The sequence below is a fragment of the Bosea sp. BIWAKO-01 genome, from assembly GCF_001748145.1.
Taxonomy (GTDB): domain Bacteria; phylum Pseudomonadota; class Alphaproteobacteria; order Rhizobiales; family Beijerinckiaceae; genus Allobosea.
Genome location: NZ_BCQA01000001.1, coordinates 4,580,156 through 4,691,888, shown reverse-complemented (window position 1 = coordinate 4,691,888; position 111,733 = coordinate 4,580,156). Strand labels below are relative to the sequence as shown.

111 protein-coding genes, 2 tRNA genes and 1 riboswitch (2 of these 114 cut by a window edge) are annotated in these 111,733 nt (G+C 65.4%); of the genes, 53 read left to right on the top strand and 60 right to left on the bottom strand.

Going from position 1 to position 111,733, the window contains the following annotated elements:
* From BIWAKO_RS21970 to BIWAKO_RS21960, 3 genes are all read left to right on the top strand, one after another.
* Nucleotides 1-214, top strand: the 3' portion of a protein-coding gene (locus BIWAKO_RS21970; RefSeq protein ID WP_069880452.1) for an ImmA/IrrE family metallo-endopeptidase. It extends 302 nt beyond the left edge of the window; only the last 214 of its 516 coding nucleotides appear in the window; the start codon falls outside the window, past its left edge; it ends in the stop codon at nt 212-214.
* Between the two features lie 68 nt (nt 215-282).
* A complete protein-coding gene (locus BIWAKO_RS21965; protein ID WP_244523512.1) occupies nt 283-558 on the top strand; it encodes a YARHG domain-containing protein in 276 nt (91 codons plus the stop codon).
* 116 nt (nt 559-674) lie between these two features.
* On the top strand, nt 675-2,189 hold the full coding sequence (locus BIWAKO_RS21960; protein WP_069880451.1) for a helicase HerA domain-containing protein: 1,515 nt from the start codon (nt 675-677) through the stop codon (nt 2,187-2,189).
* Between the two features lie 8 nt (nt 2,190-2,197).
* Here BIWAKO_RS21960 and BIWAKO_RS21955 read toward each other — a convergent pair whose 3' ends face one another.
* Entirely contained in the window at nt 2,198-2,764 is a 567-nt protein-coding gene (locus BIWAKO_RS21955) for a TIGR00645 family protein (protein ID WP_069880450.1), read from the bottom strand.
* A 272-nt stretch (nt 2,765-3,036) separates the two neighbouring features.
* Here BIWAKO_RS21955 and BIWAKO_RS21950 point away from each other — a divergent pair, with 272 nt between their 5' ends.
* Nucleotides 3,037-3,501, top strand: a complete 465-nt coding sequence (locus BIWAKO_RS21950; protein WP_069880449.1) for a BA14K family protein — start codon at nt 3,037-3,039, stop codon at nt 3,499-3,501.
* Between the two features lie 189 nt (nt 3,502-3,690).
* On the top strand, nt 3,691-4,476 hold the full coding sequence (gene xth / locus BIWAKO_RS21945; protein WP_069880448.1) for an exodeoxyribonuclease III: 786 nt from the start codon (nt 3,691-3,693) through the stop codon (nt 4,474-4,476).
* A gap of 67 nt (nt 4,477-4,543) precedes the next feature.
* Here xth and BIWAKO_RS21940 read toward each other — a convergent pair whose 3' ends face one another.
* From BIWAKO_RS21940 to dps, 7 genes are all read right to left on the bottom strand, one after another.
* On the bottom strand, nt 4,544-4,987 hold the full coding sequence (locus tag BIWAKO_RS21940; RefSeq protein ID WP_069880447.1) for a hypothetical protein: 444 nt from the start codon (nt 4,985-4,987) through the stop codon (nt 4,544-4,546).
* Nucleotides 4,988-5,382: 395 nt separating this feature from the next.
* Nucleotides 5,383-6,336 (bottom strand): tetratricopeptide repeat protein, encoded by a 954-nt coding sequence (locus BIWAKO_RS21935; protein ID WP_244523511.1) that lies wholly within the window; start codon nt 6,334-6,336, stop codon nt 5,383-5,385.
* Nucleotides 6,323-8,053, bottom strand: coding sequence for a dihydroxy-acid dehydratase (gene ilvD, locus BIWAKO_RS21930; RefSeq protein WP_069880446.1), 1,731 nt, complete (start codon nt 8,051-8,053; stop codon nt 6,323-6,325). The genes BIWAKO_RS21935 and ilvD overlap by 14 nt, the downstream gene beginning before the upstream one ends.
* Before the next feature lie 278 nt (nt 8,054-8,331).
* Nucleotides 8,332-8,913 carry a YqaA family protein gene (locus BIWAKO_RS21925; RefSeq protein ID WP_069882691.1) on the bottom strand — a complete coding sequence of 194 codons (582 nt, stop codon included), beginning with the start codon at nt 8,911-8,913 and terminating at the stop codon, nt 8,332-8,334.
* Nucleotides 8,914-9,073: 160 nt separating this feature from the next.
* Entirely contained in the window at nt 9,074-10,702 is a 1,629-nt protein-coding gene (locus BIWAKO_RS21920; protein WP_084651670.1) for an alkaline phosphatase D family protein, read from the bottom strand.
* Nucleotides 10,703-10,773: 71 nt separating this feature from the next.
* On the bottom strand, nt 10,774-13,593 hold the full coding sequence (locus tag BIWAKO_RS21915) for a valine--tRNA ligase (RefSeq protein ID WP_069880445.1): 2,820 nt from the start codon (nt 13,591-13,593) through the stop codon (nt 10,774-10,776).
* 118 nt (nt 13,594-13,711) lie between these two features.
* Nucleotides 13,712-14,191 (bottom strand): DNA starvation/stationary phase protection protein Dps, encoded by a 480-nt coding sequence (dps, locus tag BIWAKO_RS21910; protein ID WP_069880444.1) that lies wholly within the window; start codon nt 14,189-14,191, stop codon nt 13,712-13,714.
* A gap of 211 nt (nt 14,192-14,402) precedes the next feature.
* Between dps and BIWAKO_RS21905 the strand changes: the two genes are divergently transcribed.
* Entirely contained in the window at nt 14,403-14,630 is a 228-nt protein-coding gene (locus BIWAKO_RS21905) for a hypothetical protein (RefSeq protein WP_069880443.1), read from the top strand.
* A gap of 121 nt (nt 14,631-14,751) precedes the next feature.
* On the opposite strand, the gene BIWAKO_RS21900 is transcribed toward BIWAKO_RS21905, so the two are convergent.
* From BIWAKO_RS21900 to BIWAKO_RS21885, 4 genes are all read right to left on the bottom strand, one after another.
* Nucleotides 14,752-15,339 carry a PopZ family protein gene (locus BIWAKO_RS21900; RefSeq protein WP_084652309.1) on the bottom strand — a complete coding sequence of 196 codons (588 nt, stop codon included), beginning with the start codon at nt 15,337-15,339 and terminating at the stop codon, nt 14,752-14,754.
* 260 nt (nt 15,340-15,599) lie between these two features.
* Nucleotides 15,600-17,000, bottom strand: a complete 1,401-nt coding sequence (locus BIWAKO_RS21895) for a TolC family outer membrane protein (protein ID WP_069880441.1) — start codon at nt 16,998-17,000, stop codon at nt 15,600-15,602.
* 160 nt (nt 17,001-17,160) lie between these two features.
* Nucleotides 17,161-17,802: a protein-L-isoaspartate O-methyltransferase family protein gene (locus tag BIWAKO_RS21890; protein ID WP_069880440.1), complete on the bottom strand. Its 642-nt coding sequence runs from the start codon at nt 17,800-17,802 to the stop codon at nt 17,161-17,163.
* Between the two features lie 582 nt (nt 17,803-18,384).
* Nucleotides 18,385-18,459 (bottom strand) — tRNA-Asn (locus BIWAKO_RS21885).
* Between the two features lie 193 nt (nt 18,460-18,652).
* Between BIWAKO_RS21885 and BIWAKO_RS21880 the strand changes: the two genes are divergently transcribed.
* From BIWAKO_RS21880 to BIWAKO_RS21870, 3 genes are all read left to right on the top strand, one after another.
* Nucleotides 18,653-18,726, top strand: a tRNA-Cys gene (locus BIWAKO_RS21880).
* Nucleotides 18,727-19,109: 383 nt separating this feature from the next.
* Nucleotides 19,110-19,406 carry a hypothetical protein gene (locus BIWAKO_RS21875; RefSeq protein WP_069882689.1) on the top strand — a complete coding sequence of 99 codons (297 nt, stop codon included), beginning with the start codon at nt 19,110-19,112 and terminating at the stop codon, nt 19,404-19,406.
* Nucleotides 19,407-19,509: 103 nt separating this feature from the next.
* A complete protein-coding gene (locus BIWAKO_RS21870) occupies nt 19,510-20,964 on the top strand; it encodes a cryptochrome/photolyase family protein (RefSeq protein WP_069880439.1) in 1,455 nt (484 codons plus the stop codon).
* A 223-nt stretch (nt 20,965-21,187) separates the two neighbouring features.
* On the opposite strand, the gene BIWAKO_RS21865 is transcribed toward BIWAKO_RS21870, so the two are convergent.
* Together BIWAKO_RS21865 and BIWAKO_RS21860 are read right to left on the bottom strand one after the other, a co-directional pair.
* On the bottom strand, nt 21,188-22,195 hold the full coding sequence (locus BIWAKO_RS21865; RefSeq protein ID WP_069880438.1) for a DUF2891 domain-containing protein: 1,008 nt from the start codon (nt 22,193-22,195) through the stop codon (nt 21,188-21,190).
* Complete coding sequence (locus BIWAKO_RS21860) at nt 22,182-23,159, bottom strand: hypothetical protein (RefSeq protein ID WP_201788637.1); 978 nt, start codon at nt 23,157-23,159, stop codon at nt 22,182-22,184. Before BIWAKO_RS21860 ends, BIWAKO_RS21865 begins: the two co-directional genes overlap by 14 nt.
* A 71-nt stretch (nt 23,160-23,230) precedes the next feature.
* On the opposite strand from BIWAKO_RS21860, the gene BIWAKO_RS21855 reads away from it, so the two are divergent.
* Both BIWAKO_RS21855 and aac(3) read left to right on the top strand, forming a co-directional pair.
* Nucleotides 23,231-24,163, top strand: a complete 933-nt coding sequence (locus tag BIWAKO_RS21855; RefSeq protein WP_244523510.1) for a LysR family transcriptional regulator — start codon at nt 23,231-23,233, stop codon at nt 24,161-24,163.
* A 59-nt stretch (nt 24,164-24,222) separates the two neighbouring features.
* Nucleotides 24,223-25,035: an aminoglycoside 3-N-acetyltransferase gene (aac(3), locus tag BIWAKO_RS21850; protein ID WP_069880437.1), complete on the top strand. Its 813-nt coding sequence runs from the start codon at nt 24,223-24,225 to the stop codon at nt 25,033-25,035.
* A gap of 4 nt (nt 25,036-25,039) precedes the next feature.
* Here aac(3) and BIWAKO_RS21845 read toward each other — a convergent pair whose 3' ends face one another.
* Nucleotides 25,040-25,837 (bottom strand): SDR family NAD(P)-dependent oxidoreductase, encoded by a 798-nt coding sequence (locus BIWAKO_RS21845; protein WP_069880436.1) that lies wholly within the window; start codon nt 25,835-25,837, stop codon nt 25,040-25,042.
* A 199-nt stretch (nt 25,838-26,036) separates the two neighbouring features.
* Here BIWAKO_RS21845 and BIWAKO_RS21840 point away from each other — a divergent pair, with 199 nt between their 5' ends.
* Together BIWAKO_RS21840 and sseA are read left to right on the top strand one after the other, a co-directional pair.
* Nucleotides 26,037-26,753: an alanyl-tRNA editing protein gene (locus tag BIWAKO_RS21840; RefSeq protein WP_069880435.1), complete on the top strand. Its 717-nt coding sequence runs from the start codon at nt 26,037-26,039 to the stop codon at nt 26,751-26,753.
* A 39-nt stretch (nt 26,754-26,792) separates the two neighbouring features.
* On the top strand, nt 26,793-27,650 hold the full coding sequence (gene sseA / locus BIWAKO_RS21835) for a 3-mercaptopyruvate sulfurtransferase (RefSeq protein WP_069880434.1): 858 nt from the start codon (nt 26,793-26,795) through the stop codon (nt 27,648-27,650).
* Nucleotides 27,651-27,771: 121 nt separating this feature from the next.
* On the opposite strand, the gene BIWAKO_RS21830 is transcribed toward sseA, so the two are convergent.
* Together BIWAKO_RS21830 and BIWAKO_RS21825 are read right to left on the bottom strand one after the other, a co-directional pair.
* Nucleotides 27,772-28,551 carry an SDR family NAD(P)-dependent oxidoreductase gene (locus tag BIWAKO_RS21830; protein WP_069880433.1) on the bottom strand — a complete coding sequence of 260 codons (780 nt, stop codon included), beginning with the start codon at nt 28,549-28,551 and terminating at the stop codon, nt 27,772-27,774.
* On the bottom strand, nt 28,551-29,249 hold the full coding sequence (locus tag BIWAKO_RS21825; RefSeq protein ID WP_069880432.1) for a hypothetical protein: 699 nt from the start codon (nt 29,247-29,249) through the stop codon (nt 28,551-28,553). Before BIWAKO_RS21825 ends, BIWAKO_RS21830 begins: the two co-directional genes overlap by 1 nt.
* A gap of 117 nt (nt 29,250-29,366) precedes the next feature.
* Here BIWAKO_RS21825 and BIWAKO_RS21820 point away from each other — a divergent pair, with 117 nt between their 5' ends.
* From BIWAKO_RS21820 to BIWAKO_RS21800, 5 genes are all read left to right on the top strand, one after another.
* A complete protein-coding gene (locus BIWAKO_RS21820; protein ID WP_069880431.1) occupies nt 29,367-30,218 on the top strand; it encodes an IclR family transcriptional regulator in 852 nt (283 codons plus the stop codon).
* Nucleotides 30,215-31,039 (top strand): ABC transporter permease, encoded by an 825-nt coding sequence (locus tag BIWAKO_RS21815; protein WP_084651665.1) that lies wholly within the window; start codon nt 30,215-30,217, stop codon nt 31,037-31,039. The genes BIWAKO_RS21820 and BIWAKO_RS21815 overlap by 4 nt, the downstream gene beginning before the upstream one ends.
* 69 nt (nt 31,040-31,108) lie before the next feature.
* Nucleotides 31,109-32,101 (top strand): ABC transporter substrate-binding protein, encoded by a 993-nt coding sequence (locus tag BIWAKO_RS21810; protein ID WP_069882686.1) that lies wholly within the window; start codon nt 31,109-31,111, stop codon nt 32,099-32,101.
* 7 nt (nt 32,102-32,108) lie between these two features.
* Entirely contained in the window at nt 32,109-32,900 is a 792-nt protein-coding gene (locus BIWAKO_RS21805; protein ID WP_069880430.1) for an ABC transporter ATP-binding protein, read from the top strand.
* A gap of 53 nt (nt 32,901-32,953) precedes the next feature.
* On the top strand, nt 32,954-33,472 hold the full coding sequence (locus BIWAKO_RS21800) for a cupin domain-containing protein (RefSeq protein WP_069880429.1): 519 nt from the start codon (nt 32,954-32,956) through the stop codon (nt 33,470-33,472).
* Here BIWAKO_RS21800 and tsaA read toward each other — a convergent pair.
* Together tsaA and BIWAKO_RS21790 are read right to left on the bottom strand one after the other, a co-directional pair.
* The gene (gene tsaA, locus BIWAKO_RS21795) at nt 33,469-33,963 is read right to left on the bottom strand and encodes a tRNA (N6-threonylcarbamoyladenosine(37)-N6)-methyltransferase TrmO (RefSeq protein WP_069880428.1); all 495 of its coding nucleotides are present in this window, start codon (nt 33,961-33,963) and stop codon (nt 33,469-33,471) included. The two genes, BIWAKO_RS21800 and tsaA, sit on opposite strands and share 4 nt — an antisense overlap.
* 5 nt (nt 33,964-33,968) lie before the next feature.
* Entirely contained in the window at nt 33,969-34,175 is a 207-nt protein-coding gene (locus tag BIWAKO_RS21790) for a TOBE domain-containing protein (protein WP_069882685.1), read from the bottom strand.
* A gap of 121 nt (nt 34,176-34,296) precedes the next feature.
* Here BIWAKO_RS21790 and modA point away from each other — a divergent pair, with 121 nt between their 5' ends.
* The 4 genes from modA (at nt 34,297) to BIWAKO_RS21770 (ending at nt 37,396) form a co-directional block, all read left to right on the top strand.
* Nucleotides 34,297-35,100, top strand: coding sequence for a molybdate ABC transporter substrate-binding protein (gene modA / locus BIWAKO_RS21785; RefSeq protein WP_069880427.1), 804 nt, complete (start codon nt 34,297-34,299; stop codon nt 35,098-35,100).
* Nucleotides 35,097-35,795 (top strand): molybdate ABC transporter permease subunit, encoded by a 699-nt coding sequence (gene modB / locus BIWAKO_RS21780; protein ID WP_069880426.1) that lies wholly within the window; start codon nt 35,097-35,099, stop codon nt 35,793-35,795. The genes modA and modB overlap by 4 nt, the downstream gene beginning before the upstream one ends.
* Nucleotides 35,792-36,886, top strand: a complete 1,095-nt coding sequence (gene modC / locus BIWAKO_RS21775; protein WP_069880425.1) for a molybdenum ABC transporter ATP-binding protein — start codon at nt 35,792-35,794, stop codon at nt 36,884-36,886. Before modB ends, modC begins: the two co-directional genes overlap by 4 nt.
* Before the next feature lie 132 nt (nt 36,887-37,018).
* Nucleotides 37,019-37,396, top strand: a complete 378-nt coding sequence (locus tag BIWAKO_RS21770) for a winged helix-turn-helix domain-containing protein (RefSeq protein ID WP_069880424.1) — start codon at nt 37,019-37,021, stop codon at nt 37,394-37,396.
* Between the two features lie 101 nt (nt 37,397-37,497).
* On the opposite strand, the gene BIWAKO_RS21765 is transcribed toward BIWAKO_RS21770, so the two are convergent.
* From BIWAKO_RS21765 to BIWAKO_RS21735, 7 genes are read right to left on the bottom strand one after another with little or no spacing between them, the layout of a single operon-like run.
* Nucleotides 37,498-38,550, bottom strand: a complete 1,053-nt coding sequence (locus BIWAKO_RS21765) for a polyamine ABC transporter substrate-binding protein (RefSeq protein WP_069880423.1) — start codon at nt 38,548-38,550, stop codon at nt 37,498-37,500.
* Nucleotides 38,547-39,743 (bottom strand): NAD(P)/FAD-dependent oxidoreductase, encoded by a 1,197-nt coding sequence (locus BIWAKO_RS21760; protein WP_069880422.1) that lies wholly within the window; start codon nt 39,741-39,743, stop codon nt 38,547-38,549. Before BIWAKO_RS21760 ends, BIWAKO_RS21765 begins: the two co-directional genes overlap by 4 nt.
* Nucleotides 39,740-41,128 carry an NAD(P)/FAD-dependent oxidoreductase gene (locus tag BIWAKO_RS21755; RefSeq protein ID WP_069880421.1) on the bottom strand — a complete coding sequence of 463 codons (1,389 nt, stop codon included), beginning with the start codon at nt 41,126-41,128 and terminating at the stop codon, nt 39,740-39,742. Before BIWAKO_RS21755 ends, BIWAKO_RS21760 begins: the two co-directional genes overlap by 4 nt.
* Nucleotides 41,125-41,415 carry a (2Fe-2S)-binding protein gene (locus tag BIWAKO_RS21750; protein ID WP_069880420.1) on the bottom strand — a complete coding sequence of 97 codons (291 nt, stop codon included), beginning with the start codon at nt 41,413-41,415 and terminating at the stop codon, nt 41,125-41,127. Before BIWAKO_RS21750 ends, BIWAKO_RS21755 begins: the two co-directional genes overlap by 4 nt.
* A 10-nt stretch (nt 41,416-41,425) precedes the next feature.
* The gene (locus tag BIWAKO_RS21745; RefSeq protein WP_069880419.1) at nt 41,426-42,220 is read right to left on the bottom strand and encodes an ABC transporter permease; all 795 of its coding nucleotides are present in this window, start codon (nt 42,218-42,220) and stop codon (nt 41,426-41,428) included.
* Between the two features lie 5 nt (nt 42,221-42,225).
* Nucleotides 42,226-43,083 carry an ABC transporter permease gene (locus BIWAKO_RS21740; RefSeq protein WP_069880418.1) on the bottom strand — a complete coding sequence of 286 codons (858 nt, stop codon included), beginning with the start codon at nt 43,081-43,083 and terminating at the stop codon, nt 42,226-42,228.
* The gene (locus BIWAKO_RS21735) at nt 43,080-44,153 is read right to left on the bottom strand and encodes an ABC transporter ATP-binding protein (protein ID WP_069880417.1); all 1,074 of its coding nucleotides are present in this window, start codon (nt 44,151-44,153) and stop codon (nt 43,080-43,082) included. Before BIWAKO_RS21735 ends, BIWAKO_RS21740 begins: the two co-directional genes overlap by 4 nt.
* 182 nt (nt 44,154-44,335) lie before the next feature.
* On the opposite strand from BIWAKO_RS21735, the gene BIWAKO_RS21730 reads away from it, so the two are divergent.
* Nucleotides 44,336-45,163 (top strand): IclR family transcriptional regulator, encoded by an 828-nt coding sequence (locus BIWAKO_RS21730; RefSeq protein WP_069880416.1) that lies wholly within the window; start codon nt 44,336-44,338, stop codon nt 45,161-45,163.
* Nucleotides 45,164-45,182: 19 nt separating this feature from the next.
* Here BIWAKO_RS21730 and BIWAKO_RS21725 read toward each other — a convergent pair whose 3' ends face one another.
* The 6 genes from BIWAKO_RS21725 to BIWAKO_RS21700 are packed head-to-tail and all read right to left on the bottom strand — an operon-like array spanning nt 45,183 to nt 51,018.
* Nucleotides 45,183-46,169 (bottom strand): TRAP transporter substrate-binding protein, encoded by a 987-nt coding sequence (locus BIWAKO_RS21725; protein ID WP_069880415.1) that lies wholly within the window; start codon nt 46,167-46,169, stop codon nt 45,183-45,185.
* Nucleotides 46,169-48,037, bottom strand: a complete 1,869-nt coding sequence (locus tag BIWAKO_RS21720) for a TRAP transporter large permease (RefSeq protein WP_069880414.1) — start codon at nt 48,035-48,037, stop codon at nt 46,169-46,171. Before BIWAKO_RS21720 ends, BIWAKO_RS21725 begins: the two co-directional genes overlap by 1 nt.
* A gap of 18 nt (nt 48,038-48,055) precedes the next feature.
* Nucleotides 48,056-48,370, bottom strand: coding sequence for an NIPSNAP family protein (locus tag BIWAKO_RS21715; RefSeq protein ID WP_043235378.1), 315 nt, complete (start codon nt 48,368-48,370; stop codon nt 48,056-48,058).
* 3 nt (nt 48,371-48,373) lie between these two features.
* Nucleotides 48,374-49,504: an LLM class flavin-dependent oxidoreductase gene (locus tag BIWAKO_RS21710; RefSeq protein WP_069880413.1), complete on the bottom strand. Its 1,131-nt coding sequence runs from the start codon at nt 49,502-49,504 to the stop codon at nt 48,374-48,376.
* Nucleotides 49,505-49,533: 29 nt separating this feature from the next.
* The gene (locus BIWAKO_RS21705; RefSeq protein WP_069880412.1) at nt 49,534-50,409 is read right to left on the bottom strand and encodes an ABC transporter substrate-binding protein; all 876 of its coding nucleotides are present in this window, start codon (nt 50,407-50,409) and stop codon (nt 49,534-49,536) included.
* Between the two features lie 9 nt (nt 50,410-50,418).
* Nucleotides 50,419-51,018, bottom strand: a complete 600-nt coding sequence (locus tag BIWAKO_RS21700) for a nitroreductase family protein (RefSeq protein WP_201788711.1) — start codon at nt 51,016-51,018, stop codon at nt 50,419-50,421.
* A 491-nt stretch (nt 51,019-51,509) separates the two neighbouring features.
* Here BIWAKO_RS21700 and BIWAKO_RS36050 point away from each other — a divergent pair, with 491 nt between their 5' ends.
* The 5 genes from BIWAKO_RS36050 to BIWAKO_RS21675 all read left to right on the top strand — a co-directional run bounded on the left by BIWAKO_RS36050 (nt 51,510) and on the right by BIWAKO_RS21675 (nt 57,147).
* Nucleotides 51,510-51,671, top strand: a complete 162-nt coding sequence (locus tag BIWAKO_RS36050) for a hypothetical protein (protein ID WP_176733373.1) — start codon at nt 51,510-51,512, stop codon at nt 51,669-51,671.
* A 203-nt stretch (nt 51,672-51,874) separates the two neighbouring features.
* A complete protein-coding gene (locus BIWAKO_RS34390) occupies nt 51,875-52,195 on the top strand; it encodes a hypothetical protein (protein WP_074471595.1) in 321 nt (106 codons plus the stop codon).
* Between the two features lie 95 nt (nt 52,196-52,290).
* Nucleotides 52,291-52,782: a MarR family winged helix-turn-helix transcriptional regulator gene (locus tag BIWAKO_RS21685; protein ID WP_069880409.1), complete on the top strand. Its 492-nt coding sequence runs from the start codon at nt 52,291-52,293 to the stop codon at nt 52,780-52,782.
* A gap of 19 nt (nt 52,783-52,801) precedes the next feature.
* Nucleotides 52,802-54,010: an efflux RND transporter periplasmic adaptor subunit gene (locus BIWAKO_RS21680; protein ID WP_069880408.1), complete on the top strand. Its 1,209-nt coding sequence runs from the start codon at nt 52,802-52,804 to the stop codon at nt 54,008-54,010.
* On the top strand, nt 54,007-57,147 hold the full coding sequence (locus BIWAKO_RS21675; protein WP_069880407.1) for an efflux RND transporter permease subunit: 3,141 nt from the start codon (nt 54,007-54,009) through the stop codon (nt 57,145-57,147). Before BIWAKO_RS21680 ends, BIWAKO_RS21675 begins: the two co-directional genes overlap by 4 nt.
* Here the strand turns inward: BIWAKO_RS21675 and BIWAKO_RS21670 are convergent.
* The 12 genes from BIWAKO_RS21670 to BIWAKO_RS21615 all read right to left on the bottom strand — a co-directional run bounded on the left by BIWAKO_RS21670 (nt 57,110) and on the right by BIWAKO_RS21615 (nt 68,960).
* Entirely contained in the window at nt 57,110-57,508 is a 399-nt protein-coding gene (locus BIWAKO_RS21670; protein WP_069880406.1) for a methylglyoxal synthase, read from the bottom strand. The two genes, BIWAKO_RS21675 and BIWAKO_RS21670, sit on opposite strands and share 38 nt — an antisense overlap.
* A 31-nt stretch (nt 57,509-57,539) precedes the next feature.
* Nucleotides 57,540-58,505 carry a 2-hydroxyacid dehydrogenase gene (locus tag BIWAKO_RS21665; RefSeq protein WP_069880405.1) on the bottom strand — a complete coding sequence of 322 codons (966 nt, stop codon included), beginning with the start codon at nt 58,503-58,505 and terminating at the stop codon, nt 57,540-57,542.
* Nucleotides 58,506-58,533: 28 nt separating this feature from the next.
* Nucleotides 58,534-60,213 carry a gamma-glutamyltransferase gene (gene ggt / locus BIWAKO_RS21660; protein ID WP_069880404.1) on the bottom strand — a complete coding sequence of 560 codons (1,680 nt, stop codon included), beginning with the start codon at nt 60,211-60,213 and terminating at the stop codon, nt 58,534-58,536.
* A gap of 11 nt (nt 60,214-60,224) precedes the next feature.
* On the bottom strand, nt 60,225-60,902 hold the full coding sequence (locus BIWAKO_RS21655) for an RraA family protein (RefSeq protein ID WP_069880403.1): 678 nt from the start codon (nt 60,900-60,902) through the stop codon (nt 60,225-60,227).
* 9 nt (nt 60,903-60,911) lie between these two features.
* Entirely contained in the window at nt 60,912-61,700 is a 789-nt protein-coding gene (locus tag BIWAKO_RS21650) for an ABC transporter permease (RefSeq protein WP_069880402.1), read from the bottom strand.
* Nucleotides 61,697-62,539: an ABC transporter permease gene (locus BIWAKO_RS21645; protein WP_069880401.1), complete on the bottom strand. Its 843-nt coding sequence runs from the start codon at nt 62,537-62,539 to the stop codon at nt 61,697-61,699. Before BIWAKO_RS21645 ends, BIWAKO_RS21650 begins: the two co-directional genes overlap by 4 nt.
* On the bottom strand, nt 62,536-63,591 hold the full coding sequence (locus BIWAKO_RS21640; RefSeq protein WP_069880400.1) for an ABC transporter ATP-binding protein: 1,056 nt from the start codon (nt 63,589-63,591) through the stop codon (nt 62,536-62,538). Before BIWAKO_RS21640 ends, BIWAKO_RS21645 begins: the two co-directional genes overlap by 4 nt.
* Nucleotides 63,592-63,610: 19 nt before the next feature.
* The gene (locus BIWAKO_RS21635) at nt 63,611-64,672 is read right to left on the bottom strand and encodes an extracellular solute-binding protein (protein WP_069880399.1); all 1,062 of its coding nucleotides are present in this window, start codon (nt 64,670-64,672) and stop codon (nt 63,611-63,613) included.
* A 129-nt stretch (nt 64,673-64,801) separates the two neighbouring features.
* A complete protein-coding gene (locus BIWAKO_RS21630) occupies nt 64,802-65,626 on the bottom strand; it encodes a creatininase family protein (protein WP_069882683.1) in 825 nt (274 codons plus the stop codon).
* A 63-nt stretch (nt 65,627-65,689) separates the two neighbouring features.
* A complete protein-coding gene (locus tag BIWAKO_RS21625; RefSeq protein ID WP_069880398.1) occupies nt 65,690-66,493 on the bottom strand; it encodes an ABC transporter permease in 804 nt (267 codons plus the stop codon).
* Nucleotides 66,490-67,446 (bottom strand): ABC transporter permease, encoded by a 957-nt coding sequence (locus BIWAKO_RS21620; RefSeq protein ID WP_069880397.1) that lies wholly within the window; start codon nt 67,444-67,446, stop codon nt 66,490-66,492. Before BIWAKO_RS21620 ends, BIWAKO_RS21625 begins: the two co-directional genes overlap by 4 nt.
* On the bottom strand, nt 67,443-68,960 hold the full coding sequence (locus BIWAKO_RS21615; RefSeq protein WP_069880396.1) for an ABC transporter substrate-binding protein: 1,518 nt from the start codon (nt 68,958-68,960) through the stop codon (nt 67,443-67,445). Before BIWAKO_RS21615 ends, BIWAKO_RS21620 begins: the two co-directional genes overlap by 4 nt.
* 230 nt (nt 68,961-69,190) lie before the next feature.
* Between BIWAKO_RS21615 and BIWAKO_RS21610 the strand changes: the two genes are divergently transcribed.
* The 11 genes from BIWAKO_RS21610 (at nt 69,191) to BIWAKO_RS21560 (ending at nt 79,497) form a co-directional block, all read left to right on the top strand.
* Nucleotides 69,191-69,907 carry a FadR/GntR family transcriptional regulator gene (locus BIWAKO_RS21610; RefSeq protein WP_084651661.1) on the top strand — a complete coding sequence of 239 codons (717 nt, stop codon included), beginning with the start codon at nt 69,191-69,193 and terminating at the stop codon, nt 69,905-69,907.
* 119 nt (nt 69,908-70,026) lie between these two features.
* Nucleotides 70,027-71,013, top strand: a complete 987-nt coding sequence (locus tag BIWAKO_RS21605) for a LysR family transcriptional regulator (protein ID WP_069880395.1) — start codon at nt 70,027-70,029, stop codon at nt 71,011-71,013.
* Entirely contained in the window at nt 71,010-72,479 is a 1,470-nt protein-coding gene (locus BIWAKO_RS21600) for an NAD(P)-binding domain-containing protein (protein ID WP_069880394.1), read from the top strand. Before BIWAKO_RS21605 ends, BIWAKO_RS21600 begins: the two co-directional genes overlap by 4 nt.
* A complete protein-coding gene (locus tag BIWAKO_RS21595) occupies nt 72,466-73,098 on the top strand; it encodes a 2-hydroxychromene-2-carboxylate isomerase (RefSeq protein WP_069880393.1) in 633 nt (210 codons plus the stop codon). Before BIWAKO_RS21600 ends, BIWAKO_RS21595 begins: the two co-directional genes overlap by 14 nt.
* A gap of 11 nt (nt 73,099-73,109) precedes the next feature.
* Complete coding sequence (locus BIWAKO_RS21590) at nt 73,110-74,078, top strand: tripartite tricarboxylate transporter substrate binding protein (protein WP_069880392.1); 969 nt, start codon at nt 73,110-73,112, stop codon at nt 74,076-74,078.
* Entirely contained in the window at nt 74,069-74,566 is a 498-nt protein-coding gene (locus tag BIWAKO_RS21585) for a tripartite tricarboxylate transporter TctB family protein (RefSeq protein WP_069880391.1), read from the top strand. Before BIWAKO_RS21590 ends, BIWAKO_RS21585 begins: the two co-directional genes overlap by 10 nt.
* Complete coding sequence (locus BIWAKO_RS21580) at nt 74,563-76,080, top strand: tripartite tricarboxylate transporter permease (RefSeq protein ID WP_069880390.1); 1,518 nt, start codon at nt 74,563-74,565, stop codon at nt 76,078-76,080. Before BIWAKO_RS21585 ends, BIWAKO_RS21580 begins: the two co-directional genes overlap by 4 nt.
* A 269-nt stretch (nt 76,081-76,349) precedes the next feature.
* Nucleotides 76,350-76,838, top strand: coding sequence for a signal peptidase II (gene lspA / locus BIWAKO_RS21575; protein WP_069880389.1), 489 nt, complete (start codon nt 76,350-76,352; stop codon nt 76,836-76,838).
* A 100-nt stretch (nt 76,839-76,938) separates the two neighbouring features.
* Nucleotides 76,939-77,997, top strand: coding sequence for a L,D-transpeptidase family protein (locus tag BIWAKO_RS21570; protein WP_069880388.1), 1,059 nt, complete (start codon nt 76,939-76,941; stop codon nt 77,995-77,997).
* Between the two features lie 32 nt (nt 77,998-78,029).
* Nucleotides 78,030-78,650 (top strand): SCO family protein, encoded by a 621-nt coding sequence (locus BIWAKO_RS21565; RefSeq protein ID WP_069880387.1) that lies wholly within the window; start codon nt 78,030-78,032, stop codon nt 78,648-78,650.
* Between the two features lie 124 nt (nt 78,651-78,774).
* The gene (locus BIWAKO_RS21560; protein ID WP_069880386.1) at nt 78,775-79,497 is read left to right on the top strand and encodes a GntR family transcriptional regulator; all 723 of its coding nucleotides are present in this window, start codon (nt 78,775-78,777) and stop codon (nt 79,495-79,497) included.
* Nucleotides 79,498-79,500: 3 nt separating this feature from the next.
* On the opposite strand, the gene BIWAKO_RS21555 is transcribed toward BIWAKO_RS21560, so the two are convergent.
* The 7 genes from BIWAKO_RS21555 to BIWAKO_RS21525 form a co-directional block, all read right to left on the bottom strand.
* Entirely contained in the window at nt 79,501-81,015 is a 1,515-nt protein-coding gene (locus tag BIWAKO_RS21555) for a tripartite tricarboxylate transporter permease (protein WP_069880385.1), read from the bottom strand.
* A gap of 4 nt (nt 81,016-81,019) precedes the next feature.
* Nucleotides 81,020-81,511, bottom strand: coding sequence for a tripartite tricarboxylate transporter TctB family protein (locus BIWAKO_RS21550; RefSeq protein WP_069880384.1), 492 nt, complete (start codon nt 81,509-81,511; stop codon nt 81,020-81,022).
* Between the two features lie 72 nt (nt 81,512-81,583).
* Nucleotides 81,584-82,534, bottom strand: a complete 951-nt coding sequence (locus BIWAKO_RS21545; RefSeq protein ID WP_069880383.1) for a Bug family tripartite tricarboxylate transporter substrate binding protein — start codon at nt 82,532-82,534, stop codon at nt 81,584-81,586.
* 105 nt (nt 82,535-82,639) lie between these two features.
* Nucleotides 82,640-83,572, bottom strand: coding sequence for a methylisocitrate lyase (prpB, locus tag BIWAKO_RS21540; RefSeq protein WP_069880382.1), 933 nt, complete (start codon nt 83,570-83,572; stop codon nt 82,640-82,642).
* A gap of 6 nt (nt 83,573-83,578) precedes the next feature.
* Complete coding sequence (locus tag BIWAKO_RS21535; RefSeq protein ID WP_069880381.1) at nt 83,579-85,030, bottom strand: bifunctional 2-methylcitrate dehydratase/aconitate hydratase; 1,452 nt, start codon at nt 85,028-85,030, stop codon at nt 83,579-83,581.
* Between the two features lie 321 nt (nt 85,031-85,351).
* The gene (locus tag BIWAKO_RS21530) at nt 85,352-86,056 is read right to left on the bottom strand and encodes a glutathione S-transferase N-terminal domain-containing protein (protein WP_069880380.1); all 705 of its coding nucleotides are present in this window, start codon (nt 86,054-86,056) and stop codon (nt 85,352-85,354) included.
* A gap of 105 nt (nt 86,057-86,161) precedes the next feature.
* On the bottom strand, nt 86,162-86,683 hold the full coding sequence (locus BIWAKO_RS21525; RefSeq protein WP_141740179.1) for a hypothetical protein: 522 nt from the start codon (nt 86,681-86,683) through the stop codon (nt 86,162-86,164).
* Between the two features lie 52 nt (nt 86,684-86,735).
* On the opposite strand from BIWAKO_RS21525, the gene BIWAKO_RS21520 reads away from it, so the two are divergent.
* The 14 genes from BIWAKO_RS21520 (at nt 86,736) to BIWAKO_RS21455 (ending at nt 101,544) form a co-directional block, all read left to right on the top strand.
* Nucleotides 86,736-87,488 (top strand): helix-turn-helix domain-containing protein, encoded by a 753-nt coding sequence (locus BIWAKO_RS21520; protein WP_074471594.1) that lies wholly within the window; start codon nt 86,736-86,738, stop codon nt 87,486-87,488.
* Between the two features lie 175 nt (nt 87,489-87,663).
* On the top strand, nt 87,664-89,331 hold the full coding sequence (ccoN, locus tag BIWAKO_RS21515) for a cytochrome-c oxidase, cbb3-type subunit I (protein WP_176733372.1): 1,668 nt from the start codon (nt 87,664-87,666) through the stop codon (nt 89,329-89,331).
* Nucleotides 89,332-89,342: 11 nt separating this feature from the next.
* Entirely contained in the window at nt 89,343-90,107 is a 765-nt protein-coding gene (ccoO, locus tag BIWAKO_RS21510) for a cytochrome-c oxidase, cbb3-type subunit II (RefSeq protein WP_069880376.1), read from the top strand.
* Nucleotides 90,108-90,118: 11 nt separating this feature from the next.
* Nucleotides 90,119-90,274: a cbb3-type cytochrome c oxidase subunit 3 gene (locus BIWAKO_RS21505; RefSeq protein WP_043235436.1), complete on the top strand. Its 156-nt coding sequence runs from the start codon at nt 90,119-90,121 to the stop codon at nt 90,272-90,274.
* Between the two features lie 3 nt (nt 90,275-90,277).
* On the top strand, nt 90,278-91,165 hold the full coding sequence (gene ccoP / locus BIWAKO_RS21500; protein WP_069880375.1) for a cytochrome-c oxidase, cbb3-type subunit III: 888 nt from the start codon (nt 90,278-90,280) through the stop codon (nt 91,163-91,165).
* A gap of 1 nt (nt 91,166) precedes the next feature.
* The gene (gene ccoG / locus BIWAKO_RS21495) at nt 91,167-92,603 is read left to right on the top strand and encodes a cytochrome c oxidase accessory protein CcoG (RefSeq protein ID WP_141740178.1); all 1,437 of its coding nucleotides are present in this window, start codon (nt 91,167-91,169) and stop codon (nt 92,601-92,603) included.
* Between the two features lie 34 nt (nt 92,604-92,637).
* The gene (locus BIWAKO_RS21490; protein ID WP_069882681.1) at nt 92,638-93,162 is read left to right on the top strand and encodes a FixH family protein; all 525 of its coding nucleotides are present in this window, start codon (nt 92,638-92,640) and stop codon (nt 93,160-93,162) included.
* A gap of 4 nt (nt 93,163-93,166) precedes the next feature.
* The gene (locus tag BIWAKO_RS21485) at nt 93,167-95,374 is read left to right on the top strand and encodes a heavy metal translocating P-type ATPase (RefSeq protein ID WP_069880373.1); all 2,208 of its coding nucleotides are present in this window, start codon (nt 93,167-93,169) and stop codon (nt 95,372-95,374) included.
* Nucleotides 95,371-95,547, top strand: coding sequence for a cbb3-type cytochrome oxidase assembly protein CcoS (gene ccoS / locus BIWAKO_RS21480; RefSeq protein ID WP_069880372.1), 177 nt, complete (start codon nt 95,371-95,373; stop codon nt 95,545-95,547). The genes BIWAKO_RS21485 and ccoS overlap by 4 nt, the downstream gene beginning before the upstream one ends.
* 17 nt (nt 95,548-95,564) lie before the next feature.
* Nucleotides 95,565-95,765: riboswitch (cobalamin riboswitch) on the top strand.
* Between the two features lie 120 nt (nt 95,766-95,885).
* Nucleotides 95,886-97,829 (top strand): TonB-dependent receptor plug domain-containing protein, encoded by a 1,944-nt coding sequence (locus tag BIWAKO_RS21475; protein ID WP_141740177.1) that lies wholly within the window; start codon nt 95,886-95,888, stop codon nt 97,827-97,829.
* 20 nt (nt 97,830-97,849) lie between these two features.
* Nucleotides 97,850-98,695, top strand: coding sequence for an ABC transporter substrate-binding protein (locus BIWAKO_RS21470; protein ID WP_069880371.1), 846 nt, complete (start codon nt 97,850-97,852; stop codon nt 98,693-98,695).
* Nucleotides 98,692-99,717, top strand: a complete 1,026-nt coding sequence (locus tag BIWAKO_RS21465; protein ID WP_069880370.1) for a FecCD family ABC transporter permease — start codon at nt 98,692-98,694, stop codon at nt 99,715-99,717. The genes BIWAKO_RS21470 and BIWAKO_RS21465 overlap by 4 nt, the downstream gene beginning before the upstream one ends.
* Complete coding sequence (locus BIWAKO_RS21460) at nt 99,717-100,502, top strand: ABC transporter ATP-binding protein (protein WP_069880369.1); 786 nt, start codon at nt 99,717-99,719, stop codon at nt 100,500-100,502. The genes BIWAKO_RS21465 and BIWAKO_RS21460 overlap by 1 nt, the downstream gene beginning before the upstream one ends.
* A 1-nt stretch (nt 100,503) precedes the next feature.
* Nucleotides 100,504-101,544: a DUF6925 family protein gene (locus BIWAKO_RS21455; RefSeq protein WP_069880368.1), complete on the top strand. Its 1,041-nt coding sequence runs from the start codon at nt 100,504-100,506 to the stop codon at nt 101,542-101,544.
* Nucleotides 101,545-102,083: 539 nt separating this feature from the next.
* Here BIWAKO_RS21455 and BIWAKO_RS21450 read toward each other — a convergent pair.
* From BIWAKO_RS21450 to pehA, 9 genes are all read right to left on the bottom strand, one after another.
* A complete protein-coding gene (locus tag BIWAKO_RS21450) occupies nt 102,084-103,559 on the bottom strand; it encodes an alkaline phosphatase family protein (protein ID WP_069880367.1) in 1,476 nt (491 codons plus the stop codon).
* A complete protein-coding gene (locus BIWAKO_RS21445; protein WP_069880366.1) occupies nt 103,556-104,479 on the bottom strand; it encodes a sugar phosphate isomerase/epimerase family protein in 924 nt (307 codons plus the stop codon). The genes BIWAKO_RS21450 and BIWAKO_RS21445 overlap by 4 nt, the downstream gene beginning before the upstream one ends.
* 15 nt (nt 104,480-104,494) lie before the next feature.
* Nucleotides 104,495-105,370, bottom strand: a complete 876-nt coding sequence (locus tag BIWAKO_RS21440) for an ABC transporter permease (protein WP_069880365.1) — start codon at nt 105,368-105,370, stop codon at nt 104,495-104,497.
* A 1-nt stretch (nt 105,371) separates the two neighbouring features.
* Nucleotides 105,372-106,307, bottom strand: a complete 936-nt coding sequence (locus tag BIWAKO_RS21435; protein ID WP_069880364.1) for an ABC transporter permease — start codon at nt 106,305-106,307, stop codon at nt 105,372-105,374.
* A complete protein-coding gene (locus BIWAKO_RS21430) occupies nt 106,307-107,299 on the bottom strand; it encodes an ABC transporter ATP-binding protein (protein WP_069880363.1) in 993 nt (330 codons plus the stop codon). Before BIWAKO_RS21430 ends, BIWAKO_RS21435 begins: the two co-directional genes overlap by 1 nt.
* Nucleotides 107,296-108,306: an ABC transporter ATP-binding protein gene (locus BIWAKO_RS21425; RefSeq protein WP_069882679.1), complete on the bottom strand. Its 1,011-nt coding sequence runs from the start codon at nt 108,304-108,306 to the stop codon at nt 107,296-107,298. The genes BIWAKO_RS21430 and BIWAKO_RS21425 overlap by 4 nt, the downstream gene beginning before the upstream one ends.
* Nucleotides 108,307-108,311: 5 nt before the next feature.
* Nucleotides 108,312-109,949: an ABC transporter substrate-binding protein gene (locus tag BIWAKO_RS21420; protein ID WP_069880362.1), complete on the bottom strand. Its 1,638-nt coding sequence runs from the start codon at nt 109,947-109,949 to the stop codon at nt 108,312-108,314.
* Nucleotides 109,950-110,020: 71 nt separating this feature from the next.
* Nucleotides 110,021-111,658 (bottom strand): ABC transporter substrate-binding protein, encoded by a 1,638-nt coding sequence (locus BIWAKO_RS21415; protein ID WP_069880361.1) that lies wholly within the window; start codon nt 111,656-111,658, stop codon nt 110,021-110,023.
* Nucleotides 111,625-111,733: the end of a phosphoric/sulfuric ester hydrolase PehA gene (gene pehA / locus BIWAKO_RS21410; RefSeq protein WP_074471592.1), read on the bottom strand. The gene runs 1,496 nt beyond the window's last position; 109 of the gene's 1,605 nt are visible here — the last part of the coding sequence; its start codon lies off the right edge, out of view; the stop codon is at nt 111,625-111,627. The genes BIWAKO_RS21415 and pehA overlap by 34 nt, the downstream gene beginning before the upstream one ends.

Genomic DNA, 111,733 nt, shown 5'->3' with positions numbered 1-111,733 from the left:
CCATGAAGGAATCCTGCATCGCGCCCCTGCCGGCTCGCAGGCCGAGCGCCTCTCGGCCAAGGTCCGGGCGATGGAGTATCAGGCCCGGCGCTATGCCGCCGCCTTGCTGATCCCGAATATCGAAGCGATCCGCCATATGAGTGCGGGCGAGATGAGCGAACATTTCGGAGTCAGCATGAGCGCCGCCATGCTGCGCAAGAGCGAGTTGAAATAGCCCCGCTTGCCCGGGCTTGCCCGGCGGCCCAATCTTGAATCGTGTCGCCTCGATTCAAGAAGTGAGCCATGCCGCACAAGACATTGATGATCATGGCATTCCTGACTTTGACAGGAATGCCTGCGCCGACCCTCGCGCAGCAAACCTGCGACGAGCTCTGGTATGCCCGCAACGAGATCTACAAAGCGCAGGGCTACTGCTTCCGCACTCAGCGCGGTATCGCGGCCTTTGGCAATGCCGGCTGCCAATACGACAATGCCGAGGATCTGCCGCTGTCGAACACCCAGCGCCGCATGATCGCCGACATTCAACGTGAAGAACGCGTACGGCGCTGCCCGCGCTGATCTGCCCGGGGCCGATAGTTGTGGAAGGCCGGCCGTATCCGGCCATCGGCCAGTTCCAGTGTGTTAGAAGCGCCGGTCCGGGAACAGGGCGGCAGACGGAGCAGCAAGACCAGAGCATGACGACGGGCATCGACATGGGTTTGACCCAGGGTGGACAACCCGCGCTGCTTGATCTCGCCGAATTGCTGGCGACGCGCCTGCTGGTTCAAGGCAATTCCGGCTCAGGAAAGTCGCATCTGCTGCGCCGGCTGCTGGAGCAGAGCGCACCGCTGGTCCAGCAGGCCGTGATTGATCCAGAGGGCGATTTCGTCTCGCTGGCCGGTCAGTTCGGCCATGTCGTGGTCGATGCCGCCTGCGGCGAGGCCGAATTGCAGCGTATCGCGATCCGCGTCCGCCAGCATCGTGTCTCGATCGTGCTCAATCTCGAGAACCTCGACGCCGACGAGCAGTTGCGCGCGACCGCCGCCTTTCTCGGCGGGCTGTTCGACGTCGATCGCAGCATGTGGTTCCCGATCCTGGTCGTCGTCGACGAGGCGCAACTCTTCGCCCCCGTCATGGCCGGCGAAGCGTCAGACGAAGCGCGTCGCCTTTCGCTCGGCGCCATGACCAATCTGATGTGCCGCGGCCGCAAGCGCGGCCTCGCCGGGGTGATCGCGACTCAGCGTCTCGCCAAGCTTGCCAAGAACGTCGCGGCCGAGGCCTCGAACTTCCTGATGGGCCGCACCTTCCTCGATATCGACATGCAGCGCGCCTCCGACCTGCTCGGCATGGACCGCCGCCAGGCCGAGATGTTCCGCGACCTCGAGCGTGGCCAGTTCGTCGCATTGGGCCCGGCGTTGTCGAAGCGCCCCTTGCCGCTCAGGATCGGCGCCGTGTCCTCGGTCGATCGCGGCAGTGCGCCCGGCCTGATGCCCCTGCCCGAACAGGCCCCCGAGGATGCAAGCAAGCTGATTTTCGAAGCGGGCGAGAACGAGCCTCCCGTCACCTCCTGGGTCCCGCGCCCCACGCCGCGGCCGCGCCCGGCAGCCAATGAAGTGCTCCGCCAGATCGAGAGCTATCGCCCTGCCCCCGCCGTGGAGCCGGAACCCGAGATTCCGATGGAACCGGAAGAGCGCGAGGCGATCATGACCGAGATCCTGCGCGATCTGATGGAGGATCCGGAAACGCGGAGCCGCCAGGTCGCCGTGGTCTATCAGGACTTTACGGTGCGCTGCCGCATGCGTCGCGTCGGTCAATCATCGCTCAGCCTGGATGACTTCCGCCGGCGGCTCGCCGTGGCGCGTGCAGGGGCAAGTGAGGACATCACAGCGTCCCATGCCTGGCAGGTCTCGCTCGACGCCGCAGCCACCCTGCCGGACGACCTCCAGAGCCTGTTTCTCTACATTGCCCGCACCGCGATCGAGGGCGCTCCCGCCCCGACCGACGCCGAGCTCGCCGAAGTCTATGGCAGCCATTCGCCGGGCCGCGCCCGTCGTGTTCTGGGCTATATCGAGGAGCGCGGGCTCCTCGTCTGCCATGTCGATTTTCGCGGCCAGCGCACGCTGGCATTACCGACGATCGGCGTCGAGACTGCGCCCGGTCAGGCACAACCGCGCAGCACCAAGGGGATGCCGCGCGGCCTCAGAGCCTGACCCGTGGCTCAGTGGCCCTTGCCGGCCGGCAGCGTGATCTTGTCGACCCAGGCGATGCCCATGGCCGAGAAGATGAAGACGACGTGGATCACCGTCTGCAGGATGACCCCGGTCTCGGTGTAGTTCGTCACCCGTCCGGTATTGCCGATATTGCCGGCCTCGATGAAGGTCCTGAGCAGGTGGATCGACGAGATGCCGATGATCGCCATGGCGAGCTTGATCTTCAGGACGCTCGCGTTGACATGGCTCAGCCATTCCGGCTGATCAGGATGGCCATGGAGCTTCAGGCGCGAAACGAATGTCTCGTAGCCGCCGACGATCACCATGATCAGCAGGTTGGAGATCATCACCACATCGATCAGCCCGAGCACGACCAACATGATCTGCTGCTCGCCGAACTCCGTCGCGTGCCTGACGAGGTGGACCAGTTCCTTCAGGAACAGGAAGACGTAGACGCATTGAGCGACGATGAGGCCGAGATAGAGCGGCACCTGCAGCCAGCGCGAGCCGAAGATGATCCTCGGCAATGTCGTCATCGCCTGGGCAGGGGGCAGCGTCGGATCTTGATGCAGCATAGAGCGGTTCCGGATGCGGGAAGGGATCGTGTTGCGAAGCAACATCACGCCGTCGCTAGATGGTGCGGAAGCGCCTGCGAGACAAGCGCTAATCCTGAGCCGAACTTTGCATCGAAATGCTGAAATGCGATGACGAAGCGCCGCAAGGATGAAATTTCACGGATCTTGACGGCCGGGGCTTTCACGCCGCCGCCTTGCACTATAAAATTGCCACGGATTGGAGGAACACTCGCGTTCCTCTCACGTTCGAGAGGAAAGGAGAAAGTTTCGTCATGATCAAGACCCTCGCCATCGCCACCGCGCTGCTCGGAGGCGTCGTTCTGACCGCCCCGGCGAGCGCCGCGCCGCTGAGCGCGACGACTGGCTCAGTTGCGGCTGTCGCCGAAACCGGCAGGGATCTGGTTCAGACCGTGCAGTATCGGAGATATTACGGTCCGCGCTACGGCTACCGCGGCGGCTATTATCGCGGCGGACGCGGTGCGGCTGTCGGCGCCGGTATTGCAGCGGGCGCTATCGGTGCACTGGCAGCCGGCGCATTGCTTGCGCCGGGTCCTGTCTACGCGGCTCCGGCCCCGATCTATGGGGGCCCGGTTTATGGCGAGCCAGTTTATGGCGGCCCGGTTTACGCCGCGCCGGCTTCCGATGCGGTCGCCTATTGCGCGCGCCGGTTCCGCAGCTACGACCCCGAGACCGGTACCTATATCGGCGCGGGCGGCGTGGTACGCGCCTGCCCCTGAGCGCTGACGCCCATTCGGCGCCACGATATCGAGCCTCTCCATGGCGACATGGGGAGGCTTTTTGATGGGGAGATATGCCGTCCAGGCAGGCATGCTGACGCCATTTGGCATGACCGGCGCCACTGCAGGGTTGTCAGCGGGCGATCTCTGACGCTTATTCTCCGCTCGATCTGACTCGGAGCCAGCCCGTTGCGCATTGTGACTTGGAACGTCAATTCGGTCCGCCAGCGGCTTGGCCATCTGCTCGATTTCCTCAAGGAATCCGAGCCCGACGCCCTGTGCCTGCAGGAGCTGAAATGCGTCGACGGGGATTTCCCGCGGCGCGAAATCGAGGAGGCCGGCTGGCAGGTCGAGACCCATGGCCAGAAGACCTTCAACGGCGTCGCGCTTCTCAGCCGAACCAGGCTCGAGGATGTCTGCCGCGGCTTGCCTGGGGACGATGCCGACGAGCAGGCGCGCTACCTCGAAGGCGTGCTGCCCTATGCCGGCGGCGTTGTCCGCATCGCCTCGATCTATCTGCCGAACGGCAACCCGCCCAATACCGAGAAATACCCCTATAAGCTTGGCTGGATGCGCCGCCTGACCGCCCATGCGCAAACGCTGCTGGCCCATGAAGAGCCGCTGGTGCTGGCTGGCGATTACAACGTCATCCCCGAGCCGCGCGATGCCCGCGACCCCGCCGCCTGGGTCGATGACGCGCTGTTCCTCCCGCAAACCCGCGCCGCCTTCCGGGGGCTGGTCAATCTCGGATTTACCGAAGCGCTGCGCTCGACCACGGATTCCGGCGGACTTTACACCTTCTGGGATTATCAGGCCGGCGCCTGGCAGCGGAACAACGGCATCCGGATCGACCATCTGCTGCTCTCGCCGCACGCGGCAGACAGGTTGGCCGCTGTCTCGATCGCCAAACATGTCCGCGGCTGGGACAAGCCGTCGGACCACGTGCCGGTCATCGTGGAGTTGAAGGCCGCGTAATCAACTCCGCGTCCCCGCGCGGCTGTTGCCTGCAGCAAGCCTCGTCCACGGCACATGGAACGACGCGTCAGTAGCAGACCAGGACGCGGCGAGCGACAACGTAACCCCACTCGTCATAGTGCTGCTGCCACGCATAGTAGCAGCCGTCATTGTAAAAGGTGTTGTAGTAGTAGGGCGCGCCGACGGCGAAGGCCGAGCCGAAGAAGAACCGGTTGTGGTTGAACCGCTGTTGGTGGAAGAAAACCGGCCGACCGACAAAAGCTGAGCGGGCAAAACCGGGATGCGCGAAACCGCCCCCTCCGAAGCCAGCCATTCGGGCGCCGCCGCCGTGGAAGGCCATGCCGCCACTATGGAAGCCTCCACCACCCTGGAAGCCGCCGCCACCGCCGTGGAAGCCTCCACCGCCGCCGAACCGCGCTTCGGCTGGCGCCGACCATGCGATGACACCGACTGCCATAACCGCGGCGAAAGCAACGGCAGTCGTCTTGGTGATGCTGAACATTGAGGTCATGACGAATCTCCCATCAAGTGAGCCTCGCCTTGCGATGAATCTCCGCCCTATCGCATGAACATACGATGAACATTGCCCCGTGTTCAGGCCTCGGACAAGCCAGCGCCATCACATCTCGGTGTGCGCCCGTTTCGCACCGGCGCAGCCCGCTTCCGGAATTGCGCGACCGCCGAAGAGCAGACGACGCGCCCGAGAAAATCGGCGCGATTCCCGGCAGTTCCGACCGGCTACATCCGGAGCCGGACCGCGAGCAACGGTCTTCCCACGCAACGACAAGGCGAGGATGCATGGAGGGCTGAAGGGAGAAAGCGATGCGGTGGGAACGGCAGGTCGTCCGTGCCCACGCCGTGGGTTACGCCGCCCCGAGGCGGTCGTGCACGTCCCCCATACGCCTCTCAGCGTTCGCTGGTGCGACCCGCAACCTGCTGGCGCTCGACCAGCGACAGAGCCGCGTTGCGGTCACTCACCGACGCCGCGGCAAAGGCTGCGTCATAGCGCTCGAAGATCCAGGCTTCACGCGCCGGATCGGCGGCATCACGTGCCAGTGCGAGCCACATCAGCCCTTGTGAGACCTGACGCGGAACACCGTCGCTGCCACGAACCAGCATGTCGCCAAAAACGGCCCGCGCCGGCACATGGCCCTTTTCGGCCGCAAGCTTCATCCAGCGCGCGCCCTGCCGCTGGTCGCGGCCGGTGCCCTGCCCGTTCATGTAGAGCCGGGCAAGATTGTACTGGCCGTCGGGATCACCGAAATAGGATGCGGCATAGTGGAACATATCGAAGGCACGGTCGATATTGGGCTTCACATAGGTGCCCTTGATACCGTCCGTGAAATAGCTGCCGAGCGCCACGAAAGCGCTGCCGACGATACGCCCGTCAGCCGTGCCCGGAATCGCATCGGCATTCTCATCCGCGATCTTCGAGAAGTATTCGAAGGCCTTCAGATCATTGCTTGGAACGCCTTCGCCACCGGCATACATCCGGCCGAGCTTGTACTGAGCCGTGAGGTGGCCGTGCGCCGCGGCGTACTCGAGTGCGCGCACGGCGCCGGCCTGATCACCAGCAGTTGAATCGCGCATCCACGCCTTCAGCGCATCGCGCGCGCTGGCGAAGGGCGCCAGCGGCAGCGCGGCATGCGCGGCGGGCGCGTTCGGCGCGGGCGCCAACACACGGCCATTGGGTAGAGCCTGCAGGCCCGCCGGAGGCGGCCCCTCGGGCTCCGGCAGCGGAGCCCCCGGAATCGAACGCGGCGGGATTGGCGCCCGGCCCATGACATCCTGCGACCAGGCTGCCGACTGGCAGCCCAGGATCAGGAATGTTCCAGCTATGATGGTCTCAGATATCCGCATAGCAATGGGTTTCTGCCGCCCCTCCTGGGTGGGTCACGGCCCCGCCTTTGGCGGAACCGACCGTTTGCGCGTATTTCCACAGCGCGCCCGAATTGTAGTCGGTCTTGCGCGGTTTCCAGGCCTTACGACGCTCCTCAAGTTCGGCATCAGAAAGGCGGCACGCGAGCTTTCCTGTGATGGCATCGAGCTCGATGATGTCCCCATCGCGGATGAGGCCGATCGGCCCGCCAACAGCGGCTTCAGGGCCGACATGGCCGACGCAGAAACCGCGCGTCGCGCCGGAGAATCGCCCGTCCGTGATCAGCGCGACCTTGTCGCCCATGCCCTGGCCGTAGAGGGCCGCGGTCGTCGACAGCATCTCGCGCATGCCGGGGCCGCCCTTGGGGCCCTCATAGCGGATGACCAGCACGTCGCCGACCTTGTACTCGCGATTGGTGACGGCCTTGAAGGCGTCCTCCTCGCAGTCGAAGCAGCGAGCCGGCCCGGTGAAGACCAGGCTCTCGGCCGGCATGCCCGCGATCTTCACGATCGCGCCCTCAGGGGCAAGATTGCCCTGCAAACCGACAACACCGCCATTGTCGGACAGCGGCTTGTTGGCGGGGCGGATCACGTCCTGCTCATCGTTCCATTTCACCGAAGCGAGGTTCTCGGCAATCGTGCGACCCGTCACCGTCATGCAGTCGCCATGCAGGTAGCCATGGTCGAGCAGGGTCTTCATCAGCAGCGGGATGCCACCGACCTCGAACATGTCCTTGGCGACATATTTTCCACCTGGCTTCAGGTCGGCGATGTAGGGCGTTTTCTTGAAGATCTCGGCGACGGCGAAGAGATCGAAATCGATACCGCATTCATGTGCGATCGCCGGCAGGTGCAGCGCGCCATTGGTCGAGCCGCCCGAGGCCGCCACGACCATGGCGGCGTTCTCCAACGCCTTGCGGGTGACGATGTCGCGCGGACGAATGTTCCTGGCGATCAGCTCCATCACCATCTCGCCGGCGGTGTAGCAGAAGGTGTCGCGCACATCGTAGGGCGCAGGCGCGCCGCAGGAATAGGGCAGCGCAAGGCCGATCGCCTCGGCGACCGTCGCCATGGTGTTGGCGGTGAACTGGGCGCCACAGGAGCCCGAGGACGGGCAGGCCGCCTCCTCCAGTTCCTTCAGGTCCTCGTCCGACATGGCGCCGACAGAGTGTTTGCCGACGGCCTCGAACACGTCCTGGACGGTGACCGGCTTGCCCTTGAAGGTGCCGGGCAGGATCGAGCCGCCATAGATGAAGATCGATGGCACGTTGAGGCGAACCATCGCCATCATCATGCCCGGAAGCGACTTGTCGCAGCCGGCAAGGCCGACCAGCGCGTCATAGCAATGGCCGCGCATGGTGAGCTCGACCGAGTCGGCGATGCATTCGCGCGAGGCCAGCGACGACTTCATGCCCTGGTGGCCCATGGCGATGCCGTCGGTCACCGTGATGGTGCAGAACTCGCGCGGCGTGCCCGCGGCCGAAGCAACGCCCTTCTTGACCGCCTGGGCCTGGCGCATCAGCGAAATGTTGCACGGAGCCGCCTCGTTCCAGCAGGACGCAACGCCAACGAAGGGCTGTGCGATCTGCTTCGAGGTCATCCCCATCGCATAGTAGTAGGAACGATGCGGAGCACGCGCCGGCCCGACGCTGACATGCCGGCTGGGTAGCTTCGACTTATCGAAAACGCGCGCGTCCATTCTACCTGTCCTCGCCCCACCCTGCGCTTGCAGTGCGCGGCAGGTGTGCCACGCAGCCCGCGCCAGGCGCAACGTTCAGTCTCTTTGCAGGCTCGGGAAGGACATAATCTTCCAACCGGACAAACCCGACTTTAAATCATCTAAATCTCAGTGACTTAACGTCCCTCTTTGCTGGGGGCGCTTTGTGGCGGCATCGCGGCATCTGATCCAGCTCAGGACCGCGCGCATGCGATGCCTCAGCGGTGTTGCCACGATGTCACAATTTGAGGAGCCGCAGCTCAGAGAACCATGGGCAGGACGAAGAACCCGCCGACAACCACCACGAACAGAATCGTCACGCTGAGCGGCAGATGCTTCTCGATGAAGATACGGATGTTGTCGCCGTAGAAGCGTAGCGCGAGCGCGATCATGGCGAAGAAGGTGACGCGTGAGATCACCATGCCAATGGTGAACTTCCAGATGTCGAAATGCAGGAAGCCCGACATAATCGTCACGATCTTGAACGGGATCGGTGTCAGCCCCTTGGTGACCAGCACCCAGAACCAGAAATCCTGCGAGCTCGAGATCAGATGGGCGGCCTTGTCCTGAAGCCCGTAGATGCTGATTAGCCAGACGCCGACGGATTCATACAGGAAGGCGCCGATCGCATAGCCGAGATAGCCCCCGGTAACCGCGCCAAGCGAGCAGATTCCGGCATAGAACCACGCCCGGTCCGGCCGCGCGATGCACATCGGCAGCAGTAGCGGGAGCGGAGGCAGCGGACTGACCGAACTCTCGACGAAGGTCAGGGCGAAGAGCAGCCAGGGCGCGGCGGGGTGGGATGCGTAGGAAACGCACCAATCATAAGCTCGCTTGAGCATGCGTCGGTTCAGTGTCTCGTGCAGTGGATCGAACGGCGCATGGCAGACTTGCACCCCGCGCGCATCTAATCGTGTCCCCGGGAATTTGCCAGAGGTCTCTTAGTTCAAGGTCAATTTGGCGACCGATTCATGTCCTGATGCGGGCGGAGCACATCGCGGCTCATTTCGGCGACATCCCCGGTTTTCCGGCCTCGACGACGAAGCTGGCGCGGGTCGAGACCGCGGCTCCGGCGGTGGTCACCCGGTCCAGCACACGATAATCGGCCTGCCAGCCGCCTTGCGAAAGGGTATGGCGCATATAGCCACGCTGATTGTTGAAGAACCCGATATGCGGGTTCTTCTGCAGGACGACCTGCCCCGCCTTTGTCACGTCGGCTCCATCGCCGCCCGAGGTGATCGAGGTCGCAACGAACTCGACACCAAGCGTCCTCGATTTGGGATCGTCGAAATTGGCCTTGAGCTCGCCCGCCCAGTTCTGGTGGATGTCTCCGGTGAGCACGACCGCGTTGGCCGTACGGGCGCTCTCCAGAGTGTCGAACAGTCGCTGGCGTGCCGCAACTGCACCGTCCCATTTGTCCATGCTGTAGCTGGTCTTCTTGGGATCGGGATCGCGGTCGTGACGCATCACCATGACCTGCTGCGCCAGCACGTTCCATCGCGCGCTTGAACGGCGCAGGCCATCGGCGAGCCACGCCTCCTGCTTCTCGCCAAGCATGGTGTTTTCAGGCTTCAGGGCGTCGGCGCAGGCCGCATGCGCACCATCCCCGCAAGGCTGGTCGGAGCGGAACTGTCGGGTGTCGAGTACGTCGATCTGGGCCAGATCGCCATAGAGGAAGCGCCGATAGGCATGGATCGACGGACCATTCGGGATCGACGCCCGGCGCAACGGCATATGCTCATACCAGGCCTGGAATCCGGCAGCGCGACGCAGCGCGAAGATCTCCGGTGGAACATTCTGCTCCGAGACCAAGCCTGCAAAATTGTTGTCGACCTCATGATCGTCGAACGAGACCAGCCACGGTGCCGAGGCATGGGCCAATTGCAGGTCGGGATCGGATTTGTAGATCGCATAACGCTGACGGTAATCGCCGAGCGAATAGATCTCGTCGGGATCTCCAGGCATGACGCGCGCGACAGGCAACGGCCGCTCGTTCGGCCGCACCATGCGGTACTCGTAGATGTAGTCGCCATAGTGGTAGATGAAATCGAAGTGCTCATCCGCCACATGGCGAAAGGCGGTGAAATAGCCGTCCTCGTAGCGCTGGCAGCCGAGCACACCGAAATGGGCCCGCTCGATCGGTGCATTCGCGACGGGGAAGGTGCGGGCACGGCCCGTGATGGTGCGCTCGCCGCCGCAGGTGAAGCGGTAGAAATAGTCGCGGTTCGGTTCCAGCCCGGAGACCTCGACATGGACGGCGTGGCCGAGCTCGGGCCGGGCCAGGGCCGAGCCGCGTTGCACGATCTGGCGCATATTCGCCTCGGCACCGATCTCGTAGGTGACCTCGACAGCCTTCATGGCCATGCCGCCATTGCGCGCAAGCGGCAGGGGCGCGAGCTTGGTCCAGATCACGAAACCATCGGCAGACGGATCGCCAGACGCGATGCCGAGCCCGAAAGGATAGGCGGCGAAGACCGGATTGGCCCAGACCCGCTGGTCGAGCACAGCGCCGCCGGTGAGCAACAGGCCCGAGGCCGCAAGCCCCTGAAGGAAACGCCGGCGCGAGGGCGTACCCGCCTCGGTCAGGTAGTCATCGACAAGGAAACGACCGAAGGCATTGCGGCGAAACATGGCAGGGCTCCAGCAAGCGCGTTTGGAACCCTACCAGTCTTTGCATAACGCCGGAGTGACGCGCTACCGGACTATTGCAGCCGCACCAGCGCTTCGCCGATCTTGACCTTCCGCGCCTCGGCCTGCGCCTTGCGCTCGCGGTTTTCCTCGACGACCTCTTCCGGCGCACGAGCGACGAAATCCGGATTGCCGAGCTTGCGCTCGACCGCGAGAATGTCCTGGTCGAGCTTGGCGAGTTCCTTCGTCAGGCGCGCCCGCTCCGCGTCGAGATCGATGATGCCGGCGAGCGGCAGAGCCGCGACTTCCCCACGCACGATGATCTGGGCGGATTGCGCCGGGGCGAGTTCGGCGAAGCTGATCGCGGAGACGCGCGCCAGCCGCTCGATCATCGGAGCCCAGGCTTCGATCGTCGCCCTGGTTGCTGCACTCGCCTTGACCAGGACCAGAGGCGCTTGCGCGCCGGCCGGCACATTGGTTTCGGAGCGGACCGAGCGGATATCCGAGATCAGATCGACGACGAAGCCGATCTCCGCCTCGGCCGCCTCGTTCGTGAGGCCGGCAAGCTCGGGCCAGCGCGTCAGGCAGACCAGCGTGGCATCGCCCTTGGCAAGCTTGCGCGGAGCCCCCTCTCCTGCCTTCACGGCCCAGAGTTCCTCGGTGAGGAACGGCATGAAGGGGTGGAGAAGCTGGCAGATCAGGTCGATGACATGGGCAACGGTCGCCTGCGTCTCAGCCCGCTCCTCTGCGGTCGCACCCTCTCCCTGCAGAACGGGCTTCGCCAGCTCGAGATACCAGTCGCAGAACTCGTTCCAGACGAAGCGATAGGCGGCGCCTGCCGCTTCGTTGAACTTGAAACTGGCAATACCGGCCGCGATCTCGTCGGCGGCGCGAGCCGCCTCGCTGAGGACCCAGCGATTGAGCTGCTGCTTGACCAGGGCAGGATCAAAACCCTCGACGCGCTGGCAGCCATTCATCTCGGCGAAGCGAGAGGCGTTCCAGATCTTCGTCGCGAAGTTGCGATACCCCTCGACACGCGAGGTCGCGAGCTTGATGTCGCGCCCCTGCGCCGCCATGGCAGAAAGCGTGAAGCGCAGGGCATCGGCACCATATTTGTCGACGAGCGTCAGCGGATCGATGACGTTGCCCTTCGACTTCGACATCTTCGCGCCCTTCTCGTCGCGAACGATGGCGTGGATATAGACGTCCTTGAATGGCACCTCGTCCATGAAGTTGAGGCCCATCATCATCATCCGGGCGACCCAGAAGAAGATGATGTCGAAGGCGGTGACGAGCGTCGCCGTCGGGTAATAGCGCTTGAGCTCCGGCGTATCCTCCGGCCAGCCCAGCGTCGAGAACGGCCAGAGCGCCGACGAGAACCAGGTGTCGAGCACGTCCTCGTCGCGCGTCAGCGCAACAGGGCCGCCGTAATGGCCGACCGCCAGAGCCTGCGCAGCGGTCTCGGATTCGGCGACGAAGCACTCGCCATCCGGTCCGTACCAGGCCGGAATCTGGTGCCCCCACCACAACTGGCGCGAGACGCACCAGGGCTCGATGTTCTCGAGCCAATCATTATAGGTCTTGGTCCAGCTATCGGGCGTGATCTTGGTGCGCCCATCCTTCACGGCCTTGAGCGCGCGTTCCGCCAGCGGCTTGACGTCGACATACCACTGATCGGTCAGCCAGGGCTCGATCACGACATCGGAGCGATCGCCATGCGGCACGGTATGCGCATGCGGTTCGATCTTCACCAGCAAGCCGCGCTCGGCCATCAGCGCGACGACGAGACGGCGGGCCGCGAAGCGGTCGAGGCCGTGCAGAGCCTGCACCGCCCGCTCGGGCTTGGCGCCGGCCAGGAAGTCCTCGTTCCCTTCGAGAAGCATGCGCGCTTCGCCGTCGAGGATGTTGATGACCGCAAGCTTGTGGCGCTTGCCAACCTCGAAATCGTTGAAGTCATGCGCTGGCGTGATCTTGACCGCGCCTGTGCCTTTCTCGGGGTCGGCATAGTCGTCGCCAAAGATCGGGATGACGCGCGCAACCAGCGGCAGGATCGCGTTCCTGCCGATCAGGCCCTTCAGCCGCTCGTTCTCGGGATGCACGGCGACGCCGGTATCGCCCAGCATCGTTTCCGGCCGGGTCGTCGCAACCGTGATGAAGGTCGAAGCGTCGTCGGGGTCGTAGACCACGCCTTCGAGCGGGTAGTTGAAATAATAGAGATGCCCGCTCGGATCGCGGTTCAGCGCCTTGTCGAGCTTGGCGGTATCAAATTCCTCCTCCCCGCCGCCCTGCCACCTATACGAGCCGGTCTTCTCGACCTGCAGGACCTCGAGATCGGAAATGGCGGTCTGGAATTTCGGATCCCAGTTCACCAGCCGCTTGGCGCGGTAGATCAGCCCCTGCTTGTGCAGGGAGACGAAGACCTTAAGCACGGCCGCACTCAGCCCCTCGTCCATGGTGAAGCGCTCGCGCGACCAGTCGCAGGAGGCGCCGAGCCGCTTCAGCTGGTTGACGATGGTGCCGCCGGACTCCGCCTTCCAGCGCCAGACCTCCTCGAGGAAGGCCTCGCGGCCCATGGCCCTGCGGTCGGTCTTGTTCTCGGCGGCAAGCTTGCGCTCGACCACCATCTGGGTCGCGATGCCGGCATGGTCGGTGCCCGGCTGCCAGAGCACGTCCTTGCCGCGCATGCGCTCGAAGCGGCAGAGCACATCCTGCAGCGTGTTGTTGAGCGCATGTCCCATATGCAGGGAGCCGGTCACGTTCGGCGGCGGAATGACGATGCAATAGGGCTCCGCGCCCGGCTCGGCGCCACGCCCCGCCCGGAAGGCCTCGGCCTCTTCCCAGGCCTTGCTGATGCGCGCCTCGACGGTGGCGGGCTCGAATGTCTTGTCCATCATTGCTTCGCTCGAACGCAAAATGGCCGGGGAAAGCCCCGGCCGAAGGTCAGGCCAAAAGGTCGTTGGTCTTAAGAGCCCATGCGTGGGCGTCCCGTCAACGCTTTCGACAATGCGGATGTCAGGCCGCGCTCGACTCCAGGAACCAGAGCGCCTTGTCGAGTGCCCGGGAATAGCCGGTCAGGATATCGGCCGTGTCCGCATCTCCAGCCTCAGCCGCAGTGTCGATCGCGGTGCGGACGGTCTTGGCGGTCTCGGCGTAGCGCTCGATCAATTCGGCAAGGTGATCCTTCACCGCAACGATCTCTGTCGGATAGGGCTTCAGCGTCGTGCCCGACGCGACATTCTGCGTTGTGCCCAGCGCAATCCCGCCAAGCTGAGCCACGCGCTCTGCGACCGTATCGACATGAGTGTCGAGCTCGGCGCGGAAGCCATCGAGCATCTCGTGGATAGCGATGAAGCCAGGGCCCTTCAGATTCCAGTGGGCCTGCTTGGTGACAAGCGCAAGATCGATGCCGTCCGCCAGGCGGGCATTGAGCAAGGTGATCATTGCAGTTTTGGTGTTGGACTTCAGATCGATGCGTGACGTGGGCTTCTTCATGATCAGTCCTCGCGTTGAGACTCGCTGAAGGTGGCGTCGGGCTCGCGAAACTGTCTGCCTCCGAGGACGGCTTCGCACTCCTTCGGATCCGAATCAGGCACGCCCCGACGCAATCGTCAAACGACGGAGATACGGAACCGCGCCCTGTCTCGGTGGTTAGGCTTTCATCGATCAGATTGTTCCCGCCCCTCAAGCTCAGCAGGATGACCGGATGAAGCTCCTCGTTCACAGTCTCGGAGCATGGCTCGCCGTCGAAGCCGCTTCGGGACGTTTTTCACGCCCTGTCGCGGTCGGCCTGGCGATGCTGGTCTCACGACTTGGCGGGCCAACCGCCGCGTTGACCGTCGCCGGATTCGCCATCAAGCAGCTGCACGATGCCGGCGCCTTTGACGACATCAGAATGCCACAACGGGCCCACCGACGGCTGCGCGGGCGTTAGATCATCGGACTGGATATCGTATCCGGGCGGACGACCCTTCTGTGGTTGCATCGCAACTGCAATCCACGTGTCGGGCCGATACCTGAGCCGGCCATTCTCGTCCTGGTGAACCGGAAATGCCTCAGTGCCGGTTGCCGCGGGCGACGCGTTCGATCTCGGCGCGCACCAGACGTTCCACCATGGTCGGCAGATTGTCGTCGAGCCAGGTCTTGAGCATCGGCTTCAGCATATCCTTGACCAGATCCTCGAGCGTTCGCGCGTTGTTGCTCAGGACTGTGTGGGCGAGCGCACCGAAGGCGTTGTTCACGGCAGAGCCGGCCTGCTCCGAAATCAGAGCGGCCATATCGAGAGATGGCGGCGCAGACTGAGCCGGAACAAAGGCTGGAGGCACGAACATCTGCGCCGGCGGCTCCGGTTTCGGCTCCGGCTTGAACTCCGGTTTGAACTCCGGCTCGGCCGCTTCGATGAAATCGACATCCAGGCCGGGCTGGATCGCCACGCCCGGAGGCTCGGGCTCAGCCATCGCCGGTGATGCTACCAGGCTCGCCTCGGCCCCGAGATCGAGCACGTCGTCATCGATCTCCTCGACGAGTTGCAACTGGGGCGGCACGGGTGGCGCCTCGGGCGCCGGCGCAGGTGCGCTAGCCTCGGCGGGCTTGACCTCGTCATCCGCGATGATCCGGCGGATGGAGGCGAGAATCTCCTCCATCGACGGTTCGTTGGGCTTGGGTTGCGCGCTCATGCTGGGTCCGACCACTCGACACCGGGCGCGCGGATCGAATCAAACGCAGCCCCAACGTTGAGTATTCCACGCAAAGAGCGCCAAGCAAGGCGGGTTCCGGCCCGCCCACAGGAGAAATCGGGGCTGTTGCCGGAATGTCTCCCACCGTGCATCCGGCTGTGCAGCAGAGCGGGCGGCCCAAACAGAAACGGGGGCCTCAGCCCCCGTCATCAACCCTCAAGGCCGTCTCAGCGGCCGTCAGGAACCTGGGTACCCCAGAGCAGACCCTTGACCTGATCGTAATGCTTGCGGGAGTCGTAGACCGCAGTCTTGAGCTTCAGCGTCTCAGCCGAAAGTCGGCCGACGGCCGAAAGCACGGCATAGGATGCGACGACCCTATCGCGCTGCGCCGTCACCAGCGTCGACCGGGCAATCACCAGTTCCTGCTGCGCGTTGAGCACGTCGAGCGTGGTACGCTGACCGACCTTGGCCTCCTCGCGGACGCCGGCAAGCGCGGTCTCAGCCGCCTGCACCTGCGCCTGAGCCGCAATGATCTGCGCCTTGGCGGCATCAAGAGCGCCCCAGGCCGAGACGACGGCAGCACGCACGGTGTCGCGCGACGTGTCGACGTCGATCCGGCGCTGGCCGGCCGTCTCCTTGGCCTGCCTGGTCCGTGAGTAGACCTGGCCGCCCTCGTAGATTGGGATCGTCAGCGTCGCCACGGCGCTTGCCGAGAAGCGATTGTCGCCAAAGATCTGGCTGTCATAGCGCTGCGCAACCAAGCCGCGCACACCCACGGTCGGATAGAGATCCGCTTCCGTGACCTTCACCTGCAACTCCGCCGCATCGACGCCGTGCAGAGCCGCGATGACCGCAGGATGCCCGATCAGCGCGATGTCTAGCGCGGCCGGCAGCGACTTCGGCAGCAGGTTCTCGATGGGCCGTCCAGGCGCGAGCTGCTTTGGTTCCACGCCAACATTCTGGCGAAAGCGCGCGATGCTGGTCTTGAGGTTCGATTCTGCCAGAATCTCCGCGGATTGCGCCTGCGACAGCCGGGCTTCCGCCTGCGCGACGTCGGTCCGGGTTACTTCGCCGACCTGAAATCGGTCACGCGTCTGGCGCAACTGCTCCTCGAGAACCTCGACGTTGTTGCGGTTCAGATTGAGGATCGCCGTGTCGCGCAGCACGTTCATGTAGGACGTAGCCGCATCGAGAAGCACGTTCTGTTCGGTATTGCGCAACGTCGCCCGCGCACCCAGCACCTGCGATTCCGCCTGGCTGACGGAGCTGCGGGTCCTGCCGCCATCGAAGATGTTCTGGTCGATCTGGACGCCTGCGCCACGCGGTGCCAGGCGGGACGTGCTGTTGCCGGCTCCGGGCTGATTTGCGTCAGTCAGGCTCGCCCCGATATCCGCCGAGGCGGTGATGCGCGGCCGGTAGCCGGACAGTGCCTGGGGCACGTTTTCGTTGGTCGCGCGCACCGCGGCGCGCTGCGAATTCAGCGTCGGATTGCCATTGTAAGCCCGCGCCAGCGATGCATCCATCGTCTGCGCAGAAGCCGTCGTGATCTGGCTGGCGGCCAAAACGGTGGCCAGAACCGCAGCGAGACCGTATCCGGCCGACTTCCGCTTAATTTCTTTTTCGTTCACGTGGACGCCTCTTGTGCGGACTCAAGTCTCGCCCAGGCATCGCCCCAGCCTCGGCATAGTTGTAGTGATTCATACTCGGAGCCGCGGCCCGCGCCAATCGCACCAAGGCGCGAACGAACGTTTCCATGGCGCAGTGCCGCATAAATGCGACACTGCCGAATCAAAATACGAAACTCGGAACGCGGCGAAATTCTTCCAAAACAGGTGCAGCAGCATCGAAAACCGGTCTTCCCGACATGGACTGCGCGCTCTTCTGATAAAGCTGCACCCGCGCGGCTCGCCCTTGGCCCTCAACCAGGATTAGACGGCCATTATCGTTAACGAGACCATAAAGGCTCTCCGGAATGATCTCGCAGGCGCCGCTGACGAGAACCGCATCAAAATGCGATTCGGCAGGCCGTGTGGCGCTGAGCGTGACGCCAACAGCTCCAGCCAGCACAAGCGCACCCCGAGCCTGATCCAGGGCAGCCGCATCAGGCTCCCAAAGCGTGGCAACCGCGCCCATATCCGACATCAACGCAGCGCCATATCCCGTGCCGCCGCCATATTCGAGCACGCGCTCGCCAGGCTGAATGCCGAGCATCTGGATCATCCGCGCGATCACCATCGGCGTCATCAGCGCCCGGCTCGTGCCCGGCAGGGCAACAGACTGGTCGAGATAGGCAAGGTGGGAGAGTTCGGCGGGAAGAAAAGCCTCGCGCGGAACGCGGTCGGCAGCCGTGAGAACCGCACGGTCCGTCACGTCATAGGTCCGCAACTGGCAATCGACCATCATCCGGCGCAGCTCGGTGAAGCTGTCCATATCCTCAATCTCCGTCTGCGCGGCGCGTGTTCGCCGTCCTCAGCTTTTGTTCGAGGCGGTCGCAAAAGGCAAGATGGCCGCGACGGGACACCGGTTCGGTTGCAGCGAGCTCTGACATCTGAGGAGCAAATGCGCGCCGATCCACAGACGGTCCAATGGCGTCGTCGCAAGGAAATCCGGCCAAGATTCGACCAGCCGGATTTCGCCGGTGACATCTCGACCGATCTGCGATCGCTGCGTTCTGAATCAGACCGGTTTGGATACGGCCATTCCGCACAATGGCGAACGCTCAGTGATCCCCCCACTCCCGATCACGACATCCAGCCGGGTCGGCCCATCCTCTCCAGGCTGCTCCGCCCCCCCCCGCACCTCCGATCGGCGCCTGACGGCCACACCCTGATCAGAAAACCTCGGCGGATGCAGTGAGATGATCGCGCAAGGGTGCCCGCGCATTGCTCGCGAGCATGCCGGGAGTTCGGATCAGCAAATGCGCATAAGATTCTGAAATCGCGAGCCAACACGCTGCCGCCCCTCGTGGAGGGGATGGCACATGGGCATCAATTTCATGAATGGAAGAAGTGTTGGCTCCCGGAGCAGGATTCGAACCTGCGACCAATCGATTAACAGTCGATTGCTCTACCGCTGAGCTATCCGGGACCGATGGCCGGGGTAATAGCGACGCCTTTGTCCGGGCGCAAGCCCTTTAAGACACTTCGATGGCAGGAATTCCGCTCATCCACAGATGACCATAGGTCATCATGACGATTGCTGCTGTTCCCGGTTGCGGCCCGGCGCGCCATGTGGTTATAGGCGGCCCTAGGACATCACCGCAGCGTGACTGTCCCTGGATGGCCTCGTGGCGGAGTGGTTACGCAGAGGACTGCAAATCCTTGCACCCCGGTTCGATTCCGGGCGAGGCCTCCACCTCTCTTTTTCAGCCGTTGGTCCTGTTGACGTTCTCCGGCTGATGCCCCGCGCAGGGTCCACTCCCTGCCCCGACGGGACAATTTCGTTCCCGTTTTCAGCCCGACCGATAGTGATTTTCGCGGCTCCTGAGCCCGCCAGGCGGCGGCGGTTCGCCTTCTTCGTGTAGATCTGGGCCTGCTTCGCCGTTTCCCAGCCGAAGGTCGCCATCAGCTCGTGTTCGCTTGCGCCATTGTCGGCCGCGCTGGCCACGCCGGCCTTGCGCAGGCAGTGGCTGGAACAGCGCTTTGCACGACATGAACGGTTCCGGACAAACCCGTTCATCATGGGTTCGAGCCCGGTCGGCTTCCATGCTGTCGATCCGATTCACCTGGAGACGAATCATGCGAAGCCTTTTCCTCGCCTCGGCCGTGATGCTGGGCCTGACGGGTGCCCTGCCCGCAGTCGCACTCGCAGCACCGCCGACCACGGCTGCCGGCTTGCTGAGCGGGACATCCGACATTCAGCAGGTCCAGTATCGCGACTGGCGCCATGGCCGGGGCCACTATTCCCGCGGTTATCGCTACGGCCCTCCGCGTGGCTATTACGGCCGCCGCCATTACGGCCCGCCGCCCTATGGTTATGCACGCGGTCACTGGCGCCACCGTCAGTATTACGGCCGCCCCCATTACCGCTGGTAGCGCCGTATCCCGGCCTGCACTAATCCCAGGATCGGCGCCTTGACGGCGCCGATTTCGCGCGAGCCGCTGGTGCAGGCTATCGGGAGGCAGGCTATCAGGAGGGATGAGCGCCTCCTCCCTGTTCTGGTTCCGCGACGATCTGCGCCTCGCCGACAATCCTGCCCTTTGCGCAGCTGCGGCCCATGGCCCCGTCCTTTGCCTCTACATCCTCGACGAATCGCCGAAACGGCGTGTGCTGGGTGGAGCTGCGCGCTGGTGGTTGTCGCGCTCTCTTGCCGCGCTTGCCGAAGAACTGGGCGCGCGCGGCTGCAGACTCGTCCTGATGCGGGGAGACCCTGCCACTTTGATTCCCATGGTCGTGGCCGCGACAGGTGTCGACCTCGTCACCTGGAATCGCCGCTACGAGGCCGCCGCCATTGCGCTTGATTCGGAGATGAAGCGCGAACTGATCCAGGCCGGCACCACCGTCACGAGCTACAATGCCAGCCTACTCAACGAGCCCTGGCAGGTCGCAACGGGTTCCGGCACGCCCTTCAAGGTCTTCACACCCTACTGGCGCGCAGTCAGGACCCGAGGCGAACCCGCAGCTCCTGCGCCAGCCCCTACGCTGCTGAGGCCGCTGCCTCTCCCCGATTCGCTGAGGCCGCTTGCCCTCGATCATGGGAAGCTGATGCTGGAACCGACCGCGCCCGATTGGGCTGGAGGCATGCGCGAGGCCTGGATACCGGGCGAAGCCGGCGCCACGGGCGCTGTCTCCTCGTTCCTCGACGAGGCGATCGCAGGCTACAGCGAAGGGCGCAACCGTCCCGACAAGGTCTCGACCTCGCGTCTTTCTCCGCATCTGCGCTTCGGCGAAATCGGGCCGCGCCAGATCTGGCACGCCACGCTGGCCGCCCGGCATGCGGGGGAAATCCCGGGCAGCCCCGATGATGCGGAAAAGTTCCTCTCGGAGATCGGCTGGCGTGAATTCTCCTACCACTTGCTCTTCCATCATCCGGACCTGGCAAAGCAGAACTTCAACGCCCGTTTCGACGCCTTTCCCTGGCGACAGGACGATGCCGCACTGCGCGCCTGGCAACGCGGGCTGACGGGCTATCCGATTGTCGATGCCGGCATGCGCGAACTCTGGACGACCGGTTGGATGCATAACCGCGTGCGGATGATCGTCGCGTCCTTCCTGATCAAGCACCTGCTCATCGACTGGCGCGAGGGCGAGCGCTGGTTCTGGGACACCCTGGTCGACGCCGACCCCGCCAATAATCCAGCGAGTTGGCAATGGGTTGCGGGATCTGGCGCCGATGCCGCTCCCTATTTCCGCATCTTCAACCCAGTGACGCAGGGCGAGAAATTCGACCCCCGCGGCGGCTATGTCCGACGCTGGATCCCGGAACTCGGTCAGCTTCAGGACTCGGAGATCCACAGCCCCTGGACTGTTCCGCCTGGCAAGCTCGCAGCCGCTGGCGTCCGGCTCGGAGAAACCTATCCGCACCCGATCGTTGATCTCGGTTTTGGTCGGCAGCGTGCGCTCGCCGCCCTTGCGTCGCTCGGGCGCGAATAAACGTGCGGCATGAGCGCTGGCCTTGCGACCACCGCATTTCCGGGTGGCGGCTGGAGCTGATCGTCGCCTGTATGCGAGTCTTGCGCCCGCTGCGTCGATGCTCGCTTCCGCGCCTGCCCCGACTTCCGCACCGATTCTATGGAGTTGTGTCAGATCGCGTTTGCGAAAACCACCGGACGGCGCCGGCGAAAGCAGCCGGCGCGAGCCTGAGTGATGCGGGCCCTCACCCTTCGAGCGCGAGCACAGCAAAACTCGCGAGCCAGTGTTCGCCCATATAGTCGCCGGCGATATGGGGAAGCCCGGCCGTCAGATGCCGTGCGGCGGCGTCCTCGACCAAGACTCGACGCGAATCGCCGGGCGGCAGCGCCGCGGAGAGCGAGCGCCAGCACCACGCCCGGCTGAGGTTCAGACCATCGAGATGGGCGATCTTGCCGTCCGTGCGATCGCTGACTGTCGCTGGCCGGAACAGGGTTTCCGGTCCGCTGTCGGCAAGCCTGGGCAGAAAGCGGTCGAACCAGGGCAGGAATTCATCCCCCGGCAGGAGGCGCCTCATGCATTCCGCCTCGATCAGTGCGGAGGACAGGAAGTCGTCGCCGCTCGGCTCGCCCCAGGCCGGGCAATCCGTATCCCCGCCGTACCAGCGCCTGCCGGTGTCGCGCAGCAGCGCCACCAAGGCGTCGTCCCGCGTCACCGCAGCATAGTCAGCCGCCATCCTGAGGCCGAAGGCCGTATTGAAATGCGTGCCCACGCGGACCGGATAGGTCGCGAGCGGGAGGAAGTCGCGGAAGCGCTGAGCGAAAGCGTCCGCCAGTGGCGTGAGCACCTGCGACCAGCGCTGGTCGTCATGCAGGTGCAGTTCCTCGGCCAGTTTCAGAAGCCATGCCCAGCCATAGGGCCGCTTGAAGCCGCGCGCCGTCGGTGACGCAAGATAGGCGCACTCGACCGCGATCTTGTCGGCGACGAACTGCTCGTCGAACAGCGCGCGAATATCCGCGGCATGCGGAAGGCTGGGGAAGCGCCGCAGCAGGCGCGCCAGCATCCAGTAGCTGTGAACGCAGGAATGCCAGTCATAGCTGCCATAGAAGACCGGATGGAGATCTCTCGGTGTCCGGGCGTCCTCGGGGCCGGCCAGGACATGGTCAGGCTTGTTGGGGTATTCACGCCGGACGTGCCCCAGCGCGATGGCGGCAAAGCGAGCCGCCAGTTCCGGCGTAAGATCAGATCGTGTCATCGGCGTTCCCTTCGGTTGACATGGCATGACTGGGGATTCCGGTGACCGGACAATCCTTGCGTGACCGTGCGAGCAGCGCCTCGAGCAGACGCGGCATGATGTAGATCGGCAGCTGAGTCGCTGCGAAGTAAAGGGCCATCCGCGGTGTTGCCGCGGCACCAAGCGCCGACCAGACCAGACCGACGTTGCGGTTCCCGAGAATCAGGCCGACGGCCAGGCGTTCGCGCAGAGCCCCCCGCAGCATCAAAGCCCCGCCAAGCTGCATGCCGAGATTGCAGCCAAAGGCGAGTGCCAGGCAGATGATGGCCGCCTGCGGATCATTCTCGATCTGGCTGCGCATGCCGGCCATGGTCGCCAGAGCGAAAACCAGCAACGCTGCGACGGTGATGCCATCGACCACGGCGCCATGGACGGCCAGCGCGGCCGCCGCGTACCGCCTCAGGATGAGTGCGACGCCCTCAGCCCCTCCGATCAGCAGCGCAAGCCTCAGCGCGAGGTCGAGAGGCGCGACGGAGAGCCCGCCGGACCAGCTTGCCAGCAATGGTATGGTGACGGGCGCCAAGGCCATGGACAGGAGCGTGACGACCAACGGCACTGCCCCATCCAGCCCCAGCATTCTTGCGACCGCCGCAGTGCCGCTCGACGGTGGCGCCGACATGGCCAGAACCAGCGCCAATGCGAGCTCCGGGGCAAGGCCGATCAGATGCGCCGCGATGCCTGCGAGGATCGGACATGCGATCATCGCGACGCAGGGCAGGAAGACCGACAGCGAAGGACGTCGGAACACGGCGACCACTGCAATCATGTCGATCCGCAGCAGCGTCCCGAGCACGATCAGGAAGATCGCCGCCGGCATCAGCGGGCGCGCCAGCTCGGCGAGCGCGGGAAAGAGCAGCCCGAGCATGACGCCGAGCGCCAGCAATGTCGGCCCGCGCGGGATCAGGCGCGGAAGATTGGATCGCATGAGACACGCCCGTTTGCTTTGGACGCAGACGATACGCAGGCATATTGCCATCTTGGAAATCGATTATTGGCATGACCATAATCGTCACCATGAATTTAGCTGCGATCGATCTCAATCTCCTCGTCGCCTTCGAGGCCCTGATGGAGGAGCGCCATGTGACCCGTGCCGGGCAGCGCATCGGGTTGGCGCAGCCCTCGATGAGCAGCGCGCTAGCCCGCCTGCGGGCCCTGTTCGGCGATGACCTGCTCGTCAGGACGGCCGAGGGCATGCAGCCGACCGCCAGGGCGCTTGCCTTGGCCAGGCCGGTCAGCGAGGCGCTGGAACAGATTCGCAGAACGCTGGATTCCGGGCCGGGCTTCGATCCACGCTCGGCGAGGAGGCATTTCACCATCGCAGTGACGGATTACGGCGACCTCGTCATCGTGCCGGCCCTTGTCGAAGCGCTGCGGCGCGACGCGCCGGGGGTCGATCTCACCGTGCGTCCCATCACCGATGCGGTCGAGAGCCTGGCGCGGCTGGAACGCGGCGAGGTCGATGCCCTGATCGGTGGCCATCTGCCCGTCTCCTCCCGCACAACCCGGCAGTCCCTGCTGATGGAGCGCTTCACCTGCGTTCGCGATGCATCCCACGCCGCCCCGGGCATCTCGCTCGACCGTGCTGATTTCGTGCGCCTGCCCCATGTCCTGTTCTCGTCAGCGGGAGGCGATGGCTCACCGAGTGCCGTCGATGCCATTCTGTCGGAACACGGACACAAGCGCAGGGTCGCGGTCACGCTTCCGCATGTCGTGGCGGTGCCCTTTGTACTGGCAGGGACTGATCTCGTGGCGACCATGGCGGAGCGAATCGCCCGGCGCTTTGCCGATGTGGCGGGCGTGGCGATCCTTCCCCTTCCCTACGAGGTTCCGGCTTTCGCGATCGACCTCGTGCATGGACTGCGCGCGACTTCGAACCCGGCGATGCAATGGTTCGTCGATCTCATCGTCAAAACCTGCCGGACAATCTGAAACGCGCCACAATCGTCCGTCACGGCCATGACGTTTAGTCAGCGCCGGATCAATTTCGCATGTCGGACACACTCCCCGCCTTCCTTACCCGCGCGGCCCTGCGTGCGGACCTCCAGCGCCTCGGCCTGCAGCCCGGCGATACCGTGATGGTCCATGCCGCGATGAGCCGCATCGGGCAGCTGCTGAACGGTCCCGATGCCTTGATCGGCGCCCTGCTCGACACAATCGGCGCTCAGGGAACGCTGCTGGCCTATACCGACTGGGACGGCGCCTATGACGACCTGCTCGACGATGAGGGCCGCGTTCCCGAAACCTGGCGCGCTCATCTCCCGCCTTTCGATCCGGCGTCGTCACGCGCCATTCGCGGCAATGGCGTGCTGCCGGAATTCCTGCGCACCACCCCCGGTGCCAAACGCAGTGGCAATCCCGGCGCTTCGGTTGCAGCACTCGGTGCCAGGGAGGACTGGATCACGCAGGATCACCCGCTCGACTATGGCTATGGCGAAGGTTCTCCGCTGGCGAAGCTCGTCGCCATCGGCGGCAAGGTTCTCATGGTCGGCGCGCCCCGCGACACGCTGACCCTGCTGCATCACGCCGAGCACCTCGCGCAGATTCCGGGCAAGCGCATCCTGCGCCGCGAGGTCCCGTTCGCGACCGCATCCGGCACTCTGTGGCGCATGATCGAGGAATTCGACACGGGCGATCCGATCGTTGCCGGGCTTGATGAAGACTACTTTGCCGGGATCGTCGGTGAATTCCTCGCCTCCGGACAGGGCCGGCAGGGACAGATCGGCGCGGCAGCAAGCATCCTCGTCGATGCTGCCGCGATCACACGGTTCGGCGTCGCCTGGCTGGAAAGCCGCTTCGGCTGACGGCTCAGGCCTGCTCTCGCTTCGCCCGGCCGGTAAACCACCCGATCGCCCGGAAATAGACCGGGTAGGGCAGCAGGTTGATCAGCTTGACCGCCCATGACAGCCGCCGGGGAAAGCTGATCTCGAAGCCGCCGCGCGCGAAACCGTCGACGATGCGTCTTGCTGCAACGGCCTCGGTCATCAGGAGCGGCATCGAGAAGTCGTGCCGGCGCGTCAGGGGGGTATCGACGAAGCCCGGATTAACGACCTGAAGGCGAATGCCGAGCCTGTCGCAATCGAATTTCAGCGCCTCGCACATGTAGATCGTCGCCGCTTTGGAAGCGCCATAGGCGGCGGCTCTCGGCAGGCCGCCGATACCGGCGATCGAGGCGTTGACCGCAATATGGCCACGCCCCCGCGGCTTCATCCGTTCCAGCACGGCGGCCAGCCCCTTGGCTGCTCCAAGGGTGTTGACCGCCAAAGCAGTCTCGAGAGCCGCGATGTCAAACGCGCCGGGTAGGGTGACTGGCGCGACACCGGCATTCAGGAAGGCCAGCGCGATCGGCCCATGCACGCTCTCAATGGCATCGACCACCACGCGCATTGCGGCGGCATCCGTCACGTCGCCCGCATGGGCAACGATGCGGCCGGGCAACCCGGTCGCGCGTCGTGCGAGATCCTCGAGTTGTTCCAGCCGTCGCGCCGTGATCGCCACCGTCCAGCCGCGAGCGGCCAGTTCAAGTGCGACGGCCTCGCCGATGCCGGAACTCGCGCCGGTGACCCAGGCGACGCCGTCCTGCGGCTGCATGCGCGGCAATGACATGGATTCTCCAGACGAGAGGCCCCCCGGACATACAGCCCCGCAAGTGATCGGCGCAACCTTGCCGCCCTGCCCGTCCCGCTTCTGCAGCGCCTCGATCGCTGCAATCCCCACACGGCGTCATGGCATGTGGCGCACGCCACGCAATCGGTGCAGTCTGCCGGCCGCAGCGCCAGCCGCCGATGAATCAGGACCACGACCGATGCCGACAGAATTGCTCTTCCGCCAGGATGCCTACCTCACCGAGACCCCGGCCAAGGTGGAAGCACTGAACGAGCGCGGCGGCATCATTCTCGATCGCACGGTGCTCTACGCCACCGGCGGTGGCCAGCCGGGCGATGCCGGGCGGCTTCGCCTTGCCGACGGCAGCGAGATCGCAATCGGCACCACGATCTACGATCCCGAGGACAAGAGCCGTGTCATCCATGTGCCGCTCGAAAATCAGGCCGCGCCTCAGCCCGGCGACACGGTCACGCTGTTTCTCGACTGGGAGCGCCGCCTGAAGCGCATGCGCATCCACACCGCGCTGCACTTGCTCAGCGTGGTGCTGCCCTTCCCCGTCACCGGCGGCTCGATCGGCGATGGCGACGGCCGTCTCGATTTCGACATTCCCGAAGGCGGGCTCGACAAGGCAGAGATCGGCGAGAAGCTGAACGCGCTGATCGCCCGCAATGCCGCCGTCAGCGAGCGCTGGATCACCGACGAGGAACTCGACGCCAATCCCGGTCTGGTGAAGACCATGTCGGTGAAGCCGCCGCGGGGATCGGGGCGTGTGCGCCTGGTTTCGATCGAGGGCATCGACCTCCAGCGCTGCGGCGGAACCCATGTCCGCAACACCTCCGAGATTGGTGTTGTCGCGATCACCGATATCGAGAAGAAGGGCAAGCAGAACAGGCGCGTGCGCATCGCGCTTGCCTGAGCCCGCCAGACTTCGCCTCATCAGCAGGAAACGCCGACCATGGCCAGCAACGATGTTTTCGTCTCCACCGAATGGCTCGCCGAGCGCCTGAACGCGCCCGATATCGTGGTGGTCGACGGTTCCTGGTATCTTCCCGTGCATGCCCGCGATCCCGCCGCCGAATATGCCGCACGGCGCATTCCGGGAGCAGTGCGCTTCGACATCGATACGGTGAAGGACGCCAAGTCCGATCTGCCGCATATGCTGCCGCGGCCGGATGCCTTCGCAGCCGCCGTCGGCGCCATGGGCATCGGCGACGGCATGCGCATTGTCGTCTATGACGGGCTCGGCCTGTTCTCGGCCGCGCGCGTACGCTGGACCTTCAAGACCTTCGGAGCAAAGGACGTCGTCATCCTCGAAGGCGGCTTCCCGAAATGGCAGGCTGAAGGCCGCCCGATCGAGGAAGGCCCGCCGCGTGCCCGCGCCGCCCGCACCTTCACCGCCCGTCTCGACCACTCAGCCGTTGCCGATGCCGGCGATGTCGAGCGTGCACTGAATGGCGCTGCGATCCAGGTCGTCGACGCCCGCCCGGCCGACCGCTTCCGCGGTGAGGCGCCGGAGCCGCGCGCCGGCGTGCGCTCGGGCCATATGCCAGGTTCGCTCAACCTGCCCTTCCCGGCAATCATCGCCGATGGCAGACTCCGTTCGCCGGAAGCCATCGCCGCCGCCTTCACCGAGGCTGGCGTCGATCTGGACAAGCCGATGATCACCAGCTGCGGCTCCGGCGTCTCGGCCGCAATCCTCTCGACCGCGCTCGAGACCATCGGCAAGCCGGCGCGCGCCATCTATGACGGGTCCTGGGCCGAATGGGGTGCGAGCGACCGGCCGATCGCAACCGGGCCGGCCAGGAAGGGCTAACGCATCGGCCGGAAAACTGGATTGCGGTTTTCTGGCAAAGCCGTTGCAAACGCGGAAGGCTGGATCATCGGACCGGACACGAGATCCGATCCGATGATCTGAGAAAGCGCTGGAGTTTGGCTCAATAAGTCGCTCTGCCGCCTGACAGATCGAAAATCCCACCGGTCGAGAAGGAGCATTCGTCGGAGGAGAGCCAGAGCACCATTCTGGCCACCTCCTCAATCTCGACGAAGCGGCCCATCGGGATACGGCCAAGGATGTCGGCGCGGCGCTCAGCCGAGATTTCCTTGGCCATCGCGGTTTCGGCAGCGGCCGGCGTGATCGCCGTCACGATGATGCCGTCGCGCGCGGTTTCCTTCGCGACGCTCTTGGTCAGCGCGATCAACCCCGCCTTGGAGGCGCTGTAGGCAGCCGCCATCGCCATGCCTTCCTTGCCCTGGATCGAGGCGATGTTGACGACATGGCCGCGCAACGGGTGCGGGTTCTTTGTGGTGTGGCGCGCTGCTTGTGCCCGCATGCGCCCGACGACCGCGCGCGTCACGAGATAGGCGCCGAACAGGTTCACCTGCAGCACGCGCTGAAAATTCTCCGGCGAGGTTTCCCAGACCGGTTTGACCTCGCCGAGCACACCGGCATTGTTGACGAGGATATCGACCCGGCCACCGGCAAAGACGGTATCGGCAGCATGTTCGACCGCCGCCACATTCGTGATGTCGACCTCGCGGACGCTGACAGTTGGGCCGAGTTCCGACCTCGCCTGCGCCAGCGCCGATGCGCTCATGTCCCAGAGTTCGACCTCGGCGCCGGCATCCATCAGCGCCTTGGCCATGCCACGCCCGAGCCCACCAGCCCCACCGGTGATGATCGCGCGGCGCCCGCCGAAGTCGTAGGTCGCAGTCATTAGCCCGCACTCCAGGCAGTCTTGGTTCGGGTGATCTGGTGACGATAGAGACCTAGATTGAATGGCCCCTCGCCGCCAAGCGCCGTGAGTTTTTCAGCCGTCAGCTCCGCCTTGGCCAGGCTCACGAATTCAGCCTCGTCTCCCCAGCCTTCGAGCAGCAGCACCCAGCGTGGGACGGCATTGGCAACGCCGCGCGCCTTCTGCTCGGCGGTGGCGACGCCGCTCGCCTCGGCATCGGCGGTGAGCACATGCACGCCGGCGACACCTGGTCGCGCCAGCAGATCGGGAACGAGCTGCCGAAGCAGCGCGGACTTGTGTTCCGCCGCCTGGGCTTCCGGCACATCATAGCGCAGCGTCGCGATCAGCCCACCCTGCGCCGGCCCGGCGCTGTGCGCCACCCGGCAGATCGAGCGGGCGACCGAGCGGAAATGCTTCACCGCAGCAAGGGTCCAGGGCGTCGGCGCATTCACGCGTGCCGTATAATCCTGTCCCTTCAGGACCTCGACGCTGAGCGCCTCGTAGAGATTGAAGAATTCGAGACCGCCCTCGATCGCGGCATAGCGCCGGCCGCGCAGGAATCCGGGAATGCCGACGCGTTCCGGCATGTGCTCCTGGCCATGCCAGGCATAGAAGACCTCGCGCCCTTCCGGGGCGATGTCGTGCCAGATCGCGACCGCCCCTTCTCCCGCCAAACTCATGATCGCTCCCTCACCAGCCATCGCAGGGCCCGTTGACTCGGCCTGTCCCGGCTCATATACGAAATCAAATTCCGAAATGGAATGCTATTCCAAAAAGAAGAAACTAAGGGTGGAACGGTGACGATCGCAGCGGTGGACCGCGCGCTGAAGATGCTGGAAATGCTGTCGGGAGAACCTGCCGGCATCGATCTCGGCGCGCTTGCCGAGCGGCTCGACCTGCCGGCGAGCGCAACCCACCGCTTGCTGACGACCTTCGCCGAGCGCGGTTTTGTCGCGCAGGATCCGGCAAGTGGCGCCTACGCGCTGACCCTGAAGCTCTCGCTCCTCGCCTTCCGCAATCTCGACCTTCGCCACCTGCCCGATGCCGGTCAGATCGTGCTCGACCGGCTCGCCCAGGCGACAGGTGAGTATTGCCGCCTGGCCGTGGTCGAAGGGGAGAATCTGGTCTGGATCGCCCGTTCGCAGGGCGCGACCGCTGGCCTTCGCTACGAGCCGCCAATGGGCTCGGAAATCGTCCTGCATGCCACGGCCACCGGCAAGGCCTGGCTTGCCTCCCTGCCCGAAGACGAGGCGCTTCGCATCGTGTGTGCTCGCGGCTTTCAAGCCGAGGGCCGCACCGGCCCGAACGCCGTCACCGGCGTCGAAGCCTTGCGCAGCCATCTCGCCGAGACGCGCCGGCGCGGCTTTGCGCTCGCCGTGGAGGAAGGCGAAATCGGTACGGTGGCAATGGCGACGACCTTCCGCTCCGCGCTGGGCGCAGAGGCGCCGATCGCCGGCACATTGAGCGTCGCCGGGCCCGCAGCCCGGATGCAGGCCGAGCGCCATGGTGCGATCGCCGATGCCCTGCAGAGGGCCGCGGCCGAGATGTCGGAGATCTGGCCGCTGCGCCGTCGCCAGAGCTCGTCACTGCATAACCCTTCGCTGAATGGGCGGCCCAATCCCCTTCTCCAGACAGGAACCCTGGCATGAGCAACGATGGCGCCATCGCGCCTGCCGCGGCGTCCTCCGCGACATCTGTTCCGGCCACCGGACATGCGCGTGCCTGGGTCTCCGCCATCGCCTGGCCCCTCGCCAGCTTTGCCGTACTGCTGCTCGCCTGGCAGTGGTTCGTGCCGATGGCCGGCATCCCGGAATACATCCTGCCGGTGCCGAGCGCCTTCTTCGAGCGGCTCTGGATCGACCGGGCCCTGATCGCCCAGCACACGCTGGTGACCGCCAACGAGATCGTGCTCGGCTTCCTGATGGCGGCGGTGATCTCGATCCCGCTCGGCTACATCATCGTGTCCGTGAAGATCCTGGAGAAGGCGATCTACCCGGTCATCGTCTTCTTCCAGCTTGTGCCGAAGATCGCGATCGCGCCGCTTTTCGTCGTCTGGTTCGGCTTCGGCCTGTTCCCGAAGGTGCTGCTGACCTTCCTGCTCTGCTTCTTCCCGACACTGGTCGCCAGCATGACCGGCTTCAGGGCGCTCGACGAGCGGGTGCTCTACCTGACACGCTCGATGGGCGCCTCGGCCTGGCAGACCTTCCGCTATGTCCGGGTGCCGGCAGCACTGACCTATATCTTCTCCGGCCTGAAGGTCTCTGCCGTCTTCGCCGCAACCGGCGCCATCGTCGGCGAGTTCGTCGGCGCCAATGCCGGCCTCGGCTATCTGCTGCTGCGCGGCACCAGTTTCCTCGACATGCCGCTGATCTTCGCCTGCCTCGTTGCGCTCAGCCTCGTCGGCATTGTCTTCAGCTATCTCGTCGACGGACTCGAAGTGCTGCTGATGCCCTGGCAGCGAAAGGGCTGACCTATCCAAGACCAAGAAATGCCCCGGCTCGAACCAGGGCACCGGACAATGATCATGGGAGGAACCAACATGAACCGCCGCAGTCTCATCGCCGCCGCAACACTGATCGCGCTCAGCACAACGACGGCCTTCGCCCAGAGCGCGGGAAAGCCGATGAAGATCACGCTCAACTTCCTTGCCGCAGCGCCGAATGCCGGCTTCATGATGGCCAAGCAGCTCGGTCTCTACGAGAAGGCCGGCATCAATCTGACCATCGAGGAAGGCAAGGGCTCGGGCACCACCGCGCAGATGGTCGCGACCGGCCAGACCGATATCGGCTTCGCCGACGCGCCGGCCGCGATGCAGCTGCGCACCAAGGGCGCACCGGTGAAGATCATCGCCCCGGTGCTGCAGACCAACGGCTTTGCCATCATCTCGCTCGAGGAGAGCAATATCGCCTCGCCCAAGGACCTGATCGGCAAGAAGGTCGCAGTCCAGCCCGGCACGGCCCAGACGACGCTGCTCGATGCGATCCTCGCCAGCAACCAGATCGACAAGACCAAGCTCGACATCATCAATATCGATCCTGGCGCCTTTGTCGGGGCGCTGCTGGAAAAGAAGGTCGACGCCATCCTTGGTGGAGCCGATTTCCATTCGATCCAGATCCGCGAGCGCGGCTTCAAGGTGCGCGACATCTTCTATCGCGATGTCGGCGTCCCGACCGTCGGACTCTCGATGATTGCGCGCGACGACCGGATCAAGGCCGATGCCGATCTGTTCAAGAAGTTCGTCGAGGCGAGCCTTCAAGGCTGGGACGCCGCCCGCAAGAACCCCGACGCTGCGGCCGATGCCGTGGTGGCGCAATTCCCATCAGTGAAGAAGGCGCAGGTGCTCGCGCAGTTCGACGTCGTCAACAAGCTGTTATGCGCACCGGGAGCGACGTCGCTCGGCAAGGTGCCGGAGAAGAACTGGACCGTCAGCTTCGACCTGCTGACGCAATATCTCGGCCTGCCCAAGGACAAGCCGATCACCGACTATTACTCGACCGAGCTGCTGCCGGCCTCGGCACCGGCCTGCTCCTGAGGTCTCCATGAGCCTCGCGACCCAGAGCTCGGGTTCCGGCGCCGCCTCCATCCAGGGGCGCGGCGTCATCAAGGCCTTCGGCGGCTTCACCGCCGTCGACGGTCTCACCCTCGATATCCGGAGCGGCGAATTCGTCAGCCTGATCGGCCCTTCCGGCTGCGGCAAGAGCACCTTCATGCTCATGGCGGCCGGCCTGATGCCGGTCAGCGCAGGCGAATTGCTGGTCGACGGTCGGACACTGACCGAGCCGCTCACCGATATCGGCATCGTCTTCCAGGACCACCTGCTGCTGGAGTTCCGGACCGCTCTGGAGAACGTCATGCTCCAGGCCGAGATCCGCGGCCTGCCGCTGGCGCCGGCACGCGAGCGTGCACTCGATCTCTTCGCCAAGCTCGGCATCTCGCATGCGGTCGATCGCTATCCGAAACAGCTCTCCGGCGGCATGCGGCAGCGCGTCTCGATCGCCCGGGCGCTGATCCACAATCCCTCGGTGCTGATGATGGATGAGCCCTTTGGCGCGCTCGACGCTATCACCCGCACGCAGATCCGGCACGACCTCGAAATGCTCTGGCTGGAAACCGGCAAGACGGTCGTGTTCATCACGCATAGCATCGACGAGGCCATCGGCCTTTCCGACCGCGTACTGGTGATGTCGCCGACGCCCGGGCGCATCGTCGACGAAATCGCGATCGAGCTGCCGCGGCCACGCCCCGCCCATCTCGGCGACTACCCGAGCTTCAACGCCTATGCCGACCGCATCCACGACGCCTTCAGGCGTTTTGGCGTGATCAAGTATTGAGGCTTGCCAGCGACGCCCATCGGACTAGCCTCCCGGAGGGAAGGAGCCTTCCGATGGCCGAACACGATCAGCCGCATTCGCACGACCATGACGAGCCGCGCTGGAAACATGACGGCGTGCGCGTCATCACCGGCGACAAGCTCGATCCCAACACCGCCCAGACGCCTGGCATGTTCCGGCAGGCTGCGATCAACCACGCCCGGGTCGGCGCGCAGAAGATCTGGGCCGGCACGGTCTCGATCCAACCCAATGCCAAGACCGGCGTGCATCATCATGGCGCACTGGAAAGCGTGATCTATGTCGTGCGCGGCAAGGCCCGCATGCGCTGGGGCGAGCGGCTCGAATTCGTCGCGGAGGCCGGGCCGGGCGATTTCATCTATGTGCCGCCCTTCGTGCCGCACCAGGAGATCAACGCCAATCCGGACGAGCCGCTCGAATGCGTACTGGTGCGTTCCGACAACGAGGCCGTGGTGGTCAACATCACCGATGTCGACCCGGTCGAGGCGCCGGAAGAAGTCTACTGGATCGACCCGATCCACAAGCACCCACCGGGCGGTAGCTCCCGAGACTAACCGCCGACCTCGAAATCGCCCGGCTGAGCGGGCGCGATCGGCGTGAACAGCGTGCGGTCGGGCTTCAGGTCGAGCAGCGGCGTCTCGTCGAGACAATCGAGCCCACGGACCAGCAGCACTGCCCCCTCCCGGGCGGCCAGCGTGACGATCGAGGTGCCGATCGGATTGGGCCTGACGGGCGAGCGCAATGCGAAGGTGCCGTGGGTCTGCCCGTCACTTGCAGGGCTCTGGAGCACGAGGTCACGCCGGGACTGGTGCAGCCAGTACAGCACCTCCAGGCGCTCGAAGCGCTCGATTCCGGCAAGCGCCGCATCCCAGGGCTCGAACAGCTCGATCCGGCAGAGCGGCCCATCGGCCCGCCCCTGGCGCGGGCAGGTCAACCGGGACGTCCACGGCGTCCGAATGCGGCCAATGAAGACCAGCCCGGCATCGCTCGCCACGGGCGGCGCGACCGCGACCTCGCGGTCGCGGATCTCGTTCTCTCGCACCATCGCCGTCAGTCGATCGCGACCATCACGTCGGAGGCCTTCACCACGGCATAGGCCTGATGCCCGACCGTGAGCTTGAGTTCGTCGACCGCTGCGTTGGTGATGGCCGAGGTCACGATCGCTCCGCCGATGTCGATGCGCACATGGGCGGTCGTCGCGCCCTTCGTGATCTCGACGATCTTTCCCTTGAGCTGATTGCGGGCGCTGATCTTCACGAGCTTTCTCCTCAGCATGTCCGAAGGGCTATCCCCTCAGGATTGACACGGCGCTCGACGCCACGCAACGATCGCTATATTCCACGATGCACAGCGATAGCGATTTCGAGGGGACGCGATCATGACAACCCGCCGCAACGTACTCGGCCTCGCCGCAGCCTTCCTGTTGGGAATGGCCACCGTCTCCGGACCGGCCCAGGCACAGAGCAAGGAGCTCGTCATTTTCGCGGCCGCGAGCCTCAAGAATGCTCTTGACGAGGCCGCGGCCAACTGGGTCAAGGAGAGCGGAAAGCCGGCGCCAAAGATCTCCTATGCCGCGAGCAACGCGCTCGCCAAGCAGATCGAACAGGGTGCACCGGCCGATATCTTCATGTCGGCGGATCTCGACTGGATGGATTACGCGGCCTCGAAGAACCTGATCAAGCCTGACACCCGCGTCAGCCTGCTGGCCAACCGGATCGCGCTCATCGCCACCAAGGATTCGGCTGCCAAGGTCGAGCTGAAGCCGGGCGTCGATCTGGCGACCGTGCTCGGCTCCGGCCGGCTCGCCATGGGTAATGTCGATTCCGTGCCGGCCGGCAAATACGGCAAGGCAGCGCTCGAGAAGCTCGGCGGCTGGGACAAGATCAAGGACAAGGTGGCGCAGGCCGACAACGTCCGCGCCGCCCTGCTTCTGGTCTCGCGCGGAGAGGCGCCACTCGGCATCGTCTACACCACGGACGCCGCTGCCGATCCGCAGGTCAAGGTCGTCGCCACCTTCCCCGAGGACTCGCACCCGCCGATCATCTACCCTGTCGCGGTGACCAAGGACTCAGGCAACGCTGACGCCCAGACTTTCCTGACCTATCTGCGTGGTCCGGCCGCAAAGGGCGCCTTCGAGAAGCAGGGCTTCACCGTGCTGAACAAGGCTGCAAGCTCCTCGTGAGCGACTGGCTGTCCCCCGAGGAATGGACGGCGGTCAGGCTCAGCCTGCTTGTCGCAACGACGGCCACGATCGCGAGCCTGCCGATCGGCATCGCGATCGCATTCCTGCTGGCGAGAGGCCGGTTCTGGGGCAAGTCGCTCCTGGACGCCCTCGTGCATCTGCCGCTGATCATGCCGCCGGTCGTGACCGGCTATCTGCTGCTGATCGGCTTCGGGCGGCGCGGCCCGATCGGACAGTTCCTCTATGACTGGTTCGGCATCGTCCTTTCCTTCCGCTGGACCGGTGCCGCGCTTGCCGCCGCCGTAATGGGCTTTCCGCTGATGGTGCGCGCGATCCGGCTCTCGATCGAGGCCGTCGACCGCAAGCTGGAGGATGCCGCCGGCACCCTTGGCGCCAGTCCGCTCTGGGTCTTCCTCGCCGTGACCTTGCCGCTATGCCTGCCCGGCATCGTCGTCGGCATGATCCTGAGCTTCGCCAAGGCGATGGGCGAGTTCGGCGCAACCATCACCTTCGTCTCGAACATTCCCGGCGAGACCCAGACCCTGCCCTCGGCGATCTACACCTTCACGCAGGTGCCGGGCGGCGAGGCAGGAGCCATGCGGCTGACGTTGATCTCGATTGCCATATCCGTCATCGCACTCTTCGCCTCCGAGGCGATGGCACGGTTTGTCGGGCGCCGGATCGCGATCGAATGAGCCCGGCTCTCGATATCGCGGTCGAGCATCGGCTCGGCAACTTCCTGCTCGACGCCCGCTTCACCGCCGATGGCGGGCTGACGGCTCTGTTCGGGCGCTCCGGCTCGGGCAAGACTTCGCTGGTCAATGTCATCGGCGGCCTGATCCGCCCGACACGGGGCCGGGTCGTCGTCGCCGGCGAAGCCCTGGTCGATACCGACCGCGGCATCTTCGTCCCCAAACATCGCCGCCGGATCGGCTATGTCTTCCAGGAAGCGCGGCTGTTCCCGCATCTCACCGTCCGCCAGAACCTGCTCTTCGGACGCTGGTTCGCTCGGCACCACGGCCATGACGGCACCGAGATTGCGAACGTGCTCGAACTGCTCGGCATCGGCCATTTGCTCGAGCGCCGCCCCGCGGGGCTGTCGGGCGGCGAGAAGCAGCGCGTGGCGATCGGCCGGGCCCTGCTGGCAAGGCCGCGCCTGCTCCTGATGGACGAGCCGCTCGCTTCGCTGGACGAAGCACGCAAGGCCGAGATTCTGCCCTATATCGAGCGGTTACGCGACGAGATGGGCCTGCCGATCGTCTATGTCTCGCACTCGGCAACCGAGGTCGCGCGCCTCGCGACGAACCTGGTCATCGTCGACCAGGGTCTGGTCAAGGCGTCTGGTCCAACGGCAGAGGTGATGTCGCGGCTCGATGTCGCGATGTTGCCTGGAGCGCCGGAGGCGAGCGCCGTTCTCGACGCCGAGGTCACGGCTCTCGACCCTGTCCATCACCTGGCAACGCTGTCGACCCAGGCGGGCCGCCTCTTTGTCTCGCGCCCCGGCCTGCGCGCGGGAGCGCGGCTGCGTGTCCGCATTCTCGCCAGCGACGTGCTGCTCAGCCTCAAGCCGCTTGACGGCATCAGTGCGCTCAATGTGCTCCATGGTACCATTGTCGAGATTGGCATGGAGCGCGGAACGAACGGAGCCGCCATCGATCTGCGCATCGATTGCAATGGCGTCATGCTCGTTGCCCGGCTGACCACGAAATCGGTGACCCAGCTTGGCCTGAAACCGGGCAGCCCGATCTATGCTGTGATCAAGAGCGTCTCGGTCGACGCCCCCTGACAATGTCCAGCAGCACGCCAGAGGCTGGCAGTGCATTGCGCTATAGTTCGGCGTATATGGCTGCGCGGCGGGAAACGACGATGCAGGCCTGACCGAAGCCGGCTAGACTGGCCGCGCAACAAGGACGCCTGAATGCCCGACACGCCGCTGCCCCCCGCCGTCGAACTCAGCCTCAGGCTCGACTTCTCGCCCGGAGGCCGGCTCGGTCCGGGCAAGGTCGAGTTGCTGGAAGCAGTCGAGCAGACGGGCTCGATTTCTGCCGCGGGACGGGCGATGACCATGTCCTACCGCCGCGCCTGGCTGCTGGTCGACGAACTCAACAAAATGTTCCGGCAACCGCTTGTGGAAGCCCAGCCCGGCGGCAGCAAGGGCGGCGGAGCGCATCTGACGCCTCTAGGCCGCGAAGTCGTGGCGCATTACCGCGCCGTCGAGAGCAAGGCGCTAAAGGCGGGCAATCTTCATATCGAAGCCCTGCGCGGGCTCATCGACGAGCGGGGCGGCAAGTCCTGATCGGGCAAGTCCTGATCGGGTAAATCCTGATCGGCAAGCCCTGAAACGGGAACGGCGCACGGTCGAACTGACCGCGCGCCGTGGAGAGCTGGCCTCAGGGCTCAGCGTTCGATCATCTTGTTCCAGCGGCTGTTCCATTCCGGGCGCTTGGCATTGATCGCATCCCAGTCCAGCGTCACCGCGGTCTTCATGTTGGCGTGGAAGGCCTTGAGCTTCTCCTCGGCCTCCGGCGTCGTGGCCTTTGCCTTGGTGTTGGACGGCACGACATTGCCGGCCGCCAGCGCCTTGCTCTGCGCATCGGCCGAAAGCAGATAGGCCGCCAGCTTCTGTGCCAGCTCCGGCTCAGAGTTGTTGGCGATGACGCATTGCGCCACCATCAGCACGACGGACCCTTCCTTCGGCTGGGCGTATTCCGCCGCAATTCCCTTTTCCTTGAGGGTCGCGACCGCCGTCGGCGTCAGCGGGAAGATCGCAGCTTCGCCGGTCTGGACCATTTCCGAGATCTTCGCCGAACTCGGGATGAACTCGAGCACGTTCTTGCCGATCAGATCGCGGAACTTGCTGAAGCCCGGCTCGACATTGGTCTCGTTGCCGCCCTGGATCCGGTTGAACATCAGGAAGGCGTGCAGACCGAAGGAGGACGCCGAGGCAGACTGGAACACGACCTTGCCCTTGAACTTCGGGTCGGCGAGATCCATCCACGAGGTCGGCGCAGCCCAGCCCTTCTCGTCGAACATCTTCTTGTTATAGGCGAGCCCGGTCATGCCGAGGTCGATGCCGACCGCCATGTCGTCCTTCATTCGGGTACCCTGAGCAAGCTCGGCCAGCTCCGGACCGGGCTTCAGCTTTTCGCAGAGGCCGGCGCCGATCGCGCGCACCATGACGCCGTCATCGAGGAACATCACATGCATCTGCGGCTTGTCCTTAGCCGCAGTCGCCTTGGCCAGGATGTCCGAGGAGGTGCCGGGCACGACGACGATCTTGACGTCATTGGCCTTCTCGAACTCGGGGAAGACAGCCTGCGTGAAGGTGCGCTCGAAATTGCCGCCATTCATGCCGACATAGAGCGTCTTGGACTGCGCCATGGCGGCACCGGAGGCGACGACGGCAAATGCGGCGACAGTGCTCGCCAGAGCGGTGCGGCGGTTGATCATGAACGTGTCTCCCTTGGGTGTTGTGGCTCTGATGCTTCTCCCGCACCCGAGCCGCGGTCTGTGCGGGTCGAAATCGGAACGGGCGCGAAGCGTCCGATCGTGAAGGCGTCGATGGGCGTCGTGCTGCGCCCGTCGCGAACGAGTTCGGCGAGGACCTCGCCGACGCCGGGTGCGATCTGAAAGCCGGCCCCGGTGAAGCCGAAGGCGTGGATCAGGCCAGGTGTCGTCAGGCTCGGCCCGATCACCGGATTGCGGTCGGGTATCGCGCCCTCGGTGCCGCTCCAGAAGCGGATGGCATGGGCGTGGCGCAGGCCCGGGAAGAGTTCGGCCGCCCGGTTCATAATGGCAAGCGCTCCCTCGCCGCGTGGGCGCGAGAAATCGGGATCGTCCAGGGGCAAGGCGCGTTCGCCGCCGACGACGCAATTGCCGCGCTCGACCTGCCGAGCATAGATACCGCCGCCCTCCATGCCGATATTGGCGGTCATGATCGCCTCGAGCGGCTCGGTCACCACCATCGAGGGATAGATGCGCGCAAGCGGCACGCTCTCGCCAAAGGCCGCAGCGAAGCTGTCCGCCCAGGCGCCCGCGCTGTTGATGACGAAGCGCGCGCTCAGCGAGAGATCATCGCCCGCTTCCAGCGCGAAGCCCGCACCGTTGCGCGTTACGCCCTTCACCGGCGTGTTCTCCAGCACATGGACACCGGCACGGCGCGCTGCGCTGGCAAAGCCGGTCGAGACCAGTCGCGGATTGGCATGGCCGTCACCGGCGCAGAAGGAGGCGCCGAAGACGTCGCCGCCGACCCAGCCGAAGCGCTCGCGCAGCCCGTTATGGCCAATCAGCTCAAGGCCGAGCCCCTGTCCGGCAACCGCCTCGGCATAGGCTTCGAGTGCAGCCATGTCGGCCTCGTCGCGCGCGAGCTTGAGGTGGCCGGAGCGCAGGAACTCGCCATCGATACCGATCAACGCCTGCAGCCGCGGCCAGATGCCATGCGCGCGCTGAGACAGCGGCAATTGCTCGAGCGGCCGTCCCTGGCGACGCACGCCGCCATAGTTTACGCCGCTCGCCTGCGCGCCACAAAAGCCCTTGTCGAGCAGCGCCACCGACATGCCCATGCCGCGCAGCGCGAGAGCCGCCGAACTGCCGACCAGTCCGCCGCCGATGATGGCGACATCGACATCAAGACGCCGGCTCATTCCGCGGCCTTCACACCGGTCTCGGCCATCGTCAGCGCGAGGGGGATCGGCTTGACCGGCGCCTGGCTCCGCAGCCGGCCGACGGCGTCGATTCCCCGGCCGGTCTCTCCGGCGAGAATCTCGGCCGCAGCACTGCCGCAGATCCGTCCCTGGCAACGGCCCATGCCAATCCGACTGACGGCCTTCAGCCGGTTGAGTTCGCTGATCTCGAAATGACCGACGGCGCCGCGAACCTCGCCAGCGCTGATCTCTTCGCAGCGGCAGACGGGGGTCTCGTCGGCAATGTCCTTCGCCCAATGCGCGGGGAACGGGAACGCGGCTTCGAGGATATCGCGGAAGCGGCCGATGCGGGACAGCGCGCGCCCAATGACCTCGGCGCGCTCCGGGTCATGCGGCAAGCCGCGATCCTCGAGCAGGGCCAGCCCGGCGCGCTCGCCCGCGAGCTCCGCTGCATCCCCCCCTGCAATGGCGGCTCCGTCACCCGCGAGATAGACGCCTGGCACGCTGCCGCGACCGCCCGCGTCGCGCTCGGGGAGCCAGGCACGGTCACGCTGGTCGAACCGGAAGTGGCAACCGGCGAGATCGGCGAGCTGGGTTTCCGAGCGCAGCGCAAGGCCGTAGCCGATGCCATCGCAGGAGAGCTTCCGGGAGCGCGTGCCCTGGCGCCACATGATCGCCTCGACGCGCCTGCCCCCTTCGACGCGGACGTCCTCCACGCCATAATGCAGCGCGACACCGCGCAGCCTGAGTTCGGCCGTCATCCGCATGCCGCGCAAGATGACCGCAGGTTCGAGCGCAAGGCCGCGCAGCAGGTTGAGCTTCGCGTTGAAGGGAGCGGTATCCAGCACCGCGGCGACGTCGACGCCAGCTTTCAGATACTGCCAGGCGACGAGATAGAGCAGCGGCCCGGAGCCGAGGAAGACGACGCGCGAGCCAATGGCGCAGCCTTGCGCCTTCAGCGCGATCTGGGCACCACCGAGGGTGAAGACGCCCGGCAGGGTCCAGCCCGGAATCGGCAGGATGCGATCGGTAGCGCCGGTTGCCAGGATCAATCCGTCATAGGCGATTTGCCGGTTGGTTCCTGCCACCGCGATGTCGGCCCTGCCGTCCCGCAAGTTCCAGAGCAGAGCCTGTGGCCAGTAGTCGAGCCGTCCGGCAAGGGCAGCGAAATTGCTGTGCAGCCTTTCGGCCTTCGACGCTTCCGAGCCATAGAGCGCCGTGCTGCTGCGTTCATCCGCAACCAGCCTCTGGCGATAGATCTGGCCGCCGCAGGCGGGGGCCTCGTCGACCACGAGCGGACGCAGGCCGGCCTTGACCAAAGTCTCGGCGGCCCGGACGCCGGCGGGCCCGGCGCCAACGATCAACGGTTGCGCACGCGCGGTCACGCCGCCCTCCCTGTGGCGGTCACGATCCGCATGCCGGCGGTGAGCGCCGTGGTGCAGGCGCGCAGGCGTTCCCCGCCTTCGAGACGGACCCAGCAATCCTGGCAGGCGCCCATCTGGCAGAAGCCGGCGCGCGGCGAAGCCGAGAACTCGCTCACCCGCAGCGCCTCGCTGCGATTGAGGATGGCGGTCAGCACGGTGTCTCCGGCCCGCCCTTCGCAAGGCTCACCGTCGAGAATGAAGGCGATGACCGGGTGACTCTTGCGTGCGATGCGGTGAAGCAGTGGCATCGGTCCGTGCTCACTTCTGTCCGACGAGGATCTTGTCGAGCCCGAACGCGCGGTCGAGCACCAGCATCGCGCCGGCCGTCAGCGCGATCATCAGCGCCGAGACCGCCGCCATCATCGGGTCGATGGATTCGGTCGCGTACATGTACATCCGGACCGGCAAGGTCACGGTCGCCGGCGCAGTGACGAAGATCGACATGGTCAGCTCGTCGAAGCTGTTGATGAAGGCGAGCAGCCAGCCGCCGGTGATGCCCGGCAGGATCATCGGCGCGGTGACGCGGCGAAACACCGTCCAGTGCGAGGCACCAAGCGTCATCGCCGCCTGCTCGGCGCTGCGATCCATGCCCGATAGTGCCGCAAGGACCAGCCGCAACACATAGGGCGTGACGATGATGACATGGCTGACCACCAGCCAGGTGAAGCTTCCGGTCGCGCCGATCAGGGCGAAGAGCCGCAGGAAGGCCACGCCCAGCACGAGATGCGGGATGATCAGCGGCGACAGGAAGAGCGCGTTTAGCCCATCACGGCCGGGGAAGTCGTAGCGGTCGATGGCGAGCCCCGCCGGCACCGCCAGTGCGATCGCGATCGTCGCCGACAGTGTCGCCAGCCACAGGCTGTTGACGAAGGAGGCGACGAAATCCGGGTGGACGAAGATCTCGCGGAACCAGCGCAACGAAAAGCTGGTGGTCGGGATCGAGAGCGTGTTCTCGGGCGTGAAAGCGACGAGGCAGATGACCAGCAGCGGCGCCAGCACGAAGGCGACGACGAGCGTGTGGAAGGCGAGCGCGATCGGACCATTCTTCTGCATGGCGCTTATCCCAGGGTCCGGCGGGCGCGGGCTTCGACCATGCGGTTATAGGCCAGCATGATGATGAGGTTCGCGACGAGCACGATGATCGCGATCGTGGCGCCGAGCGGCCAGTTCAGCTCATGCATGAACTCGTCATAGACGAGCGTCGCCGCCATCTTGAGCCGGCGGCCGCCAAGCAGGCCAGGGATGGCGAAGGCGCTGGCCGAGAGCCCGAAGACGATCAGGCTGCCGGACAGCATGCCCATGCTGACCTGCGGCATCACCACCCGGCGCAGCGCGGTGAAACGCGAGGCGCCAAGCGTCCAGGCGGCGGCCTCGACGGAAGGGTCGAGCTTCTGCAGCGAGGTCCAGACCGGAATGACCATGAAGGGCAGCATGACGTGGACAAGCGCGATCACGATCGCCGTCTCGGTGTAGAGCAGCTTCACGGTGCCAAGCCCAAGCGCCTGGAGTGCCTGGTTCACCAGTCCGGTCGAGCCAAGCAGCATGCTCCAGCCAAAGGCCCGCACCACCACCGAGACGAGCAGCGGTCCGATGATCACCAGCAGGAAGACGGAGCGCCAGGGATCGCGCATCCGCGCCAGGATATAGGCCTCGGGCACACCGATCAGCGCGCAGAGCAGTGTCGTCAGCGCAGCCACGCGCAGCGTCCGCAAGAAGATGCCGAGATAATAATCGTCCGTGACCACCGCGAGGTAGTGGGCGAACGTGAATTCGTTCTTGATGCCCGTGCCGTGGTCATAAACGTGGAATGACAGGATCACCGTCAGCACGAGCGGGACAATGACCAGAGCCAGGAATAGCAGGGCGCCGGGCGAGACCAGCAGCCAGGGCGTCAGCGCCGAGCGGGCCCGGCTCATGCCGCGGCTCCGGCCGTAGCCGCTACCGCCTCGACCCTGAGGCTCGCGGGCGCCCAGTCCAGTGCAACGGAATCGCCCTCGCCGGCCGGCTCCTCGCCATGGTTGGGAACCGAGACAGAGAGCGCTCCAACCGGCGTCTCGACGGTGAAGAGCCAGTAGCTTCCGAGGAAGAAGCGATTGACGATGGTACCGTCGAGCCGGCCCTGGCCCTGCGACCGCAGCAGGATCTTCTCAGGACGCAGCGAGAGCGCGACCGCCTGGCCGTCCGGAAAGCTCGCCTGCTCGCAAGGCAGGGACACGCCGTTGATCTGCGGTGTTCCCGAAGGGCCGTGTCCGCGCCAGACGCCATCCAGCCGGTTCATCTTTCCGACGAAGGAGGAGATGAAAGCCGTAGCCGGGCGCTCATAGAGCCGGTAGGGCGCATCGATCTGGGTCATCCGACCCTGCTCCATCACGACCACCCGATCGCTGATCGACAAGGCTTCGGCCTGGTCATGCGTGACCATGATCGTCGTCGTGCCGACGCTCTGCTGGATCCGGCGCAGTTCGAACTGCATTTCCTCGCGCAACTTGGCGTCGAGATTGGAAAGCGGTTCGTCGAGCAGCAGCACCGGCGGCACGATCACCAACGCACGCGCGATCGCGACACGCTGGCGCTGGCCGCCCGAAAGCTGGCGCGGATATCGGTCGGCAAGCTGGGCCAGATGCACCAGCCCGAGCATTGTCTTGACGCGCTCGTCGCGCTCGGCGCGGGCGACCTTGCGCATCTCCAGGCCGAAGGCGACGTTCTGCGCCACGGTCATGTGCGGAAACAGTGCATAGCTCTGGAAGACGATGCCGAGACCGCGCGTGTTCGGCTTCTCACGCGTGATGTCACGCCCGTCGAGCGCGATCTTTCCGCTTGTCGGTTCGACGAGGCCGGCGATCATCTGAAGCGTCGTGGTCTTGCCGCAGCCGGACGGACCGAGCAGCGAAACGAACTCGCCCTTGGCGACGCTGAGGTCGACATCGCGCACCGCGGCGTGATCGCCATAGACCTTGCTCAGCGACGCCAGCGTCAGGAAGCCCATCTCCACCTCGCCTGGTAGACACCCCACGAGCATCGAACGGGGCGCCGATCTGCAACGGCGCAAGGAGGCGGCAGGTGCATGAATTCGTCAATTTAAAATTTCATAGAAGAGAATTTCATTTGACTTAATTTCAACATATGGAATTTTCTAAGGGACATCGAAATGCAAATTCGGACAACCGAATGAACGATTCAGCCGAAGCGACATCAAGCCTGCGTCGTGCGCTCAGTCTCCTGCGTATCCTCGCGGCAGCCGATCCGGCCGGCATACGCCTGAAGGACCTCTCGGAGGCGGCAGGCTGCAGCCAGCCGACGGCGCATCGCGCCTTGCAGGACCTGATTGCGGAAGGTTTCGCCGAGCAGGTCACCGGAGGGAAGCGCTACCGTCTGGCCCTGGACTTCTTCGTGCTGGCGGCCCGCGCCGGCCAGGCCAGCGGATTGCGCGATCTTGCACGGCCGGTGCTGCTGCGCCTGTCGGCGACGCTGCACGACACCATCTTCCTGCTGGTCCGCAACGGCTATGATGCTGTCTGCCTCGATCGGGTCGAGGGCCCCTTCCCGATCCGCTCCTTCACGGGCGATATCGGCGGCAAGGTGCCGCTCGGCATTGGACAAGGCAGCCTCGCCATTCTCGCGCATCTTCCCGAGGACGAACGCGAGGCCGTGATCCGCTTCAATATCCCGCGCCTGCTCGATCGCGGTTTTCTTGACGAGGCCGGCCTGCGCATCGCGCTGGCCGAGGCACGCGAACTGGGCTGGGTCAGCCTCAATACCGGGCTGATCCCGGGCATGGCCGGTCTCGGCGTGCCGGTCTTCGATGCAGAAGGCCGCGCCGTCGCAGCGCTCAGCATCGGCACTCTGGCGGAGCGCCTCGGCGACGAGCGGGGCCCGAATGTCGCGCGGATTCTGCAGCGGGAGGCGGCGACGCTCGGCGCGAGCCTCAATCCGTTCGATATCTCGCTGCGCTATCCCTCACGCAGCCTCAGCAGCACGGCGCGCCAGTATCCCTGAGAAAGCGATGCGGGCGCGATCACTCCACCTTGGCGATCGCTTCGATCTTCTCGATGCCGCCGAGCTTCGGGGCGAATGAGATCCACACCTTGCGGGCGCCGGCCTCCCAGCCTGGACGATCCTCCGGCTGGACGAGCTTACCCCCCTCGGATTGCGCCTTGGCCATCGATGCCTCCTCGTCGGCGAGAATGAGGTCATCGAAATAGGACGTCCCTTCGGCTGCCGCCTCGGACAGGGCCTTGCGATCATCCGCCGTAAGACCCTTCCAGAAGGACGCCGAAACATAGACGACGCCGCTCGCCCAGATATGCCCGGTCTCGATCAGATACGGCACGACCTCATGCAGCTTGAAGCCGACATAGGCCGATTTGGTGAGGTCCATGGCATCGACGACGCCGGTTTTCAGGGCGTTATAGGTTTCGGGGATCGGAATGGGCGTCGGGTAGGCGCCGAGTCCCGACCAGAGCTCGGTATGAAGCGGGCTCTGGATTACGCGGATGCGCTTGCCCTTGACCGATTCAGGCGTGGTCAACGGCTCCTTCGCCAACAGGTGGCGCGCGCCGTAATTGATGAAGCCGAGCACGACAAAACCCTGCGCCTCGTATTTCGCCTTGAGTTCGGTGCCAAGCGCACCATCAAGCACGCGCTTGAGATGGCCACGATCGCGGAACAGGAAGGGCAGATCGAGGATCTGGCCGTCAGGCACCCAGGAGGAGAGCGCCGAGATCGTCGAGAGCGAGGCCTGGACCGAACCGAGCCTGATCCCTTCCGCGACCTCCTTCTCGCCGCCGAGTGCCGCATTGCCGACGATGCGCAGATCGAAGCGGCCAGGCGCTGTCCTGTTCAGCGTCTCCGCGATCCTGCGCCAGATCTTCGTCTCTGGCTTGTCCTCGCCGAAGAGCGAGGCGACGGTCACCGGCCGGCCGGCGGCATGGACCGCACGAGCTGAGAGGAGCGCCGGCGCGGCAAGCAGGCCTGCGGCGACTTGGCGGCGGGTCAACGACATCAGAAGAACTCCTTGATGGAAAGCGGGAGCGACGGCCAGACGGCTGCACCGAGCGAGAGAACGGCGAGCGCCACCAGCAGCGAGCCGAGCAAAGGCAGTACGGCGCGGAAGACCGAGCCCGCGGGAATGCGCAAGATGCCGCTGACGACATAGACGAGGATACCGAGCGGCGGCGTCAGCCCGTGGATCATCAGGTTGACGACGAGGATGACGCCGAACTGGATCGGGTCCAGCCCGGCCGCGACGGCGACCGGCAACAGCAGCGGACCGAGCAGCAGGATCGCAGCGCCGATATCGAGGAAGAGCCCTGCCACCAGCAGCACGAGATTGGCGAGCAGGATCACCGCATAGGGACCGGCGCCGAAAGCCGTCACCAGTGCTGCCATCTTGTCCGAGACCCGGTCGACCGCGAGCATGAAGGCAAACGGCGCGGAGGCTCCGATGAGCAGGCCGACGGCGGCTGCCTCCGTCGCCGATTTCCGCAAGGCGGCGAAGACGGTGCGACCATTCAAGCTGCGTAGTGCGAGGCAGGTCACCAGCGAGTAGGCCACCGCGAGCGCAGATGCTTCCGTTACGGTCACCACGCCGAAGCGGATGCCGACCACAACGACGATCCCGAGTCCGATCGCGGGCAACGCCCCGACAAAGCTCCGCGCGCGCTCGACACCGGTCGCCTTCGGCGCAGCGTCGACGACATTGCGCACGCTGAGATGGATGCCGATGGCGAGAGCCAGCGCCAACACCCCACCGGCGATAAATCCGCCGACCAGGAGCGAGCCGACCGAGAGATTTGTCGCGGTCGCCAGCAGCAGGAAGGCGATCGAGGGCGGGATGATGTTGTCCAGCATCGAGACGCCGGCGACGATTGCGCCCGCCTGCGCCGGCGGATAACCACGGGCGATCAGCGTCGGCGCCATCACCTTGGCCCCGAAAGCGGCATTCGCCACCGAAGAACCCGACGCCCCTGAGAACAGGACGCTCGCGACGAGCGCCGTCTGGGCGAGGCCCGCCCGCAGGTGCCCGACGAGCGCCCCGGCAAAGCGCACGAGCCGTTCCGCGAGGCCGCCTTCGGTCAGCAACTCGCCAGCCAGCAGGAAAAAGGGGACCGCGAGCAGCAGGAACTTGCTGATCCCGGAGACCGTGTTCTGCACGATCGCCGGCTCGGGAAGCAGCCCGCCAAAAGCCCCTGTCAGCGAGACCCCGGCCAGTAGCGCGAATGGCAGCGGCGCGCCAAGGATCAGGCCAAGCCCGGCAAATCCGGCAGCGATGAGGCTCGGCGGCTCGACGAAGAGGCCGGTGACCTGCTGCGCCAGCAGATAGGAGCCGGTCCCGACCGCAAGCGAAAGCGCCGCCGAGAGCCAGGAGCGGTCCAAAGCAGCGCGCGCCAGAACCACCAGCAGCGTCAGTCCGCCCCCGATCGCGAAGACGCCGAAGCGCAGTGACTCCGGCAAGCCCAGCACGGTCGAGACGCCGCCGACCTGGGCCGCGACCCCGGCGCCGCCAAGCGCGAGCACGAGTGAGCCATGCACGGCAAAACCATCGGCTAGGATCGTCGACACCCGCTGCCCCGAGGCCGGCAACAGCCTGACGATGACATCGAGCCGCATGGCAAGCGCGCTGGTCGCGGCAAGCGGCGCCCCGATGGCGATCAGCGCGGCATGAAGCCAGATCGCCAACTCGTCCGACCAGACGAAGCCGCCGCCGAAGACATACCGACGAATGACAGCCGCGATGACCACACTGAACAGGATCGCGAGCAACGCCGCCCCCGCAATCTCGAGGGCCGAGACGAGGCGCGACAGTGCGCGCGCGGCAGGGCGACGCAAAAGCCCGGGCGTTTCCGCCCTCACATCAGCCAAGGTTGTCATCACGCGTTCGCCAAGAGCCTAGCGCAGGGGCGAAAAGGCGGTCGGCCGCAGGATACGGCTTCGCATCTCGAGAACATAGGGCGCAGCCTTGGCGCGAAAGGCCTGCCAGGCAGGGTCGGCTTCCATTGCGGCACGCCGACGTTCGCGGTCGCCGGCATCCTCGAAGCGCCACATATGCACGACCTCGTTGACCACGCCGGTATCGGTGGTGAACCAGCCGATCAGATGGCCGAGATGCGAGACCTGCAGTTCCATGCCTTCGCGGACATAGAGGTCGAGATAATCGCGCACATGGGCGGGCTTGATGGCATAGGTGCGTTCGTCGAGGATCATGACTTAGCCTGCGGCTTTCGCTGAGAGGTCGCGGTCGAACAGGTTGGACCAGGTGAAGGCCGAGCCCGCCCGTGGGGTTCTTGCCACGTCGAGATGCGGCAAGACCAGTTCGGCGAAGCGGTATGCCTCCTCGAGCAGCGGCATGCCGGACAGAATGAAGGTCTCGATGCCCGCCGCCTGATAGGCGCGCAACGTCGCGATCACGGTCTCGGGCGAGCCGACGATTGCAGTGCCGGGCCCCGGACGCACGAGCCCCAACCCAGCCCAAAGTCCTGGCGCAATCTCCAGGTCACGCGCGAATTTGGGCTTCAACCCGCCATGCAGCGCTGTCATCTTCTGCTGCCCGACGGAATCCGTGCCGGCAACGAAGCGGGCATTGGCGGCGATGGCGGCATCGTCCATGTGATCGTGAAGATCCTGGGCTGCCGCCCAGGCCTCCTCGTCGGTCTCGCGGACGACCACATAGAGCCGGATGCCGTAACCGAGCACACGGCCATGCGCGGTAGCGCGCGCCCGCACGCGCTCGACCTTCGCGGCCATCTCGTCCGGCGTTTCCCCCCAGGACAGATAGGTATCGACATGCTTGGCAGCGACCTCGATCGCAGCCTCGGAAGAGCCCCCGAACCAGAGGTCGGGCTGCACGATCGGATCAGCGCCCGAGAGGGCGAGCTTGGCCTCGGTTGTCTCGACATGGCGTCCCTTGAAGGTCACCGTCTCGCCGGCAAGGATGCGCCGGAAAACAGTGAGATACTCGTCGGCCATCACGTAGCGTTCGTCATGGGGCAGCGTCATGCCATAGGCGCCGAGCATCTTGGCGTCACCCGAGACAATGTTGAGCAGCAACCTTCCCTGGGAGAAATCCTGGAAGGTCGCGGCCATCTTGGCCAGCAGCACCGGCGGGATCAGCCCGGGATGGATCGCCGTCAGGAAGCGCATTCGCTCGGTGAAGGGCAGCAGCGATGCGCCGAGAACCCAGACGTCATGCGCCCCGGTTGCCAGCAGCGCGCCTGTGAAGCCGAGATGATCATAGGCTCGCGCCAATTGCTGCAGATAGGCATGATCCATCTTGCGGGCGCCGTCCTTCTTCCAGGGATAGCGGCCGTCAGGGGCGGTCAGGTACCAGAGCACATTCATAGGCTTTGTCTCATGATTTGCAGTGATGCCTAAGCCGAAGCGGCGGCGCCTTCGAACTGGGAGAGGCCGAGCGCTCGCCGAAGAATGCCATGACGGACGAGGCAGGCGGCCTCCTGCTCCTGTTCGGCCAGAACGGCCGCGTCGATCGCGGCGAGGCGCCAATCGCGCGAGCGCAGAACCGCGAGCCATTGCGCTTCACCGACATCCCCCGATGCCGAGAGTTGGCGAGCGACCTCTTCTGCATGGTCCTCGACGAAGCTCGCGATGCGCGCGAGGAGCCTGTGGAAGCCGGCGATCTGGTTCGCCCGCCGATCGAGGACCGGACGACGCGTCCAGAACAGAGAGCGATTGGGGATGACGCCTTGCGTATCCGCCATGGCGACAAGCCCGCCTCGACCCAGCTCCACAGGCAGATGAGGATCCATCGCGATCCAGGCCGCGACCTCGCCCTGCCGCAGAGCCTTGGCCGAAGCTGCAGGCGAAAGATCGATACGGTCGAAATCCGCAAGGCCCAGGCCAGCCTGTTCCGCGAGATGCGCCAGCAGATAGGTATGGAACGAGCCCTCCACGAGCGCGATCCGGCAGCCCCTGAGGCCTGCCAAGCAGACTTCAGCCTCGTCCTTTCGCCTCAGAATGGCACCATTGGCCGGGCGCGGTTGAGAGGCCGCTAGATAGATCACATCGAGCCCCAGATCCTGCGCGGTCAGCGGAGGCGTCGAGCCGGTGCCGCCGAGTTCGATCTCACCGCCGGCGAGCAGTTCCCCGGTCGCGCGGCCATCGGCATAGTCGACGAAAGCCCAGCGCTGGTCGCCCTCGTGATCCGCGAGCAGACGCGCGAGGCGCAGATGCAGGTTGTTGGCATGAATCCCGACACGAAGCCGGTCCGGCGAATGAAGACCACTCATCTCGCCCCCTCAGCCTGCCGGGAAGGCGCCTTCGAAGACACTTGCCGCAAGCGGATTGCGCTGGCTTGGAACCTCGCGGGCCTGCAGCGCCTCAGGCAATTGCGCCTTGTCGCCGACCTTGCCGATGGCAACGGCCGCCTCGACCCGATAGCCGCCGGGAACATTCAACTGTTGCGCAGCCCGCTCGAAATCGAGCCCCGCCATGCCATGCGCCTGCCAACCCGAGCGGGTCGCCTGCAATGCGAGATAGGCCCAGGCCGCGCCGGCGTCGAAGGAATGAGTGTGGGATGCGATTTCCTGGGACTTGCCGGGAACAACAAGTGTCGATTTCGAGACGATCACGACGAGCGCCGCCGAGTCCTTGGCCCATGATGCGTTGAACGCATTCAGCAGGCCTAGAAGCCGCGCCCAATGAGCAGTGCCACGCCGGGCATAGATGAAGCGCCAGGGCTGGGAATTGTACGAGGATGGCGCCCAGCGCGCGGCTTCAAACAAAGAGAGCAACTCTGCTTCGCCGATCTGCTCGTCACTGAATGCACGAGGCGACCAGCGCTCGAGAAAGAGCGGGTCGATCGCATGGTCCGCGGCGCGGTCATTGGCAGTCGTCAGCATGGTCCGCATGTCCGTGAGACAGTATTGAGAAGTATGGCGCCGAGGTTCTGCGGCAGGCGCGCCGCAGAATTGCGACCGTTCGGCAGGGCACTGCCGCGGGAACGCTCTCACGACTGGTCGAGCGAGCCTTCGCCACATACGAAGACCGCCTGAGATCGCGCAGAAATCATCGGATTTGCACCGGTTCCGGTCAATAGAATTGTCTGTTTAAACGAACGATCGATTTGGAAGATTCTTTACGAACTGCCTCTAAATACGAGCAACCAATTCCCAATCGCCGACTGCCGTTGGGGAATACGGTCAAAAATTCAAATCAACCGCACGATCTCCGCACAAGAATCCGCCATGCCGAACAAACGCGAACCAACCCTTCCCTCCTCCGACATTCCGCCCGGGTTCTTCTCCCGCCGACCTGCAAAAAATTCCGACGGCAGTCGGAACCTTTGCGTCGCTGCGGCGTTAGCGGCGAAATGCGGGAGGTTGCGGTCATGAATGGCGTGGTGTTCGCCTCGGCAGTGGTCCTTTGCGGAGGAATGGTCTCAGTCCTCACCGGCAGTATTCCCACCCATGGCTTCATCGCGGAGCTTGTCTGGTCAGGGCTCGCTCTGGCTGGGCTGATCACGATCGCCGGCATCGAAGCCTCCAGCTGATTCCTCGCTTGCCCCTGCGTGAGAGAGCCCTCCGGTGCGACGGCGGGACCGCATGCTGCTTGCTGCTTCGCACGGGCCTGAGTTGAGCGTAGGGTCGTCTGCGCTGTCCGAGTCTTGCCGGCAGGCAAACGGCGGATTCTGACCAGACTTGAAGTGGCCGGCCGACGCCGGCCCGCCGCCCACTGTCGAGATGGGAGTTCGCGATGAATACAGCCAACCTGCAGCTAGAAGGCCTGCTCGTCGCCGTAGCCGAACTCACGCGCCTGCTGGTTCGCAAGGGACTTGTCGAGGAAGCCGAGGTCGAGTGGGCCCTGGACCGTGCGGAAACGAGCCTCCGCTCCGACCACCGACGCATGGGCCAACTCCGGGAGAGCAATGCTGACGCCGTCACATTCCCCGTGCGCTTTCTGAGCGCCGCCTTGAGGAATACCGGGGACGCCCCGCTCTCCTTCTCCGAACTGGCGTGTCATGTCGGGCAGTCGAAGCCCGCCCGGGTGCCGCAGCCTCCTCACCCCGCATCCTGACAATCGCCCCCGACTTCAAATCTCCGCCACCGCAACGCCGAAATGCCGCAATCGCCTCCATATCATGAGCTAGCTTATGATATGGAGGCCTGAACATGCGGCGCCCACTCAAGCGCGAACTCGTTTTCCAGCTTCTCGAGACCTCCCGGCAACTGCGCAGCTACGTCGATCAGCGCGCACGGGAAAATGGCACGACCCGCGCGCAATGGAGCGTGCTGGCTCGTCTCCGCCGCGCGGAAGGTCTCAATCAGGCCACGCTCGCCGAGATGCTCGAGCTGCAACCGATCTCATTGACACGCCTGATTGACCGGCTGGAAGGCCAGGAACTCGTCGAGCGCCGCCTTGATCTCCAGGACCGGCGCGCGCGGCTCCTGCATCTGACTTCGGCCGGCCGAAAGCTGGTTGATGATCTCGATGGATTGCGAGCGGAAATTGCCGGCGAGATCTTCGATGGTGTCGACGAAACGGCTCTCGCAACCACCTTGGCGACGCTTGGATCTGTCCGGAATAAACTGAGGCTCGGTCTCCCGGAGCGCGCCGAGGACAAGCTGGCCGCGCGTCGCGTGCCTGCTGGCGGCGCCGTTTGAGTTGCGCGGAGTAGGCTCGATGAAAGGCTCAAAATCACTCTGGTTGATCGCCATTCTCGCCGTGGGCGCCGTTGGCGCCGGCTTGTGGCTGAAGCTCCCGAACCCAAACCAGGGCAAGGACAGCGCCTCCCGCACCACCACAACGCGCGGCGAAGCACCTGTCTCGGTCGTAACCGCCAAGGCGACCACGGACGATGTCCCCGTGCATAAGCGGGCTATCGGCTTCGTCGAATCCCCGGCGATCGTCACCGTCAAATCACGCCTCGATAGCCAGATCACCGAGCAGCACGTCAAGGATGGACAATTCGTCAAGGCCGGCGACCTGCTCTTCACACTCGACGACCGCGATCTGCGCACGCAAGTTGCGAGGGATCAGGCCGCTCTCGCCCGCGACCAGGCGACCCATGACCGTGCCCAGGCCGACCTCGCCCGCTTCCAGCAATTGCTGGCGAAGAACGCCGGCACGCAGCAATCCGTGGACCAGGGTATTGCCGATGAGAAGACGGCAGCCGCGACGATCCTGGCGGACAAGGCAGCGCTTGAGTCAGACATGCTCAAGCTGAGCTATACCAAGATCACCTCACCGATCGATGGACGAGCGGGCGCCGTGCTGGTCACGCCGGGCAATCTCGTCAGCGCCAACAGCGCTGGCCCGGGTCTCGTCACGATCACGCAGGTCAAGCCGATCCGCGTCGCCTTCACCTTGCCGGAACGCGAAGTACCGATGCTGCAAGCGGCGCTCACGGCCGGCAAGGTTCTCAAGGTCACCGCAAAACCCGCCGACTCGCCGCACCCGCCGGCAGAAGGAACCCTCACCTTCGTCGATTCCAGCGTGGACATCGCTTCCGGCACCATCGCGGCCAAGGCTGCTTTCGCCAATGCCGACCTCTCGCTCTGGCCGGGCCAGTATGTCGACGTCGCGGTCGAGGCCGACAGGCTGGACAACGCCACGATCATCCCGACGGTCGCCGTGCAGGTCGGGCAGAAGGGCTCCTATGTCTATGTCATCAAACCTGACGACACGACCGACCTGAGACAGGTCAGCATCGCCCTCGTCGATGGCGACAGGACTGTCATCTCAGACGGTGTTGCGGCAGGCGAGCGCGTGGTCGTCGACGGCCAGATGCGGCTCAAGCCGGGAGCCCGCGTCCGCGAGCGCACCCCTCCCGGAGCGGATACCAAGCCCGCGGCAGGCAAGGAGACCATCGCCGACGGAGGCCGGTCATGAGCATCTCTGGATTCTGCATCCGCCACCCCGTGGCGACCATCCTGATGTCGGTCTCGCTGGTCCTGGCGGGGCTCTTCGCCTATCGTTTCCTGCCGGTCGCGGCCCTGCCCCGCGCCGAATTCCCGGTTGTGAACGTCTCGGCGCAACTGCCCGGCGCCTCTCCCGACACCATGGCGACCTCGGTCGCGACACCCTTGATCAAGCAATTCGCCACGATCGCCGGCATCGACAGCATCGCGACGACGAATTCCCAGGGTGCGACCTCGATTGCCATCCAGTTCGTGCTCAATCGCAACATTGACGCCGCTGCGGCCGATGTGCAGGCCGCGATTGCGCGCGCCCAGAAGCAGCTGCCGATCGAGATGACCGCGCCGCCCAGCTATCGCAAGGTGAACCCGGCCGACGCGCCGATCATCCTTCTCGCGCTGAAGAGCGACATCATCCCGCTCTCGCAGCTCGATGCCTTCGCACAGCAGGTGATCTCGCCTGCCCTGTCGACTGTCGACGGGGTTGCGCAGGTCCTGATCTTCGGCAGCCAGAAATACGCGGTGCGCATCCGCATCGACCCGACCGCTCTGGCGGCTCGCGGCATCGGCGTCGACACCTTGCAGAATGCGATCACCTCCGCCAACGACAATTCTCCGGTCGGCACGGTGCAGAACGACCGGCAGCAGCTGACGATCCAGGCCAGCACACAGCTCGCAAATGCAGCGCAGTTCGCCGATGTCATCATCGCCACGCGCAACGGCAAGCCCGTCCGCCTCGGCGATGTCGCGAAGGTGATCGACTCGGTCGAGAATACGCAGACAGCCAGCACCTATGACGGCATGCCGGCCGTCGTGCTCGCGGTGCAGCGCCAGCCCGATGCCAACACCGTCGACGTCGTCGACAGGGTCAAGGCCATGCTGCCTGCGTTCCGCGAGCAGTTGCCGGCAGCAGCGCAACTGGCGCAGCTCAATGACCGTTCGACCTCGATCCGCGCCGCGGTCGAGGATGTCCAGTTCACGCTGGGGCTGACCATCGTTCTGGTCATCATGGTAATCTTCGTCTTCCTGAGAAGGCTCACCGCGACCCTGATCCCGGCCGTTGCCGTACCGATCTCGATCATCTCAACGCTCGCGGCGATGTATGTGCTCGGCTTCTCCATCGACAACATCTCGCTGCTCGGCCTGACGCTCTCGGTCGGGCTGGTCGTCGACGACGCCATCGTCATGCTCGAGAACATCGTCCGGCACATGGAAGAGGATGGGCTCTCAGCCTTTGACGCAGCTCTCAAGGGCTCGCGCGAAATCGGCTTCACCATCATCTCGATCTCGCTCTCGCTTGTCGCGGTCTTCATCCCCGTGCTGTTGATGGGCGGCGTCATCGGGCGGATCTTCAACGAATTCGCGGTGGTCGTCACCGTTGCGATCCTCGCCTCGGCCTTCGTGTCCCTGACACTGACGCCGATGCTCTGCTCGCGGCTCTTGACCAGCGCCGACCAGCACGGTCCCAAGCGGGGCCTCGGCCATATTCTCGAACGCGGCTTTGAGGGCATCCTGCGCGGCTATGACCGCGCGCTGACGCTCTGCCTGCGCGTGCAGCCGCTGATGCTGGCCGCCTTCTTCGCAACTGTGATCGGCACGGTCTGGCTCTTCCAGACCACGCCCAAGGGCTTCTTCCCGCAAGAGGATATCGGCCAGCTCCAGGTCGCGACGGAAGCGAGGCGAGATATCTCATTCGCCGCGATGCAAGGGCTGCAGAAGGAGGTTGCCGACGTCTTCCGCAACTCGCCCTATGTCAGCCATGTCGCGTCCTCCGTCGGAGGCGGAGGCGGAGGTGGCGGCAGCGGCGCGCTCAATGCCGGGCGCCTCTTCGTCGAGTTGAAGCCGAGAACCGAACGTCCTGCTCTGCAGACCGTACTCTCCGACCTGCGCAGGCAGCTCGCTCAGGTCGCCGGCATCAACGCCTTCATGACACCGGTCCAGAACCTCAATATCGGTGCGCGCGCCTCCAAGAGCCAATATCAGCTCGTGGTGCAGGGGCTCGACCAGGCGCAGATGAACGATTGGGCGCTGAAGCTCGCCGATGCGATGAGCCAGGATCGCGCGACCTTCGCCGACGTCACCACCGATCTCCAGAACAACGCCCTGCAAGCGACCCTGGTCATCGACCGCGACAAGGCAAACTCACTGCAGATCGCCGCCGACACATTGCGCTCGACGCTCTATTCCGGCTTCGGCGTCCGTCAGGTCTCGACGATCTTCACCACCGGAGACAGCTACGAGGTGGTTGTCGAGTTCGACCCCGCCCTGGGCTGGACGGCCGACAAGCTCGACGCGATCCGCGTGCGCGCCAGCAACGGCCTGCTCGTCCCGCTCGGCTCCTTCGCCCACGTCGAGCGCACGGCGGGGCAGCTGACGGTGAACCAGCTCGGCCAGCTTCCGGCGGTGACCATTTCCTACAACCTCCCTGCGGGCGTCGCGCTCGGCGACAGTGTGACCAGGATCAACACCATCAAGACGGAGCTTGGGTTACCGACGACGCTCTCGACGACGCTTGCCGGCACCGCCAAGACCTTCCAGGATTCGCTCGCCAACCAGGGCCTGCTGATCGCCGGCGCGATCCTCACGATCTATATCGTGCTCGGCATCCTCTATGAGAGCTTCATCCATCCCCTGACGATCCTGACCGGCCTGCCATCGGCGGCCATCGGCGCCCTGGCCGCGCTGCGCCTCTTCGGCCTCGATCTGTCGGTGATCGCCATCATCGGCATGCTGATGCTGATCGGCATCGTCAAAAAGAACGCGATCATGATGATCGATGTCGCGCTCGTGCTGCAACGCGAGGGCGTAGCTTCTCAGGATGCGATCCACCGCGCCTGCCTGATGCGTTTCCGCCCGATCCTGATGACGACGCTGGCGGCGCTGATGGGCACCTTGCCGATCGCGCTCGGTGCCGGCGCCAGCGCCGAGCTGCGTCAGCCGCTCGGCATCGCGGTCGTCGGCGGCCTGCTGATCTCGCAGGTGCTGACGCTCTTCATCACGCCGGTGCTGTTTCTCTACATGGAGCGGCTGTCGAAGGCCCTGACCATCGCGAAATGGGCCAATCCCAAGCCCACTAGCGCTTCCGTGCCGGAGAGAACACGTCCGACATGATCAATGCGTCGGCGGTGCTCGGGCTGAAGGCCGCGGGGATATCATAGACAAGGACGAGGCGAAGCAGCGCCTTGACATCGACGTCATGGGGCATGGCGGCAAGCGGATCGGGAAAGAAGATCAGCACGTCGATCTTGCCCTCGGCGATCATCGCTCCGATCTGCTGATCGCCGCCAAGCGGGCCGCTCTTCACGGTCTCGACGCTGACATCCGGGTGGCTCTGCTTCAGCACGGAGCCGGTCGTCGCCGTGGCGACCAGGCGATGCGCGCTCAGCACCTGGATGTTGCGCGTCACCCAGGCCGCAAGATCGGGCTTCTTGCGGTCATGGGCGATCAAGCCGATGCCGAGCCGTTTCGTCATGTCCGCCTTCCCTGTTCCAGCCCGCGCAGGCTCAGACGACGCTGTCGCGCTCGGGCACCGGCTCGCCGCGCGAGACACGAGCGATGTTGTCGAACATCCGCTTGACCGTCGGGGCGAAATTGTCGGATGCGATCGCCGCCAGATGCGGCGTCACCACCAGATTGTCGAGCCCGAGCAGCGGGCTGTCAGCCGGCAGCGGCTCGATCTCGAACACGTCCATCGCGGCGCCGGCAATCTCCTTGGCGCGGAGAGCCTCGATCAAGTCGTTCTCGGCGACGACGCCGCCGCGCGCCACATTGATAAGCACCGCCGTCTTCTTCATCGCAGCGAAGGCAGACCTGTCGATCATGTTCGCCGTCTCCGGCGTCAGGGGGCAATGCAGCGAGACGACGTCGGACTTCGCCAGCAGTTCTGCCAGCGAAGCGTGCTTCACGCCAAGCTCGGCTTCCTCTGCGGCGGAGAGCGGCTGGCGCTTCGAATACAGGATCGTGCAGCCAAAGCCCTTCAGCAGTTTCGCGACATTCTGGCCGATGGCGCCGAAGCCTACGATCCCGACCGTCTTGCCGGACAGGGTGAAGGTGTCGCCCGGCAGGCGCCCGCCACGCCAGTCACCCTTCTTCAGCTCGGCATGGCCGAAGGAAATGTGACGCAGGGCCGAGAGCATCAGCCCGAGCGTGAACTCGGCGACCGGCACGGCATTGCTGCCCGTGGTGCGGGCAACCTTGATGCCAAGCTGCTTGGCGGTCTGGGTGTCGAGATTATCGACCCCGACGCCCCATTTGTGCAGCAGCTTGAGCTTCTTCGCCGCCTTCAGCACCTCGGCATTGACGCCGACCTGTCCCGCGATCGCGTATTCGGCCTCCGCGATGATCTCCTTCATGTGATCGTCGCCGCGCGCCGTACCATGCGTGAGGACGAAACCCGGCGGCAGGAGCGCCCTGAGCTTGTCGGCGCGTTCAGGCGCCATGGGATCGAGGACGACGATGGTTTCTGACATGATGATGGTCCGATTGGCTTGAACGAAATCAGGCAATGGTGAAACGGACGCCGGCGCGCGCCAGCCCGCCGGAGATCGCGACGGGCGTGCCATCGGCGCGCCAGCAGGCTGCGCCGGTGAGCGTTCCGTCGGAATTGAAGCCGATGGCATTCATGCCGCCGGCGACACGCTGCACGCGTGCAATCTGATGGCCGCGCGCAGTCAGTTCGCTGGCGACCGAATCCGGGATCCCGCTCTCGAGTTCGAGGGCTCCACCCTCCGTCCAGACACGCGGCGCCTCGACGGCCTCCTGCAGGCTCATGCCGTGATCGATCAGGTTGACGATCGCCTGCAGTGCCGAGGGGAAGATGCGCAGGCCGCCGGGCAGGCCGAGCGCGAAGGCAAGCTTGCCATCGCGCAGGACCATCATCGGCGCCATCGAGGTGAAGACCCGCTTGCCTGGCGCGATCGAGAGCGCGCGGCCGGGATGCGGGTCGAAATTATACATATAGTTGTTGGTCAGCATCCCGGTGCCGGGGATCTGAGTGCAGGCGCCGAACAGGCCGTTGATCGTCTGGGTGGTCGCAACCACATTGCCAGCCGCATCCGCTACAGTGACATGGGTGGTGTTCGCGGATTCCCCAGCGCTGAGACCGGCCGCCCAGGCCTTGGTATGGGTCATGTCGATATCGGCGCGGCGCTCATCGGCGTAGGCCTTGGCCGTCAGACGCTCGATCGGCACCCTGACGAAGGCCGGGTCCGCAGTCGCCACCGCCCGATCGGCGAAGGCGATCTTCAGGGCCTCGGCAACGAGATGCACGGCATCGCTCGAGCCGAAGCCGAGCGCACCGATATCGTAGCCCTCGAGGATGTTCAGCATCTGCACGATATGGACGCCGGAGGAGGATGGCGGCGGCGGACCGAGGATCTCGAAACCGCGATAGCGACCGCGCACCGGTTCGCGCTCGATCACCTTGAAGGCGGCGAGATCTGCCTGGTCGATCAGCCCGCCATTGGCCGCCATGAAGGAGGTTAGCGCCGCGCCGAGCGGTCCGTCATAGAGCGCGGAGGGGCCGGTCTCGGCGATCAGCCGCAGGCTTGCGGCATAATCCCCCTGAACCAGCCGCTCACCCGCCGGAAGGGCCTTCCCGCCCGGTAGGAACAGTTTTGCGAGTCCCGGATCGCGCGCGAGTTCCGGCGCGCAATCCGCGATGCAATCGGAGAGATAAGGGCTGACCACGAACCCGCGTTCGGCCAGCCGGATCGCGGGTTGGAGCACATCGGCGAGCGGCAGCGTGCCGAAGCGCGCCAGCGCCTCGCACCAGCCGGCGAGCGCTCCGGGAACCGCGACGGCCTTGGGGCCGACGAGATTCTCGCGGTCACGCGTATCGCGCGCCTTGCCGACCTCGTGAGACAGCGCCTCATACATGTCGGCACTGGCCTTGCCCGGCGCGGTCGACAAACCGTCAAGCACGAGATGACGACCGTCAGCCAGCCGGATATGGGCAACGCCGCCGCCGAGAACGCCGACCATCATCGGTTCGACGACGGTGAGCGCGAACAGCGAGGCGACGGCCGCATCGATGGCATTGCCGCCCGCGAGCAGCATGTGCGATCCCGCGGCCGAGGCGAGCGGATGATTGGTGACGACCATGCCGCGCGAGCCGGTGGCCGACAGCTTCTCGCAGGTGAAATTGGCGACGCGCGGGCCGCGCAGCTGGGCGTTCATCGTGCCTGTCCTCAGCCGTTCTGCTTCAACGCCTCGAGCACCATCTTGGTGGCGCCGGAGATGTCGCCAAGCTTCTCGCCGGCCTTGACGCGCGCCTGAGTGCGCTCGCCACGCTCCTGCCGGGACAGCGCCGCATCGGCAATCGCCTCGGCCTCTCCTGCCGGAAGCACTAGCACGCCGGACTCGTCCGCGAGGATGATGTCCCCGGCCCTCACCGCGACATTGCCGCAGGAGATCGGCAGGTTCAGCGTGCCACCGAGATTGTAGAGTCGAGTCGTGATCGGCGACATGCCGCGGCACCACATCGGGAAATCGCTGTCTTCGATCTCGGTCAGATCCGTGCAGGGCCCGTCGACGATGCCCCCGATTGCGCCGGCCGCCTTGGCCGCCACGGTGACGCCACCGCCCCAGCAGGCATGTTTGTCATCGCCGAGCCGATCGACCACGAGGATGTCGCCGGGGCGCAGAAGCCCGAGCGCGTGGTGCAGCAGCGTCGAATCCTGCCCGGGAATGGCGAGCGTCACCGCGGCGCCGGCGATACGCTTGTTGCGCAGCAAGGGCTGGATGCCCCGGTCCATGAACCCCCAGTGCTGGGAATGGCCGATGGTGGCGGTTTCGACTCGGCTGAGCTTCTCGGCTAGGGCCGGCGAGATCTGCTGCGGCATGGCTTCGATGCGGTAGTCGGGCATGGTTCTCTCCTATTGGCCGACGGCGCGCGCGACGCCGACGAGACGTTCGACCAGAACGACAATGATGAGGGTCGCGACGATCAGGATCACCGACAGGGCCGCGACGAGCGGATCGGTGCGTCCTTCGACATAGCGCACCATCTCGACCGGCAGCGTCGAAGCACGCGGACCGGAAAGGAAGAGCGAGATCACGGTCTCGTCGAAAGACAGCAGGAAGGACAGCGCGCCGCAGGCAATCAGGCCGGGCGTGGCAAGCGGCAGCGTCACGCGCCAGATCACCCGCCAGGGCTTTGCCCCCAGCGTCGCTGCAGCCGCCTCGATATCATCCGGCAGCGTCGAGAATGCCGTCGTCATCATCCGGATCACGAAAGGAAGGGTCACGGTCATGTGGCCGAGCACAAGCCCGGGCAAGGTCGCAGTCAGCCTGAGCGGGGTGAAGAACAGCAGAAGCGCGAGGCCGACAATCAAGGTGGGCAGCAGCAACGGCGCGAGGAAGAAGTTCTTCAGCGCCTCCTGGCCGCGAAACCGGCCTTTGTCCAGCGCCAGCGCCGCCGGCACGCCAAGCAGCAGCGACAGCGCCGTGACCACACAGGCGATCTGAGCGCTGAGGACGACGGCGTTCAGCAGCGGTGTGTTGGCTGCGAGTTGCCGGAACCAGCGCAACGAATAGCCGGACGGCGGGAACAGGATGAAATTGTCCGCCGAGAAGGCGAGTGCCACGACGACGACGATCGGCGCCAGGATCAGGGCGTAGACGATACCTGCGAGCGTCGAGAGGACGGGTCCGGCGCCATTCATCGCTGTAGCCTCCGCGCCGCGACATTGGAGAGCACCAGCAGCGCCAGCAGCAGCACCAGCGTGTAGATCGCCAGAACGGCGGCCACCGGCCAGTTGGTGTTCGTCGTCGCCTGCTCGAAGATCTCCGTCGCCAGCACGAAGACCCGACCGCCGCCGAGCAACTTGGGCGTGATATAGGCCGACATCGAAAGCACGAAGCCCAGGCCCGCCGCGAGCGCGAGCGCCGGCAGGCTCAGCGGCAAGGTCACCCGCAGGAAGGTGCGCAGCGGCGTGCAGCCCAGGCTGCGCGCAGCCTCCTCCAGCGTGCGGTCGAGCCGGCCGAAACCGGCGAGCAGCGCGAGGATCATATAAGGCATGATGCTCTCGGCGAGACCGATAGTGACGCCCGTCCAGTTGAAGACCAGACGCATCGGCGTCGAGATCAGCCCCAGCCACTGAGCAAGGGAGTTGACGAGCCCGCGATCCCCCAGGATGGCGAGCCAGCCGAAGACGCGCACCACGCCGGAGACCAGCATCGGCATGATCGCGATCACGGCCAGCAAGCCACGAAAGCGTGACTGCGTCCGGAACAGGAACAGCGAGACCGGATAGGCCATGCACAGCGCGATCAGTGTCGCGCTCAGCGAGAGCCAGAGCGAGTTGAGCGTGAGCTCGATCGTGAAGGAATCAGCGAGGACTTCGCTGGTCGTCTTGAGCGACCAGGCCTCGATCATCGCCCCTGTCGGCCCGACCTCGTTGAAGGCGGTGCGAAACAGGCCGAGCGTCGGCCAAACATAGACGGCGAGAACAAGGAGCGCCGCCGGGACGACCAGCCAAGGCAGGCGTGAGCCGGCGGTCATGTCGCCTCGCGCGGGAAGAGCAGCGTGTCCCCGGCCTGCCAAAGTACGGCGACCTCGGTCCCGACCGCTGGCGGCTTCGTGCCGGATTGCATCTCGACGCTGAGCTGCCCCCCTGCCCCCTCGACGATGACCTCGACATGGTCTCCGACGAAGACGCTGCGCAGAACCCGCCCGGTCAGCCGGACCATGCCCTCCCCGGACGGCTCACCGATTGCGGCGAGCCGGATGCGCTGCGGCCGCACGAAGACGTCGACCTCGCCGTCGGCCGGAGCGGTGGCCGGCAAGGTCACTCCCCAGACGCTGATGGCGCCTGCCCCATTTCGCAGGGCCGGCAGCGCATTGGCACGCCCGACGAAGTCGGCGACGAAACGGGTCGCGGGCCGCTCGTAGATATCCTCCGGCGTGCCGATCTGTTCGATCCGCCCGCGCTTCATCACCGCTATCCGATCGCACATCGTCAGCGCCTCGACCTGATCGTGCGTGACGAAGAGCGTGGTGATGCCGAGCGAACGTTGAATGTCGCGAATCTCGTGGCGCATTGCGTCACGCAGCTTGGCGTCGAGATTGGACAGGGATTCGTCGAGCAGCAGCACGGACGGGCGAATGACCAGCGCCCGCGCCAGCGCCACGCGTTGCTGTTGACCGCCTGACAATTCGCGGGGGCGCCTGCCCTCGAGGCCGGCAAGGCGCACCATGCCGAGCGCCTCTTCGACGCGCCGCGACGTCTCAGGGCGCGGCACCCGCCTTTCCTCGAGGCCGAAGCCCACGTTGCGGGCAACGCTCAGATGCGGAAACAGCGCATAGGACTGGAAGACATAGCCCATATTGCGCTTGTGAGCCGGCTGGCGCGTGATCTGGGCACCGTCGAGGCGGATCGAGCCCGCGTCGGGATCGATCAGGCCGGCAAGCATGCGCAGCGTCGTGGTCTTGCCGCAGCCGGAGGGGCCGAGGAGAGCGACGGCCTCGCCCTTCTCGACCGAAAGCGCGACGTCATCGACGGCGACGGAATCGCGGTAGCGCTTCTGCAGGCCGGCGAGTTCGAGATAGCTCATGGCAGGCTGCGATCCCGGCTCAGCGACCTGCCGCAGCGATGACTTCGCGCCGCCAGCGATTGTTCCACTGATCGCGCATCTTCAGGACCTCGTTCCAGTCGACGCCGATCATCCGGCCCCGGCTTTCCGGGGCTGCCGCGGTACGTGCCAGCGCCTTGGCGTCGATCGCTGCCTTGGCGTTTGTCGGCGCATAGAACATCCGCTCGGTGAATGCCTTCTGCGCTGCTTGCGCCAGCGCAAAATTGACGAAGGCGATCGCAGCGGCCCGGTTCTTCGAGCCGGCAGTCAGGTTGATGGTGTTGATCTGGAAGACCGATCCTTCGGGTGGCAGCAGCGCGGCGATCTTGCCGCCGGTCTGGTCGCCATAGAGCTGCGCACGGGCGTTCCAGCCGGTCGCGACTTTCACCACTCCGTTCAGGATCAGCGAATAGCCATCCGGATTGGGCTCGAAGGTATTCACCGAAGGGGCCAGAGCGCGCAGCTTCTTGATCGCAGCATCGATCGACTTGCGGTAATCGCCGCCCTCCATCTTCTCAACCATTGCAGTGAGTGCAAGACCCTGGATGTTCGGCGGCGCCGCAAGAGCGACCTGCCCCTTGAGGTCGGGTCGCCAGAGATCGGCGAGCTTCTCGATCGGCGGCTTCAGATTCTGCGTGTCATAAACGAGCACGAGATGGTCGAAGGTCACGGCCGGCCCGTAATCGCCTCCGGCCGCGCGGGCCTCCGGGTGGAGCTCGTTCAGCGACGGAACCTCGGCAGGCGTCAGCTTCTCGAACAGCCCCTCGATATTGCCGATGCTGGAGGTGGTGACATCCATGATCGCCACATCGACCTGCGGATCAGCCTTCTGGGCTCGGACACTGCCCACCATCTGGGCCGAGGTGCCGCCCGGCACATAGTTCACCTTCACGCCGGGAAAGGCCTGCTGGAACGGTTCGACCACCGCCTTCACGTAATTGTCCTGGAAGATCCCGGAATAGGACATCAGCGTGATCGAGCCGCTGAGCCCCTGGGCCCTGACGAGAGCCGGAGCGGCGATCGTCGCAAGCCCGGTCTGAAGAACAAGACGACGTGTCGGCATGGAAGCTTCCCCTCTTGTCGTGGCCACGTGCGAGGCGGCCGCAATGTCGTAGCCAGCGCCCACTGGCTTGTCATGGCGCGGCGGCGCTGGAGACCCATGCGCCGCCGTAGGGATATCAGCGAGTCAGGCTCAGCCGTCGACCTTGCTGGCGAAATGGGCCACGAAACGGGCGCAGATCTCGGTGAGCCTCTCGGAGAGCGCAGCCCCCGTTTCGGCCGAGCACAGCTTCGGATCCCCCTTGGCTACGCCGAGATTGTAGACCTCGTCATACTCGTTGGGCATCGCCACCTCGGCGCCCTCGAAGCTCGCCGTGCCAAGCCCTGTGAACTGCAGGTCGAGCACGGGATCGCGCTTCAGCGGCTGGCCGGCCGGGATCAGGTCCTTGCGCATCAGCTCCGGGAACAGGTGCAGCCCGAGGCTGGTCAGCGGATCGGCACCATGCCCAGCGACCGCAGCCGCCTTCTCCGCGCCGAGAATGCCCGGCAGCAGCCCGTAGGCGATGCGCCAGAGATACAGGCTCGGCAGGACGATCTGCTCGCGCTGGTAAAGCTCGCGCGCCACATCGGAGATCGGGCCGACATTGCCGCCATGGCCGTTGATCACGATGATGCGGGTCAGGCCATTGCGATGCAGCGAATCCACCATCTCGGCGATCACCGCCGTCAAGGTCGACTGCGATATGGCAATGCCGCCAACCATCGGACCGAACCAGTCGGCGCCGCCGAAGGGCAGGACGGGAGCAACCAGCGTGCGCACACCGCGCTCCGAGGCGCGAATGGCCGCGAGCTCGGCGATCTTCTCGGCGAGAAGATAGTCGCCCATCGGTGCGTGCGGGCCCTGATCCTCGTGGCTGCCCATCGGCAGCAGGATGACGGGGTTCTCTTCGAGGATCTCCCGTGCCTCTCCGCCGGTGATCGTGCCCATGTGAACGAGAGGAGTAGTCTTGGTGGCCATTGGCTTCATCCTGGATATGCGAGGAAGTTCGCGGTGAGGATCGTCATGGGGAGGCTTCGCCCCTCAGCGGTCGGCGGTTCGGGGATCGACCGCGTCGCGCAGGGCATCGCAGAGCAGGTTGATGGCGAGGATGGTCAGCGTCAGCGCCGCGCAGGGCCAGAGCAGCAGCAGCGGCGCCTGCTCCATCGTGGCGCGCGCGCCCCTGATCATCAGTCCCCAGGAGGGCGCCGGCGGAACGACGCCAAGCCCGAGAAAGGACAGGCCGCTTTCGATGACGACAGCGGCCGCCACCGTCAGGGACAGCTGCACCAGAAGCGGACCGGCAATATTGGGAAGCACGGTGCGGAGCAGAATGCGGCGGGGCGTGGCGCCGAACGCACGCGCCGCCTCGACATATTCGCGCGCCCGCACTGCGAGTACTTCCGCATAGGCCACGCGTGCGAAGCCCGGCAGATAGAGAACCGACAGGACGAGGACCAGCGTCGCTGCACCCGGCCCGAGCAAGGTGACGACCAGCAGGGCGAGCAGCACCGGCGGAAAGCACATGATGATCTCGACGCTGCGCACCGTCAGGAACGCACCGAGCCCCTTGCCCCAGCCCCCGATCAGGCCGATCGCGGTGCCGATTGTTCCCGCAACCAAGGCAGCGACGAAGGCGACGCCCAGACTTGTGCGCGCGCCCCAGATCAAACGCGACAGCACATCCCGGCCGAACTCGTCGCGGCCGAGCCACGACCCCGCGCTCGGCGCAGCGAGCCGCCGGGCAATGTCCTGCCTGACCGGATCCGGCAGGCCGAGAAACGGAGCGGCGAGAGCGACGAGGATGATCAGCGCGACAAAGGCGCCGGGAAGCCAGAGCCGTTTCATCCCGCCTGCACCCTCGGATCAACGACCGCGTGAAGAATCTCGACCACTAGGTTGATCAACAGGAACAACACCGAAATGGTGAGAATGATTCCGACCACCATCGGATAGTCGCGCGCCTCGACGGCCCGCAGCAGCGGCGTCGACAGGCCCGGCCAGTTGAAGACGTATTCGACGAGCACGGTGCCGCCCAGCAGGGTTCCCATTTGCAGGCCGAGCACGGTCAGGACCGGATTGAGCGCATTGCGCAGCACATGGACGACCAGGATGCGCGGCTGCGACAGGCCCTTTGCGCGGGCGGTGCGGACATAGTCATTGGCCAGCGCATCCAGCGTCGAGGCGCGCGTCATCCGGAACAGGATGGCGGCCAGCCCCTTTCCGACCGCGATGGCCGGCAGCGTCAGCAACTTGAAATGCTGGACCGGATCCTGAGTGAAGGGCACGAACCCGCCGGCCGGCATCAGCCGCAGGGTCTGCGCCATCAACAGCACGAGCAATGTGCCCACCACGAAAACCGGTATGGCCAGCAGGAGCGCCGTGACGCCAGAGGCGATGCGATCGAAGCGCCCGCCCCGATGGAGGGCCGCATAGACGCCGGAGGGCACGCCGACCGCGATACCGATCAAGGTGCCGGCGAGAATGAGCTCCAGCGTGCGCGGCAGGCGTAGCGCGATCTCGCTCAGCACCGGATAATCATCGACCAGGGAATGCCCGAGATTGCCTTGCATGAGGCCGGCGAGGAACGCGCCGTACTGCGCGAGCAACGGCCGCTCGAGCCCAAGCTTTTCACGCAACTCCGCGACAGCCGCCGGGTCGGGTGAGATCCCTCCCGTAGAAAGCAGCAATTCGGCAGGGTCGCCCGGCACCATGTGCAGGGCGAGAAAGACGATCGTTGCAACGACCCAGGCGAGGCCGAGCGAAACCGCGAGGCGGCGCGCGAACCAGGTCGCGCTCATCCGAAATAGGTCTCTTCAAGCGTCGCGCCCGATGAGGTGGTGAGCGCGCCGGGCAGGTTGGTGAAGCCCATCACGCTCTTGTCCATGCCGTAGCCTTGCGAGCGCCAGGCGAGGCCGACCAGGGGCACCTCCTCGAGCGCCGCGCGCTGCATCTCCTTGTAGATCTCGACCCGTTTGGCCTGATCGAACTCGGAACGCCCCTTGGCGAGTGCCGCAATCGTGCGCGGAGCATCGACCTTGAAGGAGCGGCCATGGGTCGGAGACAACGAAGTGTCGAGTACCACGGTCAGGCCATCGGGGTCGTTGTTGTCCGACGAGACGCCGTGGATCGCCATGTCGTACTGGCCGCGCGTGCCGCGGCTCACCCGGGTCGACCAATCCGGAAGCTGCAGCTCGCACTGGATGCCGACGGCGGCGAGATGCTGCTGCACCACCTCGGCCGTATCCTTGTGCATGCCGAACTGCGAGGTCGCGAGCAGCGTCGACTGGAAGCCGTTGGCGAATCCGGCCTCGGCGAGCAGCGCCTTGGCCCGAGCCGGATCGTAATTCCAGCCATGCGCCAGTTCCTTGTCATACCAGGGCGTGCCTTCGACGATCGGCAGGCCCTCGAGCGGCTTGCCACGTCCGAAGAAGGCGGCCTTGACGATATCGTCGCGCTTGACGGCATGGGCGATGGCCCGGCGCACCCGCGCATCGTTGAAGGGCGGCTTGGTGCCGTTGAAGAGGATGTCCATGAATGGCCCCTCGACCGAATCGAGCTTCAGCTTGGGGTCGGCCTCGACCGCGGACATCGACTGCCACGGGACATATTCGATCATGTCGACATCGCCGGACTGCAGCGCGGCGAAGCGCAGGTTCTCGTCGGCATAGACGACGAACTTGATGCCCTTCACCTTCGGAAAACCCGGCTTGTAGAACTTGTCGAAAGCGACGAGGTCGAGCGAGGTCCCGCGCTCCTGCGCGACCAGCCTGAACGGGCCGGCTCCGATCGGCTCGTTAGGCGCCGATTTCCGCCAGATCACGAAAGTGTTGTAGTTGCCGAACCAGCTCGGCAACGTCGCCTGCGGCAGCGTGGTGACGAGCCGGATGGTCTTCGGGTCGGGGATTTCGACACGCTCGATCCCCTGGAACTGGGTGCGCATATAGGCGGTCGACTTCTCGCCGGCGATCTGCTCGATCGACCACTTCACGTCCTCGGCCGTGACCGGTTCGCCATTATGGAACACGCAGCCCTGCCGCAGCTTGAAGACCCAGGCGCCGTCGCTGTCGCGCGACCAGGACTCGGCCAGCTCGCCTCGCAACTCGCCCTTGCTGTCATAGGAAACGAGGCTGCGATGCGTGAGCATCTTCACCGTGCCGGCCGAGGCTCCGGTGCTGACCCAGGGCTGAAGATTGGGCGGAAAGGCGGAAAGCCCGTAGCGCAGGACGCCGCTCGCACGCTGCGCGCGCCCCGGCATTGACATGAACGGCAGGGCAAGCCCGGCCTGGAGGATGGCACGACGCGTCGTGGTCATGAAATGATCTCCCCGCACCGGGCCTCGAAGGTCGCCGGCCCCTTTACAAGTAGCGAGTTGAAAACTTGTCTGTCAACGCACGCCCTGCGTGATTATGCGCCCCTGCACGCCCAAAAATAGCGCGATCCGATAGTCGTAGAGCCAGCTCGCTTTGCAGGTGCAGCAAAGTATGTAAATCTGTTTACAAGTGAACTTGCCAAGTTCGTGATGACCAGGAACAGAAGGCGCCCGTGTCTCACCGCCCGAAGCTGAGCGACGTACTCTATGCGGACATGCTGGAGCGCCTTCGGCGCGGCGACGCCTTCTCCGATGGCAAGCTGCCCTCGGAGAACGAACTGAGCCATGAGTTTGGCGTCTCGCGCCCGACCGTGCGCGAGGCATTACGGCGCCTGCGCGATGACGGCCTGATCCATTCCCGGCAAGGCGCCGGCAGCTTCGTCGCAGCAGTGCAGCCGCAGCAGCCCCCACCGCCGCCCCGCCCCCCCGCGAGCAGGACGGAAGGCATTCGCACGATCTCTGATGTCAGGCGCGTCTATCAGTTCCGGATCGCGCTCGAAGGCGAAGTTGCCTATGCGGCCGCGCTGCATCGCAGCGAGGCCGATATCACCGCGATCCAGAAGGAACTCGACGCGATCCACCTCGCGATCAAGACGGGCAGGATCGGCGTCCAGCAGGACAGCGATTTCCACGCAGCGATCGCACGGGCAACCCAGAACCCCTATTTCGAGGCAGCCCTCGCCACGGTGAGGCCTCAGGTCGATTTCGTCATCGACCTCGCGCGCAGCTTCTCCGTCCTGCAATCGGCTGAGCACCTCGCCATGGTTCAGCGCGAGCATGCGGCCGTCTTCGAGGCCATCCGCGACGGCGATGGCGTCAGGGCGCGCGAGGCGATGCAGGCCCATATCCGCAATGCCCAGGAACGGGTCTTCGACGGCATCCATTTCTGAAGCTCCGCCGGACGAAACCCCCGGCTCGCTCAAGCTGGGGATCGCATTCTCATGCGTGCTTTCATGCTTGACGCGCATCATGACATAGTTAGCATTCAAAATGGGAATGGTACCGTCCGATGGATCTGCGCCAGCTTGAAGCGTTCGCCGCCGTCATATCCGCCGGAAGCATCACCGGCGCTGCGCGGCTGCTCGGCCGCTCGCAGCCAGCCCTGACCCGACTGATCCAGGAGCTCGAGGAGACGCTGGGTTTCAGCGTGCTTCATCGCAGCGGCCCGCGCGTCACCCCCACCGAGCGCGGACTGCGCTTTCACCAGGAAGTCGAGCCCGTCATCACCTGGCTTCGGCAGTTGCGCGAACGTGCGGAGGCCATCGCCGCCGACAAGCCGCGCTCGCTCGAGATCGCAGCGATCGCCTCCTTCGCCGCCGGCATGTTGCCCGCAGCCCTGGCGCGGCTCGGCCAGGATGCCTTGCCGGAACAGGTCCATATCCGTGCGGCGCTGGCCGAGCAGGTCGTCCAGTCGGTCGCGACCCATGTCGCCGAGATCGGCGTGACCAGCCTGCCGGTCGATCACCCCGCCCTCGAAATCCACTGGATCGGCGAAGCACCTTGCGTGGCCGCTATCCGCGCCGATGACCCTCTAGCTGCGTCCGACACGATTCCGCTGGCCTCGATCGAGGGGCGGCGCCTGATCACGATGGCCAACCCATTCCGCTGGCGCAGGCGTGTCGACGTCGCCCTCGAGCAAGTTGGCGTCAGGCCGGCCTCGGTCCTCGATGCCAATACCTCCAACACGGCTCTGATGGCCGCGCGCGCCGGCCTCGGCATCGCGATCCTCGAGCCGGTGATCGCCTATGGCATGCCGCTCGAGGGCGTCGCGATCCGTAAGCTCGACGTGCCCATCTCCTTCTTCTGGGGCGTGGTCACGCCTTATGGCCGTCCGTTGACGCCCCTCGTCGAAGGGCTCGTCGGCGCGCTGGAGGCCCTTGCCCGCGAGACGCTGCCCGGCTTCGTCAAACACCCTCCCACGGCACGTGATCGCCTGCTGGCCGATATCTTCGGCCCGGCCCCCGTCGCCGCCAGAACGATCGGAAGAACGGCATGAATGCCGGATTGCCGGCCCCGATGGGCCTCCCCGCATTGGAGCGACGCCTCCGACAGGACCTTGATTGGCTGGAATGGCCGGCGAAGGACTGGGTGCCGCGGCGCGAGTTCAACGGTCAGCGTGTTCGCGACGTCGTCGTGATCCGAGCCGGCATGTGCGGTCTGGCAGCCTCGGCCGCGCTCAAGGGGCTCGGCCTCTCCAACATGACCGTACTCGACCGCGCCCCCGCCGGCCAGGAAGGCCCCTGGGCGACCTATGCGCGCATGGAAACCCTGCGTTCGCCCAAGCAGCTCACCGGCCCCGCGCTCGGCCTGCCCGCATTGACCTTCCGCGCCTGGTATGAGGCGCAGTTCGGCCGCACGGCCTGGGACGCCCTCGGCAAGATCCCGCGCGGCATGTGGATGGACTACCTTGTCTGGTACCGGCGCGTGCTGAGCCTCCCGATCGCGAACGGAACCTCGCTCGACGCGGTGACGCCGCAGGCCGACGACATCCTGGCCCTCGACATCTCGGATGCGGAGGGATCACGCACCATCTTCACGCGGCATCTGGTGCTTGCCACCGGCCGCGACGGGCTGGGCGGCCCCTGGGTGCCACCGATCGCGCATGGCATCGACCGCAAATTCTGGGCCCATAGCGCGGACGATATCGACTTTGCGGCATTGAAGGGCCTGCGGGTCGGCGTGATCGGCGCCGGCGCCTCGGCGATGGACAATGCGGCGACCGCACTGGAGCATGGCGTTGCCAGTCTCGATCTCATTGTGCGTCGCAAGGATCTGCCGCGGATCAACAAGTTCACCGGCATCGGCAGCCAGGGCGTGGTGCATGGCTTCGCGGGGCTGCCGGACGACTGGAAATGGCGCTTCCTCGACTACGCGCTGAAGGCGCAGACCCCGCCGCCGCGCGACAGCACCTTGCGGGTCTCGCGCCATGCCAATTCCCGGTTCCATCTCGGCAGCCCGCTGCTCGATCTCGCGGAACGGGATGGCCATCTCGTGTTGACCACGCCGAAGGGCGTGCATCATCTCGACTTCCTGATTTTCGCAACCGGCTTCTCGGTCGATCCCGGGCAGCGTCCGGAACTCGCAGCGATCGCGCCCTTCATCCGCTTCTGGAACGACCGCTATACGCCGCCGCCGGGGAACGACAGCGCCGAGTTGCTGCACGTCCCCGATCTCGGCCCCGCCTTCGAATTCCAGGAGAAAGCACCGGGCACCTGCCTGGCCCTCTCGCACATACACTGCTTCAACTATCCCGCGATGCTGAGCCACGGAAAGCTCTCGGGCGACATTCCGGCGGTCAGCGACGGCGCCGAGCGGTTGGCCCGCGGCATCGCCCGCGCACTCTTCGTCGCCGATCGCGAGACGCATTACCGGGCCTTGATGGCCTACGATACGCCCGAGCTGCTTGGCGACGAATGGCAGGATGCAGACGCCGAGCTGGAGGCCAGCCATGCCGGGACATGAGCGCCCGGTGGTCGAGGCCTTCTACGGTATCTCCTCGCCCTGGGCCTATTTCGGCGCGCCCAGGCTTTACGACATCGTCGAACGCACAGGCGCGCATCTCCGGCTACGGCCGATCCGGATCATCGAAGCGAATGGCGGTATTCCGCTGAGGACCCGTCCCGATCCGCGTCAGGCCTATCATGCGGTTGAACTCGACCGCTGGCGCCGCCACCTCGGCATGGAACTCAACCTGAAGCCGCGCTTCTACCCATGCCGGACGATCGAACCGGCGGCACAGGCCGTGATCGCCATCGATCGTGCCGGCCTCGATGCGCGCGGCTTCTCCTTTGCCATCCAGCGCGCGCTCTGGGCGGAAGACCAGGATATTGCCGATCTCGATACGCTGAAGGCAATCGCCCGCGAAACGCTTGGCGAAGTCGCGGTACCGTTCGTCACCAATCCCAAGCAGCCGGCGATTATCTCGGCCTGGAACGACAATCTCGCTGAAGCCGAGCGTCTCGGCATCTTCGGCACTCCCACCTACGTCGTGAACAACGAACTGTTCTGGGGCCAGGACAGGCTCGGGTTCGTCGAACGCGCCTTGCTGACCACCTCTCCAACGCCTGCCCCAGCCCCTTGAAGGAGTCGACCATGAAGCCGTTGTCGATCGTTGCCGCCCTAGGAACCGCGCTCCTCTTCACCGCAGCGGGCGCCCCGGCCCGTGCCGACTATCCGGACAAGCCGATCGAGATGATCGTTGCCTTCGCACCGGGCGGCGGGACAGACGTCGCTGCCCGCTCGATTGCCCGTTACATGGAGAAATATCTCGGCCCGGGCGCCCGTATCGGCGTCGTCAACAAGCCCGGTGCCGGCGGTGAGATTGGCTGGACCTCAGTCGCTCAGGGCAAGGCGGACGGCTACACAATCGGCTTCATCAACGCGCCGGCGATCAACGCGCTGGTGGTCGAGGGCAAGTCGAAGTTCAAGATGAGCGACTTCCAGCCCGTCGCCAATCTCGTCTACGATCCCGGTGTCCTGGTCGTTCCGAAGAACAGCCCCTATTCCTCGCTGAAAGACCTCGTCGACGCAGCCAAGAAGGCCTCGGGCGCCGTCGTCATCGGCACCTCAGGCGCCAGCGGCTCCTCGGAGCATATCGCGCTCCTGAACTTCCAGCGCCTCGCCGATACCAAATTCACCCCCGCCTTCTTCGGCGGCACGGCGCCAGTACGTCAGGCCGTTCTCGGCGGCCACGTTCCCGCCGCGACGATGAATCTCAGCGAAGCGCTCCAGATCGCCCGCGAAGGCACCATCAAGGTCATCGGCGTGATGAGCGCCGAGCGCTCGTCCTATTTGCCTGATGCACCAACCTTCCGCGAAGGCGGCTATGACGTCGTCGTCGGCGCCTCGCGCGGCATCGCCGCCCCGAAGGGCATCCCGGCCGATGTCATCGCCAAGCTGGAAAAGGCGATCGACCAGGCGTTGAAGGACCCCGAATATCTCGACGCCGCCAGGAAGGCCGAAATTCCGCTGCAGTATCTGGCCTCGGCCGACTTCAAGACCTTCCTCGACCGCGCCTCGACCGATCTTGAGGCCACCTGGAAGGCAACCCCATGGAAGTGACGTCCGAGGCGTCCGCCCCGCGGGGTCGGTCGCGAAGCCTCGCGGAAATCGGCTTCGCCACCATTCTGGTGGCGACCTCCGTCGCGGTCATCGCGACGGCCTCGACCTACCCTGCCGAGAGCGCCGCCTACCCGGTCGCGATCGGCATCGGCATGGCCGCGATCGGCTGCTGGATCGCCCTGCGCGAAATCCTGCGGCGGCAGCGAGGCAACCCGACGCCAGGCAGTTTCGCGGCGCACACTCCGCGTCTTGCCGTCGGTGTCGCGGCGCTCATCGCCTATTTCGCGGCGGTCAGCGTCATCGGCTTCATCCTGCCGAGCCTCGCGCTCTGCGTGCTGCTGCCCGCCGCCGTCGGCTTCCAGCGCTGGCGCCTCTCGGCCGTCGTCGCGGTGGTCTGCGTGACCTCGATCCTGGCAATCTTCGTCTATGCGCTTGAACGCCCGATCCCGTCGGATGTCCTTTCCCCGCTTCTGGGACGGCTGAGATGATCGACGCCCTCCTCCACGCCGTTCCCCTTGTCTTCGCACCGATGAACATTCTTGCGATGTTCATCGGGTTGATCGCCGGTCTGATCGTCGGCTGCCTGCCGGGGCTGACCGTGGTCACCGGCCTTGCCGTGCTGATCCCGCTCACCTTCGGGCTCGATCCGATGTTCGCACTCGGCATGATGGCCGGCATGTATAATGGCGGCTCCTATGGCGGGGCGATTCCGGCCATCCTGATGCGGGTGCCGGGCACGCCGGCTTCGGTCGCGACCGTGCTGGACGGCTACAAGATGACCCAGAAGGGTCAGGCAGCCTATGCGCTTCAGGTGGCGCTTCTGTCCGGCGTCATCGGCAGCGTCCTGTCCTCGATCTCGCTCATCCTGCTCTCGCCGCCGCTGGTCTCCTTCAGCCTGATGTTCGGGCCGATCGAATATTTCTGGCTCGGCATCCTTGGCCTTGCGACGGTCTCCTCGCTGCTCGGCGACGATTTGCCCAAGGGGCTGATCGCATGCGGCATCGGCCTGCTGATCGGCGCCGTCGGCCAGGATATCTCGAACGGAACCGAGCGTTTCACCTTCGGCCAACTCGACCTGCTCGACGGGTTCAGCGCCATCGTGCTGCTGACGGGGCTATTCGCCGTCCCGCCCGTGCTGCAGATCATCGAGGAGGCGGTGAAGACCGGCATGAGCGGCGACAAGCTCAAGCTGCACCGCCAGGGCTCGGCGCTCAGCCAGTGGCGCTTCTTCACGCCGGTCTGGATCCGCAGCTCGATCATCGGCATCATCATCGGCATCCTGCCGGGCGCGGGCGGCAGCATGTCGTCCTTCCTCGCCTATAACGAGGCCAAGCGTGTCGCCCGCAATCCGGAGACCTTTGGCCACGGCAATCCGGAAGGCGTCGCAGCCTCCGAATGCGGCAACGGTGCTGACAATGCCGCCTCGCTGATCCCGGCGCTGGCACTCGGCATTCCGGGCTCCGGCGTCGCCGCCGTCATCCTCGGCGGGCTGCTCGTGCACGGCCTCAGGCCGGGCCCGCAGCTCTTCCGCGAGCATCCGGACATCGTCTACGGCTTTATGCTGCAATTCCTTGTCACGTCGTTCCTGCTCGCCATCGTCGGCGGCCTGGCGGCAACGCGGATCTTCGGCCAGGTGCTGCGGCTGCCGCGCATCGTGCTCGCGCCGGTGATCCTGCTTTTCGTCACCGTCGGTGTCTATTCGGTCAACAATTCGCTGTTCGATCTCTGGGTGCTGCTGGGCGTCGGGCTGATCGGCTACGTGATGGAGCGGCTCGATTATCCCAGCGCCCCGATCGTGCTCGGACTGCTGCTCGGCCCGATGGTCGAAAGCCAGCTCCGGCTCGCCCTAACCATCTCCGGCGGCAAGACGTCGGCGCTGCTCTCGACCCCGATCGCGGTGACGCTTGCCCTGCTGAGCGCCGCCATCCTGCTGACTCCGGCCTGGCGGATGTGGCGCGAGCGCGGCAAGACGCCCGCCATCGAGGGAGCGGAAAGCCGTTAGGCGTCGTTTCGGCGCCGAGCTTCGGGAGCACTTGTGAGCCTGGTTCAGGTTGCACCCTGAGCCAGGCTCGCGTCTTCGCGGATGCAGCCGAGCCGATGAATGCGCTGCATGGGTGTCCTGACGCGAGGCGGATTCCCATGCCGATTGGAATTATCCGCTTGAACCTAAAGCCACTGCAGGTCCTACAAGCCCTGTCTCTGATGTAACCGGCCGGAGACGAAGGTGATCCCATCCAGACAAATCCGCCTCGCGACGAGGGGGCAGCGGTGATGCGTCGTCAGCTCGGCCGAGCCTTGCTGTGGGCGGCCCTGGCCTTCGCTCTCGATCAGGTCACGAAATGGCTGATCCTCGATTTCGTCATGGCGCCGCCACGCCCGATCGAGATCACCCCCTTTCTGAATCTGCGCCTCGGCTTCAATTACGGCGTCAGTTTCGGGCTGTTCCGCGATACGCTCGAGGCCTGGCCGGAATTGCTGGCGGCATTCAAGCTCATCGTCGCGATGGGGCTTCTTCTCTGGGCCGCACGCTGCGACGATGGGCGGGAGCGGATCGGCCTTGGCCTGATCGCCGGAGGCGCACTCGGCAATGCTCTCGATCGCTGGCGGCAGGGCGCCGTCACGGATTTCATCGACCTGCATTACCAGGGCTGGCACTGGCCGACCTTCAACGGGGCCGACATCGCCATTTCGGCAGGCGTCGGACTGATGCTGCTCGCCGCCCTTCCGAGCGCCCAGCCTGCGCCGAAACCGCGCACGTAAGCGTGATCTGGGCTTGATCCTGCTCCGGGGTCAGCCTGTAGGAAAGCGTTAACCTCGCTTCTTCACCTCCTGTCAGCCTTGATCATCCACGCTTCCCCGCATGTCCGCACGTCAACCTCGCCCCTTCCTCGGTCTCGCCCTCGCATTGGCGCTCGGTGCCGTTGCGCTGAGCGGCTGTGTCAGCGGAGAAGGCGACACGCGCCATCTGCAGCCTCTGCCGGCCCGTCTCGTGGCCGAGATGTCCGGCAAGGGCATGACGCAGGCCGATCCGATCCTGGTGCGCCTCTTCAAGCAAGAAAGCGAACTCGAAGTCTGGAAGCGGGATCGCAGCGGGCAATACGCTCTGCTCAAGACCTATCCAATGTGCCGCTGGTCAGGGCAACTCGGCCCCAAGAAGCGCGAGGGCGACCGGCAGGCTCCGGAGGGGTTCTACACCGTGACCGCGGACCTTATGAATCCGCGCTCGCAGTTCTACCTGTCCTTCAATCTCGGCTACCCCAACGCTGTCGAGCAAGCGCAAGGCTATACAGGCTCGGCCCTGATGGTGCACGGCGCCTGCACCTCGGCTGGCTGCTACGCCATGACGGATGAAGGCGTCACCGAAATCTACGGCCTGGCGCGCGAGGCCTTTGCAGGCGGACAGCGCAGCTTCCAGGTCCAGGCGCTGCCCTTCCGCATGACGCCGCAAAACATGGCCCGGCATCGCAGCAATCCGAACATCGCCTTTTGGCGTAATCTCAAGGAAGGCTCAGACCATTTCGAGGCGACACGGCAGCCGCCGGTGCTCGCCGCCTGCGGCCGCCGCTATGTCTTCAATCCCGGTGCGGGATCTGGGCCCTTCAGCCCCGATGCGCCCTGCCCGGCCTATGAGGTCGAACCGACCTTCGCCGCGGTCGTGGCGCAGCGCCAGTCCCGTGACGAGCAGCGCTTTGCCGAACTGGTCGGCAGCGGCATGCCCGCGATGAACTACGCCTATCTCGATGGCGGCATGCACAAGAGCTTTCGCGGCCTCCTGCAGAAGCTGGGGCCGGAGCGGATGCAGACCATGGTCGCAGGCAAGGTCGAGATCAGCCGGCCGGAAGCTGCATTGGCCGACCCGTATGGCGGCGGGGATCAAGCCGCCGAGGTCGAGACGACCGCCTCTCTTGCCAAACAATAAGCCGGCGAACGCCGACAGAGCCGACATCAAGCATGCAAGCCCATAAATTCATTCGCTATGGCGCCTGGCTCCTGGTCGGCGTCATCACCTTCGTCAGCGCCGCGATTCTGCTGGGCTGGTGGCAGGTCGACGGCCCTGGACGCCCATCGACGGAGTTGGCGACGGGCCAGGGTGTCCCTCAGGTCGGCGGCTCCTTCACGCTTGTCGACCACAAGGGAAAGCCCGTCACCGACGCCGATTTCCGCGGCAAGCCAATGGCAGTGTTCTTCGGCTTCACCCACTGCCCCGAGGTCTGCCCCACGACGCTGCTCGATATGACCAACTGGCTGTCCAAGCTCGGCCCCGACGCGGACAAGCTGCAGATCCTGTTCATCACGGTCGATCCCGAACGCGACACCCCGGAGCAGATGGCGCTCTATCTGCAGTCCTTCGATCCCCGGATCGTCGGTCTCTCCGGCAGTCGCGAGCAGGTCGAGGCCGCGATCGGCGCCTACAAGGCCTATGCCAAGCGCATCCCGACCGAGAGCAGCTACACGATGGACCACACCGCCTCGGTCTACCTGATGGACGCGCAAGGTCGCTTCAAGACCATGATCGACTATCACGAGGACGAAGCCACCTCGCTCGCCAAGATCAGGCGGGTGCTCGACTAGTCCATGTCCCGACAGTTCCGCGCGTGCGCGGAAGGCGCGTGGTCGAGGGCCGGATCATCAAGGCAAATCCCGGCCCCTTGCGCTATGCTTCCATCGTTCCGATTCCGGGAAAGCGCCAGCGACCATGTCAGACAGCGACAGCCAGGACAGCGTCATCACGACGGGCCTGACCGTCCGGCTTTACGATGCGCTTTCACAGGCCATCGTCGCCGGTGAACTTGCGCCCGGCGAGAAGCTGAGCGAACCCGTCATCGCGCGGCGCTACGGCGCCAGCCGGGCGCCTGTACGCGAAGCGATCCGCCGCCTCCAGGAGCGCGGACTCGTCACCTATGTCGCCAATCAAGGCGTGCGCGTCGCCGAGCCCAGCGCCGCGGAGTTCCTCGCTCTGCTCGATGTACGCGAAGCCACCGAGGGCATGGCCGCCCGCCTCGCCGCCGAGAACATGAGCGATACCGAGATCAGGGCGCTCGAGGATCTCGTCGCCGGCCATCGCGACGAGATCGAGCGCAATCCCCTCGGCGCCTATCTGCAGGACGAGCCGGAGGCGGATTTCCATCGACGCATCGCCAATGGCAGCGGCAATCCGATCCTCGCCGAATTGCTATGCGAGCAATTCTATCCGCGGCTGCGCTTGTGCCGGCGTCTGCATTCGACCGTTCGGGGACGCGGGCGCGAGGCCTGGCGCGAACATGTGCGCATCACGGAGGCGATCAGCCATCGCGACGGCGAGCTGGCGGAGATCCTGATGCGGCGTCACATCCGCGCCGCCCGGACAGCCTTGCAGGCGGCGCTATCCGCAGTCGAGGCCATCAAGCCGGCAAAGCGCCGCGCCGGGGCCAGCGAATAGCACTCAGCCGGTGGAAATGGCGGGCTCGGCTTTCGGCCGCGACCGAAGCCGAGCCAGCATCGGGGGCACCACCAGCACGAGAAGCGCGATCGAGAGCAGCGTCGCGGCGATCGGCGTGCTGACCAGCACGCCCCAGTCGCCCTGGCTGACCGCAAGAGCACGCCGCAGCTGGATTTCGGCCTGCGGCCCGAGGATCAGGCCGATCAGCACGGGCGCAATCGGGAAATCATAGACCCGCGCCACATAACCGATGAGCCCGAGGCCGCACATCAGCAGCAGATCCATCCAGGAGGTCGACAGCCCCCAGACGCCGACCAGCGCGAAGACGACGATGCCGCCATAGATATAGTGCCGCGGGATCAGCAGCAGCCGCACCCAGATGCCGACCAGTGGCAGGTTCAGCACGAGCAGGATCAGGTTGCCGATATAGAGCGAAGCAATCAGGCCCCAGAGCAAGTCAGGATTGGTCGCAAACAGCATCGGCCCGGGCTGCAGCCCGTAGTTCTGAAAGGCGGCGAGCAGCACCGCGGCCGTCGCGGTCGAAGGCAGACCGAGCGTCAGCAACGGCACGAGAATTCCGGCTGCGGCCGCATTATTGGCGGCTTCCGGGCCGGCGACACCCTCGATCGCACCGTGTCCGAACTCCTTCGGATGCTTGCTCAGGCGGCGCTCCAGCGCATAGGACAGGAAGGTCGGAATCTCCGTGCCGCCTGCCGGCAATGCGCCGATCGGAAAGCCGATGACGCTGCCCCGCAGCCACGGCTTCCAGGAACGCGCCCAGTCCTGCCGGGTCATCCAGCTCCCGCCCGATAGCGGGTTGATCGCCGCCGGCACGGTGCCGCTGCGGCTAGCCACATAGAGCGCTTCGCCGATCGCAAAGAGCGACACCAGCACGACGGTGAAGGAGACGCCGTCGAGCAGTTCGAGCGTTCCGAAGACCATCCGGGTCTGCCCGGTCTGAGTGTCGATGCCGATCGTGCCCAGTGCCAGGCCGAAGAACAGCGCGGTGAAGCCGCGCACCATCGACCGGCCCATCACCACGGCCACCGAGGTGAAGGACAGGACCATCAGGGCGAAATAGTCCTCAGGTCCGAAGACGAAGGCGAGCTCCGCGATCGCGGGAGCAAGAAAGGTCAGAGCCAGGGTGCCGATCGTGCCCGCGACGAAGGAGCCGATCGCCGCCGTCGCCAGCGCGGCCGCGCCGCGTCCGTTGCGCGCCATGCGGTTGCCTTCGAGTGCCGTCATCACCGCCCCGCTCTCGCCGGGCGTATTGAGCAGGATCGAGGTCGTCGAACCGCCATAGAGTGCGCCGTAGAGAATGCCGGCGAACATGATGAAGGCCGAGGCGGGAGCGACCTGCGCCGTGACCGGCAGCAGCAGCGCGATGGTCAGTGCCGGCCCGATCCCGGGAAGCACGCCGACGGCAGTGCCGAGCGCACAACCGATCAGCGCCCAGAACAGGTTCATCGGCTGCAGCGCGACCGCAAATCCGCCAATCAGCTGGTTCAGGATGTCCATGGCTTCACCCAATCAGAGGCAGGAATGGACCCAGGCTGATGCCGAGGCGGGAGAAGCCAAACCACGCAGCACTACCGAGCACGGCTCCGACCCCGAGGTCGAGCCCGGTTCGGCGCGAGCCGAAGGCATGTGTCACCAGCGTGAACGCGAGCATCGCCGACAACGGGAAGCCGAGCCAGCGGATTGTCAGCAACGGAATGCTCACCCCGGCCAGCGCGAGCAGGAAGGCCGAGCGCGAAGGAGGCGCTTCATCCTCCCCCTCCGCGGCCGCGACGAGCTCTCCTCGCATCGTCTGGGTGATCAGGATCACCCCAAGGATGGTGAGCCCGATCCCGACGGCCAGAATGATAGCCGCCGGCCCGACCCCGATATAGTTCGTGGTCGAGGCGATGCTGCGCGCCCCATTGAGCCACAGGGCTCCCATCGCGAGCACGCCAAGCCCCAGCCACCATGGGCGCGGCTTGCGGGCATCCTGTCTGCTTGGATTGACCGACATCGTTCGGGCTCCGCGAGAACAAGCGTCGGCGACGGCGCGCAACCACCGGTCACGCGCCGCGCCGTCAGACCGTCATTTCAGGATGCCGACTTCCTTGAGTGCGCTCGACCAGCTCGCATCCTCGGCCTTGAGGAAGGCAGCGAACTGATCGCCCGGGAGATAGGCATCTTCCCAACCCTGAGTCTTCAGCGTTTCCTTCCAGACCGGCGTCTGGTGCAGCTTGGCGAAGCGATCGAGCCAGGTCTTCTTGGCCGCCTCGCTCATGCCCGGCGCGCCGACGAAGCCGCGCCAGTTGCCGATCTCGACCGGAATGCCGGATTCCTTCAGTGTCGGCGCATTGAGCCCGTCGACCCGCGTCGGGCCCGAAACCGCGATGATGCGGATGCGACCGGTTTCGGCGAACTGGCGAAACTCCGACGCGCCGGAGATCGCGGCCTTGATCTTGCCGCCGCCGAGCGCAGCCAGGATTTCCCCACCCGAGAACGACACGAAATTGATTTTCGCGACCGGAGCCCCGGCGTGCTTGGCGAGCAGCGCCAGCATGACGTGGTCTGCGCCGCCGGCCGAACCGCCGCCGACGGAGAGCGCGCCGGGATCGGCCTTCATCGCCGCGATGAAATCCTGCGGCGTCTTGATCGGCGAATTCGCGGGGACAGCGATCGCGTTGTACTCATTGGTCAGGCGCAGCAGCGGGGTGGTGTCCTTCAGGGACACAGGCGTCTGATTGGTGATGACGCCACCGACCATGATGACGCCCGTGACCAGCAGCGCATTGTCGTCGCCCTTGGACGTGCGGACGAATTCGGCAAGCCCGATCGTGCCGGCTGCGCCGCCCTTGTTGGTGAAGGACGCACCGTCCGTGAAGACCTTCGACTGCGCGAAAGCCGCCATCGTGTGACGGCCCGCACCGTCCCAGCCTCCACCCGGATTGGCCGGGATCATCACTTTGGCCGGTTCGGCAGCAGCCATGCCCGTGCTCAGGACCAGCGCCATCGCGCCAGTCGTCATCAGACGCCTCAACATCTCGTTTCCTCCCGTGGGTTGTCGCCGCCTTGTCTGGCTGGTCGTGTTTTGCCGCGCGACGCGCGGAGCTTGGTCGCCGGCCCGCACCGGCTCGCATACTGGTCGTCAGGCGCTCCGCTCGTGCTGCGGCATGGCTTCCGGCGTGATGGTCGCCACGATGGAAGCATCCAGCGCCTCGTAGTCGTGCAGTCCGATGGTCGCGTAGAGCTCGGCGCGGGTCTGCATCTGCTCGACCATGCCATGCGTGCCGCCATCGCGGGCCAGCGCTGCGTAAAGCCTCTCCTGCGCCTTGTTGGCGACGCGCAGCGAGGAGACCGGCCAGATCACCATGCGGTAGCCCATCGCCTCGAACTCGGAGGCGGTGAAGAAAGGCGTCCGTCCGAACTCGGTCATGTTGGCGAGCAGCGGCACGCCCGGCACACGGCGCGCGAACTCCTTGAACATCTCGGCCGTGGTGAGCGCCTCCGGGAAGATCGCGTCGGCACCGGCCTCGAGATAGAGCTTTGCGCGCGCGACCGCGCCGTCGATGCCCTCGCTCGCCGCCGCATCGGTGCGGGCGATGACGTAGAGATGTCGGCGGGCCTTGGCCGCAGCCGCAACCTTGGCCGCCATGTCATGGGCGTCGGCGAGCTTCTTGTCGTTGAGATGGCCGCATTTCTTCGGCAGCAACTGGTCTTCGATATGGACGGCGCCCGCGCCCGCGTCTTCGAAGGCGCGGACCATGTTCATGACGTTGAGGGCCTCGCCATAGCCTGTATCGCCATCGACCAGCACCGGCAGGCCGCTGGCCCGCGCCACCTGCCGGATGAAGAAGGCAACCTCGTCGACCGTGATGATGCCGAGATCGGGCAGCCCCATCGAAGCTGTCATGGCCGCGCCCGAGAGATAGAGCGCCTCGAAACCGGCAGCTTTCGCCTGCAGGGCCGCCATGCCGTTATGGCTGCCGGGCAACTGGACGATACCACCCCGCCCGACCAACGCTCGAAAGCGCTCGCCGGCCGGTTGCGAAGGACAATCAGAGGCAACGAGATAGGGCATGGGGCCTCAGTTCGCGTAGAGATCGACGTAGTCGTGCACCGGCATGGCTTCGAGCCGCGCCTGATCGAGCGAGACATCGAGGATCTGGCGCTGGCGCTTCTCGACGAAACGGCGCGCGAGATTGGTGCGGAACTTGGCCTCGAGCAGCGGGATGCCATCACCCCGGCGGCGCTTGTGGCCGATCGGGTATTCCACCACCAGTTCGGGCAGCACCGTCCCGTCATTCAGCGTGATCGTCATGGCGTTGGCGATCGAGCGCTTTTCCGGATCATGATAATCGCGGGTGAAAGCAGGATCCTCGACGCATTCGATCTTGTCGCGGAGCGCGTCGATGCGTGGGTCGGCGGCGATATCATCTTCGTAATCGCCTGCGGTAAGCCGTCCGAAGACCAGCGGCACCGCCACCATGTACTGGAGGGTGTGGTCGCGATCGGCCGGGTTATGCAGCGGCCCGCGCTTGTCGATGATCCGGATGCAAGCCTCGTGCGTACGGACGCGGATCGAAGCAATGTCGTCGCTGCTGCGGCCGATCTTCTGGAGATGGGCCTGCAGCGTCATCGCGGCTTCGACGGCCGTCTGCGCATGGAACTCGGCCGGATAGGAAATCTTGAACAGCACATGCTCCATGACATAGGAGCCGTAAGGCCGCTGGAACTTGAATTCCTGGCCGCGGAATGAGGAATCGTAGAAACCCCAGGTCTTCGCCGTCAGGGCCGAGGGGTAGCCCATCTCGCCAGTCCGGGCGATCAGGGCGAGCCGCACCGCCCGACTCGTCGCATCTCCGGCCGCCCAGCTCTTGCGCGAGCCCGCATTCGGTGCGTGGCGATAGGTTCGCAGGGCCTGCCCATCGACGAAGGAAAGTGACAGCGCATTGACGATCTCTTCGCGGTTCAGGCCGAGCAGCCCGGCGACCACTGCCGTCGAAGCGACCTTGACCAGAATGACATGGTCGATCCCAACCTTGTTGAACGCATTTTCCAGCGCGAGACAGCCCTGGATCTCATGGGCCTTGATCATCGCGGTCAGCACGTCGCGCATGGTCATCGGCGGCCGTCCGGAGGCAACTGCGGTCCGTGACAGCCAGTCGGCCACGGCCAGGATGCCGCCGAGATTATCCGACGGGTGGCCCCATTCCGCAGCGAGCCAGCAATCGTTGAAATCGAGCCAGCGGATCATCGTCCCGATATTGAACGCCGCCTGGACCGGATCAAGCTGATAGGGCGTGCCGGGCACGCGCGCGCCGTTCGGAACCACAGTCCCCGGCACGACCGGGCCAAGCAGCTTGGTGCAGGCCGGGTACTCCAAAGCCTCGAGCCCGCAGCCGAGCGTGTCGAGCAGGCAGTTGCGGGCGGTCTCGTATGCCAGCGAACTGTCGACACGATCGTTCAGGACGTAATCGGCGATATCGACGAGCACGCCATCCGGAGCGGGGCGTTCATTGTTGTTGAATCGAGCCATGGACGGGCATTTCCTCACGCCGATCCGGCTGGTCGCCTAGCGCCGCCGGAGATTTATTGTCGACATATGTTTCATGTGAACGGCTGAAACGCAAGCTTCAGACCGCACAAAATGAAATACTGTCGACAATAATTGAGCGCTACCCGATATACCCTCTCCGCTGCCGGTCCTCCTCCTGATTGAGGGCCTTGCGGGTCGGAGCCCTCTCACATCACTGCGCGCAGTGTTCCAGGTCGACCTTGGGAAGTCGGCGTAAGATTCAGGAAATCCAAGGAATCAGAGCAGGATGCAGCCGCAACAACGGCGGCTGCATCGAAGCCCTCAGGGCCGTTTCGGGATATCGAGCCCGCGCTGGACGGCAGGGCGCGCAAGCCCACGCTCCAGCCAGGCCGGCACATGCTTCAGGCTGGAATAGTCGACGAGTTCGCCCGCACCATAGAATCCAACGAGGTTGCGGACCCAGCCGAGCAGGGAAATGTCGGCGATGGTGTAGGCATCGCCCATGATCCAGTCGCGACCGGCGAGACGCGTCTCGAGCACGCCGAGCAGACGCTTGCTCTCGGCCGCGTAGCGGTCACGCGGACGCTTGTCCTCGTATTCGCGCCCGGCGAACTTATGGAAGAAGCCGAGCTGACCGAACATCGGCCCGACCGCAGCCATCTGGAAGAACACCCACTGGATGGTCTCGTAGCGCTCCGCCAGATTGGACGGCAGGAACTTGCCTGCCTTCTCCGCGAGATAGATCAGGATCGCCCCTGACTCGAACAGGCCGATCGGCTTGCCGCCCGGGCCATTGGGATCGATGATCGCAGGGATCTTGCCATTCGGATTGAGGGACAGGAATTCCGCAGTCCAGGTCTCGTTCTGCCCGATATTGATCGTATGCGGCTCATAGGGCAGCCCGGTCTCCTCCAGCATGATCGAGACCTTCACGCCATTCGGCGTCGGCAACGAATAGAGCTGGATGCGGTCGAGATGCTGGGCCGGCCAGCGCTGGGTGATCGGGAAGGCAGAAAGATCGGACATCCGGGGCTCCATAGGCTCGAATCAGGCACCCGGGAACAGATTCCCGCGGCACTGCGCGACCCTACCCAGATTCCCCCGGTGTCAATGCGACGATTTCGTGAGCTGTTACCAGGTCCGTCCCCGCATCCTGACCCGTTCGAGCGCAAAGCCCCGCTGCTCCATTGCCACCTGGTCCTGCGCCCAGACGGCCGAAGGCTCGAGTTCGAGCGCAATGGCAGGAAGATTGAGCTCACCGGCGAGAGTATTGGCGAAACGCATCAGGGCATCGATCAGGACGGTCCCGGGCAGGCGCACCGAGGCCAGTTCGGAGACGTTGAGCGTCGCCTCGCGGGAAAGGGGCTGGGCGATCTCATAAGCGAAGATCCCGTGGATGCAGCGACGCCGGTCATATAGGGCAATCAGACCGCGCTCCTGGCCCGTTTCCTTCTCGTAGCGACGCAGGTAAGCGGCCCAGTCACTGATACTGAGGCCCGGGTTCGCCATCGCCATCAATGCATAGGCTGCCTGTGCCTGCTGCGATGTGACGCGTACCGCCTCGAAAATATCTTCCATTACGATTGCCGAACTGCTGAGCGGAGATATGTCAGCAGAGTTGAACACCCGATCTTCTGCATTGATGCAGATCAAGGAGCGCCCTCGCCCTCCCGGCTAGGGTTTGAATGACTGGGAACAAGGTGTGATGCTCCCTTGTTCACGGAGGTACGAACGCGTGGACTGCCAGCAGGCCGCTTGCGGCAATGATTCAAGACGAGACAGCGGATGCCTTGCCTGCAAGGTCCGCCTCGCGAGCGTGTGCGCATCGCTATCCGTCGAGGAACTAGAAGAGCTCGACGCTCTCTCCCATCACACCTCGTTCGATGCCAAGGAAACGGTCTTCGTTCAGGACCATCCCGCGCATTCGGTCTACAACATCATCGAAGGCATGGTGCGGCTCTACAAGCTGTTGCCGGATGGACGCCGGCAGATCATCGGCTTTGCCCTGCCGGGAGATTTCCTCGGATTGGCGATGCGCGATGCCTTCGGCTTCTCGGCCGATGCGGTCGACTCAGTGTCGGCCTGCGCCTTCTCGCGTTCGGCCTATGCCTCGCTGGTCAATGCCAAGCCGCATCTGCTGCGTCGCCTTCATGAGTTCGCCACCCATGAACTTACGCTGGCCCAGGAGCAGATGATGCTGCTCGGCCGCCGCAGCGCAGAAGAGCGGGTCATCTGCTTCCTGCTCACCATGCGCGACCGCTGGGCCAAGCTCGGCAAGCCGTCAGTGACCGTGCCGCTGCCGATGAGCCGCCAGGACATCGCTGATTTCCTCGGGCTGACGATCGAAACGGTGAGCCGCACCTTCACCAAGCTCGCTAAGGACAAGACGATCCTGATCGTGCCGGACGGCGTGCGCCTGCTCAACACCGGCCATATGGAAATGGTCGCAGCGGCCTGATCGCAGCTCCCGCAGCTCCTGAGGGCGCCGTCCAATCGGCGCCCTTGCTGATTCCGCAGTGCAGCAAAGGAGCCTTCGTCGGATCGCGTTGATCTGCATCAAGGCCCCTCCCGCTCCGCTTCGCTAACGCTCTCGATTGGCAGCATTGATGCGCTGCAGCAAACGAGGGCTGGCCATGGCGGCGACAGGGTATCCGATCAGGCGCGCGACGACGGGAGAAATGGGGGGCCTCGTATTGGCGGCCGGCTGCGTGCTGCCGCTTATCGTCATCGCCGCCCTGACACCCGATCCCGCCTATGCCTTCCATATCGGCCTCGCGGCGGTCGCCTCGCTTGTCGCGGTGTTCCTGATCGGCAATCGCTGCTTCAGTCCGGCGCCGAGCCCTGCACCGCAGGAGATCGACGGCAAGCCGAACTACAATATGGACCCGGTCAAGTTCGCGACCGTGGCCGCAATGGTCTGGGGCATTGCCGGGTTCACCGTCGGCCTGATCATCGCGCTTCAGCTCGCCTTTCCCGACCTGAACTTCGACCTGCCCTGGACGAATTTCGGCCGGATGCGCCCGCTTCACACCTCGGCGGTGATCTTCGCCTTCGGCGGAAATGTGCTGATCGGCACGTCCTTCTATGTCGTGCAGCGCACCTCGCGGGCGCGTCTGGCCGGTGACATCGCGCCGTGGTTCGTCGTCCTGGGCTACAACTTCTTCATAGTGCTCGCCGGCACCGGCTATCTGCTCGGCATCACTCAGGGCAAGGAATACGCCGAGCCCGAATGGTATGCCGATCTCTGGCTGACCATCGTCTGGGTGGTCTATCTGCTGGTGTTCCTTGCGACCTTGGCCAAGCGCAAGGAGCCGCACATCTATGTGGCGAACTGGTTCTATCTCGGCTTCATCCTGACGATCGCCGTCCTGCATATCGGCAATAATCTGGCCCTGCCGGTCTCGCTCCTCTCACCGAAATCCTATGTCGTCTGGTCGGGCGTCCAGGATGCGATGTTCCAGTGGTGGTACGGCCACAACGCGGTCGGCTTCTTCCTCACCGCCGGCTTCCTCGCGATCATGTACTATTTCGTGCCGAAACGTGCCGATCGGCCGGTCTACAGCTACCGCCTCTCGATCATCCATTTCTGGGCGCTGATCTTCCTCTACATCTGGGCCGGCCCGCACCACCTGCACTACACCGCCCTGCCCGACTGGGCGCAGACCCTCGGCATGACCTTCTCGATCATGCTCTGGATGCCGTCCTGGGGCGGCATGATCAACGGGCTGATGACGTTGTCCGGCGCCTGGGACAAGCTGCGCACTGACCCTGTGCTGCGCATGATGGTGGTCTCGCTCGCCTTCTACGGCATGTCGACCTTCGAAGGTCCGCTGATGTCGATCAAGGCGGTGAACTCGCTCTCCCACTACACCGACTGGACGATCGGGCATGTCCATTCCGGTGCGCTTGGCTGGGTCGCCTATATTTCCTTCGGCGCGATCTACTGCCTCGTGCCGTGGCTGTGGAACCGGCGTGAGCTGTATTCGTTGAAGCTCGTCAACTGGCACTTCTGGATCTCGACGCTCGGAATCGTCTTCTACATCTCCGCGATGTGGGTCTCCGGCATCATGCAGGGCCTGATGTGGCGCGCCTACACCTCGCTCGGCTTCCTCGAATACTCCTTCATCGAAACCGTGGCTGCGATGAAGCCCTACTACGTCATCAGGGCGCTCGGTGGCGGGCTCTTCCTGACCGGGGCGCTGATCATGGCCTTCAATCTCTGGATGACGGTCAGGCACGGCACGGTCGACGCCCCGAGCGATGACCATGCGCTGCAGCCGCAGCTCGTCCCCGCGCAGTAAGGAACGCTCAGATGTCGAGCATTGAAAACCCGGCACCGCGCAAGTCGCTCTGGCTCAAGCACAAGATCTTCGAGACCAACTCGATCATCCTGGTCATCGGCGTGCTCCTGGTGATCTCGGTCGGCGGTCTCGTCGAGATCGCCCCGCTCTTCTACCTCCGCAACACGATCGAGAAGGTCGATGGCATGCGGCCCTATACGCCGCTGGAGCTCGCCGGCCGCGACATCTATGTCCGCGAGGGCTGCTACAACTGCCATAGCCAGATGATCCGGCCGTTGCGCGACGAGATCGAGCGCTACGGGCCCTACTCGCTGGCGGCCGAGAGCATGTATGACAAGCCCTTCCAGTGGGGCTCGAAGCGGACAGGTCCGGACCTCGCCCGCGTCGGCGGCAAATATTCCGACGAATGGCAACTCGGCCATCTCAACCAGCCGCGCGCGCTGGTGCCGCAGTCGATCATGCCCGGCTACCCGTTCCTGGCGAAGACCGAGCTTCGGTTCGGCGACATCGCCGATCACCTGCGCGCCAATCGCGGCGGCGGCGTGCCCTATACCGACGAGATGATCGCACAGGCCGCGAGCGACCTCGAGGCCCAGGCCACTCCCGACCACCCGAAGGCGGCCGAACTCGAAGCGCGCTATCCCAAGGTCCAGATCCGCGATTTCGACGGCGATCCCAAGCGGGTCACGGAAGCCGACGCGCTGATTGCCTACCTGCAGGTCCTCGGCACGCTCGTCGACTTCAAGCTCTACGACACCAAGGCCAACATCCGTTGAGCGAGGGCACCATGGATTCGACCTACCATTGGCTCGCGGGCTTCGCCCAATCCGCCGGCCTTCTCTACTTCGTCGGCACCTTCCTGGCCATTTGCCTCTACGCACTCTGGCCGAGCAACCGCGCGCGCTTCGACGAGGCCGCCCGCACTCCCCTGCGGGAGGACTGAGCCATGAACAAACATCACGACCCTGCCTCGGAATTCGATGCCGCCACCGGCCAGTCGACCACCGGTCACGAGTGGGACGGCATCCGCGAACTCAACACGCCGCTGCCGCGCTGGTGGCTCGGCATCTTCTACGCCACGATCATCTGGTCTGTCGGCTACTGGGTCATCTACCCGGCCTGGCCGCTGCTCACCGACGCGACCAGGGGCGTCATCGGCTACGCCTCGCGACAGGAGATCGAGGACGATCTCGTGGTCATGCGCAAGGATCGAGCCGCGCTGGCCAGCGGCCTCGCCGAAGCCTCGCTCGAGCAGATCAAGGCCGACCCCGCCCTGTTTCGCATCGCCACGGCACAGGGCAAGGCCGCCTTCGGCGACAATTGCGCCGCCTGCCACGGCGTCGGCGGCAGCGGCGCCAAGGGCTACCCCAACCTGAATGACGACGAGTGGCTCTGGGGCGGCTCGCTTGCCGCGATCCAGACCACGCTGCAGCACGGCATCCGCGTCGCCGGCAACAACGACACCCGCGTCAGCCAGATGCCGGCCTTCGGGCGCGACGGCATGCTGAAGAGGGACGAGATCAGCGCGGTCGCCAATCACGTGCGCGAACTGGCTGGGCTGTCGACTGCACCCAAGGCGGACCTCGCACTCGGCCGCAAGCTCTTCGCCGATAATTGCGCGGCCTGCCATGGGCCTGCCGGCAAGGGCAATCAGGAGCTCGGCGCGCCGAACCTGACCGACGCCATCTCGCTCTACGGCATGGATCTCGCGTCCCTGACCGAGACCATCACCAACAGCCGCAACGGCGTCATGCCCGCCTGGGGCCAGCGTCTCGACCCGACCACGATCAAGGCGCTGACCGTCTATGTCCACTCGCTCGGCGGAGGCCAATGACATGGCACTCGCGGAAAGCGAAGACGCTCCGCTCTTCGCACCGTCGAAGAAGGTTTACCCACAGAGCGTGTCGGGCCCGTTCCGGCGCGCCAAGTGGCTCATCCTCGTCCTCTGCCTCGGCATCTACTATCTCCTGCCCTTCCTGCGTTGGGACCGCGGCCCCAACCTGCCGAACCAGGCAGTGCTCGCCGACATCGCCAATAACCGCTTCTATTTCTTCTTCATCGAAATCTGGCCGCAGGAGGTCTATTACTTCACCGGCCTGCTGATCCTGGCCGCCTTCGTTCTGTTCCTGATGAATGCCGTCGCAGGCCGGGTCTGGTGCGGCTATCTCTGCCCTCAGACTGTCTGGACCGACCTCTTCCTCGCCGTCGAACGCGCTTTCGAGGGCGACCGGCGCGAGCGGATGAAGCGTGACGAGGGTCCCTGGACCGCCGACAAGCTCGCCCGGAAGACCGGCAAGCACCTGGTCTGGCTCGTGATCGCCTGGTGGACCGGCGGCGCCTGGGTGCTCTATTTCGCGGATGCGCCGACCCTCGTGCGGGAACTCGCGACCTTCACGGCACCGCTCTCGGCCTATGTCTGGATCGGCATCCTGACCTTCACCACCTATGCGCTCGCCGGGATCATGCGCGAGCAGGTCTGCACCTTCATGTGCCCCTGGCCGCGCATCCAGGCGGCGCTGACCGATGACGACGCCCTCAATGTCACCTATCGCTATGATCGCGGCGATCCGCGCGTCTCGGTCAAGCAGGCCACGCGCCTGCGTGCCGCCAACGAGCCGGCTGGCGACTGCATCGACTGCTTCCAGTGCGTCGCGGTCTGCCCGACGGGTATCGACATCCGCGATGGCTCGCAGATGGACTGCATCCAGTGCGGCCTGTGCATCGATGCCTGCGATACGGTCATGCTCAAGATCAACCGCCCGGCCGGGTTGATTGCTTATGACACCGACGACAACGTCAAGCGGCGGATCGCCGGCCAGAAGCCGGTCTATCGCCTGATCCGCGCCCGCACCCTGATCTACACCGCGCTGATCGGGCTCGTCGGCGGAGCCATGATCTACCAGCTCGCAACCCGCAGCACGGCGGGAATCTCCGTGCTGCACGAACGCACACCTCTCTTTGTGACGCTCAGCGACGGCTCGATCCGCAACGCCTACACAATCCGCCTGCTGAACAAACGTCCGGATTCCCGCCCCTTCGCGCTCACCGTCGCCGGCCTGCCCGGTATCCGGGTCGAGACCGTCGGAACCCAGGCGACGGCCGATCTCCGTCCGATCATCACGGTCGACCCCGATTCCTCGCGCGAGATCCGCGCGCTGGTCACGGTTCCGGCCGGCATTCCTCTCGACAAATCCCAGACGATCACCTTCACCGCCTCCGACCTGTTCGCCGGCGAGGTCGTGACGGCCCGGGATCATTTCATCGCTCCCTAGAGAACGCATCATGACCTGTTGCGGAGGCTTCATCATGCCGATCGACTTTCCAGCCCCACCGGCGCCGGCTCGGCGCCGGCCCTTCGAGCTCAGCGGGCGTGCCGTGCTCTTCGGCATGATCGGCTTCTTCATCGTGGTCGCGGGCGTCAATGGCGTGATGATGGTCTCGGCCATCAGGACGATGCCCGGAGCCGATGTGAAGAGCGCCTACGAGACCAGCCAGCGCTTCAACAGCGAGATCGCGCGCATGCAGGCGCAGGCCGCACGCGGTTGGCTGGCCCAGACCGAGATCGTGCGTGCCGGCACCGATGCGATCGTCTCGCTTGCGCTGAAGGACAAGGCGGGCACAGCCGTGACCGGACTTGCAGTCGAGGCGAAGCTCCAGCACCCGGCGACGCGGCAGCAGGACCACGACGTGACACTGACCGAAACAGCGCCGGGCCAGTACAGCGCCAAGGTGCCCGCCCTGCATGCCGGCGCCTGGACCCTGGTGGTCGAGGCAACGCGCGGTGGCGATGCGGTCTTCTCCTCACGCAGCCGCATCATGCTGAAGGACTGATCTCATGGCCGCGCAGCAGGATCTCTCCGTCTTCGTCCGCCATCGCGAAAGCGGGATCGCGGGCATGGAACTCGCGGTGGAGAACATCCGCTGCGCCGGCTGCATGCATGCGATCGAGAACGGCCTTGCCCATGAGGCCGGTATCCTCAGCGCCCGCGTCAATCTCGCGCTGAAGCGCGTCACGGTGGAATGGACGGAGGGCGCACTGCGCCCAGAGGCCGTGATCGAGCGCCTTTCCCGGCTCGGCTTCAAGGCCTACCCCTTCCTGCCCGCCTCCGGGCGGGAGGACGACACAAGCGAGGAAAGGCGGCTGCTGCGCTATCTCGGCGTCGCCGGCTTCGCCTCGATGAACATCATGCTGCTCTCCGTCTCGGTCTGGTCGGGCAATAGCAGCGACATCAATCCGGTCACGCGCGACTTCTTTCACTGGCTCTCGGCCCTGATTGCCCTGCCGACCGCAGCCTATGCCGGCCGCCCCTTCTTCGAGAGTGCGCTCCGGGCTCTGCGCGCCGGCGCGGTCAACATGGACGTGCCGATCACCCTTGGCATCGTGCTCGCGCTCGGCATGTCGGTGGTGGTGACCTGGAACCACGCCGAGCATGCCTATTTCGACGGCGCGGTGATGCTGATCTTCTTCCTGCTGATCGGGCGCTATCTCGACCAGCTGATGCGCCGCCGCACACGCGACCTCGCTGGCAATCTTGCTGCGTTGAAGGCCGAAACCGCGACCCGGCTGATGCCGAATGGCGAGGCGATGGTGACGCCGATCGCGGCCATCGTGCCCGGCGACCGTGTCCTGATCCAACCAGGCGAGCGCGTCAGTGTCGATGGCATCATCGAGACCGGCTCTTCCGAAATCGACCAGAGCCTCGTCACCGGTGAAACCCTGCCGCATGCCGTCATGGCCGGCGCGCAGGTCTATGCCGGTACCGTGAACCTCTCCGGAGCGCTGACCGTCAAGGTCGAGGCTGCCGCCAGCGGCACGCTGCTCGACGAGATCGATGCCCTGATGGCGCGCGCGGTCGAAAGCCGCTCCCGCTATGTCAAGCTTTCCGATCGGGCCGCGAGGCTCTACGCCCCTCTCGTCCACGCTACGGCGTTCGCGACCCTGCTGGGCTGGATCGCCTTCGGCCTGCCCTGGCCCGAAGCGCTGATCATCGCCATCACCGTCCTGATCATCACCTGCCCCTGCGCCTTGGGGCTGGCGATTCCGGCCGTGCAGGTCGTTGCCGCCTCGGCCCTGTTCAAGCGCAAGGTCATGTTGAAACAGGGTGATGCGCTGGAGCGCCTCGCCGAGGCCGATATCGCTGTCTTTGACAAGACCGGCACGCTCACCTTGCCGGACCCCGATCTGGTCAATGGCGATGAGATCGACGCCGCAACCTTGCAGGCCGCCGGCCGATTGGCAGCCGCGAGCCGCCACCCCCTCGCCCGCGCCATCGCCCGTGCCGCCGGCCATCCTGTTCCGACGAGCGATGTCAGCGAAAATCACGGCGCAGGCCTGAGCGCGATCGTGGATGGGATCGAGACCCGTCTCGGCAGCGTCGCCTATTGCGAGGCCGGGGCCGAAGCCGCCATCGTCGCCGCGCACCATCCAGCCGCCTCCCTGATCGCCTGGCGCCATGGAGATGACTGCGCCGTCTTCGCGGTCGACCAACAAATCCGGCCGGAGGCACGCGACTGCATCGCAGCGCTGCGCGAGCTTGGTCTCGAGATCCGCATCCTCTCCGGAGACCGAAGCGAAGCTGTCGCGCCGGTCGCCTCGGCCCTCGGCATCACGGAGGCCGAGTCCGGCCTGCGCCCCGACGAGAAGCTCAAGGCCCTCGATCGGCTCAGCGCCAAGGGGCGCAAGGTGCTGATGATCGGGGATGGGCTCAACGACGCCCCAGCCCTTGCCAAGGCCCATGTCTCGATCTCGCCGATCAGCGCCACCGACCTGGCGCAGGCCTCGGCCGACATCGTCTTCATCGGCGACAGCCTGATGCCGGTCGCAGACAGCCTGCGGATCGCTCGCCGGGCCCGCAACCTCATGCTGGAAAACCTCTGGTTTGCGGTGCTTTACAATGCCGTCGCGGTGCCGATTGCCGTCGCGGGTTTCGCGACGCCGCTGGTCGCAGCCGTCGCGATGTCGGGCTCTTCGCTGGTGGTCACGCTCAACGCACTGCGCGCCGGTCGCGGCCTGCCGCGGCAGAATACGGGAGTGGCGTCATGAATATCCTGGTGATCCTGTTCCCCCTGGCGCTCGGTCTCGGACTGCTGGGGTTGGCTGCCTTCTTCTGGTGCATGCGCACCGGCCAGTTCAGTGATCTCGAGGGACCGAGCTGGCGCATCCTGAGGGATGACGACCTGCGATCGCCTGGCGACACCCGCATCAACGATCATTGACGCAGCAGCCATTCCGCCCTTACCTCGCCGGCGACGGTTCCCTTAGGGGATCAAAAGGGAATGCGGTGCGGATGGTTCGCCATTCAATGCCGTAGCTGCCCCCGCAACTGTAAGCGGCGAGCCTTTCGCCACACGCCACTGGGGCCCTCGGACCTGGGAAGGCGGCGTCAAGGCACCGACCCGCGAGCCAGGAGACCTGCCGTCAGCCGTGGTCACACGCGAACACGTTCGGACGGGGTGTTTCGATCGCTTGTTGAACCGCACGCTGGCTAAGGGCAGCGGGTGGGGCCTCGCGTTCGCGGTGACGTGCCACTGACGTCAACGCCCGAGGTCCCATCGTGATCCGCCCTCCCAAGGTTGCCCGGCGCAGCCGGCTTCTCATCGCCCTGCCGCTCCTCGTCTCCGCCGGCTCCCTCCCCGCCAGCCAGACCTGCGCCCAGTCAGCCACCGAATCGATTGCCCTCGACGAAATCGTCGTCAGCGCCACGGCCCGGCCCACGCCAGCCCGCGAAATCGCCAATTCCGTGACGGTCATCACCGCCGGCGATATCGAGCGCGAGCAACGCCGGACCCTGCCGCAGGCGCTGGCCGCCGTTCCCGGCCTCAATGTCGTGCAGACCGGCGGGCCGGGCGGGCTGACCTCGGTCTTCATCCGCGGCACCAACTCCAACCACGTCAAGGTGTTGATCGACGGCATCGAGGCCAACGACCCGGCGACCCCGAACCGCTCCTTCGATTTCGGCTCGATGCTGACCGACGACATCGAGCGCATCGAAGTGCTGCGCGGACCGCAAAGCGGCCTCTACGGCGCCAACGCGCTGGGCGGCGTCATCTCGATCACCACCAAGCGCGGCGAGGGTTCGCCGAAGCTGACGGCCCGCGCCGAGGCCGGCTCATATGGCACCTTCAACCAGGCGGTCGGCCTCAGCGGCGGCGATGATCGTTTCAACTACGCCCTCAGCATCGCCCATTTCAAATCGGATTCGACCCCGGTGACGCCTCCCGGGCTCGTTCCACCCGGACGCCGCAGCAACCCGAATTCCTACGACAACTGGACCTATTCGGCCCGGTTCGGCGTCGCGCTGTCCGATACGCTGTCGCTGAACTGGGTCGGCCGGTACACTGACGGCTACCTGCTCTTCACCGGCGATTCCGGCTTTCCGAGCACGCCCAGCGGCTTCCGCAGCAGCCAGGACTACAAGCAGGCCTTCACCCGCGGAGAGGTCGTCTGGGACCCGCTTGGTGGGCGCTTCGTCAATCGCTTCGGCCTGTCCTACAGCAATCAGGACCGCACCGGCCGCACGCCGAATGCGATTGGTATCCTCGGCCTGCCGACGGAAAACCTCGGCGAGCGCACCAAGGTCGACTGGCGCGGCGACCTGGAGCTGATGAAGGGGCAAACCCTGGTGATGGGCCTGCAATATGAGCGCGAACGGCTGGAAACCCGCGCGCTCACGGCATCCAACGGCAATACGGGCGCCTTTGCCGAACTGCAGTCGAATTTCGGCGACCGGCTCTTCATGGTCTCGAATATCCGCTACGACGATGACGAGACCTTCGGCGGCCACACGACGTATCGCTTCGCGCCGGCCTATATCGTGCCGGGGACCGAAACCAAGCTGAAGGCAAGCTACGGCACGGGGTTCAAGGCGCCGACGTTGAGCGAGCGCTTCAGCGATTTTCGCCCGGCCTCCAACTTCTTCGGCAATCCCAACCTGAAGCCGGAGGAAAGCCGCGGTTGGGATCTCGGCTTCGAGCAGCCCTTGCTCGCCGACAAGGTCCGTTTCGGCGCCACCTATTTCCACAACGACATCGAGAACCTGATCGTCACCAACGTGGCGCGGGACTCCTATGCCAATATCGGCAAGGCCACGACCAAGGGTGTCGAAGCCTTTGCCGCGCTCGAAATCTCGCCGCAGTTCAAGGTGCGGGCCGACTACACCTTCACCATCGCCAAGGACGACATCGCCCGGCAGGAACTGCTGCGCCGTCCCCGTCACAAGGCCAGCGTGACGGCGAGCTGGACTCCGGTTGACAAGCTCACCCTTTCGGCGACGCTGATCTATGTGGGTGAGCGCGTCGACGGAAACCGTGACTTCTCGATCTCGCGCATGCGGGCGCCGGGTGCGGCCATCGTCAATCTCGCCGCCGAGTACCAGGCGACGGACAGGCTCAGTGTCTTCGGTCGCATCGATAACCTGCTGGACAAGCGCTACGAGAACCCGGTCGGCTTCTTGGTGCCGGGTCTGAGCGCTTATGGCGGTCTGAAGGTAACGCTGTGAGGCGTTGGGCGGCCCGTGCGATGACCGGCAGCGCCGTTCTGGCGCTTGGCCTCTTTCTCGGTTTCGGCGGCCTGACGGCCGCCGAAACGCCGGCCAAGCCATCCCGCATCGTCTCGCTGAACATGTGCACGGACGAACTGGTGCTTCGGCTCGCCGAGCGCGACCGCATCGCCTCGATCACCTGGCTCTCGCAGGACCCGCGCAACGCCAACATGGCCGAGATTGCCAGGACCATTCCGGCCAATCACGGCCTCGTGGAGGAGGTGCTGAGCTACAAGCCGGACCTGATCATCGCCGGCGCCTATACGACGCGCAGCACCGTCGCGTTGCTGAAGAAGGCGGGCGTACCGGTCCGCGAGTTCGGGGTGCCGCGCAATCTCGCTGAAATGCGTGCCCAGATCGCCGAGATGGCGGCCCTGCTCGGCGAGGCGGAACGCGGCGCGGCCCTGATCGCTGCGATAGACCAACGCCTCGAGGCACTCGCGGCGAGCCCAATCGCCGGCCATCCCAGGGCGCTGGTCCTACGGCCGAACGGCTTCACGGTCGGGCGCGGCTCCCTGGTGGACGAGATCCTGACCCGCGCCGGCCTGACCAATCTCGCCGCCGAACTCGGCGTCGACAACTACGGCCAGATCGCGCTGGAGACGGTCGCACTCGGGCAGGCCGACATGCTGATCCTCAACACCACGCCGGGCGGGCCGCCCTCGCTCGCCCATGAGATCCTTCATCATCCGCTCCTGGCGAAGCTCGGCGAGCGGGTCAGGCTCGTCGCCCTCCCCTCGAAACTCTGGACCTGCGCCGGACCGGCCGTGCTCGATGCGATCGAGTTGCTTGCCGCCTCCCGCAGGCAAGGATCGCGCTCATGACACTGGCGGTTCAGGACAGGTTGCGGGCTACGACGCCGAAGCTGGCGCGGCTCATTCTCGTGCTGGCCCTGTTGATGCTGGCCATGATGCTCGTTTCGATGGCCGTGGGTTATGCTCCGCTCGACATCAAGGCCGCCCTCGCCGACGCCCTTGCCGGGCGGAAGACCCTGCCGGCGCTCGTCCTTGTCGAACTCCGCCTGCCGCGCGCGCTGCTCGGCGCGCTTGTCGGTTTCAGTCTCGGGCTTGCGGGCGCCGCCATGCAGGGCCTGCTGCGCAATCCCCTTGCCGAACCCGGAATCCTCGGAATTTCGAGCGCCGCCGCCTTCGGCGCAGTCGTGGTCTTTTACAGCGGCTTGTCAGCGACGATGGCGCTCGCCCTCCCCTTGGGCGGCATGGCCGGCGCCGCAATGGCGACGCTTCTGCTCTACGCCTTCCTGGGGCGCGGCGCCGGAACGATGACGCTGATCCTCGCCGGTGTCGCGATCAACAGCTTCGCCGGTGCGATGACCGCGCTTGCGCTCAACCTCGCGCCAAATCCCTACGCCGCACTGGAAATCGTATTCTGGCTGATGGGCTCGCTCGCGGACCGCAGCCTGCTCCATGTCTGGCTCGTGCTGCCACCGATGCTCCTCGGCTGGCTGCTGCTGCTTTCGACGGCGCCTGCCCTCGACGCCCTCACCCTCGGCGAGGACACGGCTAAGAGCCTCGGCTTCGACCTGACCTGGCTGCGCGCCCGGCTGATCGGCGGAGCCGCGCTCGCCGTCGGCAGCGCGGTCGCGGTCACCGGTGCGATCGGCTTCGTCGGCCTCGTCGTGCCGCATCTGCTGCGTCCGCTGGTCGGCAACCGGCCGGGCCGGCTGCTGCTCGTCAGCGGCTTCGGCGGAGCAATCCTGACGCTCGCCGCCGATACCGCGCTGCGCCTCGCCCCGATCCGACCCGAGCTGAAGCTCGGCGTGGTCACCGCGCTGATCGGAGCACCCTTCCTGTTCCACCTGATCCATCGCCTGCGGCGGGACGTCTGATGAAGATCGAAGCCTCGGGGATCTCGCTCGCGCTCGGTGGGAAGCCGATCCTGCGCGATATCGATATCGCGCTCTCGGCAGGCGAAATGGTCGGGCTGATCGGCCCCAACGGCGCCGGCAAGACGACCTTGCTGCGCGTGCTCACCGATCTCGTTGCGCCCGATTCCGGCGAGGTGCGCTATGATGGTTTGTCGGTTCGGAGCCTCGGGCGCAAGGAACTGGCGCGGCGCATCGCCTTCCTTGCGCAAGGTGGCGCAGTGCACTGGTCGATGCGCGCACAGGCCCTTGTCGGACTTGGCCGACTGCCGCATCGCCGGCCCTTTGCCGGGGAGAACGAGGCCGATCGCGCCGCAGTTGCGCGCGCCATGGCAGCGGCCGACGCCACCGCGTTTGCCGACAGGACAGTCGAGACCCTCTCGGGCGGAGAGCGCATGCGCGTGCTGCTGGCCCGCGCGCTCGCCGTCGAGGCGTCGATCCTGCTCGCCGACGAACCTCTCGCCGCGCTCGACCCGCTGCACCAGCTCGAAGTCATGGAGCTTCTGCGCCGGACCGCTGCCGGCGGCACCGGCGTGGCGGTCATCCTGCATGACCTGACCCTGGCCGCGCGTTTCTGCGATCGTCTCATCCTGCTCGATCGCGGCAGGCTCATTGCCGATGGTTCTCCCGCAACCGTCCTCAACGACGCCAATCTTGCTGCTGTCTTCGGCATCACCGCGGCCCGCGGCTCGGAAGTCGGCGCACCATACCTGCTGCCCTGGCGGCGCCTCACATCGGAACAGTCGTGACATGACAGCCCCTGACGACATTCGCGCGCTCCTGCGCGCCCATCTCGCCGACCCCGCCTCCCAGTGGAATCTCGGTACCTTTGGCGCCATTGCCGAGTTCATGCGCGATTCGAACGAACCTGTTGAGCATACTGATAAGACTCATCTCCTTGCGGCCACGACTGCGCGCGGCGGCATTGGCTTCGGCGACCTGACCGGCGTGACGCCCTTCGCGTCAGAATCCGCGACCGGCCAGGGCTGGAACCACCGTATCGCGCTCTGCCTGCCGCAGACCGCCTGCGCGATGAACCGGCGCACGGCCTTGACCGAACTCGGCCCCGACGGCGACGCGCTGCGCGAGCAGGATCGCGAGGGCCTCCTCTTCGACATGGGCCTCGATACCTTGCAGGTCGATATCTGCATCCGAACCAGCGCTCCGGCGCTGATCGACGCCTTGCGTGCCGCATGCGGCCGCCCGCTTTTCGAGGCCGGCAACGCCGCCATGGCTGCGATCGTCGCAGCCGGGCCGCATCGCGTCTTCATCACGCGCTTCGGCCGTTGCGAAGTCTACCAGCCAATCCCTCCGGCAGATGGCAAGAGCCCCGAGGGGCCCCATACCCATGTCCTGCCCAAGCTGATGCGCTCCGGCCGGACGCATGCCGCCACGGAGCTCGTCCCGGCGGGCCTCGTGCCCTGTGCTCATCTCGTGCCGGCGCATCCGGTCAAGGATGCGATGGGCCGGCCGACGCCTTTCGATGCGACCGTCCAGGAGCAGTTCCAGGACCTGCTGGTGCGCTATGGCGATGCCGAACTGGTCCGGCTGAAGCAGAGCGTGCTCGCCGCCATTGCTGCAGGAGCCGCCCCCTCGACCGTTCCTGCCCCGCAGGATCGGTTTGCGCGTCACGCCGTACGGGCGACATTGCGCCAACTCGCGGCGTCCGGCGACGTCCTGCCCGGGCTTTCCACCTGGATCTCCGCTCATGACGAACGGCGGGCAGAGGATGCCGGGGCAGATGACGCTGGCGCGGATGACGCCGCCGATGCCTATGGCCATGCGAGCTGAGGGGCCGATGCTTCCCCCAGCCGGGCGCCGTTCTCCCGCAAGGTCCCCGAACTCATGCGGCAGGAGGCGATCCCCTGCGGCTTCTCCCCTCCAGATCGCTTGCAGACTGTGCAGGATCTCGTCGCCATAGCAGCGATTGAGCGAGCTCCCGTCGATGCTGACGAGATGGCAATCCTGGCGGGTAGGCGAACGGTCCGAGGACCGCGCCGCTCGACGATGGCATTACCTCGATGCGGAGCGGCAACAACGAACTCGAGAACTGCGATGAGGACGCGATCTGCGCCGGAGACGGCCGCCCCTTCGCGCAAAGCCTTGGCCGCCCGGCGCAACCGATTCTGATGACGAAGCTTTCCTTCGAGACGCAGGCCTCCCACGCCCCCGGGAAACGCCCATCTGTCATCAGTCAGGGCGGTGGGCGGGCATTGCGCACGACGTTCAGACCTGGTCCGGCGACAATGAAGCGGCTTGGAAGACTCCGATGCTCTACGTTCAGCGTCGATCCACTTCGGACAGGCGCGGTAAGCGCTCCCGCCCCAAAGTCAGCCTCGCGCGCCGGAGAGGATGATGCGCGATCCCTCGCGGTCTGCGCGTTCGAGGCGCTGACGAAACCCGCAGGCGCCGGTCTCGAACGAACGGGTCCGCTGCTCGCTCGCCGGCAGCGCCAGATTCCGGCCCAGCATCGTCCGTGCCGGTGAAAGGCCGAGCAGGCCGAGCACGGTCGGGCCGATATCGATGATGCCGCAGGCGCGGACATCCTTCACCCCGGGCTCGAAGCCGCCACCGCGGACGGCCAGAACGGTGTTGAGTTCGTGCCGGTTGAGTCCGCCATGCATGCCGCCGCCGACCGGCACATCGAACTTGGTCAGGAGCCCGAGCCCGGGATTGCCATAGCTGTCCGGCTCGTCGCCGGAGCGCAGGACGTAGATGAGATCGGGCTGGCGAGCATGGTCGAGATCGACCAGCGAGAGCGCAAAACTTCCCTCGCCCTCGCCCTCAACCTCGTTGCGGGCCTTCGAGAAGAGCATGCCCAGGAAGTCCTGCTCCCGGAGCCAGGCGGCAATCGCGTCGCGCCGGGTCGCTCCTCCCTCGAGGATGCGGATCTCCCCCATATTGCCGCCGGTCATCGAGAAGCTGGCGCCGGCCAGCGTCCGCTCGGCGGCACGGCGACCGGCATGGCCTTGCCCACGCAGCAACTCGGAGAGAGCGAGCTCGCCCTTGGTCGAGATCTGGCCGTGATCCGAGGCCGCGATGACGGCATAGCGCTCGGCATCGGGCTGCCCCTCGATCCATTCCAGCAGCCTGCCGAAGGCGGCATCGACATGTCTGAGCACCGAAAGCGTCTCGGGCGAGCCGAGAAAGCGGTAATGGAAGGAGGTGTCGGGCTCATTGAACCAGATCAGCGCGACGTCGGGCTTCATCTCGGCCAACACATGCTCGCGCAGCACCCGTTCCGCGTAGTCGATTTCCTCGAAGCGCGGCAGGCTGCGCGGCGGCAGCGCCCCGAAGCGCGCGACGACTTCGTCCACCGCTTCCGGCGTCTGGCTGTGCTCGCGGCCGAGGATCGAGAAGGTCCAGTGGCCGTTGGCCCTGGCACGCGGATTGATCAGATAGGCAGAGCCGGCCGAGCCGGTATGGACCACGGCGAGCCGCTTGCCGGCCTTCGCCAGCACATCGCCGAAGCTCTCCGCCTCGACCAGGCCTCCACCGGTCGCAGCCTCCGCCAGCGCGATATCGTCGGCGCGGCTCATGTCGAGCGCATGCTCGAGAGTCACCTCGGGAAACAGGAAGGCGTTGCCGACGACGCCGTGCACCTTTGGCGGCGCGCCGGTTGCGATCGACGTGGTGGCCACGCGCGTCATCGACGGAAAGACGCTGCGCGCCTCGCGGAACCAGGTGCCCTGCCCTGTAAAACGCGCCAGATTCGGCATCAACTCCGGCCGGATGAAGTCGGGACGCAGGCCATCGAAGACGCAGATGACGACGCGGGCGGCTGCGGCCTTGGCGGGATCGCTCATGCGCTCTTCCTCAGGCCACTGGTCAGCGCCTGCACCGCAAGCGCCCGTGTTGCAGCCACGCACTCATCGGCCGCGTACCAGAAGCGAGGATTGAGCTCGATGTTGAAGAGGACGCCGTCCGGGAAGACACAGGCCTCCATCAGCTCCTGCCAGGGAATATCGCCCCAACCGACCGGCAGGTGCAGGTCACCATGTCCGAAGGCGAGCTTCTCGCTCAGGCTGTAGGTCTCGATCGCGTCAGCCCGGCCGAAGGAGTCGTGCACATGCAGATGCTTGGCGAGAGGGGCAAGCGCCTTGATCTCTGAGAGATAGTCGCCGCCGAAATAGCCCGTGCGCAAATAGGAATGGCTGAAGTCGAGCGTCGCCCAGACATGGGAATGGCCGATCTTTGTGAGTTCCTCGGCGAGCCGCGACGGCATCGAGGCATGCATCCTGCCATGGTGGCCGCCGAACATGGTCTCGACGCAAAGCAGCAACCCGAACTCGCGCGCCACATCCCCGGCCCTCGACAGCCATTCGCGCTGGCGATCATAGGCAGCCTCGACCACCTCGCCGGGCTGGGCCGGCATGACGCCGGAATGCATGACGTAATGCACGGCGCCAACCTCGGCTGCGACCTCGAGCGAGGCCTTGAGCACCTCGAAATGGCGCGGCAGCCGCGCGGGATCGTCGAAGAAATTGATCGCCAACGGACCATGCGCGGAATAGGCGAGCTTGCGCCCGGAACAGGCCCGCTTGAGCAGATCGAGATGCGGACGGCGGATGCGCCCCCCGATGATCAGGTCCATGTCGAAGATCGGCAACTCCGTGGACTCGACACCGAGCGTCTCGATCTTGTCGAGGATCGCGGCGAAATCGGAAAGGTCGCTCTTCGGGCGCGGAGCCGTGATGCCGAAACCGCGGACGCCATTGGAATGCATGTTGTCTCTCCAGGATCAGCGCAGGGTCGGATCGAGCCGGTCGCGCAGCCAGTCGCCGACGAGACTCACCGCCAGCGTCGTCAACACGATGGTGCCGGCTGGCGCGAGCATGATCCAGGGGGCACGGGTCAGATATTCGCGACCATAGCCGACCATGTTGCCGAGGCTCGTCATCGGTGGCTGAACACCGAGCCCCAGAAAGGACAACCCGCTCTCGAGCAGGATGACTTCGGGAAAGGTCAGCGTCATCGAGACGATCAGCGTCGAGGCGATGTTCGGCAGGATATGGCGCAGGTAGACGCGCGCTGGGCTTGCCCCGATCTGGCGTACCGCCCCGGCATAGCCCTGCGCGCCTGCCGAGATCGCCAGGCCGCGCGAGATACGGGCATAGCGCTCCCAGCCATAGAGCCCCATCAGCCCGATGAAGAGCGGCAGCGCATTGCCGAAGAAGGCAAGCACCGAGAGCGCCAGGATCAGGAAAGGCATGGCTGCCTGGAAATCGGCCAGCATCAGCACGAACTGCTCGACCCAGCCGCGGAAATGCGCAGCGAGAAAGCCCATCACCGTGCCGAACACCGCCGAGATCACGGTCGCACCGAAGGCGACCAGCAGCGAGATGCGGATCGAAACGATCAGGCGCGAGAGCACATCGCGGCCGAGTTCGTCCGTGCCGAGCCAGTGCAGCACATGGCCGGGCGGCGAAAGCCGATTGCGCAGGTCGTAGGCCGTGAAGCGATAGGGCGTGATCCAGTCCGCCGTCAGCGCCACGATCAGGATGAAGCCGATCCAGATCAGCCCGAACCAGACCAGCAGCGGGATGCGGCTCTTCCGCTGCGGAGCAGCCTTGTCGACGGAGGCAGGGGTGGCGCCGACGGCTGTGATATCGGCCATCTCAATGCGCTCCCGCCTTGGCGCCGCTGCGCAGGCGTGGATCGAGCACGCCGTAAAGCAGATCGACGATCAGATTGGCGCTGACCATGGTGATTGCGACCAGGAGGAGGATGCACTGCACGATGGCAAGATCGCGATTGGCGACCGACACCACCAGCAGCCGCCCGACGCCCGGCCAGGAGAACACGCTCTCGACCACCACCGCGCCGGCGATCAGGCTGCCGACCATGAAGCCGACGATGGTGACCGTCGGGACTGCCGCATTGGGCAGCGCGTGGCCGCGCACCACGGCCGGCCACGGCACGCCCTTGGCGCTGGCCGTACGGATATAGGATTGGCCGAGCACCTCGAGCATGGCGCTGCGGGTGAAGCGGGCAAGGACTGCCGCGCCGCCGATACCGAGCGTCAGCACCGGCAGGATGGCGTGGCGCCAGCTCTCCTGGCCGCCGGAGGGCAGCCAGCCGAGCTGGACCGAGAAGATCAGCACCAGGACCAGGCCGAGCACGAAGCTCGGCACTGTGAAGCCAGCGACTGCCGTGACCATGACGATGCGGTCGATCAGGCTGTCGCGGTGCAGGGAGGCATAAATGCCGGCAGGGATGCCGATGCCGAGCTTGAGGGCCAGCGCCGGCAGGGTCAGCGCCAGCGTGGCCGGGATGCGTTCGGCGACGAGTTCGAGAGCCGGCCGACCGTCGCGCATCGACTGGCCAAGCTCGCCCTGCCCGATCGCCGAGAAATAGCGGAGATATTGCAGCCAGATCGGATCATCGAGGCCCCAGGCCTTGCGGAAGGCGGCGATGGCCTCAGGCGGAGCATCCACGCTCATGATGATCAGAGCCGGATCGCCGGAAAGTCTCAGCACCACGAAGGCGAAGGTCACGACGAGGGCGACAGTCAGCGCCGCGCGCCCGAGACGCAGAAAGAAGAAACGCAGCATCAGCTCGCAGCCTTCAGGAAATTGGCCTGGTCATGGGCAACATGGCAGGCAGCAAGCCGGCCATCCGGCATCGGCTTCAGCAACGGGCTCTCGACCATGCAGCGCTCGCGCGCCGCATGGCAGCGGGGATGGAAGGCGCATCCGGAGGGGCGCGCCGCCGGGTTCGGCGGGTCGCCCTGCAGAACGATCCGGGGGCGTGCGCGGCGGCCCGGCACCGGTGCGGCCGAGACGAGTGCCTCCGTATAGGGATGCGCCGGATTGGAGAGCAGCAGATCGGCCTCTCCCTCTTCGACGATCCGGCCGAGATACATCACCGCGACGCGATGGCTGACCTGCCTGATCACCTTGAGATCATGGCTGATGAAGAGCAGACCGAGGCCGAGTTCCTCCTGGATATCGACCAGGAGATTGATCACCTGCGCCTGAATCGAGACGTCGAGCGCCGAGACCGGCTCATCGCAGACCAGGAGGTCGGGCTTGGTGGCGAGCGCGCGCGCGATCACGGCGCGCTGGCGTTGTCCGCCGGAGAGTTCATGCGGGTAGCGCCGGCCCTGGTCGGCGCGCAGGCCGACTGATTGCAGCAACGCGAAAGCCAGCGCCTCACGCTCCTTCGGCTCGCCGAACCCATGCACGTCGAAGGGCTCGCGCACCTGTTCGACGATCTGGAGGCGCCGGTCGAGCGCGCCCAGCGGATCCTGGTAGATCATCTGCATGCGCGCGCGCATCTGGCGCCAGGCCAAGGTGTCGGTCGCCGGCATGGGAGCGCCGTTGAACAGAACATCCCCCGCATCCGGCATCTCAAGCCCGAGTGCGAGCCTGCCCGTGGTTGATTTACCGGAGCCGGATTCGCCGACGAGGCCAAGTGTCCGGCCGCGTTCGACCGTCAGCGAGACGCCATCGACGGCGCGCACCTCGACGGAGCGGCCAAGCAGGCCTTTGCGCATGCCGTAGCAGCGCGTGACATTGCGCGTCTGAAGCAAGGGAGCGCTCATGCGTAAACCGGCTCCCGCGGGCGCACCGGTTCGGCCTGAAGCGCCTTGATGCAGGCCGCAAAGCGTCCCGGCGCCTTCCATGCCAGGGGCGGCACGCCAGCATCGCAGGCCTCCCCCCGTCGCGGGCAGCGTGGCGCGAAGGCGCAGCCGGGTGGCAGGTTCCAGGGCTCGGGCACATTGCCTTCGATCGGGTCGAGCCTGCGGCGCACGCCTTCCAGCGGCGGCAGTGCGGCGATCAAGCCCTGCGTGTAAGGATGCAGCGGCTCGTCGAACAGCGACTGAGCCTCGGCAGTCTCGATGATCCGCCCGGCATACATCACGCAGACCCGGTCGCAGGTCTGCGATATCACGCCGAGATCATGGCTGATCAGCACCAGCGCCATGTCGGTCTCGCGCCGGATCTTGGTCAACAGCTCGAGGATCTGCGCCTGGATGGTGGCATCGAGCGCCGTGGTCGGCTCATCCGCCACGAGCAGATCGGGTTTGCCGGCGAGCGCCATGGCAATCATCACGCGCTGATTCTGCCCCCCCGAGAGCTCATGCGGGAAGGCATCGAGCCGGCGCGCCGCGTCCGGAATCCCGACGAGATCGAACAGGCGTCTCGCCTCCGCCTTGATCGCCGCCCCGGAGAGGCCGCCATGCAGCGCCAGGGCCTCGCCCACCTGCTTGCCGAGGCGAAGAACGGGATTGAGCGCGCTCGCCGGATCCTGGAAGATCATGGCAATGCGCCCACCACGCACCGTGTCCAGCACGTTCGGTTCGGCGTCGATCAGCTCCGTGCTGCCCAGCCTGACATTGCCGGAGACGCTCGCCTTCTTCGGCAGGAGGCCGAGAGCGGCCAGCCAGGTCACCGATTTGCCGCAGCCGGACTCGCCGACCAGGCCGACCGCCTCGCCGCGAGCGACCGAGAGATCGATGCCGTGCAACACCTTCACGCCGTCGAAGGCGACCGTCAGTCCGTTGATCTCGACCAGCGGGTCGGCGACGCTGCCGAACCTGTCCAACATGGCGCTCACGAGCGGAACCCGCCCCAGTTGCGCGCACTGAAATCCATGACGAAGGACTGCGCCGCCTTCCACTGGATATCCCGGCGCTTCGCCGTGAAATTCGCGGTCTGGTGCAGCACCGTATAGGCGGGGTCCTCGCGCTCGCAGATTTCCAGGATGCGTCGGAACATCGCCTTGCGCCTGGCGCGATCAGTCGAGGTTTCAAGCTCGTCGGAAAGCTTGCCCATCTCGTCATTGCGCCATTCGCCGATCTGCCATTGCTGGCCGGTCGGGCCGTGCTGTGCAGTGATCGAGGCGACAGGATCGTTGAAGGCGGCGCTGTTCGACCAGTCGCGCACCGCCCGCGTCGGCCCCTTGGCGAGAACCTGCGGGAAGTTCTCCTTGCTTTCGATCTCGACGTTCAGGCCGATCTCGCGCCAGCTCTCGATCAGCACCTGCGCCGTCGAAACCTGGCCGGTATAGTAGTTGTTGAGTAGTCGATAAGGAATCGTGTCGCCCTTGTAGCCCGACTGCTTAACCAGTTCGCGGGCGAGCTTGGGATCGAAGGCCGGCACCGCCCAATCCTCGATGAACATGTCGCCGTAGAACTCCCATTGCAGCCCCTTGGGTACCCGGGTGCGCCCGCCCCAGAGCGCATCGACGATGGTCTGGCGGTCGATGGCATGGGTCATGGCCCGGCGCACCAGCGGGTTCTCGAGCTGGGGGTGGGTCTTGTCGAAGGTCGTCAGGCGGTGATTGGTGATCAGGCCACCGAGCACCTCATGACGCGGGTTCTTCTCGATCTCGCTGATCTGGTCAGGCGGGATATCGCAGGCAAAATCATACTCGCCCGAACGCAGGCCGTTGATGCGGGACGCCGTCTCCGGCACCTCCACGAAGCGGATCTGCCGCAGCGGCGGCCGGCCGCCCCAGTAGTCGTCATGCGCGACGAGCGTCAGCGACTGGTCGGGTTTGAACTCGGCGATCCCATAGGGGCCCGTGCCGACGGGCTTGCGCGCCCAGTCGAGCCAGCTTGCTGCTTCGGCGAAGGCCTTGCGCGAGACGATGATGCCGACATTGCGCGAGATGCGACCTTCAAGCGTCACATCCGGCGTCTTGTTGACGAAGCGAACCGTCCGCGGATCGACGATCTCGATCTTCTCGAAACCGGGGAAGGCTCGCTTGGCTACGGCCACCACCTCGGCGGGCGGCTGCTTGCCGGCGGCGCCTGCGGTCACGGAACCAAACAACCCTGCCGAGCCCGCCTGCCCCGCTCCGCCCCACATCCGCTCGGTGCCGAAGGAGAAGGCGACGTCCTCGGCGGTCATGGTCTCGCCGTTATGAAACTTGACGCCCTGGCGCAGTGTCAGCTCGACAGTGCGGTCGTCGATGCGGCGCCAGGCCGTGGCGAGGCCCGGCCGGAGCGACAGGTCGCCGCCCCAGTCGGTATCGATCAGGCTCTCGGCATAGCTGTAAAAGGTACGCGTGCCGACATTGGACTGCTCGCGCAGCGTTTCCAACGTGTTGGAATTGGCGATCTTCTGGACCGCGATGGTGATCGAGGGCCGATTGTCAGCCTGGGCGATCGCGAAGCGCGGCAGGATCAGGGCACCGGTCGAGGCCGCGCCGAGGCCAAGCGCATGGCGGCGTGTCAGATGGGTCAAGGAACCCTCCAGAAGTCATCGGAAACAGAAAACGGCGCGCCCTTTCGGGGCGCGCCGCGATCGAACTGCGTTCAGCTCCGGCCGCCCCAGTTCTCGGCGCGGAAATCCATGGCGAAGGCCGGCGAGGCCTTCCAGCCGAGCGCCTTGGGCTTGGCCGTGAAGGTCGCGTTCTGGTGGAGCACAGTATAGGCCGGGTCCTCGCGCTCGGCGATTTCCAGCATGCGGCGGAACGCGGCCTTGCGGCGGGCGCGGTCGGTCGATGTTTCGAGCTCGACCGAAAGCGTGTTCATCTCGTCATTGCGCCATTCGCCGGCCTGCTGCTGCTGGCCGTTGGGGCCGTGCTGGGCGACGATCGAGGAGACGGGATCATTGAACGGCGCCGAATTCGACCAGTCGCGCACCGCCCGGGTCGGCGTGCGCTCGAGAATCTGCTGCCAGTTCTCCTTGACCTGGATTTCGACGTTGAGCCCTGCCTCTTTCCACATCTCGACCAGAACCTGCGCCGTGGCAGTCTGGTTGGTGTAGTAGTTGTTGAGCAGCCGATAGGGGATCGGATCGCCCTTGTAGCCGGACTGCTTGACCAGCTCGCGCGCCAGCTTCAGATCGAAGGCCGGCACCGCCCAATCGGCGTGGAACATCTCGCCATAATAGGGCCATTGCAGCCCCTTCGGCACGACGGTACGGCCGGCCCAGAGCGAGTCGACGATCGCCTGCCGGTCGATCGAATGCGTCATGGCGCGGCGAACCAGCGGATTTTGCAGCTGCGCGTGGTTCTTGTCGAACACCGTCAGGCGGTGATTGAGAATGGTCCCGCCCTGCACTTCGAAGGCCGGGTTCTTCTCGATCTGGGAGATCTGGTCCGGCGGGATGTCGCAGGCGAACTGGTACTGGCCCGAGAGCAGGCCGTTGATGCGGGACGCCGTTTCCGGCACCTCGACGAAACGGATCTGCTTCAGCGGCGGGCGGCCGCCCCAGTACTCGTCATGGGCCTCGAGCAGCAGCGAGACGTCCGGACGATACTCGGCGATCCGGTAGGGACCAGTCGTGACCGGCCTCGTCGCCCAGTCGCTATAGGTCTTCGCCTCTTCGAAGGCGCGCCGGTTCATGATCTCGCTGCCATAGCGCGAGATGCGGCCCTCCATCGTCACATCGGGCGTGCCGTTGACGAAGCGCACTGTGTATTTGTCGACGATCTCGATGCCGAGCAGAGCCGGCCAGGAGCGGCGCGCCACCGCCGGCACTTCCGCCGGCAGTTCCTTGTTGGCGCGGCCCCCACCGACGACGAAGTCGACCGAGATCGTCTTCCCCTGCGACGGCTGCGTGTCGCCAAACATGCGCTGCCTGCTGAAGGAGAACGCGACATCCTCCGCCGTCAGCTCGTCGCCATTGTGGAACTTCACGCCGCGGCGCAGCTTGAGTTCGACAGTCTTGTCGTCGATGCGCTTCCACTCGGTGGCGAGACCGGGAACGGTCTCGAGATTGCCGAGCCAGTTGCGACCGATCAGCCCCTCCCAGATCGACGAGAAGAAGACGCGCTCGCCGACATTGGACTGCTCGCGCAGCACGTCGAGCGTGTTGGAATTGGCGATCTTCTGCACCGCGATGGTGATCGAGGGCCGATTATCGGCCTGTGCGATCGCAAAGCGCGGCAGAATGAGGGCCGAGCCGCCAAGCGCTATTGTGCTGCGACGCGTGAAGGAACCGACCATTGTTCATCTCCTGAAGGGGTGGCGTTGGGATCGCGCTCCTCGAGCCCGCGCGGGCCGGAGCGGAAATGGGTCAGG

Bases quoted from the DNA above. Each gene is read 5' to 3' on its own strand.
- BIWAKO_RS21965 (WP_244523512.1), top strand. From the start codon at position 283: ATGCCGCACAAGACATTGATGATCATGGCATTCCTGACTTTGACAGGA.
- BIWAKO_RS21960 (WP_069880451.1), top strand. From the start codon at position 675: ATGACGACGGGCATCGACATGGGTTTGACCCAGGGTGGACAACCCGCG.
- BIWAKO_RS21955 (WP_069880450.1), bottom strand. From the start codon at position 2,764: ATGCTGCATCAAGATCCGACGCTGCCCCCTGCCCAGGCGATGACGACA.
- BIWAKO_RS21950 (WP_069880449.1), top strand. From the start codon at position 3,037: ATGATCAAGACCCTCGCCATCGCCACCGCGCTGCTCGGAGGCGTCGTT.
- BIWAKO_RS21940 (WP_069880447.1), bottom strand. From the start codon at position 4,987: ATGACCTCAATGTTCAGCATCACCAAGACGACTGCCGTTGCTTTCGCC.
- BIWAKO_RS21935 (WP_244523511.1), bottom strand. From the start codon at position 6,336: ATGCGGATATCTGAGACCATCATAGCTGGAACATTCCTGATCCTGGGC.
- ilvD (WP_069880446.1), bottom strand. From the start codon at position 8,053: ATGGACGCGCGCGTTTTCGATAAGTCGAAGCTACCCAGCCGGCATGTC.
- BIWAKO_RS21925 (WP_069882691.1), bottom strand. From the start codon at position 8,913: ATGCTCAAGCGAGCTTATGATTGGTGCGTTTCCTACGCATCCCACCCC.
- BIWAKO_RS21920 (WP_084651670.1), bottom strand. From the start codon at position 10,702: ATGTTTCGCCGCAATGCCTTCGGTCGTTTCCTTGTCGATGACTACCTG.
- BIWAKO_RS21915 (WP_069880445.1), bottom strand. From the start codon at position 13,593: ATGATGGACAAGACATTCGAGCCCGCCACCGTCGAGGCGCGCATCAGC.
- dps (WP_069880444.1), bottom strand. From the start codon at position 14,191: ATGAAGAAGCCCACGTCACGCATCGATCTGAAGTCCAACACCAAAACT.
- BIWAKO_RS21905 (WP_069880443.1), top strand. From the start codon at position 14,403: ATGAAGCTCCTCGTTCACAGTCTCGGAGCATGGCTCGCCGTCGAAGCC.
- BIWAKO_RS21900 (WP_084652309.1), bottom strand. From the start codon at position 15,339: ATGGAGGAGATTCTCGCCTCCATCCGCCGGATCATCGCGGATGACGAG.
- BIWAKO_RS21890 (WP_069880440.1), bottom strand. From the start codon at position 17,802: ATGGACAGCTTCACCGAGCTGCGCCGGATGATGGTCGATTGCCAGTTG.
- BIWAKO_RS21875 (WP_069882689.1), top strand. From the start codon at position 19,110: ATGCGAAGCCTTTTCCTCGCCTCGGCCGTGATGCTGGGCCTGACGGGT.
- BIWAKO_RS21870 (WP_069880439.1), top strand. From the start codon at position 19,510: ATGAGCGCCTCCTCCCTGTTCTGGTTCCGCGACGATCTGCGCCTCGCC.
- BIWAKO_RS21865 (WP_069880438.1), bottom strand. From the start codon at position 22,195: ATGACACGATCTGATCTTACGCCGGAACTGGCGGCTCGCTTTGCCGCC.
- BIWAKO_RS21860 (WP_201788637.1), bottom strand. From the start codon at position 23,159: ATGCGATCCAATCTTCCGCGCCTGATCCCGCGCGGGCCGACATTGCTG.
- BIWAKO_RS21855 (WP_244523510.1), top strand. From the start codon at position 23,231: ATGACCATAATCGTCACCATGAATTTAGCTGCGATCGATCTCAATCTC.
- BIWAKO_RS21845 (WP_069880436.1), bottom strand. From the start codon at position 25,837: ATGTCATTGCCGCGCATGCAGCCGCAGGACGGCGTCGCCTGGGTCACC.
- BIWAKO_RS21840 (WP_069880435.1), top strand. From the start codon at position 26,037: ATGCCGACAGAATTGCTCTTCCGCCAGGATGCCTACCTCACCGAGACC.
- sseA (WP_069880434.1), top strand. From the start codon at position 26,793: ATGGCCAGCAACGATGTTTTCGTCTCCACCGAATGGCTCGCCGAGCGC.
- BIWAKO_RS21830 (WP_069880433.1), bottom strand. From the start codon at position 28,551: ATGACTGCGACCTACGACTTCGGCGGGCGCCGCGCGATCATCACCGGT.
- BIWAKO_RS21825 (WP_069880432.1), bottom strand. From the start codon at position 29,249: ATGAGTTTGGCGGGAGAAGGGGCGGTCGCGATCTGGCACGACATCGCC.
- BIWAKO_RS21815 (WP_084651665.1), top strand. From the start codon at position 30,215: ATGAGCAACGATGGCGCCATCGCGCCTGCCGCGGCGTCCTCCGCGACA.
- BIWAKO_RS21810 (WP_069882686.1), top strand. From the start codon at position 31,109: ATGAACCGCCGCAGTCTCATCGCCGCCGCAACACTGATCGCGCTCAGC.
- BIWAKO_RS21805 (WP_069880430.1), top strand. From the start codon at position 32,109: ATGAGCCTCGCGACCCAGAGCTCGGGTTCCGGCGCCGCCTCCATCCAG.
- BIWAKO_RS21800 (WP_069880429.1), top strand. From the start codon at position 32,954: ATGGCCGAACACGATCAGCCGCATTCGCACGACCATGACGAGCCGCGC.
- tsaA (WP_069880428.1), bottom strand. From the start codon at position 33,963: ATGGTGCGAGAGAACGAGATCCGCGACCGCGAGGTCGCGGTCGCGCCG.
- modA (WP_069880427.1), top strand. From the start codon at position 34,297: ATGACAACCCGCCGCAACGTACTCGGCCTCGCCGCAGCCTTCCTGTTG.
- modC (WP_069880425.1), top strand. From the start codon at position 35,792: ATGAGCCCGGCTCTCGATATCGCGGTCGAGCATCGGCTCGGCAACTTC.
- BIWAKO_RS21770 (WP_069880424.1), top strand. From the start codon at position 37,019: ATGCCCGACACGCCGCTGCCCCCCGCCGTCGAACTCAGCCTCAGGCTC.
- BIWAKO_RS21765 (WP_069880423.1), bottom strand. From the start codon at position 38,550: ATGATCAACCGCCGCACCGCTCTGGCGAGCACTGTCGCCGCATTTGCC.
- BIWAKO_RS21760 (WP_069880422.1), bottom strand. From the start codon at position 39,743: ATGAGCCGGCGTCTTGATGTCGATGTCGCCATCATCGGCGGCGGACTG.
- BIWAKO_RS21750 (WP_069880420.1), bottom strand. From the start codon at position 41,415: ATGCCACTGCTTCACCGCATCGCACGCAAGAGTCACCCGGTCATCGCC.
- BIWAKO_RS21745 (WP_069880419.1), bottom strand. From the start codon at position 42,220: ATGCAGAAGAATGGTCCGATCGCGCTCGCCTTCCACACGCTCGTCGTC.
- BIWAKO_RS21740 (WP_069880418.1), bottom strand. From the start codon at position 43,083: ATGAGCCGGGCCCGCTCGGCGCTGACGCCCTGGCTGCTGGTCTCGCCC.
- BIWAKO_RS21735 (WP_069880417.1), bottom strand. From the start codon at position 44,153: ATGGGCTTCCTGACGCTGGCGTCGCTGAGCAAGGTCTATGGCGATCAC.
- BIWAKO_RS21730 (WP_069880416.1), top strand. From the start codon at position 44,336: ATGAACGATTCAGCCGAAGCGACATCAAGCCTGCGTCGTGCGCTCAGT.
- BIWAKO_RS21725 (WP_069880415.1), bottom strand. From the start codon at position 46,169: ATGTCGTTGACCCGCCGCCAAGTCGCCGCAGGCCTGCTTGCCGCGCCG.
- BIWAKO_RS21720 (WP_069880414.1), bottom strand. From the start codon at position 48,037: ATGACAACCTTGGCTGATGTGAGGGCGGAAACGCCCGGGCTTTTGCGT.
- BIWAKO_RS21715 (WP_043235378.1), bottom strand. From the start codon at position 48,370: ATGATCCTCGACGAACGCACCTATGCCATCAAGCCCGCCCATGTGCGC.
- BIWAKO_RS21710 (WP_069880413.1), bottom strand. From the start codon at position 49,504: ATGAATGTGCTCTGGTACCTGACCGCCCCTGACGGCCGCTATCCCTGG.
- BIWAKO_RS21705 (WP_069880412.1), bottom strand. From the start codon at position 50,409: ATGAGTGGTCTTCATTCGCCGGACCGGCTTCGTGTCGGGATTCATGCC.
- BIWAKO_RS36050 (WP_176733373.1), top strand. From the start codon at position 51,510: ATGAATGGCGTGGTGTTCGCCTCGGCAGTGGTCCTTTGCGGAGGAATG.
- BIWAKO_RS34390 (WP_074471595.1), top strand. From the start codon at position 51,875: ATGAATACAGCCAACCTGCAGCTAGAAGGCCTGCTCGTCGCCGTAGCC.
- BIWAKO_RS21685 (WP_069880409.1), top strand. From the start codon at position 52,291: ATGCGGCGCCCACTCAAGCGCGAACTCGTTTTCCAGCTTCTCGAGACC.
- BIWAKO_RS21680 (WP_069880408.1), top strand. From the start codon at position 52,802: ATGAAAGGCTCAAAATCACTCTGGTTGATCGCCATTCTCGCCGTGGGC.
- BIWAKO_RS21675 (WP_069880407.1), top strand. From the start codon at position 54,007: ATGAGCATCTCTGGATTCTGCATCCGCCACCCCGTGGCGACCATCCTG.
- BIWAKO_RS21670 (WP_069880406.1), bottom strand. From the start codon at position 57,508: ATGACGAAACGGCTCGGCATCGGCTTGATCGCCCATGACCGCAAGAAG.
- BIWAKO_RS21665 (WP_069880405.1), bottom strand. From the start codon at position 58,505: ATGTCAGAAACCATCGTCGTCCTCGATCCCATGGCGCCTGAACGCGCC.
- ggt (WP_069880404.1), bottom strand. From the start codon at position 60,213: ATGAACGCCCAGCTGCGCGGCCCGCGCGTCGCCAATTTCACCTGCGAG.
- BIWAKO_RS21655 (WP_069880403.1), bottom strand. From the start codon at position 60,902: ATGCCCGACTACCGCATCGAAGCCATGCCGCAGCAGATCTCGCCGGCC.
- BIWAKO_RS21650 (WP_069880402.1), bottom strand. From the start codon at position 61,700: ATGAATGGCGCCGGACCCGTCCTCTCGACGCTCGCAGGTATCGTCTAC.
- BIWAKO_RS21645 (WP_069880401.1), bottom strand. From the start codon at position 62,539: ATGACCGCCGGCTCACGCCTGCCTTGGCTGGTCGTCCCGGCGGCGCTC.
- BIWAKO_RS21640 (WP_069880400.1), bottom strand. From the start codon at position 63,591: ATGAGCTATCTCGAACTCGCCGGCCTGCAGAAGCGCTACCGCGATTCC.
- BIWAKO_RS21635 (WP_069880399.1), bottom strand. From the start codon at position 64,672: ATGCCGACACGTCGTCTTGTTCTTCAGACCGGGCTTGCGACGATCGCC.
- BIWAKO_RS21630 (WP_069882683.1), bottom strand. From the start codon at position 65,626: ATGGCCACCAAGACTACTCCTCTCGTTCACATGGGCACGATCACCGGC.
- BIWAKO_RS21625 (WP_069880398.1), bottom strand. From the start codon at position 66,493: ATGAAACGGCTCTGGCTTCCCGGCGCCTTTGTCGCGCTGATCATCCTC.
- BIWAKO_RS21620 (WP_069880397.1), bottom strand. From the start codon at position 67,446: ATGAGCGCGACCTGGTTCGCGCGCCGCCTCGCGGTTTCGCTCGGCCTC.
- BIWAKO_RS21615 (WP_069880396.1), bottom strand. From the start codon at position 68,960: ATGACCACGACGCGTCGTGCCATCCTCCAGGCCGGGCTTGCCCTGCCG.
- BIWAKO_RS21605 (WP_069880395.1), top strand. From the start codon at position 70,027: ATGGATCTGCGCCAGCTTGAAGCGTTCGCCGCCGTCATATCCGCCGGA.
- BIWAKO_RS21600 (WP_069880394.1), top strand. From the start codon at position 71,010: ATGAATGCCGGATTGCCGGCCCCGATGGGCCTCCCCGCATTGGAGCGA.
- BIWAKO_RS21595 (WP_069880393.1), top strand. From the start codon at position 72,466: ATGCCGGGACATGAGCGCCCGGTGGTCGAGGCCTTCTACGGTATCTCC.
- BIWAKO_RS21590 (WP_069880392.1), top strand. From the start codon at position 73,110: ATGAAGCCGTTGTCGATCGTTGCCGCCCTAGGAACCGCGCTCCTCTTC.
- BIWAKO_RS21585 (WP_069880391.1), top strand. From the start codon at position 74,069: ATGGAAGTGACGTCCGAGGCGTCCGCCCCGCGGGGTCGGTCGCGAAGC.
- BIWAKO_RS21580 (WP_069880390.1), top strand. From the start codon at position 74,563: ATGATCGACGCCCTCCTCCACGCCGTTCCCCTTGTCTTCGCACCGATG.
- lspA (WP_069880389.1), top strand. From the start codon at position 76,350: ATGCGTCGTCAGCTCGGCCGAGCCTTGCTGTGGGCGGCCCTGGCCTTC.
- BIWAKO_RS21570 (WP_069880388.1), top strand. From the start codon at position 76,939: ATGTCCGCACGTCAACCTCGCCCCTTCCTCGGTCTCGCCCTCGCATTG.
- BIWAKO_RS21565 (WP_069880387.1), top strand. From the start codon at position 78,030: ATGCAAGCCCATAAATTCATTCGCTATGGCGCCTGGCTCCTGGTCGGC.
- BIWAKO_RS21560 (WP_069880386.1), top strand. From the start codon at position 78,775: ATGTCAGACAGCGACAGCCAGGACAGCGTCATCACGACGGGCCTGACC.
- BIWAKO_RS21555 (WP_069880385.1), bottom strand. From the start codon at position 81,015: ATGGACATCCTGAACCAGCTGATTGGCGGATTTGCGGTCGCGCTGCAG.
- BIWAKO_RS21550 (WP_069880384.1), bottom strand. From the start codon at position 81,511: ATGTCGGTCAATCCAAGCAGACAGGATGCCCGCAAGCCGCGCCCATGG.
- BIWAKO_RS21545 (WP_069880383.1), bottom strand. From the start codon at position 82,534: ATGTTGAGGCGTCTGATGACGACTGGCGCGATGGCGCTGGTCCTGAGC.
- prpB (WP_069880382.1), bottom strand. From the start codon at position 83,572: ATGCCCTATCTCGTTGCCTCTGATTGTCCTTCGCAACCGGCCGGCGAG.
- BIWAKO_RS21535 (WP_069880381.1), bottom strand. From the start codon at position 85,030: ATGGCTCGATTCAACAACAATGAACGCCCCGCTCCGGATGGCGTGCTC.
- BIWAKO_RS21530 (WP_069880380.1), bottom strand. From the start codon at position 86,056: ATGTCCGATCTTTCTGCCTTCCCGATCACCCAGCGCTGGCCGGCCCAG.
- BIWAKO_RS21520 (WP_074471594.1), top strand. From the start codon at position 86,736: ATGCTCCCTTGTTCACGGAGGTACGAACGCGTGGACTGCCAGCAGGCC.
- ccoN (WP_176733372.1), top strand. From the start codon at position 87,664: ATGGCGGCGACAGGGTATCCGATCAGGCGCGCGACGACGGGAGAAATG.
- ccoO (WP_069880376.1), top strand. From the start codon at position 89,343: ATGTCGAGCATTGAAAACCCGGCACCGCGCAAGTCGCTCTGGCTCAAG.
- BIWAKO_RS21505 (WP_043235436.1), top strand. From the start codon at position 90,119: ATGGATTCGACCTACCATTGGCTCGCGGGCTTCGCCCAATCCGCCGGC.
- ccoP (WP_069880375.1), top strand. From the start codon at position 90,278: ATGAACAAACATCACGACCCTGCCTCGGAATTCGATGCCGCCACCGGC.
- ccoG (WP_141740178.1), top strand. From the start codon at position 91,167: ATGGCACTCGCGGAAAGCGAAGACGCTCCGCTCTTCGCACCGTCGAAG.
- BIWAKO_RS21490 (WP_069882681.1), top strand. From the start codon at position 92,638: ATGCCGATCGACTTTCCAGCCCCACCGGCGCCGGCTCGGCGCCGGCCC.
- BIWAKO_RS21485 (WP_069880373.1), top strand. From the start codon at position 93,167: ATGGCCGCGCAGCAGGATCTCTCCGTCTTCGTCCGCCATCGCGAAAGC.
- ccoS (WP_069880372.1), top strand. From the start codon at position 95,371: ATGAATATCCTGGTGATCCTGTTCCCCCTGGCGCTCGGTCTCGGACTG.
- BIWAKO_RS21470 (WP_069880371.1), top strand. From the start codon at position 97,850: ATGACCGGCAGCGCCGTTCTGGCGCTTGGCCTCTTTCTCGGTTTCGGC.
- BIWAKO_RS21465 (WP_069880370.1), top strand. From the start codon at position 98,692: ATGACACTGGCGGTTCAGGACAGGTTGCGGGCTACGACGCCGAAGCTG.
- BIWAKO_RS21460 (WP_069880369.1), top strand. From the start codon at position 99,717: ATGAAGATCGAAGCCTCGGGGATCTCGCTCGCGCTCGGTGGGAAGCCG.
- BIWAKO_RS21455 (WP_069880368.1), top strand. From the start codon at position 100,504: ATGACAGCCCCTGACGACATTCGCGCGCTCCTGCGCGCCCATCTCGCC.
- BIWAKO_RS21450 (WP_069880367.1), bottom strand. From the start codon at position 103,559: ATGAGCGATCCCGCCAAGGCCGCAGCCGCCCGCGTCGTCATCTGCGTC.
- BIWAKO_RS21445 (WP_069880366.1), bottom strand. From the start codon at position 104,479: ATGCATTCCAATGGCGTCCGCGGTTTCGGCATCACGGCTCCGCGCCCG.
- BIWAKO_RS21440 (WP_069880365.1), bottom strand. From the start codon at position 105,370: ATGGCCGATATCACAGCCGTCGGCGCCACCCCTGCCTCCGTCGACAAG.
- BIWAKO_RS21435 (WP_069880364.1), bottom strand. From the start codon at position 106,307: ATGCTGCGTTTCTTCTTTCTGCGTCTCGGGCGCGCGGCGCTGACTGTC.
- BIWAKO_RS21430 (WP_069880363.1), bottom strand. From the start codon at position 107,299: ATGAGCGCTCCCTTGCTTCAGACGCGCAATGTCACGCGCTGCTACGGC.
- BIWAKO_RS21425 (WP_069882679.1), bottom strand. From the start codon at position 108,306: ATGTTGGACAGGTTCGGCAGCGTCGCCGACCCGCTGGTCGAGATCAAC.
- BIWAKO_RS21415 (WP_069880361.1), bottom strand. From the start codon at position 111,658: ATGGTCGGTTCCTTCACGCGTCGCAGCACAATAGCGCTTGGCGGCTCG.